The organism is Vreelandella sp. H-I2, from assembly GCF_052959335.1.
The window spans coordinates 1-111,990 of sequence record NZ_JBRAMC010000002.1; the positions used below are offsets into that span (position 1 = coordinate 1).

At 54.0% G+C, this 111,990-nt stretch carries 108 protein-coding genes, 3 tRNA genes and 1 rRNA gene (1 of these 112 only partly in view); 57 read left to right on the plus strand and 55 right to left on the minus strand.

Features of this window, described 5'->3' with window-relative positions:
- The first annotated feature begins 4 nt into the window (after positions 1-4).
- Positions 5-120, plus strand: a 5S ribosomal RNA gene (gene rrf / locus ACUVOF_RS04565).
- Between the two features lie 229 nt (positions 121-349).
- Here rrf and hisC read toward each other — a convergent pair.
- A complete protein-coding gene (gene hisC, locus ACUVOF_RS04570) occupies positions 350-1,411 on the minus strand; it encodes a histidinol-phosphate transaminase (protein ID WP_447043239.1) in 1,062 nt (353 codons plus the stop codon).
- Between the two features lie 166 nt (positions 1,412-1,577).
- Between hisC and ACUVOF_RS04575 the strand changes: the two genes are divergently transcribed.
- The 4 genes from ACUVOF_RS04575 (at position 1,578) to mnmH (ending at position 5,767) form a co-directional block, all read left to right on the plus strand.
- Positions 1,578-2,024, plus strand: coding sequence for a copper resistance protein NlpE N-terminal domain-containing protein (locus ACUVOF_RS04575; protein ID WP_447043240.1), 447 nt, complete (start codon positions 1,578-1,580; stop codon positions 2,022-2,024).
- Positions 2,025-2,187: 163 nt separating this feature from the next.
- Positions 2,188-3,558 (plus strand): DNA repair protein RadA, encoded by a 1,371-nt coding sequence (gene radA / locus ACUVOF_RS04580; RefSeq protein ID WP_447043780.1) that lies wholly within the window; start codon positions 2,188-2,190, stop codon positions 3,556-3,558.
- A gap of 74 nt (positions 3,559-3,632) precedes the next feature.
- Positions 3,633-4,670: a selenide, water dikinase SelD gene (gene selD / locus ACUVOF_RS04585; protein ID WP_447043241.1), complete on the plus strand. Its 1,038-nt coding sequence runs from the start codon at positions 3,633-3,635 to the stop codon at positions 4,668-4,670.
- Positions 4,671-4,681: 11 nt separating this feature from the next.
- Entirely contained in the window at positions 4,682-5,767 is a 1,086-nt protein-coding gene (gene mnmH / locus ACUVOF_RS04590; RefSeq protein ID WP_447043781.1) for a tRNA 2-selenouridine(34) synthase MnmH, read from the plus strand.
- Between the two features lie 21 nt (positions 5,768-5,788).
- Here mnmH and ACUVOF_RS04595 read toward each other — a convergent pair whose 3' ends face one another.
- On the minus strand, positions 5,789-6,478 hold the full coding sequence (locus ACUVOF_RS04595; RefSeq protein WP_447043242.1) for a type 1 glutamine amidotransferase: 690 nt from the start codon (positions 6,476-6,478) through the stop codon (positions 5,789-5,791).
- Positions 6,479-6,601: 123 nt separating this feature from the next.
- Between ACUVOF_RS04595 and ACUVOF_RS04600 the strand changes: the two genes are divergently transcribed.
- Positions 6,602-7,204 (plus strand): YjaG family protein, encoded by a 603-nt coding sequence (locus tag ACUVOF_RS04600; RefSeq protein ID WP_447043243.1) that lies wholly within the window; start codon positions 6,602-6,604, stop codon positions 7,202-7,204.
- A 3-nt stretch (positions 7,205-7,207) separates the two neighbouring features.
- Here ACUVOF_RS04600 and ACUVOF_RS04605 read toward each other — a convergent pair whose 3' ends face one another.
- The 5 genes from ACUVOF_RS04605 to hisB form a co-directional block, all read right to left on the minus strand.
- Positions 7,208-7,741 (minus strand): hypothetical protein, encoded by a 534-nt coding sequence (locus tag ACUVOF_RS04605; RefSeq protein WP_447043244.1) that lies wholly within the window; start codon positions 7,739-7,741, stop codon positions 7,208-7,210.
- Between the two features lies 1 nt (position 7,742).
- The gene (hisF, locus tag ACUVOF_RS04610) at positions 7,743-8,516 is read right to left on the minus strand and encodes an imidazole glycerol phosphate synthase subunit HisF (RefSeq protein WP_447043245.1); all 774 of its coding nucleotides are present in this window, start codon (positions 8,514-8,516) and stop codon (positions 7,743-7,745) included.
- The gene (gene hisA, locus ACUVOF_RS04615) at positions 8,513-9,259 is read right to left on the minus strand and encodes a 1-(5-phosphoribosyl)-5-[(5-phosphoribosylamino)methylideneamino]imidazole-4-carboxamide isomerase (RefSeq protein ID WP_447043246.1); all 747 of its coding nucleotides are present in this window, start codon (positions 9,257-9,259) and stop codon (positions 8,513-8,515) included. The genes hisF and hisA overlap by 4 nt, the downstream gene beginning before the upstream one ends.
- 11 nt (positions 9,260-9,270) lie before the next feature.
- A complete protein-coding gene (hisH, locus tag ACUVOF_RS04620) occupies positions 9,271-9,912 on the minus strand; it encodes an imidazole glycerol phosphate synthase subunit HisH (RefSeq protein WP_447043247.1) in 642 nt (213 codons plus the stop codon).
- A gap of 76 nt (positions 9,913-9,988) precedes the next feature.
- Positions 9,989-10,582 (minus strand): imidazoleglycerol-phosphate dehydratase HisB, encoded by a 594-nt coding sequence (hisB, locus tag ACUVOF_RS04625; RefSeq protein WP_447043248.1) that lies wholly within the window; start codon positions 10,580-10,582, stop codon positions 9,989-9,991.
- A gap of 242 nt (positions 10,583-10,824) precedes the next feature.
- Between hisB and ACUVOF_RS04630 the strand changes: the two genes are divergently transcribed.
- The 7 genes from ACUVOF_RS04630 to ACUVOF_RS04660 all read left to right on the plus strand — a co-directional run bounded on the left by ACUVOF_RS04630 (position 10,825) and on the right by ACUVOF_RS04660 (position 15,620).
- A complete protein-coding gene (locus ACUVOF_RS04630; protein WP_447043249.1) occupies positions 10,825-11,307 on the plus strand; it encodes an acetyl-CoA sensor PanZ family protein in 483 nt (160 codons plus the stop codon).
- Entirely contained in the window at positions 11,307-13,643 is a 2,337-nt protein-coding gene (locus ACUVOF_RS04635) for an AsmA family protein (protein WP_447043250.1), read from the plus strand. Before ACUVOF_RS04630 ends, ACUVOF_RS04635 begins: the two co-directional genes overlap by 1 nt.
- A gap of 117 nt (positions 13,644-13,760) precedes the next feature.
- Positions 13,761-14,855: an A/G-specific adenine glycosylase gene (gene mutY / locus ACUVOF_RS04640; RefSeq protein WP_447043251.1), complete on the plus strand. Its 1,095-nt coding sequence runs from the start codon at positions 13,761-13,763 to the stop codon at positions 14,853-14,855.
- Positions 14,856-14,908: 53 nt separating this feature from the next.
- On the plus strand, positions 14,909-15,184 hold the full coding sequence (locus tag ACUVOF_RS04645; protein ID WP_035585612.1) for an oxidative damage protection protein: 276 nt from the start codon (positions 14,909-14,911) through the stop codon (positions 15,182-15,184).
- Between the two features lie 131 nt (positions 15,185-15,315).
- Positions 15,316-15,391, plus strand: a tRNA-Phe gene (locus ACUVOF_RS04650).
- A 6-nt stretch (positions 15,392-15,397) separates the two neighbouring features.
- Positions 15,398-15,472, plus strand: a tRNA-Gln gene (locus ACUVOF_RS04655).
- Between the two features lie 72 nt (positions 15,473-15,544).
- Positions 15,545-15,620, plus strand: a tRNA-Thr gene (locus ACUVOF_RS04660).
- Between the two features lie 305 nt (positions 15,621-15,925).
- On the opposite strand, the gene ACUVOF_RS04665 is transcribed toward ACUVOF_RS04660, so the two are convergent.
- The 3 genes from ACUVOF_RS04665 to ACUVOF_RS04675 all read right to left on the minus strand — a co-directional run bounded on the left by ACUVOF_RS04665 (position 15,926) and on the right by ACUVOF_RS04675 (position 17,951).
- On the minus strand, positions 15,926-16,222 hold the full coding sequence (locus ACUVOF_RS04665) for a hypothetical protein (protein ID WP_447043252.1): 297 nt from the start codon (positions 16,220-16,222) through the stop codon (positions 15,926-15,928).
- 68 nt (positions 16,223-16,290) lie between these two features.
- Positions 16,291-16,605, minus strand: coding sequence for a hypothetical protein (locus ACUVOF_RS04670; RefSeq protein ID WP_447043253.1), 315 nt, complete (start codon positions 16,603-16,605; stop codon positions 16,291-16,293).
- Positions 16,606-16,655: 50 nt separating this feature from the next.
- Positions 16,656-17,951 (minus strand): cytochrome P450, encoded by a 1,296-nt coding sequence (locus ACUVOF_RS04675; protein ID WP_447043254.1) that lies wholly within the window; start codon positions 17,949-17,951, stop codon positions 16,656-16,658.
- A 634-nt stretch (positions 17,952-18,585) separates the two neighbouring features.
- Between ACUVOF_RS04675 and ACUVOF_RS04680 the strand changes: the two genes are divergently transcribed.
- The 4 genes from ACUVOF_RS04680 to ACUVOF_RS04695 all read left to right on the plus strand — a co-directional run bounded on the left by ACUVOF_RS04680 (position 18,586) and on the right by ACUVOF_RS04695 (position 20,677).
- A complete protein-coding gene (locus ACUVOF_RS04680; RefSeq protein WP_113268930.1) occupies positions 18,586-18,798 on the plus strand; it encodes a con-10 family general stress protein in 213 nt (70 codons plus the stop codon).
- 62 nt (positions 18,799-18,860) lie between these two features.
- The gene (locus ACUVOF_RS04685; RefSeq protein ID WP_113268931.1) at positions 18,861-19,064 is read left to right on the plus strand and encodes a hypothetical protein; all 204 of its coding nucleotides are present in this window, start codon (positions 18,861-18,863) and stop codon (positions 19,062-19,064) included.
- A 225-nt stretch (positions 19,065-19,289) separates the two neighbouring features.
- Positions 19,290-20,114 (plus strand): manganese catalase family protein, encoded by an 825-nt coding sequence (locus ACUVOF_RS04690; protein ID WP_113268932.1) that lies wholly within the window; start codon positions 19,290-19,292, stop codon positions 20,112-20,114.
- A gap of 62 nt (positions 20,115-20,176) precedes the next feature.
- Positions 20,177-20,677: a ferritin-like domain-containing protein gene (locus ACUVOF_RS04695; RefSeq protein ID WP_447043255.1), complete on the plus strand. Its 501-nt coding sequence runs from the start codon at positions 20,177-20,179 to the stop codon at positions 20,675-20,677.
- A gap of 151 nt (positions 20,678-20,828) precedes the next feature.
- Here the strand turns inward: ACUVOF_RS04695 and ACUVOF_RS04700 are convergent, their stop codons facing one another.
- Both ACUVOF_RS04700 and ACUVOF_RS04705 read right to left on the minus strand, forming a co-directional pair.
- Positions 20,829-21,425 (minus strand): SCO family protein, encoded by a 597-nt coding sequence (locus tag ACUVOF_RS04700; RefSeq protein ID WP_447043256.1) that lies wholly within the window; start codon positions 21,423-21,425, stop codon positions 20,829-20,831.
- Between the two features lie 4 nt (positions 21,426-21,429).
- The gene (locus ACUVOF_RS04705) at positions 21,430-22,269 is read right to left on the minus strand and encodes a cytochrome c oxidase assembly protein (protein WP_447043257.1); all 840 of its coding nucleotides are present in this window, start codon (positions 22,267-22,269) and stop codon (positions 21,430-21,432) included.
- Between the two features lie 180 nt (positions 22,270-22,449).
- Here ACUVOF_RS04705 and coxB point away from each other — a divergent pair, with 180 nt between their 5' ends.
- From coxB to ACUVOF_RS04735, 6 genes are read left to right on the plus strand one after another with little or no spacing between them, the layout of a single operon-like run.
- On the plus strand, positions 22,450-23,466 hold the full coding sequence (gene coxB, locus ACUVOF_RS04710; protein ID WP_447043258.1) for a cytochrome c oxidase subunit II: 1,017 nt from the start codon (positions 22,450-22,452) through the stop codon (positions 23,464-23,466).
- Positions 23,463-25,373 (plus strand): cytochrome c oxidase subunit I, encoded by a 1,911-nt coding sequence (gene ctaD, locus ACUVOF_RS04715; RefSeq protein WP_447043259.1) that lies wholly within the window; start codon positions 23,463-23,465, stop codon positions 25,371-25,373. The genes coxB and ctaD overlap by 4 nt, the downstream gene beginning before the upstream one ends.
- Positions 25,370-25,981 (plus strand): cytochrome c oxidase subunit 3, encoded by a 612-nt coding sequence (locus tag ACUVOF_RS04720; protein ID WP_447043260.1) that lies wholly within the window; start codon positions 25,370-25,372, stop codon positions 25,979-25,981. The genes ctaD and ACUVOF_RS04720 overlap by 4 nt, the downstream gene beginning before the upstream one ends.
- A gap of 10 nt (positions 25,982-25,991) precedes the next feature.
- Positions 25,992-26,342 (plus strand): hypothetical protein, encoded by a 351-nt coding sequence (locus ACUVOF_RS04725; protein WP_447043261.1) that lies wholly within the window; start codon positions 25,992-25,994, stop codon positions 26,340-26,342.
- The gene (locus ACUVOF_RS04730; protein ID WP_447043262.1) at positions 26,339-26,698 is read left to right on the plus strand and encodes a c-type cytochrome; all 360 of its coding nucleotides are present in this window, start codon (positions 26,339-26,341) and stop codon (positions 26,696-26,698) included. Before ACUVOF_RS04725 ends, ACUVOF_RS04730 begins: the two co-directional genes overlap by 4 nt.
- The gene (locus ACUVOF_RS04735) at positions 26,695-27,603 is read left to right on the plus strand and encodes a c-type cytochrome (RefSeq protein WP_447043263.1); all 909 of its coding nucleotides are present in this window, start codon (positions 26,695-26,697) and stop codon (positions 27,601-27,603) included. Before ACUVOF_RS04730 ends, ACUVOF_RS04735 begins: the two co-directional genes overlap by 4 nt.
- A 153-nt stretch (positions 27,604-27,756) precedes the next feature.
- On the opposite strand, the gene ACUVOF_RS04740 is transcribed toward ACUVOF_RS04735, so the two are convergent.
- The gene (locus ACUVOF_RS04740; protein ID WP_447043264.1) at positions 27,757-29,799 is read right to left on the minus strand and encodes a CocE/NonD family hydrolase; all 2,043 of its coding nucleotides are present in this window, start codon (positions 29,797-29,799) and stop codon (positions 27,757-27,759) included.
- Positions 29,800-29,816: 17 nt separating this feature from the next.
- On the minus strand, positions 29,817-30,641 hold the full coding sequence (locus ACUVOF_RS04745) for a hypothetical protein (protein WP_447043265.1): 825 nt from the start codon (positions 30,639-30,641) through the stop codon (positions 29,817-29,819).
- A gap of 353 nt (positions 30,642-30,994) precedes the next feature.
- On the opposite strand from ACUVOF_RS04745, the gene ACUVOF_RS04750 reads away from it, so the two are divergent.
- From ACUVOF_RS04750 to ACUVOF_RS04765, 4 genes are all read left to right on the plus strand, one after another.
- Positions 30,995-31,804 (plus strand): Crp/Fnr family transcriptional regulator, encoded by an 810-nt coding sequence (locus tag ACUVOF_RS04750; protein ID WP_447043266.1) that lies wholly within the window; start codon positions 30,995-30,997, stop codon positions 31,802-31,804.
- A gap of 111 nt (positions 31,805-31,915) precedes the next feature.
- A complete protein-coding gene (locus ACUVOF_RS04755) occupies positions 31,916-32,557 on the plus strand; it encodes a hypothetical protein (protein ID WP_447043267.1) in 642 nt (213 codons plus the stop codon).
- A gap of 144 nt (positions 32,558-32,701) precedes the next feature.
- Positions 32,702-33,715 carry an ectoine hydroxylase gene (gene thpD / locus ACUVOF_RS04760; RefSeq protein WP_447043268.1) on the plus strand — a complete coding sequence of 338 codons (1,014 nt, stop codon included), beginning with the start codon at positions 32,702-32,704 and terminating at the stop codon, positions 33,713-33,715.
- Between the two features lie 118 nt (positions 33,716-33,833).
- On the plus strand, positions 33,834-34,499 hold the full coding sequence (locus ACUVOF_RS04765; RefSeq protein WP_447043269.1) for a fumarylacetoacetate hydrolase family protein: 666 nt from the start codon (positions 33,834-33,836) through the stop codon (positions 34,497-34,499).
- A gap of 145 nt (positions 34,500-34,644) precedes the next feature.
- On the opposite strand, the gene speA is transcribed toward ACUVOF_RS04765, so the two are convergent.
- Together speA and ACUVOF_RS04775 are read right to left on the minus strand one after the other, a co-directional pair.
- Positions 34,645-36,564 carry a biosynthetic arginine decarboxylase gene (gene speA, locus ACUVOF_RS04770; protein ID WP_447043270.1) on the minus strand — a complete coding sequence of 640 codons (1,920 nt, stop codon included), beginning with the start codon at positions 36,562-36,564 and terminating at the stop codon, positions 34,645-34,647.
- The gene (locus tag ACUVOF_RS04775) at positions 36,561-37,520 is read right to left on the minus strand and encodes a homoserine kinase (protein WP_447043271.1); all 960 of its coding nucleotides are present in this window, start codon (positions 37,518-37,520) and stop codon (positions 36,561-36,563) included. The genes speA and ACUVOF_RS04775 overlap by 4 nt, the downstream gene beginning before the upstream one ends.
- 217 nt (positions 37,521-37,737) lie before the next feature.
- Here ACUVOF_RS04775 and polA point away from each other — a divergent pair, with 217 nt between their 5' ends.
- On the plus strand, positions 37,738-40,527 hold the full coding sequence (polA, locus tag ACUVOF_RS04780; protein WP_447043272.1) for a DNA polymerase I: 2,790 nt from the start codon (positions 37,738-37,740) through the stop codon (positions 40,525-40,527).
- A gap of 86 nt (positions 40,528-40,613) precedes the next feature.
- Here the strand turns inward: polA and ACUVOF_RS04785 are convergent, their stop codons facing one another.
- Positions 40,614-41,639, minus strand: coding sequence for a Fe(3+) ABC transporter substrate-binding protein (locus ACUVOF_RS04785; RefSeq protein ID WP_447043273.1), 1,026 nt, complete (start codon positions 41,637-41,639; stop codon positions 40,614-40,616).
- A 241-nt stretch (positions 41,640-41,880) separates the two neighbouring features.
- On the opposite strand from ACUVOF_RS04785, the gene ACUVOF_RS04790 reads away from it, so the two are divergent.
- Positions 41,881-42,984 (plus strand): ABC transporter ATP-binding protein, encoded by a 1,104-nt coding sequence (locus tag ACUVOF_RS04790; RefSeq protein ID WP_447043274.1) that lies wholly within the window; start codon positions 41,881-41,883, stop codon positions 42,982-42,984.
- Between the two features lie 80 nt (positions 42,985-43,064).
- On the opposite strand, the gene ACUVOF_RS04795 is transcribed toward ACUVOF_RS04790, so the two are convergent.
- The 4 genes from ACUVOF_RS04795 to dctP all read right to left on the minus strand — a co-directional run bounded on the left by ACUVOF_RS04795 (position 43,065) and on the right by dctP (position 47,953).
- Positions 43,065-44,750 (minus strand): ABC transporter permease, encoded by a 1,686-nt coding sequence (locus ACUVOF_RS04795; RefSeq protein ID WP_447043782.1) that lies wholly within the window; start codon positions 44,748-44,750, stop codon positions 43,065-43,067.
- A 200-nt stretch (positions 44,751-44,950) separates the two neighbouring features.
- The gene (locus ACUVOF_RS04800; protein WP_113268952.1) at positions 44,951-46,285 is read right to left on the minus strand and encodes a TRAP transporter large permease; all 1,335 of its coding nucleotides are present in this window, start codon (positions 46,283-46,285) and stop codon (positions 44,951-44,953) included.
- Positions 46,282-46,785 (minus strand): TRAP transporter small permease subunit, encoded by a 504-nt coding sequence (locus tag ACUVOF_RS04805; protein WP_447043275.1) that lies wholly within the window; start codon positions 46,783-46,785, stop codon positions 46,282-46,284. The genes ACUVOF_RS04800 and ACUVOF_RS04805 overlap by 4 nt, the downstream gene beginning before the upstream one ends.
- A gap of 64 nt (positions 46,786-46,849) precedes the next feature.
- Positions 46,850-47,953 (minus strand): TRAP transporter substrate-binding protein DctP, encoded by a 1,104-nt coding sequence (gene dctP, locus ACUVOF_RS04810; protein WP_447043276.1) that lies wholly within the window; start codon positions 47,951-47,953, stop codon positions 46,850-46,852.
- A gap of 386 nt (positions 47,954-48,339) precedes the next feature.
- Between dctP and ACUVOF_RS04815 the strand changes: the two genes are divergently transcribed.
- Positions 48,340-50,508 carry a tRNA(Met) cytidine acetyltransferase TmcA gene (locus ACUVOF_RS04815; protein ID WP_447043277.1) on the plus strand — a complete coding sequence of 723 codons (2,169 nt, stop codon included), beginning with the start codon at positions 48,340-48,342 and terminating at the stop codon, positions 50,506-50,508.
- Positions 50,509-50,535: 27 nt separating this feature from the next.
- Positions 50,536-52,002 carry an aminoacyl-histidine dipeptidase gene (locus ACUVOF_RS04820; protein ID WP_447043278.1) on the plus strand — a complete coding sequence of 489 codons (1,467 nt, stop codon included), beginning with the start codon at positions 50,536-50,538 and terminating at the stop codon, positions 52,000-52,002.
- A 92-nt stretch (positions 52,003-52,094) separates the two neighbouring features.
- Here the strand turns inward: ACUVOF_RS04820 and ACUVOF_RS04825 are convergent, their stop codons facing one another.
- Both ACUVOF_RS04825 and ACUVOF_RS04830 read right to left on the minus strand, forming a co-directional pair.
- Entirely contained in the window at positions 52,095-52,571 is a 477-nt protein-coding gene (locus ACUVOF_RS04825; protein ID WP_113268956.1) for a Dps family protein, read from the minus strand.
- A 279-nt stretch (positions 52,572-52,850) separates the two neighbouring features.
- Entirely contained in the window at positions 52,851-53,984 is a 1,134-nt protein-coding gene (locus ACUVOF_RS04830; protein WP_447043279.1) for a glycerate kinase, read from the minus strand.
- A 203-nt stretch (positions 53,985-54,187) separates the two neighbouring features.
- On the opposite strand from ACUVOF_RS04830, the gene ACUVOF_RS04835 reads away from it, so the two are divergent.
- The 4 genes from ACUVOF_RS04835 (at position 54,188) to ACUVOF_RS04850 (ending at position 56,876) form a co-directional block, all read left to right on the plus strand.
- Positions 54,188-54,742, plus strand: coding sequence for a hypothetical protein (locus ACUVOF_RS04835; protein WP_447043280.1), 555 nt, complete (start codon positions 54,188-54,190; stop codon positions 54,740-54,742).
- Positions 54,739-55,098, plus strand: coding sequence for a hypothetical protein (locus ACUVOF_RS04840; protein ID WP_113268959.1), 360 nt, complete (start codon positions 54,739-54,741; stop codon positions 55,096-55,098). The genes ACUVOF_RS04835 and ACUVOF_RS04840 overlap by 4 nt, the downstream gene beginning before the upstream one ends.
- Complete coding sequence (locus tag ACUVOF_RS04845) at positions 55,095-55,754, plus strand: DUF1007 family protein (RefSeq protein ID WP_447043281.1); 660 nt, start codon at positions 55,095-55,097, stop codon at positions 55,752-55,754. The genes ACUVOF_RS04840 and ACUVOF_RS04845 overlap by 4 nt, the downstream gene beginning before the upstream one ends.
- Positions 55,755-55,832: 78 nt before the next feature.
- Positions 55,833-56,876: a nickel/cobalt transporter gene (locus tag ACUVOF_RS04850; RefSeq protein ID WP_447043282.1), complete on the plus strand. Its 1,044-nt coding sequence runs from the start codon at positions 55,833-55,835 to the stop codon at positions 56,874-56,876.
- An 8-nt stretch (positions 56,877-56,884) separates the two neighbouring features.
- Here the strand turns inward: ACUVOF_RS04850 and ACUVOF_RS04855 are convergent, their stop codons facing one another.
- The gene (locus ACUVOF_RS04855; RefSeq protein ID WP_447043283.1) at positions 56,885-57,304 is read right to left on the minus strand and encodes an HIT domain-containing protein; all 420 of its coding nucleotides are present in this window, start codon (positions 57,302-57,304) and stop codon (positions 56,885-56,887) included.
- A 173-nt stretch (positions 57,305-57,477) separates the two neighbouring features.
- Between ACUVOF_RS04855 and ACUVOF_RS04860 the strand changes: the two genes are divergently transcribed.
- Positions 57,478-57,609 (plus strand): entericidin A/B family lipoprotein, encoded by a 132-nt coding sequence (locus tag ACUVOF_RS04860; RefSeq protein ID WP_113268963.1) that lies wholly within the window; start codon positions 57,478-57,480, stop codon positions 57,607-57,609.
- 99 nt (positions 57,610-57,708) lie between these two features.
- A complete protein-coding gene (locus tag ACUVOF_RS04865; protein ID WP_447043284.1) occupies positions 57,709-58,080 on the plus strand; it encodes an I78 family peptidase inhibitor in 372 nt (123 codons plus the stop codon).
- Positions 58,081-58,107: 27 nt separating this feature from the next.
- Here ACUVOF_RS04865 and ACUVOF_RS04870 read toward each other — a convergent pair whose 3' ends face one another.
- Entirely contained in the window at positions 58,108-58,713 is a 606-nt protein-coding gene (locus ACUVOF_RS04870) for a LysE family translocator (protein WP_447043285.1), read from the minus strand.
- Positions 58,714-58,811: 98 nt separating this feature from the next.
- Here ACUVOF_RS04870 and ACUVOF_RS04875 point away from each other — a divergent pair, with 98 nt between their 5' ends.
- Entirely contained in the window at positions 58,812-60,206 is a 1,395-nt protein-coding gene (locus tag ACUVOF_RS04875) for an aminotransferase-like domain-containing protein (protein WP_447043286.1), read from the plus strand.
- Position 60,207: 1 nt separating this feature from the next.
- On the opposite strand, the gene ACUVOF_RS04880 is transcribed toward ACUVOF_RS04875, so the two are convergent.
- The 7 genes from ACUVOF_RS04880 to ACUVOF_RS04910 form a co-directional block, all read right to left on the minus strand.
- The gene (locus ACUVOF_RS04880; RefSeq protein ID WP_447043287.1) at positions 60,208-61,212 is read right to left on the minus strand and encodes an ion transporter; all 1,005 of its coding nucleotides are present in this window, start codon (positions 61,210-61,212) and stop codon (positions 60,208-60,210) included.
- 26 nt (positions 61,213-61,238) lie between these two features.
- Positions 61,239-61,781, minus strand: coding sequence for an acyl-CoA thioesterase (locus ACUVOF_RS04885; protein WP_447043288.1), 543 nt, complete (start codon positions 61,779-61,781; stop codon positions 61,239-61,241).
- A gap of 74 nt (positions 61,782-61,855) precedes the next feature.
- The gene (locus ACUVOF_RS04890) at positions 61,856-63,166 is read right to left on the minus strand and encodes a short-chain fatty acid transporter (RefSeq protein ID WP_447043289.1); all 1,311 of its coding nucleotides are present in this window, start codon (positions 63,164-63,166) and stop codon (positions 61,856-61,858) included.
- Between the two features lie 145 nt (positions 63,167-63,311).
- Complete coding sequence (locus ACUVOF_RS04895) at positions 63,312-64,616, minus strand: MATE family efflux transporter (protein ID WP_447043290.1); 1,305 nt, start codon at positions 64,614-64,616, stop codon at positions 63,312-63,314.
- 19 nt (positions 64,617-64,635) lie between these two features.
- On the minus strand, positions 64,636-64,884 hold the full coding sequence (locus ACUVOF_RS04900) for a YfhL family 4Fe-4S dicluster ferredoxin (RefSeq protein ID WP_035585565.1): 249 nt from the start codon (positions 64,882-64,884) through the stop codon (positions 64,636-64,638).
- Positions 64,885-64,963: 79 nt separating this feature from the next.
- Entirely contained in the window at positions 64,964-65,458 is a 495-nt protein-coding gene (gene coaD / locus ACUVOF_RS04905; protein ID WP_447043291.1) for a pantetheine-phosphate adenylyltransferase, read from the minus strand.
- Positions 65,458-67,338: a beta-ketoacyl synthase gene (locus tag ACUVOF_RS04910; protein WP_447043783.1), complete on the minus strand. Its 1,881-nt coding sequence runs from the start codon at positions 67,336-67,338 to the stop codon at positions 65,458-65,460. Before ACUVOF_RS04910 ends, coaD begins: the two co-directional genes overlap by 1 nt.
- A gap of 208 nt (positions 67,339-67,546) precedes the next feature.
- Between ACUVOF_RS04910 and trmB the strand changes: the two genes are divergently transcribed.
- Genes trmB through ACUVOF_RS04940 form a run of 6 tightly spaced genes read left to right on the plus strand, consistent with a single transcriptional unit; the run spans position 67,547 to position 74,400 of the window.
- The gene (gene trmB, locus ACUVOF_RS04915) at positions 67,547-68,212 is read left to right on the plus strand and encodes a tRNA (guanine(46)-N(7))-methyltransferase TrmB (protein WP_447043292.1); all 666 of its coding nucleotides are present in this window, start codon (positions 67,547-67,549) and stop codon (positions 68,210-68,212) included.
- Positions 68,209-68,538: a DMT family transporter gene (locus tag ACUVOF_RS04920; RefSeq protein ID WP_113268972.1), complete on the plus strand. Its 330-nt coding sequence runs from the start codon at positions 68,209-68,211 to the stop codon at positions 68,536-68,538. The genes trmB and ACUVOF_RS04920 overlap by 4 nt, the downstream gene beginning before the upstream one ends.
- Before the next feature lie 9 nt (positions 68,539-68,547).
- Positions 68,548-70,023 (plus strand): D-alanyl-D-alanine carboxypeptidase/D-alanyl-D-alanine endopeptidase, encoded by a 1,476-nt coding sequence (dacB, locus tag ACUVOF_RS04925; RefSeq protein WP_447043293.1) that lies wholly within the window; start codon positions 68,548-68,550, stop codon positions 70,021-70,023.
- A 34-nt stretch (positions 70,024-70,057) separates the two neighbouring features.
- The gene (locus ACUVOF_RS04930; protein ID WP_113268974.1) at positions 70,058-70,429 is read left to right on the plus strand and encodes a diacylglycerol kinase; all 372 of its coding nucleotides are present in this window, start codon (positions 70,058-70,060) and stop codon (positions 70,427-70,429) included.
- Between the two features lie 49 nt (positions 70,430-70,478).
- Positions 70,479-73,451: a bifunctional [glutamate--ammonia ligase]-adenylyl-L-tyrosine phosphorylase/[glutamate--ammonia-ligase] adenylyltransferase gene (glnE, locus tag ACUVOF_RS04935; protein ID WP_447043294.1), complete on the plus strand. Its 2,973-nt coding sequence runs from the start codon at positions 70,479-70,481 to the stop codon at positions 73,449-73,451.
- Between the two features lie 55 nt (positions 73,452-73,506).
- On the plus strand, positions 73,507-74,400 hold the full coding sequence (locus tag ACUVOF_RS04940) for an AEC family transporter (RefSeq protein WP_447043295.1): 894 nt from the start codon (positions 73,507-73,509) through the stop codon (positions 74,398-74,400).
- A 26-nt stretch (positions 74,401-74,426) separates the two neighbouring features.
- Here ACUVOF_RS04940 and ACUVOF_RS04945 read toward each other — a convergent pair whose 3' ends face one another.
- A complete protein-coding gene (locus ACUVOF_RS04945) occupies positions 74,427-74,810 on the minus strand; it encodes a hypothetical protein (RefSeq protein WP_447043296.1) in 384 nt (127 codons plus the stop codon).
- 197 nt (positions 74,811-75,007) lie between these two features.
- Between ACUVOF_RS04945 and ACUVOF_RS04950 the strand changes: the two genes are divergently transcribed.
- The 7 genes from ACUVOF_RS04950 (at position 75,008) to ACUVOF_RS04980 (ending at position 82,110) form a co-directional block, all read left to right on the plus strand.
- Positions 75,008-76,633, plus strand: a complete 1,626-nt coding sequence (locus ACUVOF_RS04950) for a BCCT family transporter (protein ID WP_447043297.1) — start codon at positions 75,008-75,010, stop codon at positions 76,631-76,633.
- Between the two features lie 84 nt (positions 76,634-76,717).
- Entirely contained in the window at positions 76,718-76,876 is a 159-nt protein-coding gene (locus ACUVOF_RS04955) for a hypothetical protein (protein WP_447043298.1), read from the plus strand.
- 194 nt (positions 76,877-77,070) lie between these two features.
- Positions 77,071-78,435: an MFS transporter gene (locus ACUVOF_RS04960; protein ID WP_447043299.1), complete on the plus strand. Its 1,365-nt coding sequence runs from the start codon at positions 77,071-77,073 to the stop codon at positions 78,433-78,435.
- 64 nt (positions 78,436-78,499) lie between these two features.
- Positions 78,500-79,015, plus strand: coding sequence for a retropepsin-like aspartic protease family protein (locus ACUVOF_RS04965; RefSeq protein ID WP_447043300.1), 516 nt, complete (start codon positions 78,500-78,502; stop codon positions 79,013-79,015).
- 72 nt (positions 79,016-79,087) lie between these two features.
- Positions 79,088-79,267: a PLDc N-terminal domain-containing protein gene (locus ACUVOF_RS04970; protein ID WP_447043301.1), complete on the plus strand. Its 180-nt coding sequence runs from the start codon at positions 79,088-79,090 to the stop codon at positions 79,265-79,267.
- Between the two features lie 468 nt (positions 79,268-79,735).
- On the plus strand, positions 79,736-80,494 hold the full coding sequence (locus ACUVOF_RS04975) for a winged helix-turn-helix domain-containing protein (protein WP_447043302.1): 759 nt from the start codon (positions 79,736-79,738) through the stop codon (positions 80,492-80,494).
- A 20-nt stretch (positions 80,495-80,514) separates the two neighbouring features.
- Positions 80,515-82,110 carry an ATP-binding protein gene (locus ACUVOF_RS04980; RefSeq protein ID WP_447043784.1) on the plus strand — a complete coding sequence of 532 codons (1,596 nt, stop codon included), beginning with the start codon at positions 80,515-80,517 and terminating at the stop codon, positions 82,108-82,110.
- On the opposite strand, the gene ACUVOF_RS04985 is transcribed toward ACUVOF_RS04980, so the two are convergent.
- A complete protein-coding gene (locus tag ACUVOF_RS04985) occupies positions 82,073-83,011 on the minus strand; it encodes a LysR family transcriptional regulator (protein ID WP_447043303.1) in 939 nt (312 codons plus the stop codon). The genes ACUVOF_RS04980 and ACUVOF_RS04985 overlap by 38 nt on opposite strands.
- Positions 83,012-83,109: 98 nt before the next feature.
- Here ACUVOF_RS04985 and metE point away from each other — a divergent pair, with 98 nt between their 5' ends.
- Positions 83,110-85,407 carry a 5-methyltetrahydropteroyltriglutamate--homocysteine S-methyltransferase gene (gene metE / locus ACUVOF_RS04990; protein ID WP_447043304.1) on the plus strand — a complete coding sequence of 766 codons (2,298 nt, stop codon included), beginning with the start codon at positions 83,110-83,112 and terminating at the stop codon, positions 85,405-85,407.
- Between the two features lie 54 nt (positions 85,408-85,461).
- Here metE and ppk1 read toward each other — a convergent pair whose 3' ends face one another.
- Positions 85,462-87,651, minus strand: coding sequence for a polyphosphate kinase 1 (gene ppk1, locus ACUVOF_RS04995; protein WP_447043305.1), 2,190 nt, complete (start codon positions 87,649-87,651; stop codon positions 85,462-85,464).
- 121 nt (positions 87,652-87,772) lie between these two features.
- Positions 87,773-88,783: a porphobilinogen synthase gene (gene hemB / locus ACUVOF_RS05000; RefSeq protein ID WP_447043306.1), complete on the minus strand. Its 1,011-nt coding sequence runs from the start codon at positions 88,781-88,783 to the stop codon at positions 87,773-87,775.
- 168 nt (positions 88,784-88,951) lie between these two features.
- Here hemB and elbB point away from each other — a divergent pair, with 168 nt between their 5' ends.
- Positions 88,952-89,611: an isoprenoid biosynthesis glyoxalase ElbB gene (elbB, locus tag ACUVOF_RS05005; protein WP_447043307.1), complete on the plus strand. Its 660-nt coding sequence runs from the start codon at positions 88,952-88,954 to the stop codon at positions 89,609-89,611.
- Between the two features lie 109 nt (positions 89,612-89,720).
- On the opposite strand, the gene tatC is transcribed toward elbB, so the two are convergent.
- From tatC to ACUVOF_RS05070, 13 genes are all read right to left on the minus strand, one after another.
- On the minus strand, positions 89,721-90,512 hold the full coding sequence (gene tatC / locus ACUVOF_RS05010; RefSeq protein ID WP_447043308.1) for a twin-arginine translocase subunit TatC: 792 nt from the start codon (positions 90,510-90,512) through the stop codon (positions 89,721-89,723).
- Positions 90,509-90,976, minus strand: coding sequence for a Sec-independent protein translocase protein TatB (tatB, locus tag ACUVOF_RS05015; RefSeq protein WP_447043309.1), 468 nt, complete (start codon positions 90,974-90,976; stop codon positions 90,509-90,511). Before tatB ends, tatC begins: the two co-directional genes overlap by 4 nt.
- 3 nt (positions 90,977-90,979) lie before the next feature.
- Entirely contained in the window at positions 90,980-91,258 is a 279-nt protein-coding gene (gene tatA / locus ACUVOF_RS05020; RefSeq protein WP_447043310.1) for a Sec-independent protein translocase subunit TatA, read from the minus strand.
- Positions 91,259-91,357: 99 nt separating this feature from the next.
- Positions 91,358-91,735: a phosphoribosyl-ATP diphosphatase gene (locus ACUVOF_RS05025; RefSeq protein WP_447043311.1), complete on the minus strand. Its 378-nt coding sequence runs from the start codon at positions 91,733-91,735 to the stop codon at positions 91,358-91,360.
- Positions 91,736-91,767: 32 nt separating this feature from the next.
- Positions 91,768-93,390, minus strand: coding sequence for a ubiquinone biosynthesis regulatory protein kinase UbiB (gene ubiB / locus ACUVOF_RS05030; RefSeq protein WP_447043312.1), 1,623 nt, complete (start codon positions 93,388-93,390; stop codon positions 91,768-91,770).
- A complete protein-coding gene (locus ACUVOF_RS05035; protein WP_447043313.1) occupies positions 93,387-94,043 on the minus strand; it encodes a ubiquinone biosynthesis accessory factor UbiJ in 657 nt (218 codons plus the stop codon). Before ACUVOF_RS05035 ends, ubiB begins: the two co-directional genes overlap by 4 nt.
- 31 nt (positions 94,044-94,074) lie before the next feature.
- The gene (gene ubiE / locus ACUVOF_RS05040; RefSeq protein WP_113268990.1) at positions 94,075-94,830 is read right to left on the minus strand and encodes a bifunctional demethylmenaquinone methyltransferase/2-methoxy-6-polyprenyl-1,4-benzoquinol methylase UbiE; all 756 of its coding nucleotides are present in this window, start codon (positions 94,828-94,830) and stop codon (positions 94,075-94,077) included.
- A gap of 150 nt (positions 94,831-94,980) precedes the next feature.
- Entirely contained in the window at positions 94,981-95,364 is a 384-nt protein-coding gene (locus tag ACUVOF_RS05045; protein WP_447043314.1) for a gamma-butyrobetaine hydroxylase-like domain-containing protein, read from the minus strand.
- 80 nt (positions 95,365-95,444) lie between these two features.
- The gene (gene hslU, locus ACUVOF_RS05050; protein WP_447043315.1) at positions 95,445-96,767 is read right to left on the minus strand and encodes an ATP-dependent protease ATPase subunit HslU; all 1,323 of its coding nucleotides are present in this window, start codon (positions 96,765-96,767) and stop codon (positions 95,445-95,447) included.
- 51 nt (positions 96,768-96,818) lie between these two features.
- A complete protein-coding gene (gene hslV, locus ACUVOF_RS05055; protein WP_113268993.1) occupies positions 96,819-97,352 on the minus strand; it encodes an ATP-dependent protease subunit HslV in 534 nt (177 codons plus the stop codon).
- A gap of 137 nt (positions 97,353-97,489) precedes the next feature.
- Positions 97,490-98,221 carry an SPOR domain-containing protein gene (locus ACUVOF_RS05060; RefSeq protein WP_447043316.1) on the minus strand — a complete coding sequence of 244 codons (732 nt, stop codon included), beginning with the start codon at positions 98,219-98,221 and terminating at the stop codon, positions 97,490-97,492.
- Positions 98,222-98,224: 3 nt separating this feature from the next.
- The gene (gene argS, locus ACUVOF_RS05065) at positions 98,225-99,910 is read right to left on the minus strand and encodes an arginine--tRNA ligase (protein WP_447043317.1); all 1,686 of its coding nucleotides are present in this window, start codon (positions 99,908-99,910) and stop codon (positions 98,225-98,227) included.
- A 124-nt stretch (positions 99,911-100,034) separates the two neighbouring features.
- Positions 100,035-102,281, minus strand: a complete 2,247-nt coding sequence (locus tag ACUVOF_RS05070; RefSeq protein WP_447043318.1) for a primosomal protein N' — start codon at positions 102,279-102,281, stop codon at positions 100,035-100,037.
- Positions 102,282-102,441: 160 nt separating this feature from the next.
- Between ACUVOF_RS05070 and rpmE the strand changes: the two genes are divergently transcribed.
- Entirely contained in the window at positions 102,442-102,657 is a 216-nt protein-coding gene (gene rpmE / locus ACUVOF_RS05075) for a 50S ribosomal protein L31 (protein ID WP_113269230.1), read from the plus strand.
- Positions 102,658-102,982: 325 nt separating this feature from the next.
- Positions 102,983-104,254 (plus strand): malic enzyme-like NAD(P)-binding protein, encoded by a 1,272-nt coding sequence (locus tag ACUVOF_RS05080; RefSeq protein WP_113268997.1) that lies wholly within the window; start codon positions 102,983-102,985, stop codon positions 104,252-104,254.
- A gap of 80 nt (positions 104,255-104,334) precedes the next feature.
- Here ACUVOF_RS05080 and ACUVOF_RS05085 read toward each other — a convergent pair whose 3' ends face one another.
- Positions 104,335-105,153 carry an acyl-CoA thioesterase gene (locus tag ACUVOF_RS05085; protein ID WP_447043319.1) on the minus strand — a complete coding sequence of 273 codons (819 nt, stop codon included), beginning with the start codon at positions 105,151-105,153 and terminating at the stop codon, positions 104,335-104,337.
- Between the two features lie 113 nt (positions 105,154-105,266).
- Here ACUVOF_RS05085 and tadA point away from each other — a divergent pair, with 113 nt between their 5' ends.
- Both tadA and ACUVOF_RS05095 read left to right on the plus strand, forming a co-directional pair.
- On the plus strand, positions 105,267-105,719 hold the full coding sequence (tadA, locus tag ACUVOF_RS05090) for a tRNA adenosine(34) deaminase TadA (RefSeq protein ID WP_447043320.1): 453 nt from the start codon (positions 105,267-105,269) through the stop codon (positions 105,717-105,719).
- 56 nt (positions 105,720-105,775) lie between these two features.
- Positions 105,776-106,306, plus strand: a complete 531-nt coding sequence (locus ACUVOF_RS05095) for a sterol desaturase family protein (RefSeq protein ID WP_447043321.1) — start codon at positions 105,776-105,778, stop codon at positions 106,304-106,306.
- Here ACUVOF_RS05095 and crtB read toward each other — a convergent pair.
- The 5 genes in view from crtB to fni are tightly spaced (each overlapping or abutting the next) and all read right to left on the minus strand, a layout consistent with a single transcriptional unit that may run on beyond the window.
- A complete protein-coding gene (gene crtB / locus ACUVOF_RS05100) occupies positions 106,245-107,171 on the minus strand; it encodes a 15-cis-phytoene synthase CrtB (protein ID WP_447043322.1) in 927 nt (308 codons plus the stop codon). The two genes, ACUVOF_RS05095 and crtB, sit on opposite strands and share 62 nt — an antisense overlap.
- Positions 107,168-108,652 (minus strand): phytoene desaturase, encoded by a 1,485-nt coding sequence (locus ACUVOF_RS05105; protein ID WP_447043323.1) that lies wholly within the window; start codon positions 108,650-108,652, stop codon positions 107,168-107,170. The genes crtB and ACUVOF_RS05105 overlap by 4 nt, the downstream gene beginning before the upstream one ends.
- Entirely contained in the window at positions 108,642-109,820 is a 1,179-nt protein-coding gene (gene crtY / locus ACUVOF_RS05110; RefSeq protein ID WP_447043324.1) for a lycopene beta-cyclase CrtY, read from the minus strand. Before crtY ends, ACUVOF_RS05105 begins: the two co-directional genes overlap by 11 nt.
- The gene (locus tag ACUVOF_RS05115) at positions 109,817-111,094 is read right to left on the minus strand and encodes a glycosyltransferase (RefSeq protein ID WP_447043325.1); all 1,278 of its coding nucleotides are present in this window, start codon (positions 111,092-111,094) and stop codon (positions 109,817-109,819) included. Before ACUVOF_RS05115 ends, crtY begins: the two co-directional genes overlap by 4 nt.
- A protein-coding gene (fni, locus tag ACUVOF_RS05120; RefSeq protein WP_447043326.1) for a type 2 isopentenyl-diphosphate Delta-isomerase crosses the window boundary here: on the minus strand, positions 111,091-111,990 show its 3' portion. It continues 144 nt past the right edge of the window; the window shows 900 of its 1,044 coding nt (coding positions 145-1,044); its start codon lies off the right edge, out of view; the stop codon is at positions 111,091-111,093. The genes ACUVOF_RS05115 and fni overlap by 4 nt, the downstream gene beginning before the upstream one ends.

Here is a 111,990-nt window from a genome sequence, read left to right on the forward strand (position 1 = left end):
TACGCCTGACGACCATAGCGAGCGTGAACCACCTGATCCCTTGCCGAACTCAGCAGTGAAACCGCTTAGCGCCGATGGTAGTGTGGGGTCTCCCCATGCGAGAGTAGGTCATCGTCAGGCACTTATACCGTACCCCAGCTTCGAAAGAAGCTGGGGTATTTTATTTGCACGAAAGAAAAACAAGGGGTCTTCCAAGTAGAGTAGCGGAGAGCCGCCCTGGACATCGTCAGGCACCTATACCGTAAAAAGCCCCGAGCACTCAGTGTTCGGGGCTTTTTGCTGGGCGGAAGAAAAACAGCCGGCAAAAGGGCAGCTTACACCGCCCAAAGAGGAAGTAGAGATAAGCAGGCTATCCGCAGATCGTCTCTAGCGCTTCAATCAAGCTATCCATTTCATCATCGGTACCGATAGTGATGCGCAAGAAGTTGTTAAGCTCAGCGGTATTAAAATGACGTATCAGAATGCCCCGCTCGCGTAGGCCAGCAAAGAGTTGTGCGCCTTCATAATTGGGGTGCTGGGCTAGCAAAAAATTCGCTTTAGAAGGGAGTACCTCAAAGCCCAGCGTCTCAAGACGCTGACGGGTACGTTCGCGGGTAGTAATTACACGTTCGCGACAGGCTTCAAAATGCTCGACATCTTTGAGTGCAGCGATACCCACCAAGCTTGCTAAACTATCGACTGGGTAGGAGTTAAACGAGTCTTTCACCCGCAGCAGGCCATCAATGAGTTCTTCAGAGCCCACCGCGTAGCCTAAGCGTAAGCCTGCCAAACTGCGTGACTTGGAAAATGTCCCGGTGACTAGCAGGTTGGGGTAACGGTCAATGAGCGTTACGGCGCTCTCAGCGCCAAAGTCCACGTACGCTTCGTCCACCAGAACCACGCGATCTGTAACCCGCTTAAGTAGCGCCTCAATCGTCATAAGCGAATGTGCATGACCGGTAGGCGCATTGGGGTTAGCGAAAATAACCCCGCTGCGTTCAGGACTCGCTGCAAGAGCATCAATATCGACCTCCCAGTTGGCAGTGAGCGGGTGCTTGCGCAGCGCTACGCCGTAGAGATTGGCGTAAACCGGGTAAAAACTGTAAGTAATAGCAGGTACATCAAGCGGTGCTTGGTGGCAAAAAAAGGCCTGAAAAGCAAACGCGAGAACCTCATCGGACCCATTACCAACAAATACTTGGCTACTCGTTACCTGAAGGGTCTCCGCCAACGCATCTCGCAGTGCTGCGGAAGTTGGGTCCGGGTAAAGGCGTAGATGATCAGTAGCGTAATTGCGCAGTACCTCACCGACGCCCGGTGCAGGGGGGTAAGGGTTTTCATTGGTATTGAGCTTGATAACACGCTCGCGTGTTTGCTCGCCGGGCACGTAAGGCGTAAGTTCGCGAACGGCCGGGCTCCAGTATTGGCTCATGGTGGTAACCTGATTATCTTAGCAATGTACGCTATGGTCGCTTGAAGACTAATTAAGCGCAAGCATTCGCATCGCTAGGGGTGTGCGTTGCACCTTGTAGCGGTTATGCTGTCACAAGTGTGCGTAAATAAATGTGATGTCCAACACGATATGAAGGAGACACTCTATGCAGTTTAAGAGTTTGCTAGCCGGTTCGGCTATGTTGGCACTGCTAGCTGGTTGTGCGAGCAGCCCTATGGAACAGCAACAGGAAGAAGCGGCTACAGCGCAGGCTAATTATCAGGGCTCTCTACCTTGCCGTAACTGCGATGGTATCGATCTGGATGTCACAATGGTGGGTGAAGATACGAGTGCAGCCGAGGAGCGCACCTTCACGCTGAACGCCAGCTACCGTAACCACCCCCAAACACCGCCGGATGAGAACTACGCGGGTAACTGGGAAGTGCTGACCGGTACGCCGTCTGACCCAGACGCCACCGTCTATGAGTTGACGCCGGATGGCGATGGTCAAATCTATTACTTCATGCGTATTGATGAGAGAACGCTGGAATTGATTGACCCAGAGCGTCGCCGTTTTGAAAATGGTGAAATGCTGCAGCTAACGCGCCAATAACGCATTAGTAAGCAGCATAAAAGGCGGCCACTGGCCGCCTTTTGTGTTTACTGTGGCTAATGAGCGCCAAACTCGCGTCAGTGAAAAGCGATAAATGATATTAAGCGCTAGCGACAACCTTCGAACGTTGCCACTTAGCGATAGCAACAGGAGTGTAATGGCAGTGGCCAAAGCCAAAAGCGCCTTTGTATGTACTGAATGTGGCGCCGAATACCGAAAATGGCAGGGACAGTGCAGCAGTTGCCAAGAGTGGAATACCCTCAGCGAGGTGCATTTAGCGAGTGCTCGTCCCGGTAGCGGAGCAGCCCCTGGTCGATCTGGCTATGCGGGTGACCTCTCGCGGGAAGTCATTGATCTCGGTAATGTTGATCTCAGCGAAGTACCTCGTATGAGTTCTACGTTTGCGGAGTTCGACCGCGTCTTAGGTGGTGGGCTCGTACCCGGCTCGGCGGTGCTGCTAGGGGGCAATCCTGGGGCGGGAAAATCGACCCTGCTACTTCAAACGGCCTGTAAATTGGCCCAGCAGCGGCGAATTCTATATGTAACGGGCGAAGAATCACTCTCCCAGGTTGCGATGCGTGCCCACCGGTTACAACTGCCTACCAATGGTTTGAAAATGTTGGCCGAGACCAGCGTAGAAACCATCCTGGCAGTGTCAGAGCGAGAAAAGCCAGAGATCCTGGTGATCGACTCAATCCAAACCATGCATTTGGAAGACATAAGTTCGGCGCCGGGTGGTGTTGCCCAGGTGCGCGAGTCAGCCGCGGCGCTAACGCGCTTTGCCAAAAAGACCAACACCGTTTTGCTATTGGTGGGCCACGTCACTAAAGATGGCACACTGGCAGGTCCTAAAGTGCTTGAGCATATGATTGATGCCTCGCTGTTATTAGAGGGCGGCGCGGACTCACGCTTTCGCACACTGCGAGGGCAGAAAAACCGCTTTGGCGCCGTCAATGAGTTAGGCGTCTTTGCGATGCTTGAGCAAGGGCTTAAAGAGGTTAAAAACCCCAGCGCTATCTTTCTTTCCCGCCAAGAGGAGCAGGCTCCTGGAAGTTTAGTGATGGTTGTCTGGGAAGGTACGCGACCTATTTTGGTCGAGGTGCAGGCACTGGTAGATGAGTCTGCACTGGGCAATCCCCGCCGTGTCGCAGTCGGTGTCGATCAAAACCGACTGGCCATGCTGCTTGCGGTGCTTAATCGCCATGGGGGGCTGTTCACTGGTGACCAGGACGTCTTCTTAAACGTCGTCGGCGGTGTCAAAGTGCTTGAAACCAGCGCCGATTTGGCTGTGCTGCTGGCGGTCGTTTCAAGCCTGCAAAACCGTGCACTACCCAAAGAATTAGTGGTATTTGGTGAAGTTGGGTTGTCGGGAGAAATACGCCCAGTACCCAGTGGCCAAGAACGCATTGCCGAAGCTGCTAAGCATGGTTTTCTGCGCGCCATCGTACCGCGCGCTAATGCGCCCAAACAGGCGCCTAAGGGTATGGAAGTGATCGCTGTGGACAAACTTAGCGATGCGCTAGAAGCTCTCTAGACGTCCGTAGACTGAAGAGTACGCCAGACTGGTTTAAACTGATGCTATTACCCAAAGTGCCAAGGAGAGACACGATGAGTTCGATTCGCTTGACCCAATATAGCCACGGTGCCGGTTGCGGCTGCAAAATCGCCCCTGATGTTCTGGACAGCATTCTTGCCAAGGCTGGGCCAGCGAAGGGGCATAAGCAGCTTATTGTTGGTAACCAGGGTCGCGAAGACGCTGCGGTTTATGATTTAGGCGATGGGCGTGGCATGGTCGCCACCACCGACTTTTTTATGCCGATTGTGGATGATCCCTTCGATTTTGGACGCATCGCAGCCACCAATGCTATCAGCGACGTTTACGCGATGGGCGGCACGCCGGTGATGGCATTGGGTATTTTAGGCTGGCCGCTGGATAAGCTCAGCGCTGAAGTCGCCGGTGATGTGATGGCCGGCGCCCAGGCGGTATGTCGTGAGTTAGGGGTTGCTCTAGCCGGTGGTCATTCCATCGATGCTCCTGAGCCTATTTTCGGGCTGGCCGTTAATGGCTTGGTCGATCTCAACAAGCTTAAGCTTAATAGCACCGCGAAGCCGGGCGATCTGCTGTTTTTAACGAAGCCGCTAGGTGTCGGTATGCTCACTACGGCAGAAAAACGTGGATTGCTAGAAGCAGGCCACCATGGACTTGCCCGAGAAACCATGCTGAAGCCGAATAGCATTGGCGTGAAGCTTGCCGAAGTTCAAGGGGTGAACGCCATGACCGATGTGACTGGTTTTGGTTTGGCTGGCCATCTTTCGGAGATGTGTCAAGCCAGTAACGTGATGGCCCAAATTGATTTCCGCAAGCTACCGCGTTTAGCCGAGGCAGAGGCTTACCGCCGCCAGGGGGCTGTGCCGGGTGGTACGCTGCGTAATCGTGATGCTTTAGGTGAGAGCTTGCCGGCCATGGACGAAGTCCATTGGCAGTGGCTGTGCGACCCACAGACCTCTGGCGGTTTACTGCTCAGCGTTGATCCTGCCTGGGAAGATGATGTTGAGCGCATTGGTCGCGAATACGGACTGACACTACAGTCGTTTGGTGTTATGAAGGCGAGCCAAGGTAAAGCCACCATCGAGGTGGTCGGGTGACGCTAGCCACGATGTCAGCCACTACGCCGGCGGCATTGAGTTTAATCAATGAAGAGTGCCCGTTGATTGATGTGCGCGCCCCGGTCGAGTTTGCTCAAGGCGCGTTACCGGGTGCTGTCAATCTACCGTTAATGGTTGATGAAGAGCGGCACCAAGTCGGCATCGCGTATAAACAGCAGGGGCAAGCCGCCGCGATTGAACTGGGTGAGCGGCTGGTCAGTGGCGCGCTCAAACAGGCCAGAATCGCAGCGTGGAAGGCATACTTAGCCGAGTATCCTGGTGCCGTGATTTACTGCTTTCGTGGCGGGTTACGCTCGCAAATAGCCCAGCAGTGGTTGGAGGAAGCCGGCATATCCAGGCCGCGCCTAGCGGGCGGTTGGAAGGCCATGCGTCAAGCGTTATGCGAACGCATCGATCAGGCGGCGCTTCAGCCGATGCTGGTGGTGGCGGGGCTAACCGGATGTGCAAAAACGACACTGATCAATCAGCTCCATAATGGCGTCGACCTTGAAGCCTACGCACACCATAAAGGCTCTGCCTTCGGCCGCAGGCCCGAAGAGCCCGCCACCCAAATCGATTTTGAGCATGCGTTGGCCAAGCGGCTAATCGGGCTGAGGGAAGGGCTGGTCATCGAAGATGAATCCCGCCAGATTGGCAACGCCAATATTCCACTCGATTTCTGGCGGGCGCTGCAGCGAGCCCCTCGGGTGCGTATTGAAATGCCGCTGGATTGGCGTCTTGCTCAAATCCAACAGGATTACATTATCGACCTTGAACAAGCCTATGCCGTTCGTTTTGGCGCTTATCAAGGCTGGCAGTTAATGCAGACACAGTTAAGCAATGCCCTTACTCGTTTGGGAAAACGTCTGGGTAACGCACGGCTACAGCGCTTGCAGCGGCTACAGGCGCTGGCATTCAACGAACATGCTCATGGCAACCCGCAGGCGCATGAGGCTTGGCTCGCACCACTACTGACTGAGTATTACGACCCACTCTACCGTTACCATTTAAAGAAACAACGCGATACGGCACCACCGGAAATTCATGTAGGCGATTGGGAAAGTTGCCTGGCGGCCGCCAGGCAGTGGAATCGCTGACGGCCTTAGAGCTTTCTGCTGTTACGCCGCTTTTAGCCATTGGCTCATTAGTCTATCGAGCTGCGGTGCGAGGCGAGTAAAGCGGTTGGGGTCTTCTAGTATTTGGGTCGCATCCTGAATATAACGGTTGGCGGCAGGCGAAGCACTGGGCCACTCAGCAGTGTCCAACAGCTGTTTCACACTAGCAGCGGTAGCTTCTAAGTGGCACAGCAGACCAATGACGCGATCTCTATCCCAGGTAAAGCCTTGCAGCGGTGATGCTTCGCTACCACCTAAGGGAAAAGCATCGTCGGGTAGGCTGAAGACGTAGCGATGCCACATAAAAGCGGAAAATGTTTCGGGTAGATCCAGCGAGCTTTCCGGCGCTAGGTTCACCGTATGCCAGCCTGTTTCAGGGTAAGTGCCAGGCGCTACCACTGAGCCTAGCGCTTGGGCCACCCAGTGAGCACCCACGCCAATACCCAGCAGCGGTTTTTGGCCATCCAAATAGCGGTTGATAAGTTTATCTTCGGCTTTAAACCATGCCGGTGGTTGGCTGAGTAGTTCCTCAGGGCCATCAAGTATAATCAGCGCATCAGACTCGCTTGGGCGTGGTGTTAACTCGCCAGCATAGAGGTGAAAAACGGTGTAACTATGGCCCATACTGGTGAGCCAATCGGTTAAACGGGCGGGGCCATGGTCAGGGCCGTGCTGTAGCAGATGAATATGCATGGTAATCTCCTCGCCGGCCGTACAATCATCAAAGCGCTGGGGGGTCGCCCCAAGCGTAGAGAGACAATAACGTACCCGCTAGCTTTCACCAATATCCCACGTCAAGCGATCCAGGAAATCACTATGGTGTCCAACCCTCTGGGCTTTTATCAACGATTACAACAGCTCTCTTTACCGGCCCAACAAGCTTTTATGGCGGCGCTGTGCGAGCGTTTGCTGCCTAACTATGTGCTTTATGAGCAAACCACAGGCCACGGTGATAGCCATACGCTACGTACCGTGCTGAGTTTAGTGTGGGAACGGCTTAATGTGCCAAATGCCAGTATTGATTTTGCCCGACAAGCGGAAAAACTAGCCGAGTGCGAGCCGCCGGAAGAAGACGATAGTTTTGGTGCCCGGCGAGCATTGGATACGGTGGTGTCGATCTCGGCGCTATTGGATACCTTGCAAGGCGAGTCGCCAGAGGCGGTGCTGGATGTTAGCCGCACCTCCCGTGCGGGCGTACGCGCCTTTATAGAGCTCACTGAAGGCGAAGAGGATGCCCAAGCACTGGCGCTCATTATTCGCGATCACCCCCTGATGGAAGACGAAAACGACTTCCAGGATGCGGTGCTGGAAGCCGTGAAAGAACCGCTTGATAAAGCGGCATTGAAAGATATACGCCAATTAGGGCGTAATGGCGGGATCAGTAACCTGGGATTAACGCTGGACGAGACGGCGGAGTAACGGTTAAAGGCGAACGCCTGCGGTAATCATCATGCCCGCGGTTCCAAACACAATCAGATCAGACTCAATTCGCCTCCACCGTACGCCAATACTGGGTAAAAGGGCGGGGGCAATCTCAAAATGGTTGAGCGGGATTTTATCGCGATACTCATCTTTATAGCCGCGTAAGAGCCCAGCGGTTAGCTTGGCGCGCACGGTTACGTCTGGTCGAGGTTGCCAAAGCGGAAAGTCGCGACCTGCATAAAAATACCATGTCGGTTGATCAAACGAATTTTTGAACCAGGCCGTGCCGGCTAGCCAGCGCTGAGGGTTGTGCAGCTCAATGCTAATCAGGTCTTGCTGATTTATATGTTCGGGGTCAGGGCTGAAATGACGAGTATACAGGCTGGTTTGCACCAGCGTATGGTTCCACTCCAGCACGGGCGGCCAGTCGGGTAGTGAGTATGCAGCAGCAGGCGTACTTAATAGCACGCCTGCTAGCCAACTCAACCATAAAGGTACGCGTCCCGAGTGAGGGTGTGAGGGGCGCTGAGGCATATTAAAGACGCATTTCGATGCCGCGTTCGGCCATGTAACGTTTAGCTTCAGGAATGGTGTATTCGCCAAAGTGGAAAATGCTGGCGGCCAGCACCGCATCGGCGCCACCTTTGAGTACACCATCCACTAAGTGATCCAGGTTGCCCACACCGCCTGAAGCAATCACCGGTACGCTCACCGCTTCGGAAATCGCATGTGTCACGCCAAGATCAAAACCGATCTTGGTGCCGTCACGATCCATACTGGTGAGCAGTAGTTCTCCCGCGCCGAATTCGACCATCTTCTTTGCCCACTCAACGGCATCCAGTCCCGTTGGGCGGCGGCCGCCGTGGGTAAAAATCTCCCAGCGGGGCGTTTCGCCCTCTTCAGAAACCCGTTTGGCGTCAATGGCCACCACAATACACTGACTGCCGAAACGCTCGGCAGCTTCGCGCACAAACTCTGGGTTGGTGACCGCGGCGGTGTTGATTGAGACTTTGTCTGCCCCGGCGTTAAGCATGGTGCGAATATCATCGCAGGTGCGTATGCCGCCGCCGACGGTTAGCGGAATAAACACTTCGCCAGCGATACGTTCGACCATTTCCACGGTGGTGTCGCGGTCTTCGTGGCTGGCGGTAATATCGAGAAAAGTGATCTCATCGGCGCCCTGCTGGTTATAACGCTGGGCAATCTCCACCGGGTCACCGGCATCGCGAATGCCGACGAAATTAACGCCTTTAACCACGCGCCCGGCGTCTACATCCAGGCAGGGAATAATGCGTTTGGTAAGGCTCATGAACCGCCTCCCGTCAGTTGGTCGCTTAGTCGTTGCGCTTCGGCCACATCCAGGCTGCCTTCGTAAATTGCCCGGCCGGTGATAGCGCCCAAAATGCCGCTGTCAGCAACCTCACAAAGTGCTTTGATATCGTCCAGGTTGGTGACACCACCTGAGGCAATCACCGGCAAGCCACCTTCACGGGCAAGTGCTGCGGTGGCTTCGACGTTGACGCCTTGCATCATGCCGTCGCGGGCAATATCGGTGTACACGATGCTGGAGACGCCATCATTGGCGAAGCGTTTGGCCAATTCGGTGGCTTTGATAGTGGACACTTCGGCCCAGCCATCGGTGGCAACGTAACCATCTTTGGCATCAAGCCCAACGATCACATGGCCGGGAAAAGCGCGGCACATCTCGCCCACAAAATCAGGCTCTTTTACCGCTTTGGTGCCGATAATCACATAAGAGACACCGGCGCTTAAGTAGTGCTCAATCGTTTCCGCACTGCGAATACCGCCGCCAATTTGAATCGGCAGATTAGGATAGGCGCGAGCGATAGCCGTCACGGCGTCACCATTTACCGGCTTGCCTTCAAAGGCGCCGTTTAAATCCACCAAGTGCAGGCGGCGGGCGCCAGCGTCTACCCAGCGCGCCGCCATGGCCACCGGATCATCGCCGTAGGAAGTCGCGTCTTCCATACGACCCTGCTTCAATCGCACACACTGGCCGTCTTTGAGATCAATAGCGGGAATTACCAACATACAAAATCCTCTCAGGGCGTCCAGGTGACAAAATTTTCAAGCAGGCGAAGACCCGCACGGGAGCTTTTTTCCGGATGGAACTGAACCGCAAAAGTCGAATCGCGGCCAATAGCCACGTGGGCGCTGACCTTGCCGTACTGGGTGGTGCCAAATATGTGCGCATCGTTATCCGCATTAACGTAATAGCTGTGCACGAAGTAGAAGTGTTCACGGTTATCAATCCCCGCCCACAGCGGGTGATCGTGATGCTGTTCGACCACGTTCCAACCCATGTGCGGCACTTTTAAACGCTGTTCGTGGGCGTCGCGCATGTCACCAGGAAAGCGGTCAACACTGCCTTTGAAAAAGCCCAGGCATTCCACACCGCCATTCTCTTCGCTGCGCTCCAGCAGCATCTGTTGACCCACGCAGATACCCAGCAGCGGTTTGGCCTGGCGGGTTAAAATATCATCCACCAGTCCGCGTAATTCGGTACGCTCGAGTTCGCCAACACAGTCACGAATGGCCCCTTGGCCGGGTAGAACGAGACGCGTCGCGCCAAGAATGCGGCGCGGGTCGCGGGTAATGACGACGTTCTCATGGGTTACATGCTCCAGCGCTTTGGCGACAGAGTGAAGATTGCCCATTCCATAGTCGATCACAGCAATGGTCATGAAGCGCTCCTTGTGGAGGTAGGCAAAATATGGCTAGCGGCATAGTCCGTCATATAGCCCGTCATATAGCGCAGCATCACAAGCTCCCCTTGGTGGAGGGCATTTGGCCCGCCATGCGTGGATCTTCCGCCACAGCCATGCGTAGTGCACGACCAAAAGCTTTAAAAATGGTCTCTGCCTGGTGGTGAGCATTAAAGCCTTTAATATTGTCGATATGTAGCGTTACACGAGCGTGGTTGACGAAGCCTTGAAAAAACTCCCAGAACAACTGAGTGTCCATGCTACCGATGGTATCGCGAGTGAACTCAACATTCATATACAGGCCTGGCCGACCGGAAAAGTCGATTACAACGCGAGAGAGCGCCTCATCAAGAGGAACATAGGCGTGACCATAACGGTAAATGCCGCGCTTATCGCCAATGGCTTCAAAAAAAGCTTGGCCTAGCGTAATACCCAGGTCTTCTACGGTATGGTGGTCGTCAATATGTAGATCACCAGTGGCGTTGATGTCGAGATCGATCATCCCGTGGCGGGCAACTTGATCAAGCATATGATCCAGAAACGGAACGCCGGTTTGGCAGCTAAGCCGGCCTTCTCCGTCGAGATTGACGCTGACCTTGATCTGCGTTTCGTTGGTGTCACGGCTAACCGTGGCAATACGCGCTGACATGTTGCATCTCCTGCGCTGAAGCGCACTCTGAGGGATAGCCCCTAGGAATAGTTTTTAAGAACAGTCCTGAGGAGTGATCGGTGGCTCTGCATCAATTTACCATTGTTTGATCAGGGCATAACCTGTGGTGAGCGACCATTATAGAGAATCGGCGCCCTCATCCGCTACAATGCGCGAAATGTAGCCGCAATCAACCGCGGCAAAAACAGCAGCTAGACTGCTTTGGCGAAGAGGATTTCACCATGCCGGTGACACTGCACCATGTCGACCAGGCCCGTTGGGAAGCCAATGAGCAGGTACGCCTTGATCTAGTGCGTATCTATGAGGATGCGCCCCAAGAGCGCATGCCCACCTCAACAGTTGAGCCATTTATTGAGCAACATCTGGCAGACCGGCACTTTTTTGCCTGCGCACTGTTCAATGATCGGTTGCTGGGAGCCGTCGCTGTGCATGAGGGCGAAGACCGAGCCTGGTGGCTGTCTGAACTCTGCGTGCGCAAAACGACACGCCGCCGTGGTGTCGGCTCGCGCTTAATGGCGCTGCTTGGCGCGCAAGCCAAAGAGGAAAACCGCGTACTGCGGATTGAAACGTCCACTTTGCCACTGGCCGACCGCGTGCTGCTCTCTAAGCTAGGTTACCGGCCCATGGCCAATCCAGAGGCTCCGGCGGCGGGCGCACCCGTCACCAGCGATTTTGTTGAGTTAGACCCACAAGGAAAAGGGTAATGAAACAACTATTACGTATTTTGCTGGCAGCGGTCGGTATTCTTGCCATCGTCGCGGTTGCCGCCGTGGTCTACGTGACCACCTTTCTGGACCCAGAGGACTTTAAGCCCCGCTTAACGGCCGTCGTGGAGGAGCAAACCGGGCTTAACTTGGCACTGGAAGGTCCCATTACCTGGTCGTTTTATCCTCGGATTGGTGTCAGCGTTGAGCAGGCCCGTGCTTGGCTGCCTGAGCAGACTGAAGACAGCGCTGCCTTTGCTGCAATTGATCGTGCTGAAGTTAGCGTAGCATTTGGCCCGTTATTGCGTGGGGAAATTGCCGTTGATGGGCTTACGCTTGATGGTATGCGCCTTAACCTGGAGCGCGATGCCCAAGGCGAGGGTAATTGGGAGCCCTTGTTAGAGCGTCTTTCAGAACATAATGAAAGCGCCGCTGAAACGGTGCTGGCACCTGCAAGTGCAGGTCCCAATGCCGATGCGGGTAGTCTGGCAGTGGTTTTGAGTATTGCCAGAGTCGAGGTGAAAAATGCCGATATTCGCTTCCGCGATGCGCAAACTGAAGCACTGTGGCGCATTCAACAACTGAATGTCTCGGGCAGTAACGTTAACCCGGTGCGCGCGTTTCCGCTAAAAGCCATGTTCACGCTGACCAAGCATAACCGGCTGGATGCAGACGTATTGGAGCAGACCCCCGACCTGACCAGCGAGATAAATCTTGAAACTCGCGTACGGCTTGGTCTGGAAGATGAGCTTTTTGTGCTGGAAAATATGGCATTGACCACCCGAACGACTTCCGGCGCAGAGAGCGAGCCACAGCAGCTCAGCTTAAAAACTGCCGAACTCGTCGCGCGCATGGGCGAACAGCAGCTCACTATCGAAGAGGGCGTGCTTGAAGCCGGTTTGCGCAATTCGGATAATTGGCAAGGTAGCCTGGCGTTGGCGCTTGCCTTTGGCCTGGAAAGTGACTGGCAGGCACAAACTGCTCAGTTGAAAGACATGCAGCTCACTGGGCCGGATGGTTTAAGGGTCAATGGGCATCTGAATGTTGAACAGTTGCGCGACGCACCGCACTATCGTGGCCAGTTAACCGCCGCGCCATTTACGCTGCGCCCCTGGCTTGCCCGCGCTGGCGTTACGCTCACTACGGCAGGCGAAGCTGCACTCAGTGATGTGGCCATGACCAGCCCTATCGAAGGGAATGCTGAGCAGCTTTCCTTGACCAGCCTCTCACTGGTAGTCGACGACAGCACCTTTACAGGTGAACTAACGGCTGCGTTGGACGGCTCGCGTTTAGACTTCGATTTGGCAGGTGATCAGCTAGACCTTGATCGCTATCTACCCGGTGAGGCCACCGCCAAACAGGCGAGTCGCGGTTTACTGCGTAAAGCCTTTGCTCAGGAAAACAACACATTAGTGCCGCAATCATTACTCAGTGGGCTGGCGCTAGAGGGCGACCTGAGTGTGGATACGCTTATTTTTTCGGGCCTGACCTTCAATAACCCGCGCTTGCAACTGCGTGGCGACGACGGCGTTCATCGGCTAACGGCGTTTGAGTCAGGCTTCTACGAGGGTGAGCTTAGCGCCTCCGGCCAAATCGATGCGACGGATCCCGTGATAGCTTGGGCGCTCTCGCCAACCATTAACAACGTTCAGGTGGCGCCACTAATTGAAGCCATCAGCGAAGAGCAGGGCTCACCACTGCGGGGCCGTTTTAATTTATCCGGCGACCTTACTAGTCTTGGCAATACTCGCGAAGCTCTTATCAGTAATCTCAATGGCAAGCTTAATGCTCGCCTAAACGATGGCGCTATTTTAAACACCAACATATCTCAACAAATGTGTGAACTGGTGGCACAATTAGAGGGCGAGGGCACACTGCGTGAATGGCATACCGATACCCGCTTTGAGCGCTTCGATGCCACCTTCCACATTAATAACGGTGTCGTGGCCAGTGATGATCTGTTGATCACCTTGCCCGGTATTGATGTTCAGGGTGAAGGCGAACTCAATCTCACCAACTTGAACTTTGATACCCTTGTTAATGCCCGTTTGGTCGACACCGCCGATGCGGCTTGTGAGGTTAATCCGCGCCTGGAACAACTGCCGTTACCTATGCGTTGTGAAGGCCACCTGAGCGATGAGCGCACCGAGTGGTGCCGCTTTGACCGTGAAACGTTTCAGACGGCGGTGGTCGACTTGCTGCGCAACGAAGCCAGTAATCGCGTTAATGAAGAACTGGAAGAACGATTAGGCGATACGTTAGATCAGTTGGATGAACGCCTCGGTGAAGGTGCTGGTCAAGAACTTCGTGATGGTTTGCGCAACCTGTTTAACTGAGCATCAGTGCTAGATGTGAATAAATGCATTACTCGAAACGGTAAATAACTGCGTCGGCCTAATCGCCGACGCTTTTTTATTAGACCATTGATGCCCATCTCTGTTTAAGGAACGTGCATGGCAGATATGCCTAAACCGCGGCTGGCGGCAGACGAATTTCAACAACGGCTGTTGGCCTGGTTCGACCGCTATGGCCGCCACGACTTGCCATGGCAATCACCGCGTAGCGCCTACCGGGTGTGGGTGTCAGAAATCATGCTGCAGCAGACCCAGGTCGCCACTGTCATTGCTTATTTCGAGCGTTTTATGGCGCGCTTCCCCACCCTGGAAGCGCTCGCCACTGCGCCGCAGGATGAAGTACTGCATCTTTGGACCGGCCTTGGCTACTACGCCCGTGCGCGCAATTTGCATAAGGCCGCCCAGGTTGCGTTAGCAGAGTATGACGGCGAACTGCCAACCGACAGTGTTGACGCTTTAGTGGCACTGCCCGGTATTGGCCGTTCTACCGCAGGTGCCATCATTGCGCAAAGTACCGGTGAGCGGGCTGCCATCCTGGATGGCAATGTAAAGCGCTCGCTCACTCGTTTGCATGCGTTGCCCGGCTGGCCGGGTAAGCCAGAGGTGGAGCGAAAGCTGTGGTCGCTGGCGGAGTACTACACCCCAGCAGAGCGCCTAGCGGATTACACCCAGGCGATAATGGATTTTGGCGCTACGTTATGTAAACGCAGCAAACCGGACTGCCTGAGCTGCCCATTTAATGATGTCTGTTTGGCCTACGCCCAAGGCGAACCACAGCGCTACCCGGAATCCAAACCCAAAAAAGCGCTGCCCACGCGACAAACGATCATGCTGATGCTGCGCGATCCAGAAGGGCGGGTGTGGCTGGAAAAGCGCCCCCCAAGCGGGCTATGGGGTGGTTTATGGAGTTTGCCTCAGTTTGAGAAACACAGTGAGCTCAACGATTGGCTGGAAGCCCATGTCGTTACCCCTGTTCGCGAGAGCACGGCACCCAGTTTTTACCATACCTTCAGCCATTTTCGCTTGGAAATTACCCCGCAGCCGGTGACCTGCGATAGGCTGGCTGGTGTCCGCGAAAGTGGCGTATGGTACGACGTTGAACATCCGCCCGCGCTGGGTTTGGCAGCCCCCGTTAAATCGCTGCTCAGCCAGCTAACGCCTTTTACACTCAATTCCGCTCCGGGCCACGCCTAAACGTTTTCTGGGGCAATTTATTTTAAATTAAGTCGCTGAATCAGGAGTATGTGATGAGCAATACCGTTTTTTGCCGTAAGTATCAGAAAGAGTTAGAAGCGCTGCCCTTCCCGCCGTTGCCGGGCAAGCAGGGGCAGGAGATTCAAGCCACCGTTTCCAAGCCCGCCTGGGAGGCTTGGCAGGCACTACAGACCCGACTGATCAATGAGAAGCATCTCAACATGCTTGATCCTGAGTCCCGTGCGTACCTAATGGAGCAGATGCAGCGCTTCCTGGACAACCAGGAAACCGACCAAGCCGAAGGGTATGTACCGCCTACACAAGCATGAGTAATTACTTGATAGAGCGGTGTTGTTATCAGTGCAGCACAAAACACCCCTAAGCATCCGTATCGCAAGAAAGTTTCACAAAGGTGTTGACGGAAAGCGGCGTTTTTAGTTTAATACGCACCGTTGGCAGCGGCCAGATAGCTCAGTTGGTAGAGCAGGGGATTGAAAATCCCCGTGTCGGCGGTTCGATTCCGTCTCTGGCCACCACACTGCTGGGGTATCGCCAAGTGGTAAGGCACCGCTTTTTGGTAGCGGCATTCCCAGGTTCGAATCCTGGTACCCCAGCCATTGCCAACAAAATTTCTTGTTGATTGCGGAGCCTAACGGCGAAGCAATCATGTTCTCAAGAAAACGTGAAGCGCCGACATAGCTCAGTTGGTAGAGCAACTGACTTGTAATCAGTAGGTCCCGGGTTCGACTCCTGGTGTCGGCACCACTGAAAAGTGGTTAAAAGCAAAGCGTTAGAGAATTCAAAAAGGCCACCTTTTCAGGTGGCCTTTTTCGTTTACGTAGAATTCTACCCAAATCTTTGCTTTTTCCTCTCATTCTCTGCCGGTAGCGATAAACCACACAGCTTGGTCTTTCATGCTACTGCTTGAATTTAATAACACAAAGCATCGTGGTGAAAAACCAAGTGATTTCATGGAGATTCGCCTGAATGATGACGGTCCTGCTATCAAGCGCCACCAAATTCCACGACGCCTTGTTCAATGATTCATCAGGTACTCTGCTCTTTATCCGTTAGCTAGGTTCATTTTTCCCTAGTGTAAAGTCAGGGGGGTCGCTAGCAGGAAAGCTTTCATCGCTCATTTCATCCACATGCTCCTGTTGCTTGAGATGAGAGGAGAGTTTTACAAACTCACTCAATGGCTTGGACAAAACCCAGTGATCGTCTTGGCGTCTGAGCTCTTGGGTAGGAATGCTATATGTATTCCCGTCGCTTGCCTCAAGAGCTCCCCGTTCTAAATACTTATCTTTAGTGAAGCGTCCTATAAGTTGCTGTTTGTCATCGTAAACATCGTTAAATGATTCTTTCATAATCGCTGCCTCGTAAGAATTGCATGATAAGTTCAGTCAATGACAATCAATGAAGCATGTCATTCAAACTATTCGTTTCCTTTGGGGGCGGCCCGGTCGGCTTTTTTATTGATATCGTCCTTGTGTGCTTGCTTTTCCTTCGTCAGTTGGGTGCCTTGAATAGGCGCTTCCTTGCCAGAGGTATTATGGCTCGGCACCGAACGAGAGCTTGCATCCTTTTGATTATCAACGTTTTCGTCTGGACGAAAAGGCGTTGGTTCCTCATGCGATGACCCTTTTTGCGTAGGGTCTCCGTCAACGTTGGGTGTGTCCTTGTCGATCACCTGCTTGGCTTTTTGGGTTTGCTCGGAATCTTTTAAGTTTCCCTCAGTTTTATGGCTCATGGCGTTTCTCCTGTGTTTTCTAAAAAACGATCATTTGTAACAATAGCTGCTTAACTGTTTTCCTCCACTTTGGCTTTAAAGGGGTTGACAGAGCGTGTGGCAGACAGGATAAGTCCGCTCCGTGGGCGAGCCGGTATGACATTAAGATTAACTGTAAGATCTTGCGGTGGTACGTTATAGCTAAGCTGTTGGGCAAATTTATTAACTGCCAGATCGATTAGCGCCAATGTGATCCACTCACCGGGGCATCGATGCTGAGTCGCATGGTCGCTACCGCCTTGAGGAATCATTGCAAAACGATGCAAATCGGTTTTTTCTTGCTCGAAACGTTCAGGGCGGAACTGATCAGGTGTGTCCCAACGATGAGGGTCATGGTTAGTGCCATAGATATCGAGAATCGCTTGCCAACCACGCTTCAAGTGATAGCCGTTCCATGTAACGTCTTTTTTAATGCGAGCGGCTAGAAACGGGAAAAAAGGGTAGTAACGCCTGACCTCTTGAATGAAGTGTCGACGATAATGGCCTGATTCTCTGTGCGAAAGCTGCTCACGGCAGCGGGGGTGTTCATGCATCGCCATGACGGCAAACACCATATATCTTGCGACCGCTACAATGGGTCGGATTACATTAATTAACTCTACGGCGACAACATGTTTTGATAGCGGCTTACCCTCAGAATCACGGAAATCGGCAAAGGTAGCAAAAGGCAATGATGGATCGATGTCACGAAGACCTTCCCGGTACTGTTTGATCAAGTCTATAAGCGCATTTTCAGTCTGATGGCGCGCTCGGCGGCTTGCCCAATGCTTAGGGCCAATCGCGGCACCTCCTTCGATCATAAGCACCAATCGCCTTGTCATCTCTGGCGCATCCACATTGTGCAAGGGTATGCCGCACCAAGCGCAGGCTGCCCGACATAAAATGTGATGTAGTTCATCAAGCAGGATGATTGATGCTTGCGACTCCCAATAAGAGAGGCGCAATTGCCAATAATGTTCGACCAGTTCCACTAGCGCATCAATGCGTGATTGCGACATCAAGGAAAGAAACAGTGCCTTGTGTTGTCGATGCGCCTCTCCCTCAAGGCCTTGCACGCCACCTTCACCAAACAAGGTTCTTTTTAAACGTTTGGGTGCAGCATTCTCACGCGTGAAAAGCTCGTCGTTGTAAAAAAGCCCAGCGGCCTCTTCACCCCTCATAAATAGCGTCTTTTTAAGCCTAAGCCGAGAGAGAAAAAGGTTGGTTCCTAAACGGTCACATTGCGCCGAGATATAAGGGTAACCACTGCGCACTAATGAGAGCGTACACTCCCTGCTCGCCATCGGTGGTTCACGATTACAGCCCATTAATGCCTCCTATGCCGAGGCGACCCAGCAATATGATGAAGCCTTTAACCTGTTGCGCTATCCTTGATGTCATAACTTCATTCCATCGTGCCCTATCAGGTGGTTTCTGCTCCTCCGAGGTAATGAGGAGCAGAATGTGGGTGCTTCCTGTGCCGGTAGTCAGCGTAATATAGACATCCTGACTACCTGCCTATTCGTGCAAAGTATTAAACTTTTACATATGATGATTAAATAACTCATCTATATAACCTATGTAACCAGCTTGCTAATCTTTCCACTTCAAGCTGGTGGCTAGCTCTTTTTGCTTCAGTTAACCTAAAACTATAGGTATCAGGTAGGCGTATCGTCCAGTAGTTAGGCAATTAAAACTATTTGTAACTTGGCTGACTGTTGAGATTAATAACTCATGTTATGTTGTTTTTGCATTTGTTTGATTTTTATAGATTATTGATAGTTCAGTATAAGCAGAGATTTGATTTAATTTATCTTTATTTTTGACAAAGGTTAAAAAGTTTTATTTAAAGCACACATGGCTTGAAGTACTCCATCTATTGACTATTCTGCATAGTGCTCGGTTAGCAAAGCGAGTAATTAGGACGTAACGTTTTAATTGTTCCACTAAAGGAGCTTTATCATGGTTGATAAACGTAACGATCAAGGAATGTCACGTGAAGAAGCAGGCAAGAAAGGCGGCCAAGCTACTTCTCAAAGTCATGGCAAAGAATTTTATGAAGATATTGGCCATAAGGGTGGTCAGGAAAGTGGTGGCAACTTCGCTAACGATCCTGAGCGTGCCTCAGAAGCTGGCAAGAAAGGCGGAAAAAATAGCCATGGTGGCAATCGTTGAAGCTAATTATCTACGTCACTAACCTGATTGGTTAATGCTTTTTCATAATGCTGGAGAGCGCTATGAATAGTCCAATTAAGGATAAAGATTTTGATATGGTAAGTACGCTATATCATGCTTCGCAAGGAGCAAGTCTGTGTTCACAGTTTTCTCGCGATGCAGAAAGCAACTCAGATCAGGAAGCTCAGGAGTTTTTTGATCGCGTAGCTAGTCAATACAGTGATATTGCTCAGGAAGCAAAAAGATTGCTTAAAGATAAGCTGTAAGCTGTCTGTTAAAGCGAGTGTTTCCTAGCAGTCCAGGTAAAGGACGTGAAAAAAGCGCACAAGGATGAGTGAGAAAGCGCTCAAGGACGAGCAATAAGCTTGCCGATACGGGATGGAGCCCTTATGGCAATCGCATAGACAGCGATGAAAAAAATTAAGGATTAGCCTTAAGCTAACTGTCAGGGAAAGGAGTCCCTGGCGGTCAATATACAAGGAGGATTAAACATGTTTCATCATTCCGGAAAGCTGCAGTACCCCGTCAAAGTAGACAAGCCAAATCCTGAGTTTGCTATGTTGCTTCAGCAAGCCATAGGTGGTATTGAAGGTGAAATTCGCGTTGCGATGCAGTATTTCTTCCAGGCAATGGGTGCACGAGGCGATGACCGCATTCGCGATTTGCTAATGTCAACGGCGACTGAAGAATTATCGCATATTGAAATGTTGGGTCACGCAGTAGCGCTCAACCTGGAAGGAGCGCCCGTCTCGTATCAGGATGAAACTGCCAAAGACCCGGTCATGAACGCCATTCTGGGCGGTATGAATCCACGCCACCTGTTATCGTCAGGCCTTTCGGCAATGCCGGTAAACTCGAACGGTGTGCCTTTTGATATGAGCCATGTATATGCTACCGGGAACATCGGTGCTGATATGTTGGCAAACGCGACTGCGGAAGCTGGCGGCAGGGTGCTTGCTTCACGCTTGTATAACTGGACTGATGATCATGGCATGAAAGACTTTTTATCTTTCTTGATTGCTCGTGATACCTACCATCAACAGCAGTGGTTAGCGGTTATCGAAGAGTTGGGTGGGATGCAGTCGCAGCTTCCTATTCCGAATTCAACGCCTGAAAATCACGAAGCAATGCAGCACTCTTACTATTACCTGAACACGCTTCTCGATAAAGAAGCGCCTAAAGGCCGCTGGGGTGAAGGTCCTTCTCTTGATGGTAAGAGCACCTATTCCGTTGTCAATCAACCTGCCCCAGAAGGCCAGGAGCCTACGCTCGGTAAGGCCAAGCCGCTCTCTGGCGCTCAAAATGAGCAAATGTAATTTTAATTAGTCATTGCTTTAGTACTGGTTTAAAGAGGCTGATTAAATAAGGAGAGAATGCAATGGATAGCAAACATCTGGAAGATTGGCTGCGCGATGCGCATGCCATGGAAAAGCAAGCTGAGAAAATGTTGAAGTCTCAAGCGAGCCGTCTAGAGCATTACCCGCAGTTACAGCGGCGTATTGAAGAGCATATTACAGAGACACAAAATCAGTCCCAGAAGTTGGAACAGTGTCTGACCTTGTTAGGTGCTGATGCCTCTACCATTAAAGATATGGGAGCTCAATTAACAGCTTTTGGTCAGGCCGTGGGCGGCATGATGGCAGAAGATGAAGTTGTTAAGGGCGGTATCGCTTCTTACGCCTTCGAGCATTTCGAGATTGCGAGCTATAAAGCATTAATTAAGGCCGCTGAAATGGCCTCAAAGCCTGAAATTGCCCAGATATGTAAAGAAATACTTCAGGAAGAGATCGCCATGGCCGATTGGCTTAGCCAGCATTTGGATGATACGACGCATGAGTTCTTGGTGCGTGATGATGAAGATCTTCGGGCCAAAACGTAGCGTATTACTCTTTACCTAAGTAGCCACTTACTCAAGTAGCTACTTATCTAAGTAGCAAAGCCCTTTCCCCAGCCTGAATGCTGGGGTTTTTTCCGTGAGTAACTTCACTAAAAATAGCGGCAGTAGTGAGTGGCAGGCGTCAAGACACCACTTAAATCTCCAAGAGGCGATTCAGGTCGGCGATGATAGCTTCCTTAGGGTCGTTTTCCCGGATCAGCAGCTGAGCTTCGCCATTACGGTTGAAAGCGAAGACGGCATTAGAGTGCGATACATCATAGTTACCCGCGTCGTCTTTCTTGCCATAGCCGTACGTGACACGGTAACGGCGTGTCAGTGCCTCCAGCGCCTCCTCATCGCCAGTCAAGCCAGTGAACTCAGGGCCGAACGCATCGGTATACTCCTGCAAAGTGGCGGGGTCATCGCGATCAGGGTCGACGGAAACGAACAGCACCTGCAGATCGTCCTGAGCCGCTTCGCCTAGCTCGCCAGAGATGGCGGCCAAGTTCGCCAGGGTGGCTGGACATATATGCGGACAATGGGTGAAACCGAAGAAGAGCAGGGTCACTTCGCCGGCATAGTCTGCCTCGCTGACCGGCTCGGCTTCTTCACTGATTAGTTCGAATTCCAACGGCGGCATAAGTCCGGAAATATCCTTGGTTTGCCAGGCTGGGTCGGAGCAGCCAGCCAGCCATAAAACTCCTGACAACAGCGCGGTCTTACATCCTGTTTTGTGCAAAGTATTATGCATAGGGTTATCCGTAGCGGTACATGGAAGAATGTTTTCCGAGCAGGCGGCTGATAATGATCAATATTGCTAGCACACTCATCATCGTCGCCGGAATCCAGGTGATCAGGCCGCCGAGTCGTTGGTCGGTCAGTGGGGCCAATGGCCAGGCACGGCCGCACACAGCATAGACATCAAATAGCACGGCATTGCTGAAGGTGAGATAGGCACCTAGCAGCATTTGGGGCGGCACTACCGCAAGTAGTGCGATTATTCGAGCGCCATAGCCGAGCCCGCCTTTTTCGGGTGAACGCGGATCAAGGATTAACCACCAAAAGAGTAGCCCATCGAGCAGCATGCTCCAGTTCATTAACTGGTAGAGGCGATGGCTGAGCATGGCATCAAAATGAATATGGGGAATCAGCCAGAAGTAGATAAGGCCGACAAACAATAGCGGAGCGACGACAGGATGTTGTAATAGCCGATACCCGGGACGTAGCCCTCGAGCCACCATAGAGAAACCTGGGAGTCCATTCACCCAATGAGGCAGGCCAGCGGCGAGTACCGGCAGAGGGGCGGCCAGGGCGATTAAAAATGGCGCTAGATGATGGAGCACCAGATGCTGGCCGCGATGGACGAAGAACATGAATTGTGCCAAATAATCAAAATGGGTTTGAGAGACCGCATAAATAGCCACGACACCAAGAAGGAAGGCGAATGGGTGCCAGAACCCATCATGCTTACCGCAGCGGCGCCGATGAACTAGGCCGCGTACATATAGCCCTGCACCGGCCAGGCAGACGAGTGTCCAGATCGGAGAGAATTCCCAAGGCAGCAGGTAGTAAAAGCTACGTTCGATCTCTCCCATTACTCCTCCTAAAACACAGCATAACGGTAAGGATAGACACTACAGAAAAACTTTCCTGGTTCATCGTGGTTAACCCTTCTTTTTTGTCTAGACTGAAACAAGACATCTGACGTTTTACTCGCGCCTTATATAAAGGTGGCAATAATCATCACGTGTTTTATAAACGGAAATTAAAAAGTCATGCCCTCACGGAAGAGTTACTGGCTGCCTATCTTGACTGGCTTGCCTTTAATTTCACTTCTATCCGCCTGTTCCGGTGTTCAATCGTCTCTTGATCCTGCCGGCGCAGCGGCTCAATTGATCGCTGATTTATGGTGGCCAACGCTGGTGGTGGCCAGTCTGGTCACTGTGCTGGTGCTTGTCCTGTTACTGATCGGGGTATTCCGGGCATTCAGACACCACTCGGCGCGCCCGCTAAGTGCCCGTCAAAGCCGTAATCTGGTGATTGCCGGCGGCATTATTTTACCCCTTTCAGTAACGATTCCTTTTGCTCTCTCCAGTTTTTCCATTGGCCGTACCCTCTATGCGCCACCGCCTGAAGATGCATTAACCATAGAAGTCGTCGGTAAACGGTGGTGGTGGGAAGTCCATTATTTAGACCAAGACGGGAACCGTATCGCCACCACCGCGAATGAGCTGCATGTGCCGGTAGGCGAGACGATTAGGCTGCTGCTGAAGTCTGACAATGTCATCCATAGCTTTTGGGTGCCCAATATCCAGGGCAAAACAGACATGATGCCAGGTCGGGTGAATGTTACTTCGCTGGTCGCGAATGAGCCGGGCGTCTATCGAGGGCAGTGCGCTGAGTATTGTGGAGCGCAGCACGCGCTTATGGCGTTCCTTTTCGTAGCTGAAACCCCAGACGAATTCGCCAATTGGCTGGAGCACCAAAAGCAACCGGCCGTGACACTTGAAACGGCCCAGGCAGTCCAAGGGCGCGAGGTTTTTTCCGATTCAGGATGCGCTGGCTGCCACACCATTCGAGGAACCCAAGCCGATGGGCAGGAGGGGCCGGATTTAACGCACCTGGCCAGCCGCCGGATGCTAGCTGCCGCCACCGTACCTAATCGTATTGGCCACCTGGGAGGCTGGATTACCGACCCACAGCACATCAAACCAGAGAGCCTGATGCCCCCGACCGAACTGACCCCAGATGATTTACAATCTCTACTCAGCTATCTGGGGAGCCTAGAATGACACAGCAACCCAGCCTACAACGCGAAATACATGACTCCCCCGAAGAGACTGAACGCTTAGCCCGCACCTGGCATTCCCCACGCGGCTTTCCCGGTTGGTTCACCCAGGTAAACCAACGGATGATTGGTCGGCGCTTTATTATTACCGGCTTTATCTTCTTCCTACTGGCTGGCGTGCTGGGCTTGCTAATTCGAGCCCAACTGGCTGGTCCCGAGCAGCAAATTCTAGATCCTGGGCTCTATAACCAGTTTTTTACCATGCATGGCACGGTGATGATGTTCTTCTTCGCCATTCCTGTCATGGAAGGCTTCGCCATTTATGTGGTGCCGCTAATGGTAGGCACACGGGATATGGCCTTTCCTCGACTCAACGCCTTCGGCTACTACATTTATTTGATAGGCGGTATCGTTCTGTTCGGCTCACTCCTGATCGGCATGGCACCGGATGCCGGTTGGTTTAACTATGTGCCGTTGGCGGGGAAGGCGTATTCCCCTGGCTACGGGGTGGATATCTGGACCACCATGATCACCTTTATTGAAGTGTCGGCGCTTACAGCGGCGGTAGAGCTGATCGTGACTATTCTTCGGCTGCGAGCACCGGGTATGTCCTTGAATCGTATGCCGCTGTTTGTTTGGGCGGCATTGGTGATGTCGTTCATGATTGTCTTTGCCATGCCTGCCGTTATCGTCAGCAGTACCTTATTGATCCTTGACCGCTTGGTAGATACGCAATTCTTTATCGTTGAAGGCGGCGGGCAGCCTCTGCTCTGGCAGCATCTTTTTTGGTATTTCGGCCATCCAGAGGTTTATATCATCCTGGTGCCGGCGCTTGGCATGATTTCGACAATTATCATTACCTTTACTGGACGACCTATCTTTGGCTATACGGCGTTGGTGTTGTCGGTCGTGTCGATCGGTTTCGTTAGCTTCGGCCTGTGGGTGCATCATATGTTCACGACTGGTTTGCCGCAGCTCGGCATGAGCTTCTTCACTGCCGCCAGTGTCACAATCGCCATTCCCAGCGGCGTGCAAATTTTTTGCTGGATCGCCTCCTTATGGGGGGCCAAAATTCGCTTCGCCACGCCCATGCTATGGGTGTTGGGTTTTTTCGCCATTTTCGTCATCGGGGGCCTCACCGGGGTAATGATTGCCTCGATTCCCTTTGATACCCAAGTACACGATACCTTCTTCCTAGTAGCCCATTTCCATTATGTGCTGATTGGTGGTGCCGTTTTCCCGTTGATCGGTGCGCTCTATTATTGGTGGCCAAAATTCACCGGTCGCCTGATGAGCGAGAAGGGGGGGAAGTGGAGTTTCTGGCTGGCATTTATCGGTTTCAACGTCACGTTTTTCCCCATGCATCAACTGGGGCTCGAAGGGATGCCTCGGCGTGTCTACACCTATACCGCTGAGATGGGCTGGGGCGATTTGAATCTGCTGTCGACGCTTGGCTCATTCGTACTGGCGGCTGGCTTCGTTATTACGCTGATCAATGCGATCTGGAGTCTATATCGCGGCCAGCCTGCAGGAGCGAACCCTTGGAACGCCCCCACGCTGGAGTGGTCGACCGAGTCGCCGCCGCCTGCTTATAACTATCGTCATATCCCCGTGGTGGAAAGCCGTTGGCCTCTGTGGGACTGGCAGGAGCGCGGTGAACGTTTAGTGGTCAGCGGTTTGAGTAGCCGACGCCGTGAGGTAGTGATTACCAGCATTCTGGATGCTGAGCCGGTTGGGGTACAGGTATTGCCACATCCCACAATCTGGCCTTTTATCGCAGCGGTTGCCGCCTCATCAGGATTTATCGGCATTATCTTTCATCCTATCTTTTTTGTGATGGGATTCTTTCTGGTTTTCTTCGCCATGGTCGGTTGGTTTTGGCCCAGGCGCCCTTGGAAGGAGGAAGGATGAGAGTATTTGAAGGCGTCGACGTAACGGACATGCCCCGCTTACACCCAGATAAACGAGCGCCTTTGTGGTGGGGCATCCTGGGTTTGATTACCATTGAGTCGGCGGTTGTGTTGGCGTTTTGTGTGAGCTATCTCTATCTGGCCTTTCATGCCGAGGCTTGGCCGCCCTTGGGTGAGTCGCCGCCACCGCTGTTATGGCCCAGCATCAACTTGGGATTGCTATTGCTTAGTTGTATCACGATGTTTGCCGCTGGCCAGGGGATTAATCGCGGTAATAAGCGGGTGCTGGCGATTGGCGTCACCATTAGCGTGCTGTTGGCCTCTACGGTGCTGGTGCTGCGCTCATTAGAGCTGATGGCTTATGACGTTAGCTGGAAAGACCACTCGTACGGGGCCATCGTTTGGACCATTTCCGGCTTTCATTACGTGCATGTCACTTCTATGGTTCTGGGGAGTACCGTTATTGCCATTCTGGCATGGCGCGGATATTTCACCCAAGCGCGGCAGATTGGTGTGGTGGTCGATACCAATTATTGGTACTTCGTATGTTTTGCCTGGGTTCCCTTTTATTTACTGCTTTATTGGGGGCCACGTATTTATGCCGGTTGAAACGCGCAGAATGAAAGTGCTTCACCCGCTACTGCTGTGGGTTGGTTGGGTTATCGGCCCGGTCGCCTGGGCACTACACCTGTTAATAAGCTATGTGCTCGTAACGTGGGTATGCGAGACCGGACACCACTGGACGTTACATGCGACAACCTTGGTGACCTTGGTCATGAGCCTTATCGGCGTATGGCTTACCTGGCGGCAGTGGGGTGTGGCGGGGAGACAATGGCCGGGAGGTGGCGGCAACAGGTCATCTTCGCGGATACAGTTCATGGCGGTGGGTGGTTTAATTCTCAGCGTATTATCAGCGCTGCTCATCGTGGCCGAAGGCATCCCCAATTTTTTCCTAGGGGCATGCTTATGAACGCAAAGGTACTTGTTTGCCTGGTATTGCTATTGTCCGTTACTGGGTGCGGCAGCGAAGAAACAACGTCCTCGCTGGGCGACCCCGTGAAGGGGAAGGCGGCGATTGCTGAGTATGGTTGTGGTAGTTGCCATGCCATACCTGATGTGCCGGGCGCAAACGGCCGAACCGGCCCAACCCTTGAGCGCATTGCTAAGCGTACCTACCTGGCAGGGGTATTGCCTAACACGCCTGAAGACATGGTGCGTTGGATTCGTGCTCCTGAGACGATCGATCCACGCACGGCGATGCCGAATATGGCTGTCAGCGTTGGCGATGCCCGTGATATCACCGCTTACCTGTACACATTGAAATGACTATTCGAACCCGACAACGTTTAATTGAAAGAATCCGCAAGCGCGTGCTGATCCGCTTGGCGCTAGGCCTTGTCGGCGTAGCTATCGCCATGGCAGTGGGCGCGGTCATGTTCATTTTCTGGGGAGTTTATAACGTCTCCGCCTTACAGCAGCATACGGAGCCAGTTTATTCCGTTCTTACCACTGCCTTGGACCGTTCGATTAGCCAGCGAGCCGAGGAAATCGACGTGCCGTCGCTGGACGACCCGGCCATGGCGCAGCAGGGACTCATATACTATCGCGACAAATGCGTGCAATGCCATGGAGCTCCCGGTGTGGCGCGCCAGGATGTAGGCAAGGGCATGACACCGGTCCCGCCGAACTTGGCGCATACCGCAAGCAATCGCACGCCTGCTGAGATATTCTGGGCAATCAAACACGGCATTAAAATGACGGGGATGCCGAGCTGGCAGTTTATTTTCACCGATGAGGAAATCTGGGAAATTGTCGCCTTTATGAGGCAGATGTCTAAGCTATCTCCCGTCGAGTATCAAGCCATTGCCGCTAGGGTGGATAGCAAAGAAGCAGCCCAGACGGAAGAAACTGCAGCTTCTTCAGGCAGGCCGGTAACTGCCCCAGAGGCCCTTCCCAATGCCGATCGCGGCCGTTTAGCAATGTATGGTTATGCATGTATTGCCTGTCATCGGATTCCCGGTTTAGTCGGGCCGCAAGCGGATGTCGGCCCACCATTGGCGGGTATTGGCGCACGTCGATACATCGCTGGGGTACTTACAAATAACGAAGACAATATGGTGCATTGGCTTCGTCATCCTACTCAGGTGGATCCGTTGACCGCCATGCCTGACCTGGACGTCACGGAGCAGGATGCCAGAGATATGGCGGCTTATCTTGAGGCGCTGAAATAAGATTGGCAAAAAGGACAGCCTGCCGGGCACCCTACCTTGAATTAACGTCCTTGGCTTAGTGCGTTTCGCCATATCCGCCACCCATTGAGCATACTCAACGGGTGGCAGAGGGTTTGCGGTGACGGTTGGTGATTGAAATAGAGATAATAGAATCTAGACGTTATCTCGAGGGATGACACTTTCCCAGTTTTTAGAGAAGACACGATACTCATTTTCATAAGCATCAAGCTGGGCATGGACAATGAAATTATCGACAGTGCAGCTTAGCGTGGTCCTTGTGTACACTTCTGTATTCCAATCGCCTCTTTTAAAGCAGGATTCTGTGATCGTTTCACCCCGTGCGGAAGTGAAATCATCATCAACTGTGCGGTAATACTCGCGGGCGCTGCGATGAATGTCTGTACCAATGTCATTAATACGAAAACGGCCCTGGTTGTTAATCACTTCAAGGGTCGATGCTTTAGTGGCCAAGTCTCGATGCAATAGCCAGTTATGTTCGCTAGGCTCCAATAGCGTGGTAGCAAGCGGAGGTGCCGATTGTGGTTCATCAAACGGTGAAAGGTCGGCGTCGTTCGTTTGCGGCTCCCTAACGGGAAGCGTTAGCTTACAATTCTTCAAATGAATATTTACTTGTGCAGGCTCTGGCGGTAACCACGCGAGTGGCCAATAAGAAGTCGATATAGAGACTCTCAATTGGTGGCCAGCTGGGAACTGTTGCGCTATCCCATTGAGCAATACCTTCACGCGATAGTGGCGGTTAGGCTCCAGGGGTTCTGGGTGTGCGTCACCATCTCTGTGAGAAAGGTTGAGTAATCCATAGGACACCCGTGTTGACTTACCATCCGGGGCTACGTCTGAAAGGCGTACTGCCAACATCGCTTGGGGTTTGTTACTCGATACCTCTAGCTCTAATGTGGGCATACCAAAAATACAAAGCGGTGAGGTTAAGCTGGGTGTGCTAAAGATAAGCGAGCCGCCGTCCTCTTCTCGCTGATCACCAGGCAGGTCCGGGGTAGCTGTATAAGAACACCATTTACCCGCTTCCAGCCCGACGCTAAGCGGTGACTGTAAAGCCATCGAGGCATACTCATCAGTGTCACTAAGTGCTGGCTGGCTTTCTGGCTCTGCCACTAGCTGATAGGGCAACAAAGCGTAACCGCGCTCTTGGACATTATTCGTTGGCCACTGGCACTCGCCTATCCAGCGGCCGGGCCTGTCGTCATAAGAGTTATCGGGAGGCAGGCTATCTTGTTGCCATGCTCTCAGCATAGGTTCATCCATGATCCCGTTCGGCTCATCTTTTAACCAATAATCCCACCAACGAAGTGCTTCTTGCAGAAACCCAATGGCGGGCCCCGGCATTCCCTGGTGCGGGTATTTATGTCCCCAAGGGCCTATCAGACCCTTACGCGGCACCTGAAGGTGCTCCATTAACCTAAAGACCGTATTTGTAAACCCATCGGCCCAACCCCCGATCGCGTAAACCGGACAGCGTATGGAGGAGTAATATTCACAGACAGAACTGGTCGACCAGTAAGCGTCTCGACGTTGATGCTTAAGCCACTGATCGATCCATAAACCGCTTTTTTCCATGCGCTCAAACCACATGTCTCGCCAGCTCTCGCCAACGATCTCTGGATCAGGTGGTAACGCATTAAAGGCAAACATGACGGTCGCTTCAGATAAGTTATCGCCCAATAAGCACCCACCCATATAGTGCATATTATCAGCGTAAAGGTCGTCACTGGCACAAATGCTAATAATGGCTTTAAGCGCGGGGGGCTGCTTGGCAGCCACTTGCAGACTATTAAAACCACCCCAGGAGATGCCCATCATGCCTACCTTGCCATTGCACCAATCCTGTTTGGCAATCCACTCTATAGCATCAACCGCATCTTGTTGTTCCTGCTGGGTATACTCATCAGTCAGTACCCCATCTGAATCGCCACTTCCGCGCATATCAACACGCACACAGACATAGCCGTGTCCCGCTAGATACGCATGGTTAGTCGCATCTCTGCCTCGCGTAATATCCCGTTTACGGTAAGGGATATACTCCATGATGGCGGGCAGCGGTGAAGACTCCGCCTTCTCAGGAAGCCAAATACGGGCGGCTAGCCTTTTTCCGTCCCGCATAGGAATGAAGACGTTCTCAATTTCACGTATTGAATAGGGAAATGATTCTACTATATGCATGATCGCCTCTTATTTGCTCATTCGTCTAAATGTTCGATGTCAAACTTGAGAGCTTTCAAGCAGTTCTGAAACTGCTCCTCAACTTGGTCCTGATTATCGTCTACCTCACTCCATATGAATTCAATATTGAAGCAGGCGTTATCGTAACCAATATGCTCAAGAAATTTTCTGGGAACTTCAACCATTTTATGATGGTCATGTTCGGGATAGTTGCTGGAGTACGCTAACCGATCAAACAGCGTGTTTGGAATGTTTGATTTAGGCTGCGAAGTAATGCCACTCACATTTAACTCACCTTGAAACATAGTTTCTTGAGGAGCGCCTAATTGGTTAGTATTGATTATTACTTCTTTAATGGCTGGATCGAAATTTTCATTTTTACAGTCGTAATGAGAAGAGAATGCTTTTACGGGGTTAATCCCAAAAGGATAATTTAATGTAACGTGCTCAAACGGTAAATCTGCAAAGGGCTCAACCCCACAAAAACGAGGTACAATCTCAGAAATAACCTGACGCTGCTCCATTCGGCTCCAGCGTTTATGTTCGCATTTTAAAACGCTGGTCACGGCAGAGGAGGGAATTCCATGCTCTTTGCAGAGCATAGGTACCAAGGCACTGGTAGAAAAGTCCCATTGAGCAATAATGGCATCAACGGAGTCTGAGAAGGATGCTAATTCTTCTCTTGCTGAGGATAATCCATCTCTAAACGAGAAATTTTCTGCCTCAACTGCCATGCCTGCAGTTAGCAGGCCATGTATCTCCGGATCCTCACTTTGCCACAAAGTGCCAAGTATCGCTTTTTGCTTCTCCTCTAGCGCTACTGTAAAGACATCCCTTTTCATGATACGTCCCTTAAAGATTGAAAGTAGCGATAATATGAAAGTCTCTAAATGATCATACTTACCAACAATAACATAGGTTATAACATTGAAATGATATCTGTTGTTCAATGAAAATTAAGCCGTTGTGATAGTCAAGTTTTATAGTTATAAAGCATGGATTTTTAAAGGTAAAATCATGAGTGGTATGGCTTTTTAACAATTGTTAAAAACATAGCATGCTGGTGGCAAAATTGATCTTGTTGGTTGTCACATCGTTAGCTATAGTTTTGCATAATTTAGCTTTAAAGGTGTGCACATATTTTAACTTGAATTTTAGCAATATAATTTTTGTCTAACTACAAGGGAGTGTGGAGATGACGAATAATGCGATTGATATACATAGCGAAGTTGTCAGAGGAAGCAGTGGCTATGCTCAAATACCCGACGTGACAATGCTACAAACCAAGATGACGACTCTTGGCAATATTCTAAGCCGCTATGGTGGGCTCGGATCGGAAGCGTTGGATAAACTATCCGCTATTAATCTTAAAAGTATGGAGTTTAAGAGAAATCAAAAACTATATTCTTTATGCCAAGGGAGGGCGGAAATATTCATAGTGAAACAAGGCTGGGTCAGTTTGTGCCACTCGATTAAGAATCGTGGGCAAGATATATGCAATGTTTATATGCCGGGTGATATTGTCGGTATCCGAGAGAGTTTTTTTGATAATCATGATATTACTTTATTGGCACTGCAGAATTGCCTGTTAGATAAAGTGTCTGTTGATGATGTACATGCTCTTTTTAAAGATTATTCAGATATTAAAAGTGCGGTCGTTTCTTATATAATGGTTAACGACAATATTGCTATTGAAAGATTAAGGAGCTGTACCCACCATAAAGCAGAAGAGCGTGTAGCGCATTTCTTACTTGAGGTATATGCCAGGTATAAGTTTAAAGGGATGATTGACTCAAATGTATTCGCTTTTCCTATCACGCAGGAAGTGGTGGGCGAGCTTTTGGGCATTACCAACGTTCATGTCAGTCGCTGTATGACGGCGTTAGAACAAAAAAAGATGATCCGTAAAAGTAGAAATACTATCAAGCTTTTGGAGCCTGAGCTGTTAGCTGAATATACAGGATTTGATGAGTCTCTTATTTATGGGCATGTTCGCTTGGTTTAATGGAAAGTTTAATACAAGGTTTATGCTTTGATGTGGGGCTTTCGTGAGAATGAGGAAGTCCTGGCTATTGATGCTTTTTTTATGCTTATGAAAATTTTTAAGTGAATATTTATGCTTGAAAAGTATTATGACCCAGTGATGGCTTTTGTAGAGGTAGGTACTTTTCTTGTATGGATTGCTTTTGCCCAGCTTTTTTATTTACAAGCTCGGCGTCAGCGTCGACCTCGCTTTATTATTCATATGGAAGGCCATGACTGTAAAGATATGAGGCTTGTTTTTACTAACATGGCGGGTGAAGCCGTTTATGTTAGAAATGTGTTCTTTAACGTTGAAGATAGTGTCTCTAAAGAGTTGTATAATCTCGAAGATTTGCATGGAAAAATGCTTTTTAAAAAAGAAGTTTATGATGAGAACAAAAAGGAGTATCAGGGCACTATAGTGCCAGGTACATGCGTTAAAATAGAAATTGGTGGTATTTTTCATCCTTGTGTTTCACAAGATTATAAATACCATCAACAGGATGCTGTTAGTGTTATGTCAGGTGACACTATTAATGTGTTTGTTGTTTTTATCCATGGTCCAGATAATGCGTTTTTGGGTGCTTCTAGACATTTCAAGTTTAAGCATTCTTCAAAGGGCGATTTTTTTGAAGCGTTAAACTGGGATACTACGTCCTGGTCAACCCGCCATGAACGGAACAAGTTAATGAAGGCTTTAAAGCAGGAGCGCAATGATTATCCTGGTTTTGATTAAAGGGAGGAGTAACGGATTTCAGCATTATTCTCGTAACACACGTTATGAAAGTCGCTATTAACCTTGCATGCTGATTTTGTTTGTCTACGCTATCCCCTGCAACATTGTTCGATCTGAAACCTAATCATACAAGGAGTGGATTAGATGACAGTCAAAAGCACACCGCTAAATTCTGTAACCGCCCATAAGCAATATAGCGAAATGGCCGATACCCCCAGCGTTCACAACACTCAGGTTCACAACACTCAGGTTCAGCGCACACAGGGGCAGGATGCCTACCCGTCGCGTTTGTCCTACACCCCTGAAAGCACTTGGCTGCCGCGCAAGGATGCAGTCGTCAAGGGTCGCCAGCTTTCCGGCCCCTTAAGTCAAGCGCAACTTGATGAATTCGAGCGTAAAGGGTTTTTGTTTATCCCCAACCTGATTGAAGGCGCTGAGCTTGATGAGCTGCGTCAAGAAATGAAGGCGCTGATGAGCAAAGATGAATACCGTGATAAAGAATTCAGCGTTACGGAGCCCGAAAGCCAAGAAATTCGCTCGCTGTTTGCGGTGCACTTCCTCTCTGAGCGATTGGGTAAGCTGGCCAGCGATGAGCGTGTCGCAGGGGCTGCTCGTCAAATCATTGGTGATGACCCATACGTGCATCAGTCACGGATTAACTATAAGCCTGGATTTGCCGGTAAGGGCTTTAACTGGCATTCCGATTTTGAAACGTGGCACGCGGAAGATGGCATGCCTGCTATGCATGCGGTTAGCGCCTCGCTGATTCTAACCGACAACCACGAGTTCAACGGCCCTTTAATGCTGATTCCTGGTTCGCACAAGAAGTTTGTGCCGTGCCTGGGAGAAACGCCGGCAGATAACCACAAAAGCTCGCTTAAAGCGCAAGAAGTGGGTGTGCCTAGCCCTGAAGCGCTTACCGAGTTAGTGGCTGAACATGGCATTGAGGCGCCGAAAGGCAAGGCTGGCGGTTTGCTTTTGTTCGATTGCAATACGCTGCACGCTTCGAATGCGAACCTTTCACCCGATCCGCGTAGCAATGTTTTCTTTGTTTTTAACCGCTTGGATAACCGTTGTGATGCGCCTTATGCAGCGGCTAAACAACGGCCTGATTTCTTGGCCCACAGCCCTGATCAGCAGGCGCAGCAATATCGCTAACGTGAAGTGGGGAAACAAATTCATGGCCAGAGGGTGTGGAACCCTCGTATAGGTGGGGTAAACTGTTGTGCCTGTCGTTGCGAATGCGGCACGCATAATGAGAAGGAGAATGCCCGCCATGCGTTTTGTCCCACAGTTTACTGACGGCCAGGAGTTTCCCCACACGCTGGGCAAGGTTGTCTGCATCGGCCGTAATTATGCCGAACATGCAAAAGAGCTGGATAATCCAGTTCCCACAGAACCGCTGCTGTTCATAAAACCATCGACCAGCGTTGTGGATCTGACCAAACCGTTGGATCCGCCGTTTTCTCGCGGCGACGTGCATTATGAAGCAGAGCTTGCGCTATTAGTGGGTGAAACCTTAACCCATGCCACTATGGATGAAGCCGAGCGTGCGATTGTCGGTATTGGACTGGCAATGGATTTAACACTGCGCGATATCCAGACAACGTTAAAAGAGAAAGGGCACCCGTGGGAAATCGCCAAAGCGTTTGATGGTGCTTGCCCGCTTTCGCCTTTTCTGCCTTTAAGCCGTGTTCCCAACTGGAATGCGCTAGCATTCACGCTGGAGATTGACGGTGAAGAGCGCCAGCACGGTGAGGGAGCTGATATGATTTTTGCAATCCCTTCCCTGGTGGCTGAAATGAGCCGCCACTTTACCCTCGTACCCGGCGACGTCATTTTGACCGGTACACCTTCAGGTGTTGGAGAGCTTGTTCGCGGCTCATCCTTGCGCTTAACCTTAACGGGCGGTTTGGAAGTCAACACCAGCGTAGTGGAGTAAGGACGAGAGTGGAGTAAGGACGAGACTGAGTATAGAAAGCTGCGAACAGTAGTGTTAAATCGATAGAAACGCCACCTCACAATTAAGGTGGCGTTTCTAGTTTGGGATCGTTCAAACCGGGCTATTCAAAAGGCTATTCAAGAGGCTATTCAAGATAGGTGTAGCCTTCGAGCCCTTCGCTTAAGCTTGCTGCAAAGCGTGCTTGCTCTTCGCCAGAAAAGCCGCTTGCCGCTAACTGATCAGTGAGCTTTTGCTTGAGCACATTGGCATTGAAGTTAACGTAGGCAAGTACTTGCGCCACCGAATCACCCGCCAGGGGGTTGGAAAGTGTCCACTCGCCGTCTGTATTAAGCGCGGCATCAACAGAGTCGGTGTCGCCAAACAGGTTATGCAGGTCACCAAGGATTTCCTGATAGGCACCCACCAGAAAGAACCCTAACCAGCGTTCATCCTCAGAGGCCCACTCTGGAAGTGGTAGCGTGCTTTCCACACCCTGACCGTCGACGTAGCTGTCGATGCGGCCGTCTGAGTCGCAGGTAATGTCCTGGATGACTGCCCGCCGTGTCGGCGCTTGATCCAAGCCACTGAGGGGCAGCACGGGGAATATCTGCTCGATACCCCAAACATCAGGCACTGACTGGAACAGCGAGAAGTTGACGAACAGCTTATCAGCGAGCTTCTCCGCTAACTCGTCCAGAATTTCGCGATGGGCACGGTTGCGGGTGTCGAGCTGCGTGCGCAGTCGCGCGCAGGCGGCCATATAGACACGCTCGCCTTCGGCACGGGCGGTAATGTCACTCAGGCCCATCACAAAACGATCCTGCAGCTCGCTTACTGCTTGCAGCAGGTCGTGCCAGGCTTCTACCAGCACTCGTGGCTCTTGGGTATCGGCCAATTGGTCAAATACCCGCCACAGCTCTTCTACCTGTGAGTCCTGTTCCTGGGTGACGCGCTCAGGCGGCGTGGCATTAACGCGCTCTTCACCAATCACATTGGTTATCAGCACCGCATGATGGGCGGTCAGCGAGCGGCCCGATTCGCTGATCAGATGGGGCTGGGGCAGGTCGGCTTCCTGACAAAGCTGGGAAAAAGCGCTGACCACGTTACGGGCGTACTCCTGCATGGAGTAGTTCGCCGAGCAGTAGCTGCGCGAGCGGGTACCTTCGTAATCAATCCCCAAGCCGCCACCAACGTCCACGGTATCGATGGGCGCGCCCAACTGCATCAGGTTTTGATAGAAGCGAGCGCATTCGCGCAGGCCGCGCTGGATATCGCGGATATTGGCGATCTGGGAGCCTAAGTGGAAGTGTACTAACTGCAGGCTTTCCAGCGCGTCTTCGTGACGTAGCGTTTCGACCACGTCAAGAATCTGACTGGCGGTCAGGCCGAACTTGGATTTTTCACCGCCGGTATTCTGCCACTTACCTTTGCCCACCGAGGCCAGGCGGGCGCGCAGGCCGATACGGGGCTTCACCTCAAGCTCGCGGGCCTCTTCCAAAATCAGCTGCAGCTCGGAGAGCTTCTCGACCACCAAATAGACCTTATGACCGAGTTTTTCACCCAGCAGCGCCAAGCGCACGTACTCGCGATCTTTATAGCCATTGCAAACGATCAGTGAGGAGCCGCCGTCGGAAAGTGCCAGCACGGCCAACAGCTCCGGCTTGCTGCCCGCTTCCAGCCCGACACGGCCGCTACCGCGCTCAGCGGTGGCCAAAATCTCTTCTACCACTCGGCGCTGCTGATTCACTTTGATCGGGTAAACGGCGGTGTAGCCGCCCTGGTACTCACAGTCACTCATGGCGGCATCAAAAGCGCCGCATAGCTGTTCAACCCGGTCGTGGAGAATATCGCTAAAACGCACCAGTACAGGCAGGCGTAACCCGGCACTTTGCAGTTGGCGAACCAGCCCGCTCAGGGGCAAGGCGGGGCCTTCTGCATCGCTGCCCAGCGGGCGCACCAGGGCTTGGCCGTGGTCATCCACGTCGAAGTAACCGCTGCCCCATTGATCGATATTCCAGGTGCGCCGAGCGCGTAGCGCAGGACTAGTAGTGGCCGTCACAGTCATACAGAAACCTCAGGCAGCGGCAGCGCACCGTGAACAATGCGCGCATTTAAAATGGTTCGGAAACGTTCGGGATCATGAGGCGTTAAATCGTGGGCAGGCGGGTCAACGTAAACCACTAATAGGCGCGACAGCCAGTAGCGCAGCGCCGTCATGCGTAGCATGGTGGGCCACAGTTCCCGCTCATCAGTCGTTAATGGCCGGCGTGCCAGATAGGCGCTCAAAAGGGTATTGTAGCGCTCCGCATTGAGCGTGCCATCGTCGTTCGAAGCCCAGTCGTTGATCACAATCGCCAGGTCAAACAGCAGGTCGCCGGTGCAGCCATTATAAAAGTCGATAATACCGCCAAGCTGATCTCCTTCGAACAAGGTGTTGTCGCGAAATAGGTCACCATGCAGAGCCCCTTGCGGGAGCTCCCCGTGCTGACTGAAGGCGCTTTCGAAATCATCGACCTCGTCTTTCATCAATGTTTGATCAGCCGGGCTTAAATAGCTCAACACTTTATGGTGCATCACATGCAGCCAGTTCAGATCTCGCGGGTTCGGGCGGTGGCCGGGAAAGCGCTTCGACACCACGTGCAGGCGGCCCAGGATATCGCCCAATGCGTGACACTGAGCTAGGTTGGGAGCCTCTGGGTGGCGACCAGGCAGGCGCGGAAACAACAACGCCGGTTTACCCTCCAGACTATGCAGCGCAACGCCTTCGCGGTCATGTACCGTGCCGGGCACCGGTAGGCGGTGCTCGTCTAAATAATCCAGCAGTTCAACAAAGAACGGCAGCTCTTCGTGCTCGCCCTGCTCGAACAGCGTTAAAACGAGTTCGCGGCGATCGGTGGTCACAAAAAAAGTCGAATTTTCGGTTCCACCCGCTACTCCCTGAAGAGAAACGAAGCTACCAACATCAAATTTTTCTAAAAACGCGGCGACCTGTGCGTCGCTAAGCGGGGTGAATACAGCCATGAGAGTCTCGCCCAGGTTGCTAAGCCCATTATTGTAGCGGCTTGGTCGCTCAGTTGGCAGCGTTGTTGTCTTCGTTAATGGAGGTAGTTGATGTAATAGTTGAATGTAATAACAGGAGCGCTTTGGTTCTGCAGGCAGCTTGCGCAACGCGTATCATGTGATCAACTCTTTTAAGCAATGTTATTCAACAATGTTTTTTCAACAATGGAACTTGGTTATGGCTCGCGCTCCGATTGTTCTCGTCGATGGCTCCTCGTATCTTTACCGTGCGTTTCATGCGCTGCCACCGTTAATGACCTCCAATGGTCAGCCAACCGGTGCGGTGAAGGGCGTGTTAAATATGCTCAAGCGGCTGATTAAGGATTACCCGCAAAGCCCGATGGCCGTAGTGTTCGACGCGCCGGGCAAAACCTTTCGTGATGACATGTACAGCGACTACAAATCACATCGCCCACCCATGCCCGATGACCTGCGTAGCCAAATCGCTCCGCTGCACGCCTGTGTGAAAGCGCTAGGTTTGCCATTGTTGTGTGTTGAAGGCGTAGAGGCGGACGATGTGATTGGCACATTGGCACACCACGCCACCCAAGCGGGGCGTGACGCGGTGATCTCTACCGGCGATAAGGACATGGCGCAGCTGGTCAATGCCCATATCACGCTGGTTAACACCATGAAGGATGAAACCCTCGACGAAGCAGGTGTGGAGAAGAAGTTCGGCTTGCCGCCCGCGCTGATTATCGATTTTCTCGCCCTGATGGGAGACAAGGTGGATAACATTCCCGGGGTGCCCGGCGTGGGTGAAAAAACCGCTATTGGCCTGTTGCAGGGTATGGGCGGCGGTTTGAGCACTATCTACGGTGACTTGGAGCGGGTAAAAACGCTGACCTTCCGGGGGGCAAAAACCTTATCCAAGAAGCTTGAAGAGCATCGCGAACAGGCATTTCTTTCCTATCAGTTGGCAACCATTAAGGTCGACTGCGACTTACCCGTAGGCTTGGATGACTTGGATATTGCTCATCCGGACCGCGAAGCGCTGGTTGTGCTGTATAAAGAGATGGAGTTCCGCCAGTGGCTGGGCGAGCTGCTGGAAGGCAAAGACGAAGGTGTCGATGACGTTAAAAGTGGCACGCCAGCCCCCGCTAGCGCCGATGAAGCTGGGAGCGAGCCCGAGGATTCGGGCGCTTCTACTAAATCGTCTGTTCGCGAAGATCACGTCATTTTAGACCAAGCAGACTTTGATCGCTGGCTTGAACGTCTTCAAACCTCTGAGCGCTTTTGCTTCGACCTGGAAACCACCAGCCTCAACTACATGGATGCGGAAATTGTCGGCATCGGTGTGTCGCTGGAAGCGGGGGAGGCTGCCTATATCCCTGTGGGTCACGACTATCTGGATGCGCCGCAGCAGCTTGATCGAAAAGCGGTATTGGCGGCATTAAAACCGCTATTGGAAGACCCGAGCAAAACCAAGATTGGCCAAAATCTCAAATACGATATTTCGGTACTGGCTAACTACGAGATTGCTGTTGTCGGCCCGTTTGCAGACACCATGCTGGCCTCCTATGTGCTCAACTCTACCATCACTCGCCATGATATGGATTCGCTAGCGCTGAGGTACTTGGGCGAAAAAACCATCTCCTTTGAAGAGATCGCCGGTAAGGGCGCCAAGCAACTGACGTTTAATCAAATAGCCTTGGAACAAGCGGCGCCTTATGCCTGTGAGGATGTCGATATCACCTTGCGGTTGCAGCAAACGCTGCGCCCCCAGATCGAGAGCGAAGGGCGCTTGGCGGAAGTACTTGATCATATCGAGTTACCGCTCATCAAAGTGCTCTCGCGTATTGAACGCAACGGCGTCGCCGTAGATGCCGAACGCTTGCACGAACAGAGCCAGCAATTAGAGCAGCGTATTCGTGAACTGGAGCGCGAGGCGTATGAGCTAGCCGGACGCGAGTTCAATTTGGGTTCACCCAGGCAGCTCGGCCAGATTCTATTTGAAGAACAGAAAGTTCCGGTGCTTAAAAAGACCCCCAAAGGCGCGCCCTCCACCGCGGAAGGGGTGCTGGAAGAGCTGGCGTTGGATTACCCGTTGCCCAAAGTGATTATGCAGCACCGTGGCCTTGCCAAGCTGAAGTCCACCTACACCGACAAGCTGCCGCGGCTGCTCAATAAAGCCACTGGACGGGTGCATACCAGCTATCACCAGGCGGTCACTGCTACCGGGCGCCTGTCATCATCGGACCCGAACTTACAAAACATTCCGATTCGTACCGAAGAGGGGCGCAAAATTCGTCAGGCGTTTATCGCTCGCCCTGGCTACTGCATTGTTGCGGCTGACTACTCGCAAATTGAGCTGCGCATTATGGCGCATCTCTCCGAAGATAAAGGGCTGCTGGAGGCATTTGCCGAAGGGCGTGATATTCACACGGCCACTGCGGCAGAGGTCTTTGGCACCTCGCTTGATAAAGTGTCGGGTGATCAGCGACGCAGCGCCAAAGCGATCAATTTCGGGCTCATCTATGGCATGAGTGCCTGGGGGCTGTCGCGTCAGCTGCGTATCGAACGTAACCAGGCCCAGACTTACATTGACCGCTACTTTGACCGCTACCCCGGTGTTGCCCGCTATATGGAGCGTATTCGCACCCAGGCAGCTCAAGATGGCTTTGTCGAAACCGTGCTGGGTCGGCGTTTATATCTGCCTGAGATTCAGTCACAAAACCGCAACCGTCGCCAAGGCGCCGAGCGCACTGCCATTAACGCGCCGATGCAGGGCACGGCGGCTGATATCATCAAGCAGGCGATGATTGATGTGGATGCATGGCTAGCGGAAGGCGAGTTCGACGCACTGATGGTGATGCAGGTACACGATGAGCTTGTGTTTGAGGTGGCCGAGAAGCAGGTCGAGGCGTTTATTGAGCAGGTGCAAAAGCGCATGCAGGGCGCGGCTGAGCTGAAAGTGCCGCTAATTGTGGAAGCGGAGAGCGGCGTCAACTGGGACGAGGCGCACTAACGCACTATGCAATCCTTTAGTTAAACGAAAACCCCGCGGCCACCAGGCTGCGGGGTTGGGTTAGGCGCGATCGTTAGCGTCGCTGTTTAACGCCAGCCAACGCGGTCAAAGATACGGATCGCTTCAGGGTTATTTTCACCCAGTACGCTGATGTTGACGTCATCCGTTTTGAAGTTGCCCCAGGATTCCAGCACCGGGTCTTTCTTGATGCCATCAACCACTGGGAACTCGTTGTTGCCGGAGGCAAAGATCTCCTGCGCTGTGTCTGACGCCAAGTACTCAAGGAAACGCACGGCGTTTTCGCGGTTAGGCGCGCCTTCAACAACCCCAGCACCGCCCACGTTAACGTGGGTGCCACGACCGTCTTGGTTGGGGAAAATAATGCCGACTTTACGGGCGGCTTCGCGTTCGGCGTCGTCGTCTGACTTCAGCAGGCGAACATAGTAGTAGTGGTTCGCGACTGCGATATCGCACTCACCGCTGGCAACGCCTAGAATTTGGTCGGTATCGCCACCTTCCGGGGCACGCGCCATGTTATTGACAACGCCCTGAGCCCACTCTTCAGCACCCTCTTCACCGTGGTGCTCAATCATCGCAGCCAGCAATGATTGGTTGTAAATATTGTTGGAAGAGCGGATGCATACTTTGCCTTCAAACTGCCGATCGGCGAGGTCTTCGTAGCTTGTGATCTGGCTTGGATCAACATTGTCGCGGTTGTAATAAATCGCCCGTGCACGCTGGCTAAAGCCAAACCACAGGCCGTCAGGGTGGCGCATGGATTCGGGTAGTCGCTCATTGAGAACATCGGACTCGACGCTTTGGAAAATGCCTTCTTCTTCTGCGCGCCACAGGCGGCCTGCGTCCACGGTAAGCATGACGTCAGCTGGGCTGGCAACGCCTTCACGCTGAATGCGTTCGATCAACTGGTCAGAGTCACCTTCAAGGATATTGACTTCAATGCCGGTCTCTTCGGTGAAGGCATCATAAAGACGTTCGTCAGAATCGTAATGGCGTGCAGAGTAAAGGTTAAGCTCATCAGCCATGCTGGTACCTGCAACAGCTGAGCCTGCCATAATGGCGGCGATTGATAGCGTTAGGCGTGCCTTTTTCATAACCGTCAACTCCGGCGTTATTTGATAATAATTTACATTTACAAGTTTAGCATTCAAGCGTGTATCAGCGTTGAGGTCAAGTTGAATGCTAACCAGACGCATTCAACGAAACTGACTAAGCGTGCATCTCTACGCGATAAAAAATAGAATGCAAACAACTTTCAAATGTACTGAATCCGCGTTTAGGTTTTTACAGGTGTTATTTGCTCACCTGGGCCGTGGCACTTAACAAAGGTGATGTATGACAGCAACCCTCAAAATCACCCCAGAAGCGCCCAGTGCAACAGCACTGAGCCTTCACAATGTTCGCCATGCCTACGACGGTCATGCGGTCGTCAAAGGGGTAGATTTAAACGTTGCTCCAGGTGAAGTGGTTTGCCTGCTGGGCCCCTCTGGATGTGGTAAGACCACGCTATTGCGAATTGCGGCGGGATTAGAAGTACTACAAGAGGGCAGCGTGGCATTAGAAGATGTTTATATTGCCACACCAGGCCAGCGCCATGTGCCACCCGAAAAGCGCAATGTCGGGCTGGCGTTTCAAGATTCAGCGCTTTTTCCCCATCTGACCGTACTGGAAAACGTTACTTTTGGACTTAAGCATTTAACCTCAGGCCAGCGTCGCGAACGGGCCAAGCAGTTGCTTGAGCAACTGGGCATGGCCGGATATACCGATGTTTACCCGCATATGCTCTCGGGTGGCCAGCAGCAACGGGTGGCCCTGGCACGGGCGTTGGCGCCGTCCCCGCGGCTAATGCTCTTGGATGAGCCGTTTTCAAGCCTTGACGCACGCCTGCGCGATCGTATCCGCGACGATACCCTGCACGTACTGAAAAAGGTGGGTGCGGCCACGCTGTTAGTCACTCATGACCCTGAAGAAGCCATGTTTATGGCCGATCGTATCGCGTTAATGCGTGATGGGCGGATTGTGCAAACGGGAACCCCGCGAGAGCTTTACTGCTCACCGCAAGACCCCTTTGTGGTGACCTTTTTCGGCGATGTCAATGAGCTGCAGGGACAGGTGCGCAATGGCGCGGTGAGCACGCCGGTGGGGCGGGTGCCTGCTGCTGGGTTAGCCGAGGGCAGCGATGCGCTGATAATGATTCGCCCTGAAGCGTTGCGTATTGTTGAACGAGATCTGCCTGCCGAGGTTCATCGCCATAGCCATGTGGTGATGGCAAAGCTGCTTGGGCGTACTAGCCTATTACACTTGTGCGCCCATGGTGAAAACGGCCTTGAGGCTCACTTGCACGCCCGGGTACCGGGGGTGTTTTTACCCGCAGAAGACCAGCCGGTGGATATTCACCTCGATCTTTCCCAAGTGTTTGTCTTCCCACTTACGGCATAGGGATCAGAATTTAAAGCTTGGGCTTTAAGGCTTGGGCTTTAAGGCTTGGGCTTTAAGGCTTGGGCTTTAAGGCTTGTGCTTTACGGTTTAGCGCCAGGGCGTGAGCGGCGCATGGCCATACTGAGCAGAATGACCGGTAGAATCCCCACCACCACTATCGCCAGCGACGAGGTCGAAGCCTCGGCCAATCGTTCGTCAGAGGCCAAGTTATGTGCCCGAACGGCTAAGGTGTCGAAGTTGAAGGGGCGTAGAATAATCGTCGCGGGCAGCTCTTTCATGACATCGACAAAGACCAAAATCCCCGCTGCCAGCAGGCTGCTACGCATCATTGGGGTATGAATATGGCGCAACGTGCCGCCTGCCGTTTGGCCCAACGTACGTGAGGCGGCATCCATGCTTGGTGTTACTTTGCCTAAGCTGGCTTCGACCGCATTGAACGAAACGGCCAAAAAGCGCACGACATAAGCGTAGAGCAAAATAAACGCCGTCCCGCTAAATACCAGGCCAATAATGTAGCCATAGTGATGGTTGAACCATGTGTTAAGAGCGTTATCCAGCCAGGTAAACGGAATCAAAATGCCCACCGCGACCACCGAGCCCGGAATCGCATAGCCCATGGAGGCGACCCGGGAAGCCACTCGGGCGAAACCGGTATCGTGCATGCGTACCCCATAGCTCAGGACCACTGCCAAGCCCACGGCAATCAGCGAAGCCACAGTTGCCAGCCCCAGGCTGTTCCAGGCGTAGCCGATAAAGCGCGAGCCCCATAGTGAATCACCACCTTGCAACGCTAAATTAAGCAGAATGCCGCTGGGCAGTAAAAAGCCTATTAGCACCGGGACTAAACAAGCCAGCGTTGCTGCCGACGAGCGCCAGCCATGCAGCACGTACTCGGGCAACTGCTGATAGCGATTGGTGGTATGAAAGTAGCGGCGCTTGCCTCGCGACCAGCGTTCCAGAAGCACTAACACAATCACGAAGGTCAGCAGGCAAGCGGCCAGTTGCGCCGCCGCGACCTGCTCTCCCATGCCGAACCAGGTGCGATAGATCCCGGTGGTAAAGGTATCGACGCCAAAGAACTGAACGGCACCAAACTCGTTAAGCGTTTCCATCAACACTAATGACACCCCGCCCACTAGCGCCGGGCGTGCCAGTGGCACAGCGACACTGGCGAACAGCTTCCAGGGGCCGCGCCCAAGCGTGCGGCCCACATCCAGTACGCACACTGACTGCTCTAAAAATGAGGCGCGGGCCAGCAGGTAGACATAGGGGTAGAGCACCAGCGTAATGACCGTCGCGGCGCCACCGAGGGAACGAATATTGGGAAAGTAGTAGTCGCCGTACTCCCAGCCAAACGTTTCGCGCAGCAGGCTTTGTAACGGCCCGGCAAACTGCAAAAAATCCGTATAGGCGTAGGCGATGACGTAGGTGGGTACTGCTAACGGCAGCAGTAGCGCCCACTCGAATAATCGTTTGCCGGGAAAACGGCACATCACCACCAGCCAGGCCGTCCCAGTACCAATGATAAGCGTGCCGAGTCCTACGGTCACAACGAGCCAGAAGGTGTTGTTCAAATAGCGGCCAAGTACGGTGCTGGCCAAGTGTTGCCACACGCCATCGGTAGGCATCGCGATATGGGCAAATACCACCAGCACAGGCAGCGCTACGACGAGCGCCACTGCGATCAGGGCAATCGACCAGGGGCTCGCGCCTCGGCCAAGCGAAGAGGCGGCGGTGAATAGCCCGCGATAGCCCGATCTGAACAAACGAACACTCCTTGCATTGACGGAAAGCAGCAGCGGAAAGTGGCGTAGTGCACTCAATGCGAAATAATAACGGGCGTGAATAGTAGCATTGGCATTGCACTGCTGCAGCTTTGCAGGCTTGTCGGCAGTGTAAAAGTAAGCCCGCCGGAGCGGGCCGTAATGGTGGTAGGTTAAGCCTGAAGTCGGGGCAGGAGAAAGCTCTAGTAACCCAGCATCATGCTCGGCAGACCGGTAATCAGCCACGGGAAGAAGGCCATTAGCGTACACGCCAACAATATCAACGCGACGAAGGGCACTACCGCTTTATACAGGTCGACGATTTCCACCCCAGGGGGCGCCACGCCTTTCAGGTAGAACAAGGCATAACCGAAGGGTGGGGTAAGGAACGATGTCTGCAGTACCACTGCCACCATCACCACAAACCACAGCATATCGACGCCCATGGTCTCGACGATGGGCAGCATGATCGGGAAGCTCAGCAGTACAATGCCGGTCCAGTCCAGGAACATGCCCAGGACAAATACCAGAAACAGCATCAGAATCAATGCCCCCACGGTGCCGCCAGGCATTGCCAGCACCAGCTCGCTGATCACACTCATGCCACCGCCGCGAGAAAAAACACCGGTAAAAGCAGTAGCGCCGACGAGGACCAACATCACCATCGTGGTGGTTTTGCCCGCTTCGATCATCGTCCAGAAGCAGGTGCTTATTTTGCGATCACCAAAGATCAAAAACAGGATAAAGGCGATAAATACGCCAATAGCAGATGCTTCAGTGGCTGTGGCAATGCCGGTAAATAGTGCGCCCAGTACCCCAAGGATTAATGACATTGGCGGAACCACGTACTTTGCCAACATGATAAGCAGTTGCTTAGTGCTGACCTCAGCACGCTCTTCCGCTGGCACTTTGGGGCCGTAGTGCGGTTTGATATAGCAGATAATCAATACGTAGAGCGCATACATGACACCGAGCAGTAAGCCGGGGATTAACGCACCTGCAAACAAGGCGCCCACGGATACCGGCGAATAGCTGGCCATCAGAATCAGCATGATGCTGGGCGGAATCAAAATGCCCAGACAGCCACTCGCCATAATGACCCCTGCGCTAAGCTCTTTGTTGTAGCCATACTTGAGCATGGGCACCAGGGCGATCATGCCCATTACCGCAATCGAGGCACCGACGATACCGGTGGTGGCCGCCAGCAAAACTGACACGATCACCACGGTAAGCGCCAAACCACCGCGTAGATTCGCTAGCAGCAGACGCATGGCATCAAACATCTTTTCAGTCACGCCGGAGTCGTTTAAGAACCTCGCCATTAAAATGAACAGCGGTATCGCCACCAGTACATAATTGTCCATGGCGTTACCGAAAATATTATTAATCAACGTACCGAGGATTCGCTCGCCAGGGCCAAGAAAGGCGCCAATAACGGCGACACCACCGAGTACAAATGCCAGCGGATGGCCCATAAACAGGCCCACCATCAGACCGCCAAACATCACCAGCGTGAGCATTTCAGGGCTTAAGTTCATGCTGATGTCTCCTCGCGAAGCTGCATGATGGCACGCAGCACAATGGCAATTGCCTGTAGCAAAATCAGTACAGCAGCGACCACAATGACGCCTTTAATCGGATAGACCGGGATTGAAACCATGCCATAAGTGGTTTCACCGCGGCTTAATGAGCGTTCAAAGAAGCTCCAACCCAGGGTGATCAACATCCAGATAAAGGGAACAAAGAAAATCAGGTAACCGAGCACTTCAAACAAGGCTTGCTTTTTACGTGATAGCAAACGTTTTAATACGTCGACTTCTACGTGGGCGTGATGGCGTAAACCATAAGCCGCCATCAGCATAAAGTGGGCGCCAAAGAGCATTTTGGTAACATCAAAAGCCCAATCGCTGGGGCGCCCAAACAGAAAGCGTGACGCAATATCGTAAAGTACAATCAGGGTAATGATGGCAATCAATGGGGCGATGACTCGCCCAAAGGCTTCATTGATGGCATCGATCGCCTTGGCAATCGCATTCATGGAAGATCTCCGCGGTCATCACAAAAAAACCGCCCCGGTAAAACCGAGGCGGCACAGACACGCCTTACAAACAGGCTTCGATCTCTTCCAATGAGGGCAGATTATCCATCACGCGGCTCATGTTGTAAGGAGCGGAAACATCGCGCCACGTCGCATAGTGCTCAAGATAGGCCACCATGGATTGGTAGACCTTGGCGTGGTCGGGAGCTTCGCAAGCACCGCGTAGAATGACCTCATTGGTGACTTCCTGAATGCGCGCCAGGTCCTCTTCGGAGAACTGATTGATCGTGACACCTGCATCAATGAACTTTTGGGTGGCTTCGGTGGATTGGCGCTCAGACCAGGCTAGTGACCATGCCATGGTGGCGTCTGCCGCAATACGCAAGGTTTCTTGGGTCTCTTCGGAGAGCGCGTCCCAGGCATCTTTATTGATCATGACCCCAAATACGCTTGCCGATTGGTGCCAGCCGGGGGTTGCCCAGTAATCGGCCACCTCGGCAAAGCCAGCATTAAAATCAACGCCCGGGGTCGAGAACTCACCCGCATCAATGACGCCACGTTCAATCGCTTGGTAGACTTCACCGCCAGCGAGGGTGACTTGAGAGCCGCCGAGTTCTTCCAGCACACGACCTTGGTCGCGACCCGAGAGACGCAGACGCTTGCCTTCTAAGTCAGCAATGCTCTCAATCGGGGTGCGTCCCATAAAGCCAGATTCGTTATTGGTAATGCCGTAGGGAAGATAGACCATGTTGAACTGGCCATAGATTTCCTCATAGAGTTCGCGGCCCCCCCATTGCTGAATCCAGTTAAGGTAGTCGACGCCATTAAACAAACTGGTCGTGGTGGCGAGCGGTGAAAATGCCGGGTTCAAGCCTGCCCAATAGCCTGGCCAGTCGCCGGCGGCTTCAATGCTACCTGTTTCAGTGGCATCAAAAACTTCAGTACCCGGCATCAGGGTGCCGCCTGCGCGGAAATTGATCTGGAGTTCTTCGCCAGCCAGCTTATTGACCAGTTCCACCCAGTGCTGATCAATCTTGATCAGATCAAGGTTTTCCGGCCAGGTGGAGGTCATTGTCCACTCTTCTTGTGCTTGGGCGGTGGACGTGAAGGCAGCGAAGGCGATACCAGCGGCGAGGCCGGTGAGAGCGAATTTGGTCATTTTTTTCATGGTGTATTTCCTGGTTTGGCGTGTGGCGTTATTAGTGTTGGTTACCTGAAGTCAGGAAAGTGCAGTGTTGCTGGGTTACGTTTACGTAAACAAAGGGTGTTAAGCACTGCAGAGCTAAACTAGCACAGCAACACCGCTGCAGCGCAATATCAGTAATGTAAGGAATTGTCGCTTTGGTTTTGACTACTAAACTATTGTATTTCTTTTTAAACAATCACTTGAAAGCACTAATGAGCACCAGTATGAGCGGTCAAGCAGCATAAAAACGTTGAAAGTGGTTAAATTATTAAACCAAAGTTGTAAGCAAAGGCCTTGCTGCCAGAGGCACATCGCAACGCTTAATGAGGTGACGTAATGGGAAACAGTCGAGCAGGGGAAGAGGCGGCGTGCTAGAGGACCGTGAGCTAGACAGCCGTCAACAACGGCGCAGGGTGGTAGCGCTAACGCATCACGCGCAACGTTTAGCCCGCCGCCGCTGGCGCCAATTGGTATGGTTAAGCGGCGATGCTGCGCAGTGTCGGGCATTAGCAAAGGCGCTGTGGCAGGCCTACGCTTGGCAGGCACCCTTGTGGGTGGGCGATGAAAATGCGCCGCTCTCGCCGCTGCTTTCGCCACGTAAAGCGCGCATGCGCCTGGGCGCAGAACATCAACTGGTGGTGTTGGAGACCCATGACACTGGGTTTGACCCGGAAGCATTGGGAGCCCTGGCGGGTACGGTCACCGCGGGTGGCTTGTTGGTACTTATCACACCGCAGCCATGGGGAGAGGCGCCCGATCCAGACTGCGCCCGTTTTGCCGATTATCCCTGGCACTGGTCAGACCTCACCTGCCACTACTTGGCGCGCTTAGCACGCCAATTGAAGACTTCAACTCAAATAGTACGCTGGTACGCTGGCCAGAGGCTGAATCTGCCTCGACTGACTTTGTGCAACGCAGATGAAACTGAAAGTGGCGATAACGACTGCCTGACCGCTGATCAAGCCTACGCAGTGAAACAGCTAGTTGGCTTAAAGCGCCGCCGCCCATTGGTAATAACCGCCGATCGTGGGCGTGGCAAAAGCGCGGCGTTAGGTATCGCCTGCGCACGGCTGCTAATGAAAAAAGCCCAACGAATAGTGCTCACCGCACCGCGGCTGAGTTCGGTGGAGAGCGTGTTTGAGCGGGTAGCAGCGCTCTGCCCGGATGGCCGTCGCGTTGGCCCAGGCCACTTTGTGCTGGCCCAGGGCAGTGAGCTGATTTTTTTGCCGCCTGATCGCTTAACCAAGCAGATCAATGCACAGCAGCAGGGCGGCGACGGCAGTTATTTAATGGTTGATGAGGCGGCGGCGATACCCGCCGCCTTGCTGGGACAGTGGCTGACCGTTTTCCCGCGTATTGCCTTTGCCACCACCGTGCATGGCTATGAGGGCTCAGGGCGAGGGTTCGCGCTGCGCTTTCGCGCAACCCTTGATCAGCTGACGCCCCAATGGAAGGCGCTAGTGCTTGTTGCGCCGGTCCGTTGGCACCGTGGCGACCCGCTGGAAGCGGTAGTCAATCAACTGCTGCTGTTAAAAGCATCGCTGCCTATCGCGCAGCGACAAGAAAACACGGTGGCGACAGAAAACACAGGAGCGACAGAAACGATTGATCGTGCTTGGCTTGCCAAGGATGATACCGCACTGGAAAAGCTGTTTGGGTTGTTGGTGCAGTCCCACTACCGCACTACCCCCAACGACCTGCGCCAGTTGCTCGACGGCCCCGGTACGGCACTGCGAATGGTCGAACAGCGGAATGAGCCTCAGGCGGTCTTGGTCACTCAAGAGGAAGGCGGTTTTGAGGCCGTGCTGGCCAATCAAGTCGCCCGCGGTGAACGTCGCCCACAGGGTCATCTATTGGCCCAGTCGCTGGCAACGCATGCCGGTAGTCGTGACGCGTTGACTGCGCGCTGGCGCCGAGTGGTGCGTATCGCTACCCACCCCGAGCGTCGACGCCAGGGGCTAGGTCAAGCACTGCTGCATGATGATATGGCCACTGCAAAGCAGCAGGGGATCGCGCTTTATGGCGCAACCTTTGGTGCTGAGGCGTCGCTGCTGCGTTTTTGGCTGGCACTAGGCTTTTCGCCGGTGCGCTTAGGCATTACTCGCGAGGCATCGACCGGTGAGTTTGCCGTGATGGTGGCAAAGGCGCTAAATACACAGGGCGAAGCGGTGCTTGCTGATCTCTGCGAGCGCTTTCAGGCAGCCCTCCCTAGCCTGTTGGCGTTTGAATTAAAAGCATTGCCCGCCTCGTTGGTTGTATTGCTGCTAGAGCAGATGCCGAGCATTCCGCTTAGCGCGCGTGATTGGCAGGACATCGAAGATGTGGCGACCGCGCATCGCGATCCGGTCCTTGCTCGCCCGGCTTTGCAAGCGTTGGCGCGTGAAGCCAGCCGCTATGCCTTAACGGAAATGCAGCAGCAGTCGCTTCGACAAGTAGCGGCCTGGGCGTTACAAAATAGAGCCTTATCGAATGCTCATAATGATGCAGTGAAAGCCCTACGTCTCGCTGTAAATAACCTCATCGAGCCGGTAAAGTAGACCGGTTGCCGATAACGAAGAGCCTTTATGAACGCACATCTTGAAGCGATGGCACCTAGCCTGGTTTGGCGCCACTTCCGAACACTCTGCAATATACCTCGCCCCTCGGGTCATGAAGCGGCACTGGTCGCCATTCTCGAAGAGTGGGCCGATGCCCAAGGCTTAGCCCACGACCGCGATGCCTTCGGTAATTTACGACTCCGTAAATCAGCCTCTCCCGGTTGTGAACAAGCACCCGGCCTCGTGCTCCAGGGCCATCTGGACATGGTGGCCCAAGCCAATAGCGGCCACGCCCATGATTTTACTCGTGACCCGATCAGCACCTACGTGGCTGATGGTTGGCTGCACGCCGAAGGCACCACCCTGGGTGCAGATAATGGCTTGGGCGTGGCGGCCATTCTGGCGGTATTGGAGGATCCTGACCTACGTCACGGGCCGCTGGAAGCGCTGTTTACCCTGGAAGAAGAGACTTCCATGGGGGGAGCGCTGAACCTGGCTGAGAACTGGCTGGAAGGCTCGCTGTTGCTTAACCTGGACAGTGAGGACCGGGGCCAGGTATATATCGGCTGCGCAGGCGGGGCCGATGTTGAAGTCGATGCGCAACTGCCGAGCGCCGCGGCGGGTGACCACGAACAGGTCGTTGAAATTGCCCTGACCGGCCTTAAGGGTGGCCACTCGGGCATGGATATCCACAAGCCGTTAGGTAATGCTAACCGGTTGTTAGTCAGAGTGTTGCGTTCTTTGGAGGCGTTTGATGCGCGCTTGATTAGCTACCACGGAGGCACCTTACGCAATGCGATCCCCCGTGAAGCGTTTGCCCAAGTGGCACTGCCCGCCGATGAGGTAGATGCAGCGTTGGTTGCGATTGCTGGGCTGGAAACGATTCTATTAAGAGAGCTGGGCAGCGGCGACAGCGGTCTTAAACTCAGTGCCCAGCGCTTATCGGAACATCCCGATGTCGAGCCGCTAACGCTGGATGCAAGCGCTATGCTGCTGGCAGCGCTTCACGCGGCCCCTTGTGGGGTAGAGCGAATGAGTGCTGATGTGCCGGGTGTGGTGGAAACGTCCAATAACCTGGGTGTCTTAAGCCTGGAGAAAGGACGATTACACCTCTGTGCACTTGTACGTTCACTGCATGACAGTGCGGTAGTCGCCATGGCGGACCGCTTTAAGGCTCTGTTTGGTTTGATTGGCGCACGGGTAAAAGTCGAGAACGGCTACCCAGGATGGGCACCTAATCCCAATGGCGAGTTGCTGGCAACCTTCAAATCGCGCCACGCGGCGCTGTTGGGCCATGAGCCCGAGGTAAAGGTAATTCATGCCGGGCTTGAATGCGGCATTTTAGGTAGCAAGTACCCGCACTTGGATATGATCTCGTTTGGCCCGCTAATTCGCGGCGCCCATTCACCTGACGAGCGGGTTGAGTTAGCCTCGGTTGAGGAGTTTTGGTTAATGCTGCGGGCATTGATTGAGGATGTTGCCGATCAGCGCTAGTTCTCCCTTGCGAATACAAAAACGGCACCTAGACGGTGCCGTTTTACGCCATAAGAGTGCGCTTATTTACTTAACACTTATTTGCTTAGCCCTTATTTGCTTAGATAGGCGTTAAGCATCCAGATCGTTTTTTCCTGCTCGCGAATGTAGTCACCGGCTTGAGCCGCGGTGCCTTCATCATCGGCGTCAGAAGCCAGTGCCAGCAGTTCGCGCTGTAGCTCGATGATTGTCTGGTAGCCTTTAAGCACGCCTTTTACACAGGTGGTGCCGTCGTGGACATCTTTATCTTCCTGGATGCGGGACAGCGTTACGTAGTCACTGTAAGCGTGTACCGGCTTGTGGCCTAGGGTAAGGATACGCTCGGCAACCTCGTCCACTTTGGTCAGTAAGTCGGTATAAAATTCTTCAAACTTGGCGTGCAGCTCAAAAAAGTCGTTACCCCGGACATTCCAGTGGTAGCCGCGCACGTTCATGTAGAAAATTTGGTAGTTGGCCAGCAGGTGGTTAAGCTTTTCGGCGAGTTGACTAGCGCTACCTTCGTGTAGACCAATGCTATTGGTATCAGTCATATCCTGCTCCCTCGTTGTGCCACAGTATGCGGCGGTTAGTGCATGTTTCCAGCATCGTCCTTCAGAACAATTCTTCAGAACAATTCTTCAGAGCAACTCTTTAGAATCTTTAGAACATCGCATCAGTACAGCTTTTCAGAATAGGGTGTCTTTGGTGCAATGCAAAACAGGTTTTTTGCATTGCCGCCATAGTGCGACGCCATTAGGCATCTGTCTTTAATGAATGATTATTCGTTATATGCTGGCGCTAAGCCTCTTTTTCAAGACCTGCGCATTTTTTCAAGGTTTGTGTACCCATAGGCGCAGCAAACTTTCACAGCGCGCTTCGAGTAGTTCGGCGGTACGCGGTAGCGCATCGTTTAATGTCATAGGGCCATCGGCCAACGCGAAAGCCGCCGTCACACCTTCATCAAAACAGGCTTGCCAGCCATCGCCAAGGCTGCCCGCCAGCACGATCACGGGTTTGTTAAAGCGTTGCGCAGCGCGAGAAACACCGATCGGTGTTTTACCCGCCAAACTTTGCCCATCCAGGCGGCCTTCACCGGTAATCACTAGGTCGGCGCGGGCCAAGAGCGTGGCCATGTTGGCTTGCTGCATAATCATTTCAATCCCGGGTTTTAACGTCGCATTTAAAAATGCTTTTGCAGCAAACCCCATCCCACCTGCCGCTCCTGCGCCTGGCAGCGTTCGGTAGTCGTCGCCTAATAACTGAGCACTGATATCGGCGAAGTGGCTAAGTGCTCGGTCGAGTTGCTCAACGTCTTCCGGTGAAGCGCCTTTTTGTGGAGCAAATATCGCACTGGCACCCCGTTCTCCTAACAGTGGGTTATCAACGTCAACCGCCGCCTCCAGTGTGAGTCGGGCCAAGCGCGGGTCTAGCCCGTCAAGCTCCAAGCAGGCCAGTTGGCAAAGCGCAGCGCCGCCGGGGGGGAGCGCGTTGCCGTTTTGATCAGAAAAGCGAGCGCCGAGTGCCTGCAACATACCGGCACCGCCATCATTGGTGGCGCTACCGCCGAGCAGTAAAAGCGCTTTTTCAGCGCCCTGATCCAGCGCTGCCAGCAGCAGTTCCCCGACCCCAAAAGTGGAGGTGTGCAGGGCATTACGCTCATCTGCTGCAAGGTGCTGTAAACCGCTGGCTTCTGCCAATTCAATAAACGCGGTACGCTGGTCGCTCAGCCAGCCCCAGGTTGCTTGACGAAAGCGCCCTAGGGCATCTTGCACGGCTAGCTGGCGACGCTCGGCGCCTGTCGCGGCGATCAATGCATCTAAACTGCCTTCACCGCCGTCAGCTAGGGGGCAAATTTGTACCTGCGCATTTGGTGCGGCGCTTTTAACACCGCGCGCCATCGCGCTGGCGGCATCCTGTGCGCTCAGTGCATCTTTAAAGCTGTCGGGGCAAAGCAGGACATTCATTGGCATGGTCTCCGCAAAATATTTGTTTCAAAACATTTTCATTAAAACAGGGTCTTTAAAACAGAGTCTTTAAAACAGAACCTTTAAAACAGTATCTTTAAAATAGTGCTCCTAAAATAGTGTCATTCAGTCCGGCCACCTTTGGCGAGCTTAGCGCCCTAATCATCGGCAAACCAGCGGCCTCGTCCGTTAGAGGAACTCACATGAAGTCGATACCGATAAGTTTAACCTGCTTGCTGGTGCTTGCTGGCTGTCAGGTGATGCCTGATCGCCTGCCTCAAGCGGAGCCAGCGCCAGCGGCTGCGTGCTATTTCCCCACCTCCGATGAACAGGCGTTAGAAACCAGCGTTGAGCTCCTGACCGATTGGGGATTTAGCTTGGATTCTACCGATACGGCTTTAGGGTTGGTCAGTGCGAGCCGGGAACGGGAGCTGCATGGTTACTACGATCCCTACGATAACGCCTACGGCTATGGAAGTGGCATGCGCCTGTTTGGTGGTTTGGGCATTGGAAGTGGTGGTGTGGGCCTTGGCGTAGGCGGTATTGGCTTTGGTGGTGGCGTTGGGCAGCAGCCGGTGGAAGTGGAGCGTGTGTCGCTATTGGTCAATGATGCCCATATACGCATTTCCCGTGATATCCGCCGCTTCGATCATTGGGGGGATCTACGCGAATCCTACAGCGCCAGTAATGACGACTTCTGCCAGCGCTTTCAAACTGATTTTGCCCAAGCTGTGCCGACCAACGGGAGTGCATTATGAACATTCGCCATTGGTTAATAATCGGACTTATCGGAGGGTTGGGGGGGTGTGCTTCCACGGCACCCGTAGAGCCGCGTGAATTGGTTTATGCTACCCCATCACAGCAGACCTTCCGCGAAGCGGTTGAGTTGATGATAGAGCAGGGGTACGTCGTTCGCCATGCGGATCTTTCGCTAGGGCGCGCTGAGGCATCGCTTGCTCGTTGGCCGGAGTATCAGCTACAGCTACAGGTGAGCGAAGAGGGCAGTGGTAGCCGCGTGCGTGTGTCAGCACTACGTGGAAATCAGCCCCTGCCGCCCTATTTGCTGGATCCGTGGCTTGTCGCCTTACAGCATAAGTTGGGTGTCGCGCCATGAGAGAAGCGAGTATTACAGTAGCATTTGTATTGGCGATGAGTAGCTTTCTGATCAGTCCTAACGCTCATGCCCACCCTCACGGCTGGATCGACTTGAGTGTCCGGGTCATCACCGATGATCAGGGGTTGGTGAGCAGCTTGCATCAAACGTGGCGAATGGACCCCTTCTATAGCTTGGTTGTCTTTGAGGAACTACAGCAGGCCGAGGGGGCAAGTCTCGAAGAGGGGCTTGATCAGTTGGGCAAAGAGATACGCGATAATCTCACTACACAACATTATTTAACCGAAGTGCGCATCAATAATGAGCCCCAGGTGCTGGGGGAGGTCAGCGAATATACCGCTATGGAGCGCGATGGGCGGCTCATCTTTATGTTTATTCTACCCCTGGAAACGCCTCAGCCGCTGACAGACTCGCTACTTAGCTATCAAGTATTTGACCCCACCTACTACATCGAAGTAGTCCATGAAGAGGAGGACGGTCAGCCGCGGGATGATGCGCTGATACTTAACGACGAGCCTGCCTGTGAGCTCGCTATTCTTCCCGCTGACCCTGACCCAGAAGTCGTGATGCAAGCGGCGTTGCTCGATAAGGATGAAAGTGGTGAGCCAGGCTTGGGGCGCTATTTTGCAGAAACCGGCCAAATTGATTGTCGTTAGGCGCTGTTCGGAAATGTCGTTGCCGCGTTATTTTATAATTATGTTACCTTGTAACAGTTTGCTCAATGGAACGGTAAGATGTCCCTAACACGCCCCTTTACACGTCACCTAGGGTTAATGCTGGGTCTGCTGCTAGTTGCAGTAGTGATTATTATCGTTTGGCAAGGCGGGTTTCAGAGCGTGAGCTATCAGCTGCTCGGGTGGCAGCGCGATCTGCATCGCTCGTTGACCCTGGCGATTACCGAATTGTCACGTACCCCTACGATGGCGACATGGGTGAGCTTGTTAAGCATTAGCTTTGCCTACGGCGTATTTCATGCAGCTGGGCCAGGGCACGGTAAAGCCGTGCTGGCGACCTATTTGGCCACCCACGGTGGCGCGGTTAAACGCGCTCTAGGGCTCTCTTTTGCCGCCTCTCTACTGCAAGGCATTACCGCCATTTTGCTGGTCGTAGTGTTGGTTTATGGCTTAGGTTGGATAACCCGACAAGCCATGGGCAGCGTTGCCTGGGTGGAGCAGGCTAGTTTTTTGCTAGTCGCCGCGTTAGGGGTGTGGCTATGCTGGCGAGCCGTCAAGCAATTGCGCGCAGCCTATCAGGCCCATCGTAATGACCACAGCCACAGCCACAGCCACAGCCACAGCCACAGCCACAGCTACAGCCACAGCTACAGCCACAGCTACAGCCACAGCCACTGTTGCGGTGGCGCGCATCATATCGAGCCTCAGCAGGCGTTAGATTGGCGAACGGCGATAATGACCGTAGGCGCCATTGGCATGCGCCCCTGTAGTGGGGCTGTGTTGATGCTGGGAGCTGCCAGTCTACTGGGCCAGTTCAAAGTAGGCATAGCTTCTGTGTTAGCAATGTCGCTAGGCACGGGCATCACCGTCTCGGCACTTGCATTGGCCAGTATTTTAGCCCGCGGTTGGGCTCAGCGGCGCTTAAACAAGCAACAGCATAGTCAGCGCAGTGTGCAAAAAGTCACCGGCTGGGTGGCGTTAGCGGGTGGTGCGCTGATTGTGATTCTAGGTGTTTCACTTAGCATCGCGGGCATTGCGCAGCCTGCGAGTGGGCCACTTCTAAATGAGCCGCCTGCCCAGCAACGTCATCCACTCACTGGGTAGCGGCTAAGCTAGATATCAAGCCCATCAATGAGCGCCAGCAGTTGGTCACGCAACTGCGCCTGACCATTTAGATCGTAGGGTTCTGCTTTGCCATTACCCCATACAGGGGCAGGCCAAGCGGTGTCTGTATGCCGCCGTAAAACGACATGTACATGCAGTTGGCTGACAACATTGCCTAACGTGGCAATATTGATTTTGTCTCCCCCCAGCGCTGTTTTCATGGCTTCGCCTAGCTGGGTGGCTTCACGCCATAGTTGCTGCTGGTCGGTGATAGAAAGCTCGAACACTTCGCTAATAGAGGCGTGGCGCGGTACCAGAATAACCCAAGGGTAGCGCGCATCGTTCATAAGTAATACCTGGCTTAGAGGTAGGTCCGTTACGGGAAATGTGTCAGCCGCAAGGCGTTTATCAAGGGTGAAATCGTTCAAGTAGAAGGCTCCCGTCATTTGGATAGACGTTTGATAGCATAGCAATTACAAAGTGAAGTAGGGGAAAGCGAGCACGATGACGAAAACGCTGTTACCCTGAAAAAACTCCCAAGCGGCAATGAAGGTTGCCAGTGGAGTTTCCGATGTTGAATAAATCGTTAAGGAGAACGTAAATGAAAAAATTATTAGCCATGAGCTTTATGCTGCTGATGACCGCCGGTGTTCTAACCGGTTGCAATACTATTTCTGGCGCTGGCCAGGATGTCGAAGAAGGCGGCCAAGCCGTTCAGGATGCAGCTGAATAATTAAGACTGCTAAGATAAACGGTATCTCAGGGACCAGACTTACGTCTGGTCCCTGAGGTTTTATAATTTTTTCACAACCTACTTTTAGGAAACTCAAGGATGAAGTCCCCTAGTACGCTGCCCAAGCTCGTCCTGGTAAGTGCCTGCACGGTTTTGCTAACAGCTTGCGTTAGCTCGCAGATGCCAATCTCCCCAGCGAACGATGATGTTGATGCAGCACCGCCGCCACCAACGGTAGCGCCGAACGCCTCCAATAATGAGTCGCATGCTGCCTGTGACCTAGACGCTATTCAACAGGCGATAGGTCAGCCCTTTGATGAGTCGAAGGTTTCTCAATTACGAAGCGATAGCGGCGCTCGTCAAGTGCGTGTACTTCGCCCAGGCGACATGGCGACCATGGATCATCGCCCGGATCGCTTGAATATTCATATCAATGATCAGAACATTATTGAGGCGTTACGCTGCGGCTAAGCTCTCTAGCGCAATAGACTAGGATCTCTAGCGCAATATCAGTATCACGCAGGAGGCGGTCAGTATCCCCATAGTGATATTGAACGCCCGCCATGCGCCGTCACTTTTGATCCACTGCCCAATGGCTGTGCCAAAGGCCGCCCATAAAGCGATACACGGTAGCCCCACCAGCTCAGCAAAGCCCGCAAGCACTAGTGCATTGACTATAGGCGGGCCGCTTTCGGGTAGAAAACCTGCCATCAACGCTAGCCCCATTACCCACGCTTTTGGATTAGCAAACTGAAACGCCGCAGCCTGCCAAAAGGTAAAGGGGACACTATGGGCCTGCGCCTTAAGATTAGGTGGCGGAGCGCTGGCGATTTTCCATGCCAAATAGAGCAAGTAGGCGCTGCCGACCCAGCGCAGTGCGGTTTGAATCGCCGGGTAGCGTTCGAACAGCACCCCCAACCCCAGCGCTATGCCCGCGAACAGCAAAAAGCAGCCACCTAAAATTCCCCACATGTGCGGCAGTGTGCGCTTAAAGCCAAAGTTGGCGCCAGAGGCGGTCAGCATAATGTTGTTTGGTCCAGGCGTGAGCGTCATCGACATCATATAGAGCGCTGCAGGACCCAGAATTAACCATTCGCTGTTCATTTAATTGTATCCATACAATGCAGGTTGGAAGATTGATTTATGCTTACATTTGCTAGCATAATGAGTAATAAATTGACGTCAAAGGTTTTATTGTCACCATGACAATGTGGGTGCCTTCATTAGCTGAGTTTTCCGGTTCGCGCTATCGCGCTATAGCAAGCGCCATCGAACACGCTATTCAATCGGGCCGATTGCGACCGGACGAGCGGTTGCCGCCCCAGCGTCGTTTGGCGGAGGCGCTAGGAGTAACCATAGGCACCGTAACGCGCGGTTATGCCGAAGCTGAACGCAATGGATGGGTAATGGCACGGGTGGGCAGTGGCACCTATGTGAAGAGCGAATCTCAAGGCACCGCGTTTAGCCCTACTTTTCATAATGACGCGTCGCCCGGGGTGATCGATTTAAGTCTTAGCTTGCCGCCACCGCATCCCTTGCGCCAGTCGTTGCTGAGTGACGCGCTGCTGGTGTTGAGCCAATCGGGGGCCGCGCTAGCGCGCGGTGTGACTTATCAAGATGCAAAGGGCCGCGGTGAGCATCTTGAGATATTGGCTAACTGGCTGGCGGCGTTAGGTATGCCACTGGCCGCTGATGAGTTGCTAATCACCCAGGGCGGCCAGCATGGCATTAGCTTAGCGCTTAGCACGCTGTTGCGACCAGGCGAGTTACTGGCCGCGGATGCCTTAACGTATCCCGGTGCGATTAGCGCTGCGCAACAGGGGCACCTCAAGTTAGTGGGGATCGGTGCAGACAAGGATGGCATGCGAATAGACCTGCTTGAGGCGCAGTGTGCCCGGCAGCCGCCTAGAGCGATTTACCTGACACCGGACCAAAACAACCCAACGGGAGCCTGCTTAAGCGAGCCGCGCCGCGAACAGCTAGTCGCGCTAGCAAGGCGTTACGATATCTGGCTAATCGAAGATGGTGTGCAATATTTGCCTGCAGAGCAGCGCGGCACTCCGCTTTACGCGCTCGCACCAGAGCGCACACTGTTTGTTTTTAGCACCGCCAAAGTGCTGGCAGGGGGGCTGCGTATTGGTGTGCTGCGAGCTCCCCCCAACTTGCATGAACGGCTAACCACTGGCCTTCGTGCGCAGAGCTGGATGGTGCCGCCGCTCATGGTGGATGTGGTCTGCCATTGGGTTCATCAAGCCGCGGCGCAAGAGCTGCTGGCGTGGCAAACGGATGAGTTAGCCGAGCGCCAACGGTTAGCGGCCGAATGGCTGCAAGGCGTGACGCTCAGCGGGCGTTCACACAGCAGTAATGTATGGCTGACGTTACCAGAGGGAAGCCGCGCGGTGGAGTTCTGCGAACGGCTTCTGCAGCGGGGAGTTAAAGTCAGTAGCGCAGAACCTTTCTGTGTCGGTAGCACCCCTGCGCCTCAAGCGATTCGTTTATGCATCGGAGCAGCGACGGATCGCGGGCAGCTCGTTCGGGCGTTAAGCACCATTGCCGCCTGCTTGTCTGAGCGGCCGTTAGCTCCCGCCACGCTATAAGTTACTCATAGCGGTCTTTCCAACGTTGCCGATTGACCTGCTCTTTGAGCATTTCAAGTATGTCATACAGCATTTGTTCGGTAATCCGATTACTGCCTTCGTCCACTGTAAGCCAGGTATCGAAGCCGTTGCCGGCAGTGCGCTCAACTAATTTCTTAAACTCATCCGAGTGGATGCCTAGCAGGAGCTCATCCACCATCCGCTGGGCAACCCCACTTAGTGATGACTCCATCGCATTGCTTGCCTGCTGTCCCATGGGTAGACGGCGGAGACTTTGGAACTCAGGACTTTCACGCAATGTACGGTTTACCAAGTCGCTGATCGCCGCCATGATGGATTGGCGATTATTTTGGTAGGCTTTTCCAATCGTGCTCTCCAACCGCTGAGCGATCTCATGAATCAACTGCGCTTTGCGGGGCATGACCACCCGGTCGATGACTCGCTCGGTAAGCGAGTCGCTCGCGCGGATCTGCTGCTGAACGTTGCCCAAGAGTTTTAAGGCGATGCGGTCGGAAAGCTCTTCGAGCAGGATGTCGTAATACTTGGCAAAAAATAAATAAATATCCCAGCGGGTGACGTCAATTAAGCCTAGCCGGTGTAGACGATGGAGTAGCGATACGACACGCAGAATACGTAGCAGGCGGAAGCCTGCTAGAGGAATACAGCCCAGTACGTCATACCAGTGTACAAAGGGATAAAAGAACCAGCGGTGGTAGCGTCGTTCAACAATCGCAATTGACCAACCTAGCAGTACATCGGCGATAAAAAAGCTGACGAACACTAAGTCGATGGCGATGAAACGGCTATGAATCGTTTCATCGTAAAAGGCATGAAAGCCGGGGGCGATGCTGGCAATGCCCTGGTTAACAGGGCCCAGTAGAAACAGCGAATCAAACAGCAGTAGGGCAAGGTTAATCACAACGAGGGTTAAAATAAAAAAATCCCAACCAATATGGGCATATTCAACCGCTTTAGGTAAGCGCGGGTAGCGTTCCCTGGCTAGCATGCGAACTCCTAGTGGTTGGGGGGATGTTACACCTGAGCCTGCGACTGATGTTGTTGCTGGGTCAGCAGTTCTTCTCTCTCCGCCTGTTTGCGTAACTTCTTGCGTAGCGCAGCCTTTTCAAACCGTAGTTTCTGTAGCGGCGTTTCCAAACTGAGCGGCGGTACGCTGGCAGGCTTGCCGTCCCCATTCACGGCGACCATGGTGAGATAGCAGCTGTTGGTATGGCGTATCAGCTTATTGCGGATATCTTCGGCGACCACCTTAATGCCAATTTCCATTGACGAACGCCCCACATGATTGACGCTGGCTAAAAAAGTGACCAGTTCACCGACATGAATCGGCTGTTTAAACAGTACCTGATCGACCGATAGCGTCACTACATAGTGGCCCGAGTAGCGGCTGGCGCAAGCAAATGCAACTTCATCGAGCTTTTTAAGAATAGCCCCACCATGCACTTTACCACTGAAATTCGCCATGTCGGGTGTCATCAGAACGGTCATAGAGAGTTCATGCTGCCCAGGCAGGGCAGTGCTGACTGCGGCGCTGGTGTTGCTTCCCGTCTCGGACATGCGGTCTTCCCTCTACTAACACTGCCTGCCGTCAGGCAGGGGAAGCCAAGCGGCAGGCAGCGATTAGGTGTTTTTTAAAACCAGACTAGGCCGACTGAAATGATAATGCCGGTAATAAACAGCTGTATGAGACAGAAGCCCATAATATCTTTCGCCTTCAGCCCGGCAATCGCGAGCACGGGTAATGCCCAGAAGGGTTGCAGCAGGTTGGTCCAGGCGTCGCCCCAGGCTACCGCCATGGCCACTCGTGGAATGTCAGCACCTAGCGCTTGAGCGGCAGGTAACATTACCGGCGCCTGAACGGCCCACTGGCCCCCGCCGGAAGGGACGAAAAGATTCACAATCCCTGCGCTGATAAACGACCAGAAGGGCAGCGACGTGGCGGTAGCAAACGATACCAGCCACTCGGACATACTTTCTGCCAGCCCGGATTGGACCATGATTGCCATGATGCCGGCGTAGAACGGGAACTGAATAACAATACCAGCACCGCCTTTAATCGCTTCGTTCAAGCTATAGAGCAGATTGCGTGGCGTGCGATGCAGCACAATGGCTAAGAACAGAAATAGGAAATTGACGACGTTAAGGTTCAAACCGCCGCCGCGTAGCAAAAAGTGATCCAGCAAGAACAGCAATCCTGGCACCCCTACCAAAAGGGAGAGGGTTAAGCTGTTCTCAAGGCGTTCTGCTGGCCGAGTAAGGCGCCCAACCGGCTCTGGCTCATCATTGAGCAGGTTGGGATCGACGTAGACGCTATCTTTTTCATCAGGCAGCATCATACGGTTTACCAGCGGAATGGAGATAAACAGGCAGAGCACAATGGCGAGATTGAAGAAGGCGAAAATCGTCGAACCAGTGCTAATGACGCCAATCTGGTCAGCGGTGAAATGGCCTTCGGTGGCGATAGTCAACGGTATCGAACCTGCCAAGCCGCCGTGCCACACGACAAAGCCCGAGTAGGCACTGGCAACGAGTAGACGATAGTCAACGCGTATCAACCGGGCCAACTCTTTAGCAAACAACGCGCCGACAACGAGACCAAACCCCCAGTTAATCCAACTGGCCGCCAAGGAAACCAGCGTGACTAGGATGATTGCGCCACCCGGTGTTTTTGCGGTGCCAGCGATTTTTTGCAGAATGCGTTTTACCGGCGGAGAGCTAGCCAGCATAAAGCCAGTGACCAGCACTAGCAGCATTTGCATAGAGAAGGTAAGCAAACCCCAGAAACCATCGCCCCAGAAACGTAGCACCGCTAATGGTGTTTGGCGTTCAATGGCAATGGCGGCAACCGAGGCGATTAACGTTAGCAGTAGAACGAAAATATACGGGTCGGGTAGGTAGCGCTCCACCAGCTTTACTGCTGGTTTTGAGATCATTTTAAGCATGGGATGCTCTCTTTATTCATTATTAGAAAGTGCCTAGTCAGTGTCTAGAAAGTGCATAGCTAATATACGGGCGAGCGCGCTGTTTTTCACGTTGAAACTGCCCGCTGAATCCCACATTAGCGCAGTTGTTACTCTACGTGTTGTTTTAGCGCCAGTGGGGTAGCCGGTGAGCGCGATGGTAGTAAAGGCGATAGTAGTAAATCAGCACCGCTGAGCGAACCAGCGTAAACAGCATAAACGCAAGCCATAGGCCATGATTACCTAGTCCCTTGGTTAACCACCAGGCGGGCAAATAGGCAGCCAAGCCGATAAAGATACTGTTACGCATTTCACGCACAGCTGTGGTGCCGATAAACACGCCGTCAAGCAAGTAGCTCCATACCGCAATTAACGGCATGGCCACCATCCATGGCAAATACTGTGCTGCGGTCGTGCGCACCTCTTCAAGACCGGTGAGTAGCGCAATCAACGCATTTCCTCCCACCGCGAACAGCAAGGCGGCAGCGGCAGCTGTCCAGAATGAAAAGCGGGCGGCGCCACGCACCGTAGCGGCAAATTCACGCCAATCATGGCGGCCATAGGCGCGCCCAATCAATGATTCTGCTGCATGAGCAAAACCGTCAAGCGCGTAGCTGGTGAGCATAATGAACTGCAGCAGCACGGCGTTGGCGGCAAGTACCGTATCGCCTTGTCGGGCGCCCTGGGCGGTAAAGAACGCCATGGCAAATAGGAGGCCGAGCGTACGCACAAACAGGTTGGCGTTGACGTTAAACAGTGCGGTATAGGCTGTCAGTGCGAGCAGACGTTCGCGCAAAAACTGACCCTCTAAGCTGACTAATTGGCGCAATACTAAATAGCTGCCGAACGCCAGCGCTGTGTAGTCAGCGATCACACTGGCCCAGGCGACGCCGTTGCTGTTCATATCCAGGCCCACCACAAACCATAAATCCAGCACGATATTAACGCTGTTGGTCAGCAGTAGGATCATTAGCGTGACGCGGGAATTCTGTTGGCCTAAAAACCAGCCCAAAATGGCGTAGTTGGCGAGTACGGCGGGTGCCGACCAGAGACGGATGTGGGCATATTCACGCGCTAATTGGGTGGCCACTTCGCTGCCATCTAACAGCCATAGACCCACTGAGATCAGCGGTGAGGCAAAGACAATCAGCAGAGCACCGATCACCAGCGCCATGATCAGTGATTGACCCAGCAGGTTACGTACATCACTGTCGCTCTCGCGTCCTATCGCTTGTGCGACCAGCCCGGTAGTCCCCATGCGTAAAAAGCCAAACCCCCAGTAGAGGAAGCTAAACAGCGTAGCCCCCAGGGTGACACCTGCTAGATAGCGGGAGTCGGGTAGATGGCCGACCACAGCAGTATCGACCAACCCAAGTAACGGGACAGTGATATTGGAAAGAATAATTGGCCAGGCGAGGGCCCAGATACGCACGTAAGCGAAAGCTAAGCGTTTAAGCGGCAGTGATGATGCGGTACTTCTTCATCAACTGCTCTTGGGTTTCGTGGCGTTCAGGATCAAGCGGGATGCAATCCACCGGGCAGACTTGTTGACACTGAGGCTCGTCATAGTGACCGACACACTCGGTGCATAGGTTAGGGTCGATGACGTAGATTTCCTCGCCAGGGGAGATCGCATCATTGGGACATTCGGGCTCGCAGACGTCGCAGTTAATGCATTCGTCGGTAATCATCAGGGCCATGGGCATACCTCGCAGATGGCGTTCACACTCAGGCTATTGTAACGCAATACCCAAGTGTTTTGCTCAACAATGGCGTTGGCTAGCTAGTGTAGTGCTTACGCAGCGCCTCGGCGACCTGTGGATGTACCAGGGGAGAAATATCGCCACCCAGCTTGGCGATTTCGCGCACGATGGTGGAAGAAATATACGAATTTTCGACCGCTGGGGTTAAAAAAACGCTTTCCAGTTCTGGATTTTGCGCCCGGTTCATATTGGCTAGCTGCAGCTCATACTCAAAATCGGAGACCGCGCGCAGGCCGCGCAGAATAATGGTCGCCCCTTGCTCATGCATCATCGTGGTCAGTAAGTTGGAAAAACCGATGACTTCCACGTTGGGTAACGACGCACAGACTTTTTTGACCAGTTCCATGCGCGTTTCCAGGTCGAGATTGGGGCTTTTGCCTGGGCTTGCCGCCACTGCGATGACCACTTTATCGAACATGCGCGCACCGCGCTCAATCAGGTCGAAATGGCCATTGGTGATCGGGTCGAAGGTGCCTGGGTAGACAGCGATATTGACTTTGCCGCTGCTCATCACGATGTCTCCTCGTCCAAACGGCCAAACGGGTTGTCACTGGTGAGCGACACCGCGTGGTCGTAGCCGGGAATATGAATCCGATCGGCATGAATATCCAGTTCTGGGCCTTCCAGTACGGCTTCACCAAACTGATAGCGCGGCGCGTAGTGGCCCCGATCCGCTTGGGTGAGGTAGGCTGCCGCCATTTCACGGGTTGCCTCGCGGCGCACTTTCCAGGCATTTATCACCGCTGTACCGTGGCGTTGAGTCAGCAGGCGCTCGGTGACAGCCGGTGATAGCACAACACCGGTGGCATTGTTGCCGCCGAAACCTTTGGCGTTAATAAAGGCGGCATCAGCATGGAGTGCCTGTGCCGTTTGTGAAAGACGCAAACGGTCGGCATAAACATCGTCAGCCACCGCATCCAGGGTTGGGATACCCGGTAATAGATCGTGAGCAAAGCTGCCTAGGGCGCTTGCCAACTGATCACCCGCCGCGGAGCCTTGCGAGTGGCCGATAAACGCTTTGATCGCCACGACTGGCCAGTCGTTGATGCCGTTGGCTCGGGCAATTTCATCGAACACATGAGATTCGGTAATGCGGTTTTTTGGTGTGCTGGTGCCGTGAGCATGCAAAAAACTGCGCTCTTTAAGGGCTTTTTCACCGAGCATATCGCGTACCAGTGCGGCCGCTTTGCCGAGGGTTATGTAGTTGCCGATGCCCGGCGCCGATATCGATCGTTTGTAACCGTCGGCATTGACGAACACGTCCGGTACAGCGCCCAGAATGTCAGCGCCGGTCTCAAGCGCCAGGGTATCGTCCATCAGCAGTATAAACTGGCTAGCTTCCGCCATGGTAAAGCCACAGTTGCGCGCAAATGGACGGCAGGCGCGCTGATAGTCGCTGTCGGTGAGCAATTCAAGTGCATCCAGCGCTTTCAAGCCAGCATCGTCAGCCAGCGCGCCCATCGCCCGGAAGCCCTCAATAATTTCTGGCGTAATCGGTGCATCCGCAGTCCCTACCATCACCACTCGGCGGCGTCCGGCACGAATATCATCAATGCCCAGGCGCAGGTTGTAGAGAAAGCTGGCACACGCACCCAATGCTGCGCCGGTGCCACCGACACTACCGAGTACATAGGCATTCAAAAAGTCGGCAGGCATCTGGCCGTAGCCCAATGGCATCTGCTTGGACGTAGCGCGCTGACCCGTCACCAGGCTTTTCAGCAAGCCGCCCCAGCCCTGGTCGTCTAACTGGCCGATGGAGTTACCTGCGTACACAGCAATATGGTCCGGGTTCACTTGTTGACGAAGTGTCTCCCAAGAGAAACCGCTGGCGCCCAAGCAGTCGCTTGCGCCAAATACCGCCAACGATAGACCGCGTGGATGGTGCACGCTGCGATAAAGGCTTGCGGGATCAAAGCCGCTAGGTAGCTGGGCCGCCGCGCGTACTTTAGGTACCTGCGCATCGGGCAGTAATACCTCCAGTACGCCTGCGGGCACGATCACTTCTACCTCACGGGCATCAATGTCGCGCACCTGCCAATCGACTGGCAGGTTGTCGGGCAACTGGCGACGGCGCAGGGTAAAGCGCATCGGTTCAGCAAACTGCATGCTGGTCTGGCGGTTAGCGGGCAGGCCGGGGGCGAGAAAACGCGGATCTTCATTGCGTCGGATCAGGGTATGGTTAAGTACCTGATCACGCAGCGACTGTGCCGGGGCGTCTACGGGCTGGCCAGTACTGTCGTGCCACCCATTTTCGGAGTGCTTTACTAAGCGCATAAGCGCCGCCAAGCCTTCCAGTGTCTGGCGTTGCTGGTCAGCAGGGAGGGCATCAAGTACCGTGCGGCGAAAGGCCTGATGGCCAGAGGTTCTGCCAGCGGGATTGATGCCGCCCATGCCGACAATCACCGGTAAGTGTGACAAGCCGGGTTCCTCGTGATGCGGTGGTGGTAATAACAATTATTGACAACGCTCTAAACTTATTATGGCCAAAGCGATGTGCTTAATAAGTATCTAAGGCATGATCATAGCACCGGCCATGCAACGGCGTCATGCCGCAAGCGTACAAGACTGATAGAATCACGCTTTTCAACCGAGATGTGGCATGCAGCATAATTCTCGACCAGTGACGTCTAATCAGCCAGGCCCGCATCAGGATTTGGCACGCCGGGTGCATAGGGCGCTAACGCATCCGCTACGCAAACCGATTGCCGAGCATACGCAGCGTAATTTTGCGCAAGCGGCAGCCTGGTTCGCAGATCGCCAGGCACCGTTGATACTGGATTCGGGCTGTGGCGTGGGTGTGTCGACACGCCAACTAGCCGCGCAGTTCCCCACGCATGCCGTCATCGGCATCGATCGTAGCGAGGATCGTTTGGGGAGAAACCACGGCACATTACCAGAAAATGCGATGCTGGTACGCGCTGATCTTGTCGATTTCTGGCGCTTGGCCTATCAGGCCGGCTGGGCTCCAGAATATCACTATTTACTTTATCCAAACCCTTACCCCAAGGCAGGGCATCTAAAAATGCGCTGGCATGGCCATGCGGTTCTACCCACATTGTTGGCACTTGGCGGACGCTTTGAGCTGCGTTCTAACTGGTCTCTCTATGTTGAAGAATTTGCCTTGGCGGTGGCGCAGGTAACCGGCAAACAGGCAAAGGTGACTGAGTGGGTGCCTGACGGTGGTTATTTAACCCCGTTCGAGGCTAAGTATGCGCAAAGTGACCAAGCGCTGTGGCGTTTGCGCGTTGATTTGGAGCGAACATGACATTTGTCTATTTAGTATTAGCGATTGTGGCCGAAGTCATTGCTACCAGTGCTTTAAAGGCCTCTATCGGTTTTACGCGACCACTGCCGAGTATCATCGTGGTGGTTGGCTACGGCCTCGCCTTTTATCTACTCAGCTTGGTGCTGCGCACGCTGCCAGTGGGGGTTGCGTATGCGATTTGGGCGGGCTTGGGCATTGTGCTGGTCACCTTAGTTGGCATTGTAGTCTTCGGTGAAAAGCCAGATTTACCGGCGGTGCTGGGAATTAGCTTAATAGTCGCGGGCGTTGTCATGCTGCAAGTCTTTTCCAAAATGAATGTGCATTGAGGTATTTTAATGGGTTCTTTTTTTGCGCCTAAGCGTTTGCTGCGCTGGTCACGGGTGTCCGGGGTTGCCACGCTGGCACTGTGCGCCAGCACCAGTTTGTTTGCTGATTTCAGCCGCCTGAGCCAACTTCAGGGCAAAGGCTTTTCGATTAGTGCCGAAGCGCGCCTGCTGGATGCTGGCGCAGACACCAATACGCTATTAGGTAGCCTTAATCCCGAGCGTCAGCTATCGCCTGCTTCTGTGACCAAGGCATATCTAGCGGCAGCAGCGTTGAATCGTTTTGGCCCCCAGCACCGCTTCACCAGCCAATTGGTCAGCTCAGGTAGTATCGAAAATGGGGTGCTGCGCAGTGATTTGGTGTTTGAGGGCGGTGGGGACCCGGGCCTTACCACTGAAAATCTGTGGCGCTTGGTGCAGCGTTTGCACTTAGCCGGGGTGCGTGAGGTGGATGGCGCTTTAGTGGTCAGCCAATGGCGTTTTGGGCCGGTGGACTGCATTACCACGGATCGTTGCGAAGCCCTCACCCGGGTCGCCAATGCCTATAGCGCGCCGCTTTCGTCGGCTGGCGTTAATTTTGGCAGTTGGTGCGTTAACGTTGCTCCCGCCACGACTGCCGGTGAACCTGCCCGTGTAGGGTTATGCGATAGCCAGACGACGCTGATCACTATTGATAACCAGGTAGTCACCCGTCCCGCCAATAGCGGCACCGAGATTAGCGCTGAGCGGATTACCGACGAGCGCGGTGACGTCATGCGCCTAACAGGGCAAATATCCACCAACGCGACTGCCCGTGACGTCTATCGTGGCGCGGGCGATGCGGCTGATGAAACTGCACAAGTGCTGATGGGCATGTTGAGCCAGGCGGGGATTCAGGTGCGCGAGCCATGGCGCGTGAGTTCGACACAGCCGCCCAGCACGGCGCAGCGCTTGGCCGCGGTCGACAGCCAGCCACTGCAAGAAATAGTGCTCCGGATCATGAACTACTCCAATAACTATATGGCCGATGTGCTGGCGCTCGACCTGGTTGAAACGCCCCAGGCGCAGTTGCGACAAGCTGGCCAAGCCATTGAGTCTTACGTTCAGAGCTTACCCAGCCACGGCCCATTAACGCTGTACAGTGGCAGTGGATTGACCACTGAGAACCGTACATCGGCTCAGGGCGTGAACGTGATGCTGGAGGATATGTTTCGTCAAAGTGCTTTGTTTCCAAGTTTCGTGGCCGCTTTTCAGTCGCCAGCTAACGGCGTCATGCGCTTTATTCGGCGTGGCTCAGCCACGTTTCAGAACAATGTCATGCTAAAAACCGGCACGCTTAACCAACCCTTTGCTGTGCGCGCGGCGGCGGGTTATTTCCGTACGGCGCAGGGGCGTTGGGGCGTGTTTAGTGTCATGGTTAATGGTAACGGCAGTACGCCTTACTTAAGCTGGTCCGAGGTGCTGGATCCATTATCACTGGATTTGGATGCAATGATTTTAGCGAACTGATTCCCCTTTACGCTCACAAGGTGAGGCGATCTGCATGAAACCTGGGCATACCGGTTTAACCCATTTGGTTCACTCCACGCGCTATTCATGGAAGGGGCTCAAGGCAGCGTTTAGAAATGAGGCGGCCTTCCGTCAAGAAGTCGTGATTACGGCGTTGCTGCTGCCTTTTGCCTGGTGGATAGGCGACAGCATCATCAGTTGGCTACTGCTGGTGAGTAGCCTGTTTTTTGTACTGATCGTCGAACTCTTAAACAGTGCAATTGAAAACGTGGTGGATCGTATTGGCACCGAACACCATGAGTTGTCCGGCCGGGCTAAGGATATCGGCTCAGCCGCCGTGATGCTGTCGCTCATCATGGCCGGCCTTACATGGGGACTATTGGGCTGGGAAAAGTTCTTTGGCTAGGCTGGTTTAAGAACTGGTTGTTTATTAACACGCTGTCAGCGAGGTAGTTATGCAAGTGAACGACGATTTTTTACCGTTGTCGACGCTGCCAGCGTCGTTACAAAAAGCCACTCAATCCGCTTGGCAGCGGTTGAGCGAAGCGCTAACGCAAGCCGACAATATTGCTGAGATGACCAAACAGGAGCTGCCTTCAAGTAACTGGCAAGGGCTTTCTGAGCAGCGCCGCGAAGCGCTTGCCAGAGTGATCTCCATCTCCACCTTTGCGCTGGATACCTTGGCGCGCTATCCCCAGTGGTTGGTTGAGCTGGATATTGCCGGTGAACTGGACAAGAATCCAGGGCGCGATGTGTTGGCCAGCTGGCTTAAAGAATCGCTAGAGCACGCCGAAGATGAAGAGGCCATGCATAGGGCAATACGGCGTTTTCGCCGTCAGCGGATGCTGGGCATTATTTGGCGTGATCTTAACCGTAGTCCCGGCTATGCCATGTGGGATACCGCGACGGCGGTGTCTGAGCTTGCCGAGCTATGCTTAGAGGCGGCGTTGAGCTGGCTGGAGCAGTTTTATGCGCCGCGCTGGGGAGAGCCCGCGCCCCGAAAAGATGGCACGCCCCAGCGGCTGGTCGTGCTTGGGATGGGCAAACTGGGCGCGGGTGAGCTGAATCTCTCCTCTGATATTGATCTGATCTTTGCGTTCCCCGAAAAAGGTGAAACCCAGGGCGGGCGCAAGCCCTTAGAACACCAGGAGTACTTTACCAAGCTGGGTCAAAAACTGATCGCAGCACTGGATGCGATGACGGCCGACGGCTTCGCCTTTCGCGTCGATATGCGTCTGCGCCCACTAGGCGACGGTGGTCCACTGGTGGGCAGTTTCGCCATGCTCTCAAGCTACTACCAGGATCAAGGCCGCGAGTGGGAGCGCTACGCAATGCTGAAAGCCCGCCCGGTGGCGGGGGATCTGGACGCTGGCAGCGAGCTACTGGCCGGTCTGCGCCCCTTTGTCTATCGCCGCTATCTCGATTTCGGTGCGATTGAGTCGTTGCGCGAGCTGAAAGCGATGATCAACCGCGAAGTAAAGCGCAAAGGCATGCAGAGCAATATCAAGCTCGGCCCCGGCGGCATTCGTGAGGTTGAGTTCGTCGTGCAGGCATTCCAACTGATCCGCGGCGGTCGCGATACGGAGCTGCAAGTGACGTCGTTGAAAACCGCGCTCAATCGCTTACCTGCGCTGGGCTTATTGCCGCAAGCCGTGGTTGATGAACTGTTACCCGACTACGCTTTTTTACGCGATGTCGAGCACGCCCTTCAAGCGCTTGAAGACCGGCAGACACAAACCCTGCCCAGCGATGATAGGGATCGTGAACGGGTGGCCTTCGCCATGGGACATGAAGATTGGCCAGGGCTGGTCGCCCAGCTTGACGAAGTGCGCGAGCGGGTGCGCCAGCATTTTGATGCGGTGATCGCGGATCCCGAAGAGGATGTTGAAGAAGCGAACGATGATAACCAACTTGGTTTGGCGCAGTGGCGGCAACTTTGGCGCGGCGAGTTAGACTCGGAAGAGGCCATCAAACACCTTGCCGAGGCGGGTTTTAATGCGCCTGAAAAAGCCTTAAAGAGGCTGCAGAGTCTTTATCATTCGCGCCAAGTGCAAAGTATGCAGCGAATTGGTTTTGAGCGTTTGGACGCATTAATGCCGCTGTTACTGGATGCCGTGGTAGATAACGATGCCCCGGATACTGCACTTGTAAGGGTGCAGCCGTTAATCGAAGCTGTACTTCGGCGGACGGCTTATCTTGCGCTATTGCGTGAAAATCCTCAGACGCTTGAACACCTGATGCGGCTGTGTGCTTCCAGCCCCTGGATAGCCGAGCAGCTGTCGCGCTATCCCATCTTGCTTGACGAGCTGCTGACGCCAGAAACGCTGTATACCCCCGCCGATAAAGCGCGTTTGGCAGATGAGCTGCGTCAAATATTGAACCGTTTGCCAGAAGATGATGAAGAGGCTCAGCTTGAGGCGCTGCGTGTCTTTAAGCATGCTCAGACGCTCCATGTAGCGGCGTCGGATATCGCGGGTACTCGGCACCTGATGAAAGTAAGTGATTACTTAACATTTATTGCCGAGGTAATTCTTGATGCTGTGCTGGCAATGGCATGGAAGCATATCACCCGCAAGCACGGCGTACCTGAGGGGCTGAACGACCGCGAGGCGGCGTTTCTAATTATCGGTTACGGCAAGCTGGGGGGGATTGAGCTGGGCTATAGCTCAGACCTGGACTTAGTATTCTTACACGATAGCGATGCTAAAGGCACCACCAACGGTCCACGGCCTATCGATACGCCGGTATTTTTTACCCGCCTGGGTCAGCGTATTATTCATTTGCTCACTGCAGTAACGCCAACGGGCACGCTCTATGAAGTCGATATGCGCCTACGGCCATCGGGTAATTCAGGTTTATTGGTGACCTCCTTGAAAGCCTTTGCTGAGTATCAGCGCCAAAATGCCTGGACATGGGAGCATCAAGCGCTGGTGCGTGCCCGTGTCGTGGCGGGCAGTCATACGCTAGCCGAGAAATTCAACCAATTGCGGGGCGATATCTTGTCTACTGCGCGTGATAAATCCGTGCTCCGAGAGGAAGTGGTCAAGATGCGTCAGAAAATGCGCGATCATCTCGGCAGCAAACCCACCGCCGATGCGTTCAATATCAAGCACGATGCGGGCGGTATGGTCGATATTGAGTTTCTTTGCCAATATGCGGTGTTAGCGCTTGCTAACCAAACGCCATCGCTACTTACTTACAGCGATAACATCCGAATTTTAGAGACTTTGACGGAGAGTGGGCACTTACCTGCCGAAGAAGCCGAGCGCCTTCGTGAAGCCTATCTGGCCTTCCGTAGCGCTACCCACCGGGCGGCGCTCATCGGAGAAAAAGCACTCAGCGATGGTGAGGCGTATCGTGATCATCGCGATATAGTCACCGCGCTCTGGCAACGCTTTCTTGAGCCATCAGCCTCTAATAATAACTAATAAATAGTCATCAGGAACAACTAATGATCCTATGGAGCAGGGCGGGGTGGCCCGCATGATTGGACATATTCTGGCCACCCTTTTGCCGGTCTTTCTAATCGCCGGCTGTGGTGCTGCCTATGGGCGCTATCGCACGCCGGATATCCGTAGTCTCAACACGCTCAATATGGAACTGTTCGTTCCCCTATTGGTATTTGCTGTGCTGGCCGACCGTCAAGCGCCATTAGCCGAATACGCATGGCTTGCCACGGCTGCGGTTGCCGTGGTGCTGGGGTCGGGGCTTGTGCTGTGGCCGCTGGCTAAGTGGCTAAAGCTGGATATTAAAACCTTTCTTCCCCCGATGATGTTTAACAATGCCGGCAATATGGGTGTGCCTTTACTGGTATTGGCATTCGGCCCCGATGCTCTTCCCGCTGCGGTAGTGGTGTTTATCGTCGAAATGCTGCTGCACTTCTCGGTAGGGCTTTACATGTTGAATCCGCGCACGTCGCTATGGCGAATGCTACGCATGCCAATTGTGCTGGCGAGCCTGGCAGGCTTAGCAGTGAATATTAGTGGGCTACCGCTGCCGAGCTGGCTATTGGAAGCCATGCATATGCTGGGGGGAGTATGTATTCCGCTTATGCTGTTCGCGTTAGGGGTACGGTTGTTGGAAATCGACTTTAGCGATTGGCGCACGGGCATGCTGGGAGCAGTGCTTTGCCCGATTTCTGGGTTAGTGATTGCGTTACCGTTGATGTGGCTTTTGCCACTCAATACACTACAGGCGGCGGTACTATTGGTTTTTGCAGCGCTGCCACCCGCGGTGTTGAATTACTTGGTGGCAGAGCAGTACCAACTGGCGCCGCAAAAAGTGGCCTCGCTGGTACTGATTGGTAACTTAGGGAGTTTGATTGTCATGCCGCTAACCTTAGCCGCGGCATTTACCTGGGTACTTGCGCCGCTTTAACAGCTTCGCAAAGAGCGGCACGTTAATTAACGGTCACCTTTAACTTCATAACTGCCTTCTAGTACGTCCTGATGACCTGGACGACCGTGCGCAGAACTATGCTGGGAAGCGTGCCCGTGAGAATGCCCGTTAGAATAGCCGCCTCCAATATCGTGGGCTTGCTGGGCGCGCATTTGTTCCATACGTTTTTTCATTTTATGCCGCATAAACGGCATCATTGCCCAGCCAATTAATAAGAAAAACAGGCCAAGTACCACGCCTACTATCATTAACGCGCCAAAAGCCAACCATGTGAACAGCAGTTTTAAACTGCCCGTCAAGCCAGTGGGTTGGGTTTGTGTTGCACGGGCGCGCCATTGGTTAGCCGCTTGCCATGCAGCATTGCGTTGGTCGCGATTCATCTGTGGCATGAGAGCCTCCATCGGTTATTCGCATCTATTGGAACACAGTTGCTCTAGCAAGTTCACTGCTTAGCAATAGCTTAAATGCGTAACCAATCTCGGAATGCCCTCCTGGTACGTGCAGTGCGGTTCACCTTTTCAGCTGTTACTATTTAGTTGTACACGCACACATATGGTGCACAATGCTCATCTAACAGGACGGTTATATGGCAAATCATGGAGGCAAGTCGGTTTTCATCGCATCGGTGGTGATTATATTTGGCTTGGTAATTGTCGGAGCGTCGTTTCCTGAAAGTTTTGCAAATGCCGCAGAGGGGGCGCTGGCAACCATTACCGGGCTATTTGGGTGGTTTTATCTATTTTCTGTGTTTGGATTTGTGATTTTTCTATTTGGTCTGGCGCTAAGTAAATACGGTAAAGTACGCTTAGGCCCCCAGGACAGCAGCCCTAACTATACGTTTTTTTCATGGATAAGCATGTTACTGGCCGCTGGCTTTGGTGTCGGGCTAGTTTTTTATGGCATGGCGGAGCCCATGTTCCATTTTATTGATCCTCCCTATGGCGATAGAACCGCTGAAACCGAAGCTGCAGCACGCTACGCTATTCAATACAGCTATTTTAACTGGGGAATACACCAGTGGGCGGCCTTCTCGATTGTGGGCTTGATCATTGCTTATTTTCAGTTCCGTAAAGGACAGGCAGGGCTAGTTTCTTCGGTGCTGTCGTCGATAACGGCTAAAAATCCTAAAGTTCGCCCCTACGCTTCCTGGTTGGATGTGTTCGCGGTAGTTGCCACCGTTATGGGGGTAGCAACTTCGCTTGGGTTAGGCGTATTGCAGATGAACGGGGGGTTAAACGCCGTTTTCGGCTTGCCGGAAAGTGGTCTGTGGCAATTTATTATTCTCTTCGTGATGTTCTGCGCTTATATGGCATCGACCTGGTCGGGCTTAGATAAAGGGATTAAGCGTCTTTCTAACCTCAATATGATTTTATGTATTGGGCTAATGTTATACGTACTGTTCACTGGCCCTACCGTGGCGATATTAGAAACGATTACGGTGGGTATTGGTGATTATCTGCAGAACTTTATCGGCATGAGCCTACGCATTTCGCCCTATAGCGATAACGAGTGGGCTAGCAGCTGGACGATTTTTTACTGGGCGTGGGTCATTGCCTGGTCGCCATTTGTTGGTACCTTTATTGCCCGCGTATCACGTGGCCGTACCATTAAAGAGTATGTATTTGGAGTGTTGTTTGTACCCCCGCTGCTGGCCTGTTTGTGGATAGGCGTGTTTGGTGGGGCCGCGCTTCAGATGGAGTTGAACGGTACGGATGTCGGCTTGGCAGCGGCGACCCAGGATAATATAACGGTGGCGCTGTTTGAGATGTTCGACTTAATGCCATTTTCTGGCGTGCTGTCGGTGGTCGCAATGATGCTAATTTTTATTTTTCTGGTCACGTCCGCTGATTCGGCCTCGTATATCGTAGCGCAAATGACTGATAATGGTTCGATCAATCCGCCCCTGTATAAGCGTGTTATCTGGGGCGTGCTTATCGCCGCTATCTGCCTGACGCTGATCGCCTCGGGTGGTTTAACGGGGCTGCAATCGGCATCAGTGCTGTCGGCGCTGCCGTTCACCTTTATTCTCTATATGATGGTGTTTGTATTGGTGCAGGAGCTACGCGCAGACCGCAAGGCTATGCTCACGCAGCTTTATCGCCGCCATGGTGAAACGCCGGTGGGTGCTGATGCCTTTGAAGCTGAGATGTTAGGTGAAGAAGAGCGCTTACGTCGTGCACCGAGTGTGGTCAATCGGCGCATTAATAGTTAGCATCAGTTATCAGCACTAATAAAAAGTGACTAGGCCCTCAATGGCGGGCTAGGTCGTTAGGGAGCAGCGACATATGAAGCGACAATGCTAATGGCGCGGCAGGGGCGCCATGGCGCGACGCGAAGGCAACCCAAGGGGGCTGCCTTTGATCGCTGGCTTGATCGGGTAGTTACTGTGGCTGTACTAACAGCCATGATCATTGGCCTTGCCGCCGTGGTCGCCCACTGGTTGCTCTTAAGCTAGGTATTTTTTGTAATGCTGCTGTTTTACGCCCGGCTTCTTAGCCGGGCGTTTGCGTGTCTTTCTACGATTTCGGCCAAACCATTTAGCGTGATAAGGGTGTTGGCCGGCTGTTATCTATGAGCTGACCAAGCAAGCCGTGGCGTCTTGATGGTCCCACCTGCTAGGCTTACCGCTCCCTCTGCGAGAGAAAACCAATGCTGGCTGCCAACACTGCTAAGGTGACGGATGATTACGCATCGCGTCGTGAAATATTCGGCTGGGCGATGTTTGATTTTGCCAACCAAGCCTACACATTACTGATTATTACGGTGGTATTCGGCGAGTTGTTTACGACTGTGATTGTGGGGGATCGTGGCGATAACTTCCGGCTTGCTAACTTCTTATGGAGTCTCGGTCTGGCCCTTAGTTATCTCATGGTGGTTATTACGGCACCGCTGTGCGGCGCGGTGATGGACTACCGGGCTGAGAAAAAGCGTTTTTTGCTATTTAGCTATCTAGCTACGGTGGTCACCACTGCCATGCTTTTCTTCGTTCAGCCTGGCTATGTCATTATGGGCCTGTTATTGATTGTGCTGTCTAACTACGCTTATTCCATGGGCGAATCGTTTATTGCCGCTTTTTTACCTGAGCTTGGACCGCCAAAGTCGCTGGGCAAAATATCCGGCTTTGGTTGGGCCTTAGGTTATATTGGCGGTTTATTTGCGGCGGGTTTCACCCTGGTAGTACTAGGCGAGGCAAGCGTTGATAACTTTGAACGCATACGCTGGGTGGGCCCCTTTGCCGCCGGGTTTTTCCTGATTACCGCTATCCCCACTTTCTTATGGCTGAAAGAACGCGGTACACCCCACCCCCGAGGCATCTCTTATCGTCATATTGCCCTGAATCGTGTCACGACCACCCTGCATGAGCTACGCCATTTTAAAGACCTGACCGTCTTCCTGACATCACTGCTGTTCTCGATGGCCGGTGTCTACATCATCATCGCGTTTGCGTTTATCTATGGCGCACAAGTGATTGGTTGGGATGAAGACGTGCGCAACATCATGTTCATTATTGTTCAAGTCACTGCTGCTGCGGGTGCGTTGGGGTTTGGCTGGTTACAGGATCAGCTAGGAGCCAAGCACACTTACCAAATGACGCTGGCGCTATGGGTATTGGCTATTATTGCCATCTGGGCAACGCCAGCGGTTACCCAGTGGGTGAACGGGCATTTTGATGTGGTATGGCAGGCTCAATACGTATTTCTCGTAGTGGGCTGTTTGGCGGGGCTCAGTCTAGGTTCTAGCCAATCGGCCAGCCGCGCGTTAGTGGGGCTATTTTCTCCCCTGGCTAAATCAGCAGAGTTTTTCGGCTTCTGGGGGTTAGCGAATAAGCTAGCGGGGGTGTTTGGCATCGTGATGTTGGGTGTGTTGCAAACGCTGATTGGCTTACAAGCGTCTATTCTATTATGTGTTGCCCTGTTCGTTATCGCGATGTTGATTTGCGCCAGGGTCAATGAGCGTCGTGGCCGAGAGGCTGCACTCGCCTGGGAAAGCCCAATGGAAAGCCAGCAGTTATAAAGCCAAGCGTTATAAAGCATCGCAAGGCACCTTTACCTCAGTGAGGTGACGTATGGCAACGCACATGACAACTCCAATAGCACAACGCGGCAGCATCGTTATGATGCTGTTATTTTGGATACTGTTAATGGCGGTTGGGACTTGGTGGATACACGGTGGCCTGGAAGAGATGATGCGTCCCAACGCCAATGTCGTGCATACGCTACCTGCTGGTGAGCCGGTTACCTTAAAACGTAATCGTGCCGGGCATTTTGAGTCGCCGGGGCGTATTAACGGAGTGTCCGTCACTTTTTTGCTCGACACTGGCGCCACTTATGTATCGATACCCACCGATCTAGCGCACGAACTAGGCTTGGAGCCTGGGCGCAGCGCTTGGTTTAATACCGCTAATGGCCGGGTAGCGGGTGCCCTCACAGCGTTAGAAGAGGTTTCGTTAGGCGGTTTAAAAGTGCAGAATGTGCAGGGGGCGATTAGCCCCGGCATGGAGCGCGACACGGTATTACTCGGCATGAGCTTTCTGAATTTGCTGTCGATTGAAATGCAGGCGGGCGAGATGGTGTTGAGCCTTCCCGAACAGTGAGTTCAGTTTGTGAATGTGCGATTGATGTAATTAGCAAATTTTTAATGAGTGCCAACACGCTAAGGAGTTGCTATGGGCATTGAAGTAGGTGGATTGTTAGGGCTAATTTGGCTCATCATCGTGATCTGGGCCATTGTAAAAGTGGCCAAAAGCGGAGCCGGTGGTGTTGCTAAGCTGGTATGGATCCTTGTGTTATTGTTTTTCCCGTTAATCGGCTTAATCGCATGGTTCATTTTTGGTCCAAAAGGTTAGCGACTGAAAAGCTAACTACCCTTGCAATTAAGTCAAAAAAAGGCAGGCCATCAATGGCCTGCCTTTTTGGTAGCTTGAGCACTCGTAACTAAATCACAAATTACTCGTTTGTGTCGTTTCCTTCGCCGGGCGGCGCTTTATAATGCCCAGGGATTTTTAATTTTTCCCCATTGGGCAGGTCGCGCACCTGGGTCGGAACGTAAACACGTTTAATGACACTTTTCGTTTTGCTACTTCCCATGGCAGGTTCCTCCTGTCACATTGTCGACAGTTAGCGCTTCCACATTAGCTCTCGCTGGTGTGAGAATCAAGTGTCGGGTCATATGTATCTATCAATAAGCGTAATGTAACGACAGAAGCAGGTGTTTTGATAGATTTGAGTTATCCTTAGAGCCAACAAGGGTGCGCCTGCGATGATACAGGGTGAGCGGGTGAAAAATAAACAGCTGAGCGGAGGGCATAAAGAGGATGGTAGATCATTTGGAACAGCAATTTCAGGCGCTTGAATCGCAAGAGCCTGTAACACCAGAATATCCCGACCAAGATCATGTTCTGATCATTGAAGATGACAAACGTCTGGCCGAGCTTACCCGTGATTACTTAGAAGCGAACGGCTTCTTAGTAACGCTGGAAGCTGACGGTGCTAAAGGGGTCGAGCGTATTTTAACCCTACAGCCCGATTTGGTGATTTTAGATTTAATGTTGCCAGGCGAAGATGGTTTAGCGATTTGCCGCCGTGTCAGGCCCAACTTTGCTGGCCCAATCATGATGCTGACAGCACGAACCGATGATCTCGACCAAGTGCTGGGTCTCGAAATGGGCGCCGATGATTATGTGCCAAAGCCGGTTCAGCCTCGGGTGTTGCTTGCACGTATGCGTGCACTGCTTCGCCGTGCCGACGGGCCTGCACCGGACGGTGAAATGCGGTTGCGTTTTGAAAATCTTGAAATTGATAACGCCACTCGTGAAGCCTGGCTCTCTGGTGAACGTATTGACTTAACCAGCGCCGAATTTGACCTGCTTTGGTTGCTAGGCCGTAACGCAGGAAGAGTGCTTACCCGTGAAGAGATCTTTAACGACTTACGCGGGATTAAATACGACGGACAAGATCGTTCCATTGATGTACGCGTGTCTCGCATTCGACCCAAAATTGGCGATGATCCTAATCATCCCCACCGGATCAAAACGGTGCGCAGTAAAGGTTATCTCTTCGTTAAAGACAGTTAATGATTCAGAGGGCCTGCATCATGCGGCGGATGCTCAGTAATGGCTCGTTTCTACGGTTTTATTTGTTGCTGGGCGTAGCGCTATTGGTGGTATTTGTGATTGCGTTAGCGGGGCGTTCCTTTATTGAACAGGTACGCCGCGAAGACTATCGTGAACAGCTTGCCGCGCTACCCATGTCGTTAATGACACGACAGCTAGCCGACACGCCTGTAGAACAGCGAAAAGTGTTGCTGGATCAATTTGCTCAGCAATTAGCGTTGCAGCTTACCCTGCAGCCTATCAGTGAGGCTGACTTAGGTTATTTTGAACGGTCTCGCTTGGAACAAGGCAAAATACTGGTCGATGAAAGTCCCTGGCTACTGCAACAGCGCCTGCCCGGCGATGTTTGGCTGCTGCAAGCGAGGCTTGATGATTGGGGAGAACACCAGTGGTACGGCAGCATTGAACTGCTGGGCGAATGGCTCGCGGCAATGCCTGCTGATGAACGTGAAGAGCGGATCGCCGAGTTACGTCCGGGCAGCTGGCCGTTGCAACTATTGCCGACGTTACCTAAGGGACTCACGGCACAGCAGCAGATACAGCTGGCCAGTGGCAGCGTCATCACGAAGCTGGTCTCTGATAAGCTGTCTCTAGTACTGCTCTATCAACTGCCGGGTGAATCCCAATGGCTGCAAGCCGGGCCTATTTCCCGCGGTGATACGTTGCCACCGAATCTACACCTGCCTCTCCTGGTTGGGCTGATGATTGTTCTCAGCCTGATTATTTATTTAATAATGCGCAGCATCGAAGCTCGTATGGCACGCTTGGAGCTAGCCGCAACACGCATCGCCAGCGGTCGCCTGGAAACCCGGGTGAAGGTAGAGAGTGGGGACTTTCTAGGCCGTTTAGGCATGGCCTTTAATGGCATGGCCAATCAGGTGCAGAGCCTTCTGCGTGGTCAGCAAGAGATGATTCGCGCAGTTTCCCACGAACTGCGAACGCCGGTAGCGCGTATTCGTTTCGCTGTGCAAATGGTCGAGGATATGACCGATCAACCCGCTATTCGTCGCCAATTACAGGGTATTGATGCGGATATTGCCGAGCTGGATGAGCTGGTCGATGAAATCCTTACCTATGCACGTCTAGACAGTGAAACCTTTAATGGTGCTGAGCTTGAGACGGCATTGGTGGAGTGTCGTGCCATGGCGGAACGGGTGATTGATACGCTGTCGCCGCTGCATGAAGAACTAACGCTGACGCTTGCGTCGGGCCCTGAAATTGAGTTGCTGGCAGAGCCACGCTATTTACAGCGCGCACTGCAGAATTTAGTTGGTAATGCCTGTCGTCATGGTAAATCCCAGGTAGTCATTCAGCTTTGGGATGAGCCTAATCTAGTGCGTATTGATGTCGAGGATGACGGCCCCGGCATTCCACCTGAAGCAAGGGCTGATATCTTCAAGCCCTTTGCCCGACTGGATGACAGCCGTGCCCGCAGTTCAGGGGGCTACGGGTTAGGGCTATCGATTGTGCAGAAAATCATGGCCGGGCATGGGGGCAGCGTTACCATTGATACCAGCCCTACCTTGGGAGGCGCGCGCTTTACGCTGTTGGTTCCGCGTCGCGATCCGCCGGTTTAACCCCTGTTAGCACCGCAAAGGAGGTTTCCCGCGCGGTGCGTAAGAAATCCTGCATCCAGGGTGCCTCTCTCGTCTCTTCGCGAATCGCCGCATACAGCGTGCTCCATACACCATGCTCGCCTAGCTTCACTGCGCTCACGTAATCACGCTCCAGATATTCGGTCAGCGCCCAGTTGGGTAGAGCGCATACGCCGCGCCCGCTGGCGACCAGTTGCATCATCATTATCGTCAATTCTGCCGTACGAATCTCACGCGGGCGCACGTTCGCCGGTTGCAAAAACTGGGTGAAAATATCCAGCCGTGACTGTTCAACGGGGTACGTTATTAAGGTTTCGTCAGCCAGCGCATGAGGTTTAATGAACATCTTGCCCGCGAAAGCATGCTGCCGCGCGACGGCTAATAATCCCTCATAGCGAAACAATGGCGCGTAGTGAATGCCCTCAAGCGGCTGAGGGTCGGCAGTGATCACTAGATCAAGCTGCTCACGCGCAAGCGCTGGGAGCGGATCGAAGTGGTGGCCACTGGGAATATCAATTTCCACCTCCGGCCAATGGTCGCGAAAATAATCAACCGTCGGCATTAACCATTGAAAGCAGCTGTGGCACTCAATCGCCATATGCAAACGCCCCTGCTCGGTGCCCGCTAAGCGCGCTAAATCACGCTCTGTTTTGCGTACCTCAGGCAACACTTGGTCAGCCAGGGCGAGCAGATGCAACCCTGCGCGCGTAAATTCCACTGGGCGGGTTTTACGCACAAAAAGTGGGCTATCCACACGGCTTTCTAGGTCTTTGAGCTGGTGCGAAAGCGCCGATTGGGTCAGGTGTACTCGTTCGGCGGCCTCTACAAGTGAACCGGTTTCGCGAAGGGCAAGTAGTGTGCGTAAATGGCGTAACTCAATCATGGTGAATTATTTTCATCTTTAATATTAGTAACTTTAGTTTGATTCAGCATGGCTTGGTGCCCAGACTGTGTGAATCATTCACGTTGGTAGGTATCATCATGACAGTTTCTCATACCCTCGGCTATCCCCGCATTGGCGCTCAGCGCGAGCTTAAAAAAGCCACTGAAGCGTACTGGAAGGGTGACTACACGCGTAGCGAGCTGGAAAGCACTGGTCGAGAGCTGCGCTTGCGCCATTGGCAGGTGCAGCAGAATGCTGGCTTGGATTTTGTCAGCGTGGGTGATTTTGCTTTTTACGATCAAGTGCTTAACGTTTCGGTTATGTTAGGTGCGGTGCCTGCACGCTTTAACGCTCAAGCGGAAGTTGCTGATGGCGATATCGATCTTGACACTGCCTTTCGTATGGCTCGTGGCAGAGCACCCAGTGGTGAACCCGCCGCGGCGTGTGAAATGACCAAATACTTTGATACCAACTATCATTACCTTGTGCCTGAGCTGCACGGAGGACAAACCTTTACCCTGGCGTCCAGCCGCCTGTTTGATGAGGTCGATGAAGCATTGCGTGCTGGCTTTACTCCCAAAGTAACATTAACGGGGCCACTAACGTGGCTATGGCTGGGCAAAGCCAAAGGCGGGGACTTTGATCGTCTTAGTCTGCTCGATAGCGTATTGAACGTGTACAGTGAAATATTGGCGCGGCTTGCCACTCAAGGTATTGAATGGGTGCAGTTGGATGAACCGGCGCTGGTACAGGATCTACCGCTGGCATGGCAGCAAGCCTATGAGCGAGCTTATCACCGCTTACAGTCAGCACCGTTAAAGTTATTGCTGGCCACTTATTTCGGCGGCCTGGGTGACAACCTCTCGCTGGCTACCCGTCTGCCCGTCGCTGGTTTGCACATTGACGCGGTGCGCGCTCCGCAGCAAGTGGAGAGTGTAATAGACCGCCTGGGGCCTCATCAGGTGCTATCGGTTGGTTTTATCGATGGACGTAATATCTGGCGGGCCGATCTGGCTGCTTTGCGCGAGCGCCTTCTTCCGCTAAAAGTGCGGCTGGGCCAGCGCCTTTGGTTAGCGCCGAGCTGCTCGCTGTTGCACGTCCCGGTGGATTTAGAACAAGAAACGGATCTCGGCGCTGAGTTAATCAGTTGGTTGGCCTTTGCGCAGCAGAAACTTGCCGAAGTGGTTACTCTGGCACGCTTAATCGGTAACCGCGTCACGCCTGACGATGAGCAACGCTTGGATGAAGCCACCCGAGCACTTGATGCTCGACGTGAGTCGGTGCGCATCCACCAACCTGCTGTCGGCGCGCGTTTAGCGGCGATTAGCCCCACCGATAGCCAGCGTCAGGCGCCTTACACGGTGCGTGTAGAGGCACAGCGGGACACGCTCAAATTGCCGCTGTTTCCTACGACGACCATTGGCTCTTTCCCGCAAACCGATGAGATTCGTGCTGCGCGGCGCGCCTTTAAAGCAGGAGAGTTGGCATTAGCTGACTACGAAGCGCGTATGCAAGCCGAGATTACCTATGCGGTTGAACGCCAGGAAGCGCTGGATATCGATGTGCCGGTACACGGTGAAGCCGAACGCAACGACATGGTGGAGTATTTTGGTGAGCAGCTTGAAGGGTTTGCTTTTACCCGGTTTGGTTGGGTGCAGAGCTACGGTTCACGCTGCGTTAAGCCGCCAGTCATTTTTGGTGACGTTTCACGACCCAAGCCAATGACGGTGCGTTGGAGCCAATATGCCCAAACACTGACCAACAAGCCCATGAAAGGTATGTTGACGGGGCCGGTCACAATTTTGCAGTGGTCGTTTGTGCGTGATGACCAACCAAGGGAAATCACCTGTCGTCAGATTGCGCTGGCGTTGCGAGATGAGGTATTGGATCTGGAAAAAGCCGGGATCAATATTATTCAAATTGATGAGCCGGCACTGCGCGAAGGGCTGCCACTGCGTCAGCATGAGTGGCAAGGCTATCTGGATTGGGCCGTCGAGAGTTTTCAGCTAAGTGCTGCAGGCGTCGCCAATGCTACCCAAATTCATACGCATATGTGTTACTCGGAGTTCAATGACATCATTGGCGCGATCGCAGCACTTGATGCCGACGTGATTACGATTGAAACGTCGCGTTCAGATATGCATTTATTGGATGCTTTTCAGGACTTCGCTTATCCCAATGAAATCGGACCAGGTGTTTACGATATCCATACCCCGAATATCCCCGAGGTGAGCTGGATGGTCGATTTAATGGAAAAGGCGTTAGCAAAAATCCCCGCCGATCGACTCTGGGTGAACCCGGATTGTGGGCTAAAAACCCGTGGCTGGGCGGAAGTAGAGCCTGCACTGGCCAACATGGTGGAAGCTGCTAAGGTACTTCGCCAACGCTATGCGTAAGTTTTGAAAAGTGAGAGACCCCCTGCGGCGATGGCAACGGGGGGAACATGACGGCTAACTTTTCGATGCATAGGCGTAGAGGAGGGTTTCCTGGGCGCTTATTGCATCGCCTTCACCAGGGGCTTGGAGCCGGTAGCTGCCGTCGGTCTGGAGCAGCCAGCTCTGGCAGTTATCCACCAAGTAGGTCTCAAGGTCTTTACGTACGCGGGTGGCGAGTTTTTTATCCAGTAATGGAAAGCAGGTCTCCACCCGATGGAACATATTACGCGACATAAAGTCGGCACTAGAGCACCACGTCTCTGGCTTACCATCATTGTGGAAGTGGAACACCCGCGTGTGTTCCAGAAAACGGCCAATAATCGAGCGCACACGGATGTTCTCTGAAACGCCCTGCACACCCGGTTTCAAACAGCACATGCCGCGAATAATCAAGTCGCATTCAACCCCCGCCTGGGAGGCGCGATAGAGTGCTTTAATCAGCTTGGGCTCGGTTAACGAGTTGCACTTAATGATTATGTGTCCGCGCTTGCCCTTACGCGCTATCTGAGCTTCGCGATCGATCATTTCCACCAGCCGTTCATGCAGCGTGAACGGCGCATGCAGCAGCGTATCGATTTTACGTGCGCGACCCATCCCCGAGAGCTGTTGGAATACCTTATGGACATCGGCGCACAATGCTTTATTGGCGGTCAGCAGGCTGTAGTCGGTGTAAAGCTTGGCTGTTTTGGAGTGGTAGTTGCCAGTGCCTAAGTGCGCGTAGTAGCACAGTTCGCCTTTCTCACGACGCACAATGTGCAGCATTTTGGCATGGGTTTTATACGCCATAATCCCGTAGACAACGATAGCGCCAGCTTCCTGCAGGCGCGACGCGAGCTGCAGGTTATCAGCTTCATCAAAACGCGCCCGCAGCTCAATTACCACCGTAACCTCTTTACCCTGGCTGGCGGCATCCACCAGTGCGCTGACAATAGGCGAATCTGCGCCCGTGCGGTAGAGTGTCTGCTTCACCGCCAGTACATTAGGATCACGCGCCGCTTCGCGCAGCAGGTCCTCAATCGGGGTAAACGACTGAAAAGGGTGATGCAGCAGGATGTCGTTCTTGGCAATGGCGTCAAACAGACTGCCTGCTTTGAGTGCTTTGGGAATGCTCGGCGTGTAAGGGCGATAGACCAGATCGGGACGATCAACATCGCTGAGCACTGACATCATACGGGTTAAGTTCACTGGGCCTTTAACGCGGTATAAATCATCGTTTTCAAGCTCAAACTGGCGCAATAGAAAATTGGTTAGGTCATCAGGGCAATTGTCGGCAACTTCCAAACGTACGCCACTGCCATAGCGGCGGGCTAATAGCTCACCGCGCAGCGCCGAGGCCAGGTCCGAAACCTCCTCGGGGTCTACGCTCATATCTGCGTTGCGGGTTAGCCGGAACTGGTAACAGCCACGCACGCGCATACCGGGGAACAGCTCATCGGCATGAGCATGGATCATCGAAGATAGGAACACGTACTCGGCAAACCCCTCCTCGCATAGCTCCTTTGGCAGCGCCATTAAACGCGGTAGTGAACGTGGTGCCGGTAATATCGCCATTCCTCCAGCGCGTCCAAAGGCGTCTTTACCTTCCAGCTCGACAATAAAGTTGAGACTTTTATTAACCAGGCGGGGGAAGGGGTGGGATGGGTCGAGTCCAATGGGGCTGATGACCGGCATGATTTCGTTATCAAAAAACGTCCTCCCCCACTCTTTTTGCGCATCGGTCCACTGGTCACGGCGGCGAAAACGCAGCCCCTGGGTTTCTAGGGCAGGCAGTAGGCTATCGTTGAGCATTTGATACTGACGATCAATTTGCTCATGAGCAACCTGGGATATTTCCGCCAACACCGCTTTGGGCAAACGGCCATCGGCGGCGGCGGTTTCATCGCCTAAGGCAATTTGATGCTTTAGCCCTGCCACACGTATTTCAAAGAACTCATCCATATTAGATGAGAATATCAGTAGGAACATTAAACGGTTAAGGAGCGGATGGGCATCGTCTAACGCCTGTTCCAGCACGCGAATGTTAAATTGAAGGTGCGATAGCTCGCGGTTGAAATAGAGCTGGGTGTCGTCAAGATCGGTTTCCGTTAGCGCGTCTTTTGCTTGTACTCCGGTTGGGGTACGATTAATACGCAGCGGCATCTCGCCGTCGCTGCTGGTTTGATCAGTAGACGATAGAAGTAAGGGATCTGACGCTTGTTCGTCCATAGTGGCTCTCCCCGCATTGATAGCTCGAAGGTATCACAGCCGGATACGTTTAGATCTATCCAGTATGCGGGGAGAAGATGACAAATAAGTGTCACCTTGCTGTCATCTTTATCACAGCAGGCTAGCGACGCTGTAGTAGCCGCGCTGCATCAAGGGCAAAGTAGGTCAAAATCCCGTCAGCGCCAGCTCTTTTGAAGCACATCAATGATTCCAGTATGACGGGGTCTGCATCCAGCCAGCCGTTGTCAAAGGCCGCCCGGTGCATGGCGTACTCGCCGCTGACTTGATAGGCGAAAGTGGGGACTTTTAGCTCGGCTTTCACCCGGCGAACCACATCCAAATAAGGCATGCCGGGCTTGACCATCACCATGTCGGCGCCTTCAGCAATATCCATGGCCACTTCGTGTAGCGCTTCATCGCTGTTGGCAGGATCCATTTGATAAGTGCGTTTGTCCGCTTTGCCCAAATTGGCAGCTGAACCCACTGCATCGCGAAAAGGACCATAGTAGTGGGACGCGTACTTGGCGCTATAGGCCATAATACGTACGTTGTGAAGATGCTCTTGCTCCAATACTTGGCGAATGGCGCCAATGCGTCCATCCATCATATCGGAAGGGGCAACCACGTCGGCACCCGCTTCGGCATGGGAAAGCGCCTGTTTGAGCAGCGTATCCACCGTGCGGTCATTCTGCACGTAGCCATGCTCATCGAGAATGCCGTCTTGTCCGTGACTGGTATAAGGGTCAAGCGCCACGTCTGTAATGATACCGAAATCGGGAAGTGCTTCTTTAAGGGCGCGTACGCTACGCTGCACTAATCCACTAGCGCTATACGCTTCTTCGGCAAGTTCACTTTTTTGCTCAGCGCCGACTACAGGGAATAGCGCCAATGCTGGGATGCCCAGTTCGTAGGCCTCGCGGGCTTGCTCAATCAATAGGTCGATAGAGAGCCGTTCAACGCCTGGCATGGAGGCCACGGCTTCACGTTGGTTTTCTCCCTCCAGTACAAAGACCGGCAGGATCAGGTCTGACGGATTCAGGCTGTTTTCCTGCATCAAGCGGCGTGAGAAATCATCGCGGCGCATACGGCGCATGCGTGTGGCGGGAAAGTGGCGGGAAGTGGGTGTACTCAAGAGTTATCTCCAGTAAGGGCTGTAAATGAGGGTGCCAGAAGGCTTGTGATGAGTATATCAGCCAAACCCTGCGGCGAAAGCCGTCTTGTGGCGACACGCCAGACTGACTAAAGTGAGCGATTGCTTTGCTGTATTGCGTTCGGCAGACCCTGGGATAAGGAGATAGGCATGACCAAACAGGTGGCAGTGATTTTAGCCGGTTGCGGCGTTTACGATGGTTCAGAAATATATGAGACCACGCTGACGCTGCTGCGCCTGGATCAGTTAGGTATTGGTTACCATTGTTTTGCCCCGAATATAGACCAGCACCATGTCGTAAATCATCTCACTCAAGAGGTGGTAGAGGGCGAGCAGCGTAATGTGCTGCAGGAATCGGCCCGCCTGGCGCGGGGAGAGATCAGCCCGCTGGAAGATTTAGTGGCTGATAGCTTCGATGCAGTGATTGTGCCCGGTGGTTTTGGCGTCGCCAAGAATTTATCGGACTTTGCCAGCGCCAGTAATAATATGCAGGTGTTGGAAGCGCTAAAAGAATCATTGGTTGGTTTTCGCCAAGAGGCCAAGCCTATTGGCTTGATGTGCATTTCTCCCGTATTGGTGCCTCGTCTGTTGGGGGATGGTATTGCAGTCACCGTCGGTAATGATCCTGCGGTTTCTGGTGCGATTAGCGCGATGGGTGGGCTGCACCGCAGCTGTGTGGTAGAAGATATTGTGGTTGATCTTGAGCATCGCGTCGTAACGACGCCTGCCTATATGTTAGCAACACGTATTAGTGAAGCTGCCACGGGTATTTTTAAATTGGTAGATCGCATCGCTGAGATGATGGACTAAGTAGTTACTTCGTTGATGTGGCTTTCAATGTTAAATACAAAACCGCCGCCATCAGTGATGGCGGCGGTTTTTTCAGATAGCTAATCTATGTTGTTACAGCTCAATGTTGTTAAAGCTCAGCTTCCTGCTCTTCAGCGGCCTCTTTCTCCTCCTTGCGCTTGCGCACCAAGCGGCCAAACAGCAGCCCAACTTCGTAAAGCAAGTACATGGGAATCGCCAGCAGACTCTGGGAAATCACATCCGGCGGCGTTAGCAGCATCCCGATGACAAAACAGCCTAACAGGATATAAGGGCGTTTTTTCGACAGGCTTTCAACCGTCGTGGCGCCGGAAAGAATAAGCAAAAAGGTAGCAATAGGGATTTCAAACGCCACGCCGAAGGCAAAAAACAGCTTAAGAACGAAGTTCAAATACTGATTGATATCAGTCATCACCGCGACATTTTCGGGCCCGGTTTGGGTAAAGAATTCAAATAGCAGCGGGAAAACCACGTAATAAGCAAACGCCGCACCGCCGTAGAAAAGCGCAATACTTGAAACCAGAATCGGAATCGCCAGCGCTTTCTCATTGTCGTAAAGCCCAGGCGCGATAAAAGCCCATGCCTGATGCAGCACGAAGGGGATAGCGATAAACACCGCGACGACCAGCGTGAGCTTGAAGGGGGCCAAGAACGGCGAGGCCACTTCCGTGGCAATCATTTGCGAGCCTTCGGGCAGTAACTCCATTAAAGGCTCGGCCACAAACGTATAGATATCATTGGCAAAGGCATAGAGGCCTAAAAAGACCACTAAGATAACGATCACGGCACGCATAAGCCGTGAGCGTAGTTCAATCAGGTGCTCAATGAGAGGGGCTTGGCTTTGTTCTTCACGCGGCTCCTTTGAATCGCCAGACATACTCATTGGTGGTTACGGTCCTTTTTCAATGCAGTCTCTTCAGATTCAGCCGATTCAGATTCCGCCTCGCGAAGGGGCGCTGTCGAGGAAGGTGCCGGAGACGACGGAGGCGTTTCTTCACGTACGGTTTTCAGGGCATCGTTCAGTCGAGAGCTTGCCTTAGCGACACGCTGTTCAGTGTCGCTTGTTGTTGGCGCTTTTTCAGAAGAACTGTCCGCGATGCTCTCTACGTCCAGCTTGGCTTTCTTCAGACTGTCGTCGAGTTTTTTCTGCTGTTCATTGAGCTTTTGCCGTAGTTCTTCTGCTTCTAGCTGGGCGCTGATTTCACGCTGCATGCCGGATACCGTGCGCTTTATCTTGCCAATCCACATGCCCGCCGTGCGGGCGGCACGGGGCAGCCGCTCCGGGCCAAGCACTAGCAGCCCGACGACGCCAATGAGCATCAGTTCAAGAAAACCGATATCCAGCATGGTTTATTTGCGCTCTTCGTTGCGGCCTTCTGCGGCCTGTTTCTCTTCGGCTTTAACGTCGTACGTATTGCCTGGCTCTTCATGGCTCACCTTTGCATGCGGCTGGTCGGCGTTTTCCTTGTCACCGTCTTTGCTTTTTTCTTCGTCGTGCATGGCTTTCTTGAAGCCTTTGACCGCACCGCCTAGATCGGTGCCAACGTTACGCAGTTTTTTAGTGCCGAAAACCAGGATGATGATGCCCAGAACAATCAGCAACTGCCAAATACTAATGCCACCTAACATATGCGTTTCCTCATGCGAGCAGGTTAACTTTCGTTGTTGATGCAAATGCTATCATTACAAATATTGCCACTATAAGCGCTAAGAATTGTTATGTAGCTGTTATGGCTGACGAGAGGCTTTTTCATCGTGTCCGGAAATGCCAAAGCGTCGTGCCAGTTCATCTAATACAGCTTGATGATCCATCTCAAGGTGAGACAACATCACCAAGCTATGAAACCACAGGTCGGCAGTCTCAGAAATCAGTGCTTGGCGTTCGTTCTCACCGCCGTGCTCTGCATCCTTGGCCGCAAGCACCGTTTCAGTGGCTTCTTCACCGACTTTTTCGAGTATCTTGTTCAAGCCCTTATGATGCAAGGAGGCAACATAAGAATCTTCCGCTGCTGCATGACGTCGCTGCTTTAATACCTCATTGAGAGTATCTAGCACATACGCAGGGTTAGTCGATGGATTGTTTGCCGATAATGAGTCGCTGTCCATGGGAATTCCTTATAAACGGTTAATGCGCAATGCTATTGCCACACCAGCAGCAGCAAACCGATGGCGGCAGCGGCCAATACCGGCCACTCTTGAAGCTCAATCCATCCGCTTAAGGGCTGCCAAGCCAGTGCTAGCGCCAGCAGAATCAAGCCCAGGCGAAGGCGATAGAGGCGCTTGCTGTGGCGCACCATTTGAACGCGCATGGCGCTGATGGCGTCAACCTGCTGATGGCGTTGGCGATGCTCGTGTTCCATGCGGCTAAGTGCTTGGTGAGCTAAGACGGGCAGTTCGGGTAGCTGATGTGAAAGCTCCGGTGCCTGACGCTTCAGTGATTCCCATAAACCGCTGACCCCAGCGCGCTCTTTCATCCATTGCTCTAAATACGGTTTTGCGGTACTCCAAAGGTCTAGGTCGGGGTAGAGCTGCCGCCCCAAGCCTTCAATATTGAGCAATGTTTTTTGCAATAGCACTAATTGCGGCTGCACTTCCATATTAAAGCGCCGCGCAGTTTGAAACAGCCCCAATAGCACTTGGCCAAAAGAAATATCTTTCAGCGGCTTCTCTAAAATAGGCTCGCAAACAGTGCGAATGGCCGCTGCGAATTCGTTGGCACGGGTATTTTCCCCCACCCAGCCGGATTCAATATGCAGTGCAGCTACTTCATAATAGTCCTGGTGGAAAAATGCCAATAAGTTGCGCGCCAAATAGTCCTGATCTTCGCGCGTCAGGCTACCGACAATGCCGCAATCGATGGCAATGTACTGCGGATCTTCGGGATTGTCGCAGTTGACGAAGATATTGCCTGGGTGCATGTCTGCGTGGAAGAAGTTATCTCGAAACACCTGGGTGAAGAAAAGCTCAACGCCGCGCTCGGCAAGCTTTTTCAGGTTGGTGCCCCGGGCAATCAGCGTCTCTAAATCAGCCACTGGAATACCGCGGATACGCTCCTGAACCATCACGTGGCGGCGAGTGAAGGGCCAGTAGATCGTCGGTACGAACAGTAGCGGTGAGTCTTTAAAGTTACGTTTAAGTTGCGAGGTGTTGGCAGCCTCTTTGTAGAGATCTAATTCGTCAAAGAGTGTGGCTTCGTAGTCGCGAATGACTTCCACCGGACGCAGACGACGTGCTTCAGGAATTTTGGAGAAGAGTTTGGCGACTTGATACATCAGCGCCATATCCTGACGCATGACACGATCAATACCGGGACGAATAATTTTCACTACCACGTCTTCACCGGTATGCAGCCTTGCCGCGTGCACCTGAGCAATCGAGGCCGAGGCGAGCGGAACTCGGTCAAACTCAGCAAAGGCTACGGTCAGAGGCGTTTCCAGCGCTTTCTCAACACGGGCGGCGGCTTGATCGCCAGGAAAAGGAGGGACTTGGTCCTGCAGGCGTTTTAGCTCGTCGGCAATATCCGCCGGTAACAGGTCGCGACGAGTCGAAAGCATTTGACCGAATTTGATAAAAATCGGCCCCAAGGCTTCCAAGGCCAAGCGCAGGCGCTCACCACGTGTACGTTTGCCAATGGGCACTAAGCGCAGCGGTGAAAACCACAGGAGTGTCCGGAGCCACCAGGGCAGCCGCTCTAACGGCAGCAACGTATCCAACCGATGGCGAGTGATGACCCAGCTAATCCGCAGCAGACGCAGGCTCATGGACGTGGCTCCTGAGTGGCGTTTTGCTGTTGCGACAGGATGCGCTGCAAGCGGTTAAAACGTGCTTCCAGGCGATCGGTAGCTACTTCTAGCTCGGTCAGATGCTCGCGCAACACATTGCGTTGCTGTCGCCCTGGTAGCAAGCGCGCCTCTTCAAAAACGAACTCTGACACATCCTGCATCAGCTCATCTTTGGCACGTAGCCCCCAACGCGTGGCGCGACGTAGGCCTTCGGCCAAGGAGTGGGCTGGCATATCACCAAGCCAGCGGGCCAATTCGTTTTCCCAGTCTATATCCAAGTCGAAAAGCAGGTCGCGGGTCGCTTCAAGCAGATGAATACGCCCGCGCACAGCCAGTTTGCCGTCAAACATTAACCGCTCAATGGAGGCGCCGCTGATCCACTCTGAAAACGTTTCGGGGGTGAGCTCGACGACCGCATCTACCTCGGTTTCATCAATGCCTTCGCCACGCATTAGGTCCAGGCCGGTGTGGTGATAATGAATGACCAACTCAAGATGAGGCTGTTCCAGGCGCACCAATAAACGACTGCCCGCCAGTGCCGCCAGCCGTGAGGGCGCTGCCGGGTCACGGGCGAGTAGGGCATTGAGCGTGCGTTCACAACCGGCCAACAGTAGGGTCGGGGTTACCAGCATGCTGACCTCTGGGTCTGTAGCGACTGAAGCCTCATAGCTTAATGCCGCGGTGCAGCGCAACGATGCCGCCCGTCAAGTTGGTGTATTCAACACGCTCAAGCCCAGCCGCTTCCATCATGCTTTTGAGCGTTTCCTGGTCAGGGTGCATGCGGATAGACTCCGCCAGGTAGCGGTAGCTTTCGCCGTCGCCAGCCACCAGTTCACCCATTTTGGGCAGAAGGCGGAAAGAGTACTCGTCGTAAGCCTTGGAGAGCAGCGCATTGTTGGGCTTTGAGAATTCCAGCACTAACAGGCGCCCGCCGGGCTTGAGCACCCGGGCCATGGAGCGCAGCGCGGCATCTTTATCGGTGACATTGCGCAGACCAAACGCAATGGTGATGCAGTCGAAACTATTATCGGGAAACGGCAGGGACTCGGCGTTTGCCTGAACATACTCTACGTTGCCGCCCACGCCATTATCCATCAGCTTGTCGCGACCGACTTTGAGCATGGAGGCGTTAATATCGGCCAGCACGACCTTGCCTCGCGGGCCAACCAGGCGGGAAAATTTGAGTGTCAAATCACCTGTGCCGCCAGCGATATCCAGCACATGATGGCCGGGGCGCACGCCTGCGCGTTCAATGGTTAACCGTTTCCAAACGCGGTGGATGCCCATAGACATCAAGTCGTTCATCACGTCGTAGCGGGCGGCAACCGAGTGGAATACATCGGCCACACGCGAGGCTTTTTCATCAACCGGTACTTCTTGGAAACCAAAGTGGGTGGTGCGTTTTTCAGTGGGGCTCATTGGGCAACAGCTCCCGTATGCGAGGCGATAGCAAATCGGCCTTAGGTCGTGGACGTAGGGGCCGACGCGATTAAAAGGTTGGCATCATTGTAGCCTTGTCCGCCCTGGCTTGTCTGCCCGGCTTGTCTACGTAGGGGCTGAGGCAGGCGGTTACAGCTGCTTGAATTGAATACTAGCAGGCTCTCGCGACGCACCAGCCTCCTGCAAGCGCTGCAAGTAATTGTTCCAGTAGGCCTCTTGGTTAACCGCTAAATCATACAGATAGTTCCAGCTAAACAGGCCGCTATTATGACCATCGTCAAAGTGCAGTTTCAGCGCATAGTTGCCAGCCTGGGTGATATTTTGCAGGCCGACATCTTTTTTACCTACCTGTAAGACAGCGGTGTCGCCACCGTGACCGCGCACTTCCGCAGAGGGAGAGTAGACGCGTAAAAATTCCACCGGCAACCGATAGCTTTCACCAGTGGCGTAGCCAAGCTCTAGCTCGCGGGCCTGCTTATGGTAGTGAACACGGGTGGGCGTAGGGGCAATCATGATAAACCTCTAAAATGGCAGGGCGTAGGTAGCTGATCACCACCTACGCTCCGCTAAAACGGTACGAAGAATAAAAGCGCTTACAAAATATAGCGCGAAAGGTCTTCGTCGACCGCCAGTTCGCCAAGCTGAGCATTGACATAGTCGCCATCAATCAATAGCGGACTCTCCATGTCGCCGCCCCTGAAGGAGGCCTCTTCTAACAACCGTTCCATTACCGTGTGCAAGCGGCGGGCACCAATGTTTTCGGTACCTTCGTTGACCTGCCAGGATATCTGCGCAATACGCTCGATACCATCTGGGGTGAACTCAACATCCAATCCCTCGGTAGCCAGCAGCGCTTGGTACTGCTTGGTCAGCGAGGCAGAAGGCTCGGTAAGAATGCGTTTGAAGTCATTGGGCGTAAGCGCATCAAGCTCCACGCGAATCGGCAAGCGGCCCTGCAGCTCGGGAATCAGATCCGAAGGACGTGAAAGGTGGAAGGCACCGGAGGCAATAAACAGAATGTGGTCGGTTTTGACCATACCGTATTTGGTCGAAACGGTAGAGCCTTCAATCAGTGGCAAGAGATCACGTTGAACACCCTCGCGGGAGACTTCGCCACCGCTGGACTGACCGCTGCCCTTGGCTACTTTATCGATCTCATCCAAGAATACGATGCCGTGTTGTTCAACCGAGTAGACCGCGCGGGCCTTGATTTCTTCCTCGTTGACCAGCTTGCCCGCTTCTTCATCGCGCAGCAGTACCAGCGCCTCTTTGACCGTGACGCGACGATTTTCACGCTTCTGCTGGCCCATGTTGGAGAACATGCTCTGCAACTGACTGGTCATCTCTTCCATGCCCGGCGGGGTCATGATGTCGATACCTTGACCCTGGGATGATATTTCAATATCGATCTCTTTATCATCCAGCTGGCCTTCACGTAGTTTTTTGCGGAAGGTCTGGCGGGTGCCGTTGTCATCGCGCGGCTTATCTTCCTGGCCCCGCGGCGGCGGTAGAAGCGCATCCAGCACGCGGTCTTCGGCAGCATCGGCAGCGCGGTGGCTGACTTCCTCTTTGGCCTGTTCGCGCACCATCTTGATCGCGGCTTCCATTAAATCGCGGATAATCGACTCAACATCGCGACCCACATAGCCGACTTCGGTAAATTTGGTTGCTTCGACTTTGATAAACGGTGCTTTGGCCAGCTTGGCAAGGCGACGGGCAATTTCAGTTTTGCCGACACCCGTGGGGCCAATCATCAAAATATTCTTGGGAGTGACTTCTGGGCGCAGGTCGTCATCGAGCTGCATGCGACGCCAGCGGTTACGCAGGGCAATTGCGACGGCGCGTTTAGCATCCTGCTGGCCAATAATGTATTGATCCAGGGCGTGAACGATTTCGCGGGGTGTCATCTGAGTCATAAAGGTAACCTTTGTATGTATTGAGCGACGTTTAGAGATCGCATAAACGGATTAGCGACCGTCAATCGACAGCTCTTCGAGCGTCACGTGATGGTTGGTGAACACGCAGATATCACCCGCGATAGCCAGCGACTTCTCGGTGATGTCACGCGCCGACAGCTCGGTATTTTCTAATAGTGCCCGGGCGCTGGCCTGAGCAAAGTTGCCGCCAGAACCAATGGCGATAATGCCGCGTTCGGGCTCAACGACGTCACCGTTACCGGTGATGATCAACGAGGCGCTGTGGTCGGCCACGGCCAACAGTGCTTCCAGGCGGCGCAGTGCCCGGTCGGTGCGCCAGTCTTTGGCGAGTTCGACCGCTGCCTTGGTTAGATGCCCTTGGTACTTTTCCAGCTGTGCTTCAAAGCGTTCAAACAGCGTGAATGCATCCGCGGTGCCACCGGCAAACCCGGCCAGCACTTTGCCACGGTAGAGGCGACGCACTTTGCTGGCGTTACCCTTCATTACGGTATTGCCCAGCGATACCTGGCCATCGCCGGCGAGGGCAACCTGATTACCACGACGAACGGAAACAATAGTGGTCATGGAGATAACTCCTTGGGGGAGACGCGCTCCCGATGACTGGCGGGTCGCTCATTGAGCGACCGTTGTGTAAGCATTCACAACAAAATGCGGGCGGCTGATAAAAAATCAACCGCCCGCAGGACATCGGGGAGGGATTATCAGTTTTGCAGTTGGATAAGCAGTGGCTCAATACCTTGGGTGTTCATTAGATCCTGGGCGCGATTCAGTTCGCGAGTGTCATCGTAAGGCCCCACTTGGACGCGGTGCCAAGTATTGCCGTCCGCCTGTACTTCACTGATTTCAGCCAGCAGACTTAAATTGCGCAGCCGACCGCGCAGCTGTTCGGCATCGCTTACTTGACGAAATGAGGCAGCCTGGAGCATATAGCGCCCCGGGTTATTGGTAGCCGCTTCATTCTCGTGGGCTGTAGATACTTGATCCTCCGGGCGGGTATTGGCCGCAATGACCTGAGCGATGGGGTCATCGCTGGCAGCGCCAGTAGCCGTATCGCTATCGGCTGTCTGTTCGCTTTCCTCCGGGCGAACAACGCTGGAAGGCAGCGTGACGCCGGGGGCTATCACCTCCGTTTCCGGCAGCAGTGTATAAAACTCAAACGTCGGCATCGACGGCTCGTTAGCTTCTTCGGTTTCACGTGCGGCAGCCCGTTCCTCGCTACCGGCGGGCTTGGGTAACACCGTGGCCTGAGGAGCTTCACTTTGTTCTTGCCAAGGAGCGGTGCCGTGCTGGTGCTGAGCCAAAAAGAAGCCTGCCGCCATGCCAGCAAGGCCCCAGAGCCAGCCAGGCAGGCGAAAGCCGCCGCCTGAACTGCGGGCCGCTTTGCGCTGCGAAGTCGCCCCGCGGCGGGCGGGCTTTTTACGCGGGCTAGCCATGGACTACATCTCCTCTGGGGCGCTAACCCCCATTAAATCAAGCCCGTTGCGCAGCACTTGACGAGTGGCGAGGCCGAGCGCCAGACGCGTGTTGCGTAGGGTGTCGTCGTCAACCATCACTTTGACAGCGTTATAGCAGGTGTGGAAGTCGCCAGACAGGTCAAGCAAGTACTGAGCAACCTGCTGTGGTTCGCGATTTCTAGCGGCGGTTTCTACCACTTCTGGGAAACGCGCCAAACGATTAATGACCGCTTTCTCTTGATCGCAATCCAGCAACGCTAGGTTGGCCAGTGCCAGGGCGTGATCGAAAGGCTGGCCGGCGTCCTGTGCTTTGCGCAGCATGCTGCATACCCGGGCGTGGGCGTACTGAATGTAATACACCGGGTTGTCGTTCGATTGTGAACGGGCCAGATCGATATCAAAGGTGAGCTGGGAGTCGGCGCGGCGAGCAGCGAGGAAGAAGCGCGTAGCATCGCGGCCGACTTCGTCGATCAAGTCTCGCACGGTGACATAGCTGCCGGCTCGCTTGGAGAGTTTTACCTCGACACCTGAGCGGGTAACCATGACCATCTGGTGGAGCACGTAGTCGGGCCAGCCTTTAGGAATACCGACTTCCAATGCCTGTAAACCGGCGCGAACGCGTGTGACGGTAGAGTGGTGATCGGCACCTTGTTCGTTGATCACGGTTTTGAAGCCGCGCTGCCACTTATCCAGGTGATAGGCCACATCAGGCAGGAAGTAGGTATAGCCGCCATCACGTTTACGCATCACCCGGTCTTTGTCATCACCGAAATCGGTGGTGCGCAGCCACATGGCACCGTCATCTTCATAAGTGTGGCCTGCGCTTACCAGCTTCTCAACGGTGGCGTCTACCTTGCCGTCTTCGTACAGTGACGATTCAAGGAAATAAACATCGAACTCAACACCGAAGGCTTTTAGATCCAGATCCTGCTCGCGGCGTAGCCACGCCACCGCAAATTCTTGAATAGCTTCTAAATCGTCTGGATCGGCTTTGGCGGTGACTTCGCGGTCATCAGCGCTCACCGCTTTACCCGCCAGGTAGTCATTGGCGACATCGCTAATATATTCCCCACGATAGCCGTCCTCAGGCCAGCTAGCATCATCAGGCCCCAAGCCTTTTACTCGCGCTTGTACAGAACGCGCCAGGTTGGCGATCTGGGCGCCGGCATCGTTGTAATAGAACTCGCGGGTAACGTCGTAACCGGTGGCTTCGAGCAGGCGGCATAGGCAATCACCAATCGCCGCGCCACGACCATGACCTACGTGAAGCGGGCCCGTGGGGTTGGCGGACACAAACTCTACCTGCACTTTCTCACCTTTGCCGATTAGGCTACGGCCAAAGGTGTCGCCACAGTCGAGCACTTGAGCAACGATTTGTGCGGCGGCATCGGCGGCGGCGAAAAAGTTGATAAACCCGGGGCCCGCAATCTCGGTTTTTTGGATAGCGTCGCTTTCGGGGAGCGCGGCGACCAGCGAATTAGCCAATTCACGTGGATTTTTACCAGCCGGTTTGGCCAGCATAAGCGCTAAGTTGGTGGCGTAATCACCGTGGGCTTTGTCTTTGGTGGGGTCGACTTTGATCACAGGTTGAAGGTCGTTCGGCAGCACGCCTTGGTGCTTGAGCGCGGTAACCGCGCCTTCGAGCAGAGAAACTATCGTATCTTTCATGTAGGTATCCGGGTGTCGTCGGTGGCGGCGTGTGCTTACGCGAACCTATTACAGGTGCGTCGGTAAAGCGGCTATTATCAGCAATTGAGCCGCAGTTTCAAAGCCATGTGATGGTATGCCGATGTCAGGAGAGCGTTTGCGGATCAATATCTACCGACCAGCGCACCTTGCGTGCCTCGCGATTTACTTCCAGCCATTGCACCAGCCAACTAACAGCGAGATGAAGTTGGCTACGTTTACGGGCCGATAGCATGACATGTAAATGGTAGCGATTCTGGCGCCTTTCCATCGGTGCAGGCACCGGCCCCAGGCATCGGGTCGCTACGCCAGACTCTTTCAGCCACTGGCGCAAGGCTTGGGCGGCCTGCTGCGCGATGGCTAAGGCGGCATCCTCTTTGGGACTCTCGATGCGTAGCAGTGCCATAAAGCAGAACGGAGGCAGCTGGGCAATGCGCCTTTCTTCCAGCATATTGCGCGCCAGCGCCCCATAACCCTGTTCAGCAAGCTGGCCTAAATGGGGGTCGTCTGGGTGCAGTGTCTGTACCAGCACCCGGCCTGGGTGGGCGGCACGACCCGCACGGCCTGCTACTTGTTCGAGCAGTTGCGCACTGTGCTCTAGTGCGCGGAAGTCGGCGGCATACAGCCCGCCGTCGGCATTGACTACCACCACCAAGGTAACGTGGGGCAGGTGGTGGCCCTTGGCGAGCATCTGAGTGCCGACTAATACGCAGGGCTCACCGCGCTGAATCTCTTTTAACACTTGCTCGAAGCTATCCTTGCGTCGAGTGCTGTCACGGTCAATGCGGTGAATGGTTGTTTTTGGAAACAGCGTCTGCAGCGCCTCTTCCGTGCGTTCAGTACCGCTACCCAAGGCACGTAGGTCACCGCTACCGCACTCGGGGCAGGCGTCCGGCAGGGCGCGGCGACTATCGCAGTGGTGGCAGGCTAGCAGCGCGGGCTGACGATGCAGTGTCATGCGTGCATCGCACTGTCCGCACTCGGCCATCCAGCCGCAGGCGTGGCAGGCAAGCGTTGGGGCAAAGCCGCGCCGGTTGATAAAAATCAGTACCTGGTTGCCAGCGCTCAAGGTGCTTTTAATCGCTTTAATGGCGCCAGGTAGCAAGCCGCCCTGACGACGTTGATGGCGCAGGTCGATCAGTTCTAACTTAGCCGGTGGGTGGCGACTGGGGCGTTGCGTCAGGCGCAGGTGTCGGTAGGTGCCTGAAAGTGCTTGATGCAGGCTTTCCAGCGAAGGCGTGGCACTGCCCATCAACAACGGAATCTTATGGTAGTGAGCGCGTGCGACCGCTAGATCGCGGGCGTGGTAACGCAAGCCATCGTGCTGTTTGTAGGAACCGTCATGTTCTTCATCGACGATAATAGCACCGGGGTTGGCCAGCGGTGTAAAAATTGCCGAGCGCGTGCCGATAATAATCAGCGCCCGACCACTGGCGGCGGCCTCCCATACATCGAGCCGCTCTGGGTCGGTGAGCCCTGAATGCAGCGCCACGACGGGAACACGAAAACGGCTTCTAAAGCGGGCCAGAGTCTGTGGGGTTAAGCCAATTTCCGGCACCAGCACCAGCGACTGCTTGCCCTTGGCGGCGACTGCTTCAATCAGCTGTAGGTAGACTTCCGTTTTACCACTGCCGGTAACGCCTTCCAATAAGCAAGGGTGATAGTCCTCAAGCTTTTCATGCAACGCTGCCAGCGCTGTCGCCTGTTCACGGTTTAGCGGCAGCGCCGGGGCCGCGAGTAAGTTACCACTTGGCGGCGTAGGAGCAGTGAGAATATGTTCATGATGGGTGGCTAAGCCTTTTTTCTCCAGCGCTAATAGCTGGTCACGGGTAAAGCCATGGGCGCTAATGGCACGGCTAGGTAGCCCGTGAGGATGTTGGCGCAAAAGTGCATACAGCTCTGCTTGTTTGGGTGCTCGACTGAGATTTTTCTCTGCATCTTCACCCTGCGAGAGCCAGAGTGTTTGTGTGCGGCCTGCCATAGGATGCCCCTGGCGTAGCCGTGCGGGCATGGCGTGGTGAAGGGTGTCGCCCAGGCTATGCTGGTAGTAGCGGGCGGCAAAGCGGCATAGCCATAACCAATCTTCTGGCAGCGGGTCGTCATCCAGCGTTTCACTGACCGCGCGCAGTTGGTTGCGCGGTAGGGCGCTGTAGTCGGCGATTTCTACCACGACGCCGACCACATCGCGCCGCCCAAACGGCACTCGCACCCTTAGGCCCTGCTGCCAACCGCAGGCGGGTGTCGCGTTAGACGGCAAGTAGTCGAACAGGCGTCGCAGCGGTGAGGGCAACGCTACTTTAAGCACGAGAGCCTGCGTTTGTGATGGCGCCCGCGAAGAAAAAGAGTCAGCCAATTGGCCTCCGGCGTTAGTTTTGCTAGAATATGCGACCGCTCTCAGTCTTAACGACTTATCTTAACGACAGAGCGGCTAACCGGTTAGTAGTTTTTTCCAAACCCGTATGCGGTGCCTGGCACGAGATCAGGTGGCGGCATACAGCTTCGTGAGGCTCGAGATGAAACAAGGTATCCACCCGAATTACAACACAGTCACCGCTACTTGTTCTTGCGGCGCTAATTTCCAGGTCGGTTCTACTTCAGATCAGGACTTCTCTCTGGATGTGTGCTCCAACTGCCACCCGTTCTACACAGGTAAGCAGAAGCAAGCGACCACTGGTGGCCGTGTAGAACGCTTCAATAAGCGTTTCGGCGCTGCTGTTAAGCGCGGCTAATCTTTATCGATAGCCCTACCGCGAGCACAGCCTGTGCTTGTATAAAACCCACGCCACGGCGTGGGTTTTTTATTTTCTGATAAGCTACTCATATGGATTTTATGGAAAAATTTTTCATAAATACTGTGATGGGTGGATAAGCAAAGCGTTATAGATAAGCGGCGCGTGCATAAGTTACAGCAAATAACACCCAATTGTAGCGAATATGAAGGTAAAACTCAGTTAAACGAGCGTTTTGTTCTAAGTTGACGGCGCGCTTGAGGCACTTGGTTTTTTTCTATATTCTGAAATAACTTATCTACTTTATGTTAACTGGACTCTGACCATGACGGATGCAAATAAGCAGGCAGCTTTGGATTATCACGCGAAACCGATTCCCGGTAAGTTGTCGGTGGAGTTGACCAAACCTACCGCAACCGCACGGGATTTGGCGCTGGCGTATAGCCCAGGCGTGGCTGAGCCAGTGCGTGAAATCGCTCGCGAAGCGGAAAATGCTTATCGCTACACCGGTAAGGGTAATTTGGTAGCGGTTATTTCTGATGGTAGCGCTATTCTTGGCTTGGGAAACTTGGGGCCGCTGGCCAGTAAGCCGGTAATGGAAGGTAAAGGGGTACTGTTTAAGTGCTTTGCAGGCATCAACTCGGTAGACATAGAAGTCGATGCGGAGAGCCCTCAGGCGTTTATTGATACCGTCGCGCGCATTGCCGACACCTGGGGTGGTATTAACCTTGAAGATATCAAAGCGCCAGAATGCTTTGAAATTGAAAAGGCGCTGATTGAGCGCTGCAGCATCCCGGTCTTTCATGATGACCAGCACGGTACTGCGATTGTGACCGCCGCGGGTATGCTGAATGCACTGGAAATTGCTGGTAAGTCGATCGAGAACGTAAAGATTGTGTGTATGGGCGCAGGTGCGGCGGCGATTGCCTGTATGCGACTACTGATCTCTTGCGGTGCGAAAAAAGAGAACTTGGTGATGCTCGACCGCCGTGGCGTTATTCACACGGATCGCGAAGGCATTAACGAATATAAAGCCGAGTTCGCCCGTGATACTGACATGCGCACGCTAGATGACGCAATCGACGCTGCTGATGTCTTTATCGGCTTATCAGGCCCAGGGCTGCTTTCCGCTGACCAGGTTAAGAAAATGGCGCCTGATCCGGTGATTTTTGCATGTACCAACCCCGATCCGGAGATTCATCCCGATGTTGCCCGGGAGGCCCGTCCGGATGTGATTATGGCGACTGGCCGTTCGGATTTCCCCAATCAGGTAAATAATGTGTTGGGCTTCCCGTTTATCTTCCGTGGGGCGTTGGATGTTCGTGCCACCCGCATTAATGAAGAGATGAAGCTGGCCGCTGTTCATGCGCTGAAAGACTTGGCCCGCGAGCCGGTGCCACAAGAAGTATTGAACGCCTACGAGCGCACCGAGATGAGCTTTGGTCGCGAGTATATTATTCCAACACCGGTGGATATCCGCCTGTTGGCGCGGGTGTCCTCGGCGGTTGCGCAAGCGGCTGTCGACTCTGGTGTGGCGCGCAAACCGTTTCCGGCGCACTATCCGCTAGAGTCAATCAACGACGTTTACGGCGGCTAAGGTCTTAGCTAGTTCGCTGACTTATGTCCGCTGAATTATGCCCGCTTCTTGCGGGCATAATTGTTTTGGTGATTGGTAGGTTAGTCCTGAGAGTAGCGAGTTAGCCCTTCTTGAGCAGTGGAAGCGACTAAGCGGCCATCGCGGCTGTAAATATGCCCCCGCGCTAGGCTGCGAGCGCCGCCTGTCCAGGGTGAGTCGATAACATATAGCAACCAGTCGTCTAAGCGCGTGTCCTGATGCAGCCAAAGGGCATGATCAAGGCTGGCGATGCGCAGTTTGGGATCGCGATATTCGATGCCATGGGGAATCAGGCTAGTGGTGAGTAGATTGAAATCAGAGGCGTAAGAGAGCAGGTGTCGATGAAGTGCCGGGTCGTCTGGCAGTGTGCCTGAAAGACGAAACCATAAGCATTGCCCCGCCGGTGTGCCATTGTCAGGATTGCCAGCGAGGTGCAGAAACTCAATCGGATGACCGGGAAAGCGATCATGTTTGGCGTCGCCGCTCTCTATAAGCATTTCGGGCGTGGGCACATTCGGCATGGCGCGCTGGTGACTAAAACCCTCTTCTTCGTTCTGAAAGGAAGCGCTGCAGAAAAAGATCGGCCGGCCTTTTTGGATGGCAGTAACGCGTCGAGTGGTGAAGCTGCCCCCATCCCGAATCGTATCTACTTGGTAGACAACAGGGCGGTGCGGGTCGCCGGGACGCAGGAAGTAGCCGTGTTGAGAATGTGGGCGCCGCTCGTCAGGCACAGTGCGGGCGGCAGCGGCAAGCGCTTGACCAAGTACTTGGCCTCCATAGAGCTGAGGAAAGCCTAGATCCTGGCTTTGGCCACGAAATAGCGTTTCCTCCAATGTTTCTAACTCCAGTAAGTTTACCAGCTTGTTCAGCGCGTCTGTCATTCTCGGTATCCTTGCGACTGTCTTGATAGAATGCTGTCGGTGAAAGCGAGCTACCACAGCTGCGGGCAACCCTTTCATACGATCGTTTAGCTACCTTAGCGGAGTTTACGTTTATGCGCAGCGATGAATTTTACATGCACCGTGCGCTAGACCAGGCACACTTGGCCGCTGACGCTGGCGAGGTGCCCGTGGGGGCGGTTATCGTCGATGCGCAAGGGGAGATCATTGGGGCTGGGTGTAATGCGCCGGTTGCCAGTTGCGATCCTAGCGGTCATGCGGAAATTCGTGCCTTACGCGCAGCAGGTAAGCATCAGGGCAACTATCGGCTTGAGGGTTGCACGCTGTTTGTTACCTTGGAGCCCTGCATGATGTGTGCAGGGGCAATGATACATGCACGCCTTAGCCGTCTGGTATATGGTGCCGCCGAACCCCGAGCCGGCATGGTCGAATCTAAAGCTAACCTTTTGGCACAGCCGTGGTTTAACCATCAGGTCAAGATTAGCGCAGGCGTGCTGGGGCCTGAATCCAGAAAATTGCTGAAAGCGTTTTTTGCTGCAAGGCGCTAGGCTTATTGGTAACAGCCTGAGGTTCAGGCGGTCACTTGGTGTGGCGTGGAGACTATATGCTCGTAGTGTGGAATATCTTAATCGTCCTGCTGACGGTGGCTGGCATGGAACTTTTCGCGACGCTGGCCCACAAGTACATCATGCATGGCTGGGGGTGGGGCTGGCACCGCTCTCACCACCGGCCGCGCACCGGCTGGTTCGAGCTGAACGACCTGTATGCCTTGGTGTTTGCGCTTTTCGCCATCGGCCTGATCGCGCTGGGCACCGCCGGTGTTTGGCCGCTGCAGTGGATCGGCGCGGGCATGACCGCCTATGGCGCAATCTACTTTATCGTTCACGATGGGTTGGTACACAAACGCTGGCCGTTTCGCTATATCCCCAGGCGCGGCTACTTGAAACGCCTCTATAAAGCCCATCGGCTGCACCACGCGGTCAAGAGCCGCGAGGATTGCGTGTCGTTCGGCTTTCTGTACTCGCCACCGGTGGAAAAGCTTGAGGCGACGCTAAAAAGCCGCCAGCCGAAGGCTAAGCAGGCCGCTGCCAAAGCCCCGGCGGACGCGGCGCCGGTGTCGTCACGCGAGAGCTGAGCGCCAGTGCGCTGCCCTTGATCAACAGCGCCAGTTTCTCCTGTTTGCTAGTGCTCTGGCGTTTGTCCCAGGCGTGCGCTCCGGCGCGCCGTACCTTTAAGCCAATCCTGCGGTAGACCCCATGCGCTGTGGCAATCGCCCAAGCCGAGCGTAGCGTCAGCCCGCAAAGCCCGCCCTTGGCGGAAGTGTAGTAGGGTTCGGCTTCGCTAACCAGGCGTTCGGCAAGCCGTGCCACCTGGGAGCGGCAGGTGGGGTTGCTCAGGGCTTCCATCGTAAGTGCTTCTTCCGCCAGCCAGTTTGACGGCAGGTAGCAGCGCCCGGCGTGGGCGTCTTCGACAATGTCCCGGGCAATATTGGTGAGCTGAAACGCCAGGCCCAGGTCACAGGCACGATCCAGCACCTTTTCATCACGCACGCCCATTACCTGGGCCATCATCAGGCCCACCACACCTGCCACGTGATAACAGTAGCGCAGCGTATCCTCAAAGGTTACGTAGTGCTCATCACGCACGTCCATGGCAAAGCCTTCCAGGTGCTCGAAAGCGCGCCTAGGTGGAATATCGTGCTTGAGGGCGACTTCCTGAAACGCGGCAAAGGCGGGCGCTTCCATGGGTTCGCCCGCGTAAGCCTGCCGGGTCTGCGTCTCAAGGCCTGCCAGGCGCTCCTGCGCTTCGGTCGTACTGGCAGCACCGGTGCTGAACCCCAGCGTCTGGTCGTCGATCACGTCATCACAGTGGCGGCACCAGGCGTAGAGCATCAGGGCGCTGCGCCGGGTATCGGCATCAAACAGCTTGGCCGCCGTGTCAAAGCTCTTGGAGCCGACGGCCATAGTGCGGGTGGCGTGGTCAAGCAGCGGCTGATTCATGGGGCCAACTGCTCCACCATCAAGCCCGCCGTTGCCTTGGCCGAGCCGATAACGCCCGGGACGCCTGCGCCGGGGTGGGTGCCGGCGCCAACGAGATAGAGATTGGCAATGCGGCTGTCGCGGTTATGCGGACGGAACCAGGCACTCTGAGTCAAGATAGGTTCGATGGAAAACGCCGATCCCTGATGTGCACCCAACTGGTCGCGGAAATCAAACGGCGTGAACATCCGATGCGTTACCAGCTGTTCACGAAGCCCGGGCATATAGTGCTGCTCCAGGTAATCAAAGATGCGCTCGCGCAGGCGGGGGCCTTCCATTTCCCAGTCAAGGTCAGCGGTGCCCAGATGCGGCACGGGGGCGAGTACGTAGTAGCTGCCGCAGCCGAGCGGCGCCAATGATGGGTCGGTAACGCACGGGGCGTGCAAGTAGAGCGAGAAATCCTCGGCCAGGGCGTCACTGTTGAAGATATCGTCAATCAGCTCCTTGTAGCGCGGCCCGAAGCAGACGGTGTGGTGGGCCAGCTGGTCGTGATGGTGGTTGAGGCCGAAATAGAGCACGAACAGCGAGTTGCTCATGCGCTTGCGCTTGAGCGACGTACTGCGCGCCGCCCCTACCGGGTGGTGGCCAAGCAGCTTTTCATAGGTATGCACCACGTCGGCGTTGGACGCCACGGCGCTCGCTTCAATGCGTCGGCCGTCGGCAAGCTGTACCGCCTGCAGGGTGTTGCCGTCGGCTTCAATCCGCGTGACTTCGGCATTGAGCTCAATCTCGCCGCCCAGGTCTTGGAAGAGCTTCACCATGCCCTGTACCAGCGCGCCGGTGCCGCCGCGCGGAAACCATACGCCCCATTCGCGCTCAAGCGCGTGAATCAGCGTGTAAATGGAGGAGGTGGCAAACGGGTTGCCACCCACCAGCAGCGAGTGAAACGAGAACGCCTGGCGTAGATGGTCGTCTTCGATGAACTTGGCGACCATGCTATAAACGCTGCGCCAGGCCTGCAGCCGCGCCAGTTGCGGCCCTGCGCGCGCCATATCGCGAAACGACAGGAACGGAACGGTACCAAGCTTCAGGTAGCCCTCCTTGAACACCGCCTGGGAGTAGCTTAAAAAGCGCCGGTAGCCCTCAACATCCGGAGGGTTAAACTGGCCGATCTGCTCCTCAAGGTGGGCCTGGTCGTTGTCGTAATCAAATACTTTGCCCGACTCCCAGCACAGCCGGTAAAAGGGGGTGACCGGCATCAACTCGACATAGTCGGCCAGACGCTTGCCTGCCAGGGTAAACAGCTCCTCGATGGCGCTGGGGTCGGTAATTACCGTGGGGCCGGCATCGAACGTAAACCCCTGATCCTGATAGACATAGGCGCGACCGCCGGGCTTGTCGCGCTGTTCAAGAATCAGGGTGGGAATGCCCGCTGCCTGTAGGCGTATGGCCAGTGCCAAGCCGCCAAAGCCTGACCCAATTACGATTGCTTTACTCATCATGAAAGGCTCGCAGCCGAGGGGTTTGTTTGAGAACGGCCTGTAAGGCCTCGCGCACCGGCACCGGTGGTTTGCCCGTCAAGATCCGCGCCTGATCGGCAAGGGTCAGCCTGCCGGCATAAAAGCGCGCAATCAGGCCATCGTTCAGGCCGTAAAAGCGCTGCATCACCTGCCAGCGCTTATCGTCGGGGCCGGCCAGAAACAGCATGCGGTTGAGCATGCGAAAAAAGCGCTGCCGCCGCCAACACTGCTTGGCATAACCGCGAATAAGGCGATACAGCGATTCCGGCGTAAAATGGGATTGCGCGGCGATCATATCGGCAAGCGCCACTGCCAGCGGAAGTGAATAGCCGGTCGTGGGATGAAAGAGGCCGCCGCGCAGGCCGCTTTGTGGCTGACCCTGGGCCGCCTGCCAGAATGCCTCATGGTTGCCCGTTAGGGTGATCGGCAGGTTGCCCTGCTCCTCGCGCTGCAGCGTGCCCAGCGCCCAGCCTTGCGCTTTAGCATAGTGAGCAATGTTCAGCCGTGCCCGATCGTGATCGAGCGTGGCGCGGTCAATATAATGCGTATCCTCAATTAGCAGCGACGTGGCCGACAGCGGCAGGGTGTAGACAAAACGGTAGCCGCCCTGTTGGTCCACGGTGGCGTCCATCAGCCGCGGGCGGGTGAGCCCGTGGGGGTGCTCAAGCTGCCACTGTTGGCCGAGAAACGCCTGAAGCCCAACCGTAAGATGCGGGCTTGGCTGGTAGCCCCGGCCATCGATGACGGCTCCGGCTTCAAGGGTGCGGCCGTCTTCCAGGGTCACCGAAGTGGGGGTTAGCCGGCTGATTGGCGTCTGCGTCACAAGATGATCGCCAAGCGCTTGGCTGATGACCTCGGCGAAGCGCTCGGAGGTGACGCTTGTGTAGCCGCCGGACACGGTGCGAGTCCGTTCTGGAAAGAAAACATCGTAATCCGCCCAGCGGTGAGCTACCAGCGGACCGAGCCATGCGTGCTGAGCGGCGCTGATGTCGCCATGGTGGAAGGACCACGTATGGTTGCCGCCGGGCGTGGGGCCTGCCTCGATCAGCAGTACGTTAAGCGCGGGCTGACACTGGCGCAGGCGCCAGGCAATCAGGCCGTTGGCAAGCCCCGCGCCAACCAAAATAAGATCCCATCTTGTGTTGATCATGCAGCCTCCGCCAATACGGGGCGGCATTCGCTGAGCGCCTGCTCGGCAATTTGGGCAGCCTTGGCTGCGCCGCCCGCCTGTATGAGCGTCGAGTGCATGGCACTTAGGCGCAGCCGATAGCTATCGTTATTGAGCAAATCGCTTAACCGCCTGGCAAGCGTCGCGCTGCTGGCAAACCGTGTGGCGCTCTGCCCGATGCCATGGTGGACGATGCGTGCAGCCACGCCGGGCTGGTCGAAGGCCAGTGGTATGGCAAGCATCGGGGTTGCACTTTGGACGGCATCGACAACGGTGTTCAGGCCGCCATGGGTAATCACGGCGCAAGCGTTGGAAAGCACCGCGCGCTGATCGGCGAAGTCGGTTACGTATGTGGTGCCGTAGCGCTCAAGCCTGGCCGCCTGGGCGGCTTTCAGGCCGCCGCAGTGGGCAACCAGTAGCGGCATTTCAAGGCGCTGGCAGGCTTTGGCGATTTTACAAAACAGCGCGTAGCGGTGGCCCTGTAGCGTGCCCAGTGAGGCAAATACAAACGGCGTGGGCGGCAAGGTCATCTTTGTTTCTGCGTAATTAGCGGGCCTTTCATCGCGCAGAGGACCCACTGCATGAAAACAGGCGGGCAGCACCGCACGCGGGAAGTCCAGCGAAGGCGGCGTTTGGCTGATTTGGGCAAGTGTGGACAGGCATTCGTGCAGCGAATGACGCGGCGTTAGCCCTAAGCGCTGGGCATGTTGGGCGATTACCCGAGCATGGCGGCGCATCAGCCAGTCGTAGACTTTTTCGCTGGTCTCATAGCGGTGCCGGGCCTGGGCGACGGTCGAGTAGGCAAACGGCATGACCGGTAGCGGCAACCCCGGCTCGCGATTGACCGGCAGGGCGCAGGCGACAGACACGTAGGGTAGCCCCAGGGCGTCGGCTACCAGCCCGCCGGCGGCCTCCATCTGATCGACAAGCAGACCGTCGACCTTGAGCGTCTCAAGCGCGGCGGGCAGCTCGTGGCAGAGCATATCGGTCGTGGCGGCCAAATCGTCGATCAATCGGAAAAGGCCCAGGCCCGAGGGGCGGGCAGCAAGTGTCAGAGTGTTGATCAGGCTGCCTGGGGCAAGGCGCGTTTCACCCAGCGGATAAAAGCCGATACGCGGATCGTCAAGCAGAGGGCGGGCTTCAAACTGCTGTACAAAGGTAACCCGGTGGCCGCGCTCGATCAGTTGGATCGCCAGGGCCTGAAGCGCCTTGACATGACTGTAAAGCGGCGGCGCGATGACCGCATAGTGGCTCATGCCTGCCCCGCAACGCGCAGCAGCACTGCGTGTCGAAGAGCGATCAGGTCCGCGCTGCCGGTGCAGAAACAGGCGACCCGCAGCTGTTCGACCACGATCTGGAAGTGGTCGATGACGGCATCGAGCGAAGTTGTCGCGCTATGCAGGGCCGCCGCTGCCTGGCCCACCAAGTCCGCGCCCAGGCACAGCGCCTTGGCCGCATCAATGCCGTTGGTGATACCGCCCGAGGCGATCAGCGGCATCGTGGGCATAGCTTTGCGTACCTCGCACAGCGCTTGCGCGGTAGGAATGCCCCAGTTGGCAAAGGCCATGGCGACCGCGCGCTTTTGCGGCGTGCTGGCGCGCTCGCCTTCAACGGCGGCCCAACTGGTGCCGCCAGCGCCAGCAATGTCTAGCATGGCCACTCCCGCTTCATGAAGTTGGCGGGCAACCGTGGCGGAGAGCCCGGCACCTACCTCCTTGACCACCACCGGGGCTCCGAGTGACGCCGTGACGCGCTCAATGGCCGTCAAAATGCCGCGCCAGTCGCGATCACCGCCGGTTTGCAGCGCTTCCTGCAGTGGGTTCAGGTGCACGATCAGCGCATCCGCCTCAATCATCTCTACTGCACGCTTGGCGTAGTCAGTGCCGTGCTGGCCGAGCAACTGCGCCGCGCCCAGATTGGCGAGCAGCGGAATATCCGGGGCAAGTTTACGCAGCTCACGCGTCAATCCCCAGTTGGCGTCGCTTTCAAGCGCAACCCGCTGAGAGCCAACGCCCATGGCGAGCCCCAGGGCTTGCGCTGTTTCGGCCAGAAAACGGTTAATGTCGTTGGCTCGGTTGGCACCACCAGTCATCGAACTGATTAAAAGCGGCGCCTGCATCGTCCGCCCGAAGAGCGACGTGCCAAGATCGAT

Excerpts from the sequence above, each read along its gene's own strand:
- hisC (WP_447043239.1), bottom strand. The coding sequence starts at position 1,411 with ATGAGCCAATACTGGAGCCCGGCCGTTCGCGAACTTACGCCTTACGTG.
- ACUVOF_RS04575 (WP_447043240.1), top strand. The coding sequence starts at position 1,578 with ATGCAGTTTAAGAGTTTGCTAGCCGGTTCGGCTATGTTGGCACTGCTA.
- selD (WP_447043241.1), top strand. The coding sequence starts at position 3,633 with ATGAGTTCGATTCGCTTGACCCAATATAGCCACGGTGCCGGTTGCGGC.
- mnmH (WP_447043781.1), top strand. The coding sequence starts at position 4,682 with ATGTCAGCCACTACGCCGGCGGCATTGAGTTTAATCAATGAAGAGTGC.
- ACUVOF_RS04595 (WP_447043242.1), bottom strand. The coding sequence starts at position 6,478 with ATGCATATTCATCTGCTACAGCACGGCCCTGACCATGGCCCCGCCCGT.
- ACUVOF_RS04600 (WP_447043243.1), top strand. The coding sequence starts at position 6,602 with ATGGTGTCCAACCCTCTGGGCTTTTATCAACGATTACAACAGCTCTCT.
- ACUVOF_RS04605 (WP_447043244.1), bottom strand. The coding sequence starts at position 7,741 with ATGCCTCAGCGCCCCTCACACCCTCACTCGGGACGCGTACCTTTATGG.
- hisF (WP_447043245.1), bottom strand. The coding sequence starts at position 8,516 with ATGAGCCTTACCAAACGCATTATTCCCTGCCTGGATGTAGACGCCGGG.
- hisA (WP_447043246.1), bottom strand. The coding sequence starts at position 9,259 with ATGTTGGTAATTCCCGCTATTGATCTCAAAGACGGCCAGTGTGTGCGA.
- hisH (WP_447043247.1), bottom strand. The coding sequence starts at position 9,912 with ATGACCATTGCTGTGATCGACTATGGAATGGGCAATCTTCACTCTGTC.
- hisB (WP_447043248.1), bottom strand. The coding sequence starts at position 10,582 with ATGTCAGCGCGTATTGCCACGGTTAGCCGTGACACCAACGAAACGCAG.
- ACUVOF_RS04630 (WP_447043249.1), top strand. The coding sequence starts at position 10,825 with ATGCCGGTGACACTGCACCATGTCGACCAGGCCCGTTGGGAAGCCAAT.
- ACUVOF_RS04635 (WP_447043250.1), top strand. The coding sequence starts at position 11,307 with ATGAAACAACTATTACGTATTTTGCTGGCAGCGGTCGGTATTCTTGCC.
- mutY (WP_447043251.1), top strand. The coding sequence starts at position 13,761 with ATGGCAGATATGCCTAAACCGCGGCTGGCGGCAGACGAATTTCAACAA.
- ACUVOF_RS04645 (WP_035585612.1), top strand. The coding sequence starts at position 14,909 with ATGAGCAATACCGTTTTTTGCCGTAAGTATCAGAAAGAGTTAGAAGCG.
- ACUVOF_RS04665 (WP_447043252.1), bottom strand. The coding sequence starts at position 16,222 with ATGAAAGAATCATTTAACGATGTTTACGATGACAAACAGCAACTTATA.
- ACUVOF_RS04670 (WP_447043253.1), bottom strand. The coding sequence starts at position 16,605 with ATGAGCCATAAAACTGAGGGAAACTTAAAAGATTCCGAGCAAACCCAA.
- ACUVOF_RS04675 (WP_447043254.1), bottom strand. The coding sequence starts at position 17,951 with ATGGGCTGTAATCGTGAACCACCGATGGCGAGCAGGGAGTGTACGCTC.
- ACUVOF_RS04680 (WP_113268930.1), top strand. The coding sequence starts at position 18,586 with ATGGTTGATAAACGTAACGATCAAGGAATGTCACGTGAAGAAGCAGGC.
- ACUVOF_RS04685 (WP_113268931.1), top strand. The coding sequence starts at position 18,861 with ATGAATAGTCCAATTAAGGATAAAGATTTTGATATGGTAAGTACGCTA.
- ACUVOF_RS04690 (WP_113268932.1), top strand. The coding sequence starts at position 19,290 with ATGTTTCATCATTCCGGAAAGCTGCAGTACCCCGTCAAAGTAGACAAG.
- ACUVOF_RS04695 (WP_447043255.1), top strand. The coding sequence starts at position 20,177 with ATGGATAGCAAACATCTGGAAGATTGGCTGCGCGATGCGCATGCCATG.
- ACUVOF_RS04700 (WP_447043256.1), bottom strand. The coding sequence starts at position 21,425 with ATGCATAATACTTTGCACAAAACAGGATGTAAGACCGCGCTGTTGTCA.
- ACUVOF_RS04705 (WP_447043257.1), bottom strand. The coding sequence starts at position 22,269 with ATGGGAGAGATCGAACGTAGCTTTTACTACCTGCTGCCTTGGGAATTC.
- coxB (WP_447043258.1), top strand. The coding sequence starts at position 22,450 with ATGCCCTCACGGAAGAGTTACTGGCTGCCTATCTTGACTGGCTTGCCT.
- ctaD (WP_447043259.1), top strand. The coding sequence starts at position 23,463 with ATGACACAGCAACCCAGCCTACAACGCGAAATACATGACTCCCCCGAA.
- ACUVOF_RS04720 (WP_447043260.1), top strand. The coding sequence starts at position 25,370 with ATGAGAGTATTTGAAGGCGTCGACGTAACGGACATGCCCCGCTTACAC.
- ACUVOF_RS04725 (WP_447043261.1), top strand. The coding sequence starts at position 25,992 with ATGAAAGTGCTTCACCCGCTACTGCTGTGGGTTGGTTGGGTTATCGGC.
- ACUVOF_RS04730 (WP_447043262.1), top strand. The coding sequence starts at position 26,339 with ATGAACGCAAAGGTACTTGTTTGCCTGGTATTGCTATTGTCCGTTACT.
- ACUVOF_RS04735 (WP_447043263.1), top strand. The coding sequence starts at position 26,695 with ATGACTATTCGAACCCGACAACGTTTAATTGAAAGAATCCGCAAGCGC.
- ACUVOF_RS04740 (WP_447043264.1), bottom strand. The coding sequence starts at position 29,799 with ATGCATATAGTAGAATCATTTCCCTATTCAATACGTGAAATTGAGAAC.
- ACUVOF_RS04745 (WP_447043265.1), bottom strand. The coding sequence starts at position 30,641 with ATGAAAAGGGATGTCTTTACAGTAGCGCTAGAGGAGAAGCAAAAAGCG.
- ACUVOF_RS04750 (WP_447043266.1), top strand. The coding sequence starts at position 30,995 with ATGACGAATAATGCGATTGATATACATAGCGAAGTTGTCAGAGGAAGC.
- ACUVOF_RS04755 (WP_447043267.1), top strand. The coding sequence starts at position 31,916 with ATGCTTGAAAAGTATTATGACCCAGTGATGGCTTTTGTAGAGGTAGGT.
- thpD (WP_447043268.1), top strand. The coding sequence starts at position 32,702 with ATGACAGTCAAAAGCACACCGCTAAATTCTGTAACCGCCCATAAGCAA.
- ACUVOF_RS04765 (WP_447043269.1), top strand. The coding sequence starts at position 33,834 with ATGCGTTTTGTCCCACAGTTTACTGACGGCCAGGAGTTTCCCCACACG.
- speA (WP_447043270.1), bottom strand. The coding sequence starts at position 36,564 with ATGACTGTGACGGCCACTACTAGTCCTGCGCTACGCGCTCGGCGCACC.
- ACUVOF_RS04775 (WP_447043271.1), bottom strand. The coding sequence starts at position 37,520 with ATGGCTGTATTCACCCCGCTTAGCGACGCACAGGTCGCCGCGTTTTTA.
- polA (WP_447043272.1), top strand. The coding sequence starts at position 37,738 with ATGGCTCGCGCTCCGATTGTTCTCGTCGATGGCTCCTCGTATCTTTAC.
- ACUVOF_RS04785 (WP_447043273.1), bottom strand. The coding sequence starts at position 41,639 with ATGAAAAAGGCACGCCTAACGCTATCAATCGCCGCCATTATGGCAGGC.
- ACUVOF_RS04790 (WP_447043274.1), top strand. The coding sequence starts at position 41,881 with ATGACAGCAACCCTCAAAATCACCCCAGAAGCGCCCAGTGCAACAGCA.
- ACUVOF_RS04800 (WP_113268952.1), bottom strand. The coding sequence starts at position 46,285 with ATGAACTTAAGCCCTGAAATGCTCACGCTGGTGATGTTTGGCGGTCTG.
- ACUVOF_RS04805 (WP_447043275.1), bottom strand. The coding sequence starts at position 46,785 with ATGAATGCGATTGCCAAGGCGATCGATGCCATCAATGAAGCCTTTGGG.
- dctP (WP_447043276.1), bottom strand. The coding sequence starts at position 47,953 with ATGAAAAAAATGACCAAATTCGCTCTCACCGGCCTCGCCGCTGGTATC.
- ACUVOF_RS04820 (WP_447043278.1), top strand. The coding sequence starts at position 50,536 with ATGAACGCACATCTTGAAGCGATGGCACCTAGCCTGGTTTGGCGCCAC.
- ACUVOF_RS04825 (WP_113268956.1), bottom strand. The coding sequence starts at position 52,571 with ATGACTGATACCAATAGCATTGGTCTACACGAAGGTAGCGCTAGTCAA.
- ACUVOF_RS04830 (WP_447043279.1), bottom strand. The coding sequence starts at position 53,984 with ATGAATGTCCTGCTTTGCCCCGACAGCTTTAAAGATGCACTGAGCGCA.
- ACUVOF_RS04835 (WP_447043280.1), top strand. The coding sequence starts at position 54,188 with ATGAAGTCGATACCGATAAGTTTAACCTGCTTGCTGGTGCTTGCTGGC.
- ACUVOF_RS04840 (WP_113268959.1), top strand. The coding sequence starts at position 54,739 with ATGAACATTCGCCATTGGTTAATAATCGGACTTATCGGAGGGTTGGGG.
- ACUVOF_RS04845 (WP_447043281.1), top strand. The coding sequence starts at position 55,095 with ATGAGAGAAGCGAGTATTACAGTAGCATTTGTATTGGCGATGAGTAGC.
- ACUVOF_RS04850 (WP_447043282.1), top strand. The coding sequence starts at position 55,833 with ATGTCCCTAACACGCCCCTTTACACGTCACCTAGGGTTAATGCTGGGT.
- ACUVOF_RS04860 (WP_113268963.1), top strand. The coding sequence starts at position 57,478 with ATGAAAAAATTATTAGCCATGAGCTTTATGCTGCTGATGACCGCCGGT.
- ACUVOF_RS04865 (WP_447043284.1), top strand. The coding sequence starts at position 57,709 with ATGAAGTCCCCTAGTACGCTGCCCAAGCTCGTCCTGGTAAGTGCCTGC.
- ACUVOF_RS04870 (WP_447043285.1), bottom strand. The coding sequence starts at position 58,713 with ATGAACAGCGAATGGTTAATTCTGGGTCCTGCAGCGCTCTATATGATG.
- ACUVOF_RS04875 (WP_447043286.1), top strand. The coding sequence starts at position 58,812 with ATGACAATGTGGGTGCCTTCATTAGCTGAGTTTTCCGGTTCGCGCTAT.
- ACUVOF_RS04880 (WP_447043287.1), bottom strand. The coding sequence starts at position 61,212 with ATGCTAGCCAGGGAACGCTACCCGCGCTTACCTAAAGCGGTTGAATAT.
- ACUVOF_RS04885 (WP_447043288.1), bottom strand. The coding sequence starts at position 61,781 with ATGTCCGAGACGGGAAGCAACACCAGCGCCGCAGTCAGCACTGCCCTG.
- ACUVOF_RS04890 (WP_447043289.1), bottom strand. The coding sequence starts at position 63,166 with ATGCTTAAAATGATCTCAAAACCAGCAGTAAAGCTGGTGGAGCGCTAC.
- ACUVOF_RS04900 (WP_035585565.1), bottom strand. The coding sequence starts at position 64,884 with ATGGCCCTGATGATTACCGACGAATGCATTAACTGCGACGTCTGCGAG.
- coaD (WP_447043291.1), bottom strand. The coding sequence starts at position 65,458 with ATGAGCAGCGGCAAAGTCAATATCGCTGTCTACCCAGGCACCTTCGAC.
- ACUVOF_RS04910 (WP_447043783.1), bottom strand. The coding sequence starts at position 67,338 with ATGGGCGGCATCAATCCCGCTGGCAGAACCTCTGGCCATCAGGCCTTT.
- trmB (WP_447043292.1), top strand. The coding sequence starts at position 67,547 with ATGCAGCATAATTCTCGACCAGTGACGTCTAATCAGCCAGGCCCGCAT.
- ACUVOF_RS04920 (WP_113268972.1), top strand. The coding sequence starts at position 68,209 with ATGACATTTGTCTATTTAGTATTAGCGATTGTGGCCGAAGTCATTGCT.
- dacB (WP_447043293.1), top strand. The coding sequence starts at position 68,548 with ATGGGTTCTTTTTTTGCGCCTAAGCGTTTGCTGCGCTGGTCACGGGTG.
- ACUVOF_RS04930 (WP_113268974.1), top strand. The coding sequence starts at position 70,058 with ATGAAACCTGGGCATACCGGTTTAACCCATTTGGTTCACTCCACGCGC.
- glnE (WP_447043294.1), top strand. The coding sequence starts at position 70,479 with ATGCAAGTGAACGACGATTTTTTACCGTTGTCGACGCTGCCAGCGTCG.
- ACUVOF_RS04940 (WP_447043295.1), top strand. The coding sequence starts at position 73,507 with ATGATTGGACATATTCTGGCCACCCTTTTGCCGGTCTTTCTAATCGCC.
- ACUVOF_RS04945 (WP_447043296.1), bottom strand. The coding sequence starts at position 74,810 with ATGCCACAGATGAATCGCGACCAACGCAATGCTGCATGGCAAGCGGCT.
- ACUVOF_RS04950 (WP_447043297.1), top strand. The coding sequence starts at position 75,008 with ATGGCAAATCATGGAGGCAAGTCGGTTTTCATCGCATCGGTGGTGATT.
- ACUVOF_RS04955 (WP_447043298.1), top strand. The coding sequence starts at position 76,718 with ATGCTAATGGCGCGGCAGGGGCGCCATGGCGCGACGCGAAGGCAACCC.
- ACUVOF_RS04960 (WP_447043299.1), top strand. The coding sequence starts at position 77,071 with ATGCTGGCTGCCAACACTGCTAAGGTGACGGATGATTACGCATCGCGT.
- ACUVOF_RS04965 (WP_447043300.1), top strand. The coding sequence starts at position 78,500 with ATGACAACTCCAATAGCACAACGCGGCAGCATCGTTATGATGCTGTTA.
- ACUVOF_RS04970 (WP_447043301.1), top strand. The coding sequence starts at position 79,088 with ATGGGCATTGAAGTAGGTGGATTGTTAGGGCTAATTTGGCTCATCATC.
- ACUVOF_RS04975 (WP_447043302.1), top strand. The coding sequence starts at position 79,736 with ATGGTAGATCATTTGGAACAGCAATTTCAGGCGCTTGAATCGCAAGAG.
- ACUVOF_RS04980 (WP_447043784.1), top strand. The coding sequence starts at position 80,515 with ATGCGGCGGATGCTCAGTAATGGCTCGTTTCTACGGTTTTATTTGTTG.
- ACUVOF_RS04985 (WP_447043303.1), bottom strand. The coding sequence starts at position 83,011 with ATGATTGAGTTACGCCATTTACGCACACTACTTGCCCTTCGCGAAACC.
- metE (WP_447043304.1), top strand. The coding sequence starts at position 83,110 with ATGACAGTTTCTCATACCCTCGGCTATCCCCGCATTGGCGCTCAGCGC.
- ppk1 (WP_447043305.1), bottom strand. The coding sequence starts at position 87,651 with ATGGACGAACAAGCGTCAGATCCCTTACTTCTATCGTCTACTGATCAA.
- elbB (WP_447043307.1), top strand. The coding sequence starts at position 88,952 with ATGACCAAACAGGTGGCAGTGATTTTAGCCGGTTGCGGCGTTTACGAT.
- tatC (WP_447043308.1), bottom strand. The coding sequence starts at position 90,512 with ATGAGTATGTCTGGCGATTCAAAGGAGCCGCGTGAAGAACAAAGCCAA.
- tatB (WP_447043309.1), bottom strand. The coding sequence starts at position 90,976 with ATGCTGGATATCGGTTTTCTTGAACTGATGCTCATTGGCGTCGTCGGG.
- tatA (WP_447043310.1), bottom strand. The coding sequence starts at position 91,258 with ATGTTAGGTGGCATTAGTATTTGGCAGTTGCTGATTGTTCTGGGCATC.
- ACUVOF_RS05025 (WP_447043311.1), bottom strand. The coding sequence starts at position 91,735 with ATGGACAGCGACTCATTATCGGCAAACAATCCATCGACTAACCCTGCG.
- ubiB (WP_447043312.1), bottom strand. The coding sequence starts at position 93,390 with ATGAGCCTGCGTCTGCTGCGGATTAGCTGGGTCATCACTCGCCATCGG.
- ACUVOF_RS05035 (WP_447043313.1), bottom strand. The coding sequence starts at position 94,043 with ATGCTGGTAACCCCGACCCTACTGTTGGCCGGTTGTGAACGCACGCTC.
- ubiE (WP_113268990.1), bottom strand. The coding sequence starts at position 94,830 with ATGAGCCCCACTGAAAAACGCACCACCCACTTTGGTTTCCAAGAAGTA.
- ACUVOF_RS05045 (WP_447043314.1), bottom strand. The coding sequence starts at position 95,364 with ATGATTGCCCCTACGCCCACCCGTGTTCACTACCATAAGCAGGCCCGC.
- hslU (WP_447043315.1), bottom strand. The coding sequence starts at position 96,767 with ATGACTCAGATGACACCCCGCGAAATCGTTCACGCCCTGGATCAATAC.
- hslV (WP_113268993.1), bottom strand. The coding sequence starts at position 97,352 with ATGACCACTATTGTTTCCGTTCGTCGTGGTAATCAGGTTGCCCTCGCC.
- ACUVOF_RS05060 (WP_447043316.1), bottom strand. The coding sequence starts at position 98,221 with ATGGCTAGCCCGCGTAAAAAGCCCGCCCGCCGCGGGGCGACTTCGCAG.
- argS (WP_447043317.1), bottom strand. The coding sequence starts at position 99,910 with ATGAAAGATACGATAGTTTCTCTGCTCGAAGGCGCGGTTACCGCGCTC.
- rpmE (WP_113269230.1), top strand. The coding sequence starts at position 102,442 with ATGAAACAAGGTATCCACCCGAATTACAACACAGTCACCGCTACTTGT.
- ACUVOF_RS05080 (WP_113268997.1), top strand. The coding sequence starts at position 102,983 with ATGACGGATGCAAATAAGCAGGCAGCTTTGGATTATCACGCGAAACCG.
- ACUVOF_RS05085 (WP_447043319.1), bottom strand. The coding sequence starts at position 105,153 with ATGACAGACGCGCTGAACAAGCTGGTAAACTTACTGGAGTTAGAAACA.
- tadA (WP_447043320.1), top strand. The coding sequence starts at position 105,267 with ATGCGCAGCGATGAATTTTACATGCACCGTGCGCTAGACCAGGCACAC.
- ACUVOF_RS05095 (WP_447043321.1), top strand. The coding sequence starts at position 105,776 with ATGCTCGTAGTGTGGAATATCTTAATCGTCCTGCTGACGGTGGCTGGC.
- crtB (WP_447043322.1), bottom strand. The coding sequence starts at position 107,171 with ATGAATCAGCCGCTGCTTGACCACGCCACCCGCACTATGGCCGTCGGC.
- ACUVOF_RS05105 (WP_447043323.1), bottom strand. The coding sequence starts at position 108,652 with ATGATGAGTAAAGCAATCGTAATTGGGTCAGGCTTTGGCGGCTTGGCA.
- crtY (WP_447043324.1), bottom strand. The coding sequence starts at position 109,820 with ATGATCAACACAAGATGGGATCTTATTTTGGTTGGCGCGGGGCTTGCC.
- ACUVOF_RS05115 (WP_447043325.1), bottom strand. The coding sequence starts at position 111,094 with ATGAGCCACTATGCGGTCATCGCGCCGCCGCTTTACAGTCATGTCAAG.